The organism is Nonomuraea sp. CA-143628 (genome assembly GCF_050942315.1).
In the GTDB taxonomy this organism is placed as follows: Bacteria; Actinomycetota; Actinomycetes; order Streptosporangiales; family Streptosporangiaceae; genus Nonomuraea.
In genome coordinates, this window is sequence record NZ_CP192072.1 from 12,403,397 (window position 1) to 12,513,935 (window position 110,539).

At 68.8% G+C, this 110,539-nt stretch carries 115 protein-coding genes, 1 tRNA gene and 1 pseudogene (2 of these 117 cut by a window edge); 63 read left to right on the plus strand and 54 right to left on the minus strand.

Translation table 11 applies throughout. From position 1 onward, the window contains the following. Nucleotides 1-700, minus strand: partial view of a helix-turn-helix domain-containing protein gene (locus ACQP2T_RS56130; RefSeq protein WP_433512902.1) — the 5' portion only. Its footprint begins 41 nt before the window's first position; 700 of the gene's 741 nt are visible here — the first part of the coding sequence; its start codon is at nt 698-700; the stop codon falls past the left edge of the window. Between the two features lie 152 nt (nt 701-852). On the opposite strand from ACQP2T_RS56130, the gene ACQP2T_RS56135 reads away from it, so the two are divergent. Further along, nucleotides 853-1,068 (plus strand): hypothetical protein, encoded by a 216-nt coding sequence (locus tag ACQP2T_RS56135; protein ID WP_433512903.1) that lies wholly within the window; start codon nt 853-855, stop codon nt 1,066-1,068. After that, nucleotides 1,065-1,256, plus strand: a complete 192-nt coding sequence (locus tag ACQP2T_RS56140; protein WP_433512904.1) for a hypothetical protein — start codon at nt 1,065-1,067, stop codon at nt 1,254-1,256. The genes ACQP2T_RS56135 and ACQP2T_RS56140 overlap by 4 nt, the downstream gene beginning before the upstream one ends. Here the strand turns inward: ACQP2T_RS56140 and ACQP2T_RS56145 are convergent. Continuing rightward, nucleotides 1,216-1,599, minus strand: a complete 384-nt coding sequence (locus ACQP2T_RS56145; RefSeq protein ID WP_433512905.1) for a GntR family transcriptional regulator — start codon at nt 1,597-1,599, stop codon at nt 1,216-1,218. The genes ACQP2T_RS56140 and ACQP2T_RS56145 overlap by 41 nt on opposite strands. Before the next feature lie 85 nt (nt 1,600-1,684). Between ACQP2T_RS56145 and ACQP2T_RS56150 the strand changes: the two genes are divergently transcribed. The 8 genes from ACQP2T_RS56150 (at nt 1,685) to ACQP2T_RS56185 (ending at nt 7,544) form a co-directional block, all read left to right on the plus strand. After that, nucleotides 1,685-2,014 (plus strand): hypothetical protein, encoded by a 330-nt coding sequence (locus ACQP2T_RS56150; protein WP_433512906.1) that lies wholly within the window; start codon nt 1,685-1,687, stop codon nt 2,012-2,014. Further along, nucleotides 2,007-3,326, plus strand: a complete 1,320-nt coding sequence (locus ACQP2T_RS56155; protein ID WP_433512907.1) for an FtsK/SpoIIIE domain-containing protein — start codon at nt 2,007-2,009, stop codon at nt 3,324-3,326. The genes ACQP2T_RS56150 and ACQP2T_RS56155 overlap by 8 nt, the downstream gene beginning before the upstream one ends. A 23-nt stretch (nt 3,327-3,349) precedes the next feature. Further along, nucleotides 3,350-4,012 carry a DUF2637 domain-containing protein gene (locus ACQP2T_RS56160; RefSeq protein ID WP_433512908.1) on the plus strand — a complete coding sequence of 221 codons (663 nt, stop codon included), beginning with the start codon at nt 3,350-3,352 and terminating at the stop codon, nt 4,010-4,012. 21 nt (nt 4,013-4,033) lie between these two features. Then, on the plus strand, nt 4,034-4,372 hold the full coding sequence (locus ACQP2T_RS56165; RefSeq protein ID WP_433512909.1) for a hypothetical protein: 339 nt from the start codon (nt 4,034-4,036) through the stop codon (nt 4,370-4,372). A gap of 15 nt (nt 4,373-4,387) precedes the next feature. Beyond that, on the plus strand, nt 4,388-4,549 hold the full coding sequence (locus ACQP2T_RS56170; RefSeq protein ID WP_433512910.1) for a DUF3970 family protein: 162 nt from the start codon (nt 4,388-4,390) through the stop codon (nt 4,547-4,549). Nucleotides 4,550-4,795: 246 nt separating this feature from the next. Next, the gene (locus ACQP2T_RS56175; RefSeq protein WP_433519964.1) at nt 4,796-6,148 is read left to right on the plus strand and encodes a replication initiator; all 1,353 of its coding nucleotides are present in this window, start codon (nt 4,796-4,798) and stop codon (nt 6,146-6,148) included. Next, nucleotides 6,145-6,330, plus strand: a complete 186-nt coding sequence (locus ACQP2T_RS56180) for a helix-turn-helix domain-containing protein (RefSeq protein ID WP_433512911.1) — start codon at nt 6,145-6,147, stop codon at nt 6,328-6,330. Before ACQP2T_RS56175 ends, ACQP2T_RS56180 begins: the two co-directional genes overlap by 4 nt. Continuing rightward, entirely contained in the window at nt 6,327-7,544 is a 1,218-nt protein-coding gene (locus ACQP2T_RS56185) for a tyrosine-type recombinase/integrase (protein WP_433512912.1), read from the plus strand. The genes ACQP2T_RS56180 and ACQP2T_RS56185 overlap by 4 nt, the downstream gene beginning before the upstream one ends. A 117-nt stretch (nt 7,545-7,661) precedes the next feature. On the opposite strand, the gene ACQP2T_RS56190 is transcribed toward ACQP2T_RS56185, so the two are convergent. Both ACQP2T_RS56190 and rlmB read right to left on the minus strand, forming a co-directional pair. Continuing rightward, nucleotides 7,662-7,734: transfer RNA gene (locus ACQP2T_RS56190), tRNA-Thr, on the minus strand. 21 nt (nt 7,735-7,755) lie between these two features. Further along, nucleotides 7,756-8,715 carry a 23S rRNA (guanosine(2251)-2'-O)-methyltransferase RlmB gene (gene rlmB / locus ACQP2T_RS56195; RefSeq protein WP_433512913.1) on the minus strand — a complete coding sequence of 320 codons (960 nt, stop codon included), beginning with the start codon at nt 8,713-8,715 and terminating at the stop codon, nt 7,756-7,758. A gap of 206 nt (nt 8,716-8,921) precedes the next feature. On the opposite strand from rlmB, the gene ACQP2T_RS56200 reads away from it, so the two are divergent. Further along, nucleotides 8,922-9,920, plus strand: a complete 999-nt coding sequence (locus tag ACQP2T_RS56200; protein WP_433512914.1) for an alpha/beta fold hydrolase — start codon at nt 8,922-8,924, stop codon at nt 9,918-9,920. A 13-nt stretch (nt 9,921-9,933) separates the two neighbouring features. Here ACQP2T_RS56200 and ACQP2T_RS56205 read toward each other — a convergent pair whose 3' ends face one another. Further along, nucleotides 9,934-10,605 (minus strand): winged helix-turn-helix transcriptional regulator, encoded by a 672-nt coding sequence (locus ACQP2T_RS56205; protein ID WP_433512915.1) that lies wholly within the window; start codon nt 10,603-10,605, stop codon nt 9,934-9,936. Between the two features lie 721 nt (nt 10,606-11,326). On the opposite strand from ACQP2T_RS56205, the gene ACQP2T_RS56210 reads away from it, so the two are divergent. The 3 genes from ACQP2T_RS56210 (at nt 11,327) to ACQP2T_RS56220 (ending at nt 13,537) form a co-directional block, all read left to right on the plus strand. After that, on the plus strand, nt 11,327-11,860 hold the full coding sequence (locus tag ACQP2T_RS56210; RefSeq protein WP_433512916.1) for a hypothetical protein: 534 nt from the start codon (nt 11,327-11,329) through the stop codon (nt 11,858-11,860). Nucleotides 11,861-11,956: 96 nt separating this feature from the next. Then, nucleotides 11,957-12,475 carry a hypothetical protein gene (locus ACQP2T_RS56215; protein ID WP_433512917.1) on the plus strand — a complete coding sequence of 173 codons (519 nt, stop codon included), beginning with the start codon at nt 11,957-11,959 and terminating at the stop codon, nt 12,473-12,475. 138 nt (nt 12,476-12,613) lie between these two features. Continuing rightward, the gene (locus tag ACQP2T_RS56220; protein ID WP_433512918.1) at nt 12,614-13,537 is read left to right on the plus strand and encodes an NBR1-Ig-like domain-containing protein; all 924 of its coding nucleotides are present in this window, start codon (nt 12,614-12,616) and stop codon (nt 13,535-13,537) included. A gap of 182 nt (nt 13,538-13,719) precedes the next feature. On the opposite strand, the gene ACQP2T_RS56225 is transcribed toward ACQP2T_RS56220, so the two are convergent. Then, complete coding sequence (locus tag ACQP2T_RS56225; RefSeq protein WP_433512919.1) at nt 13,720-14,472, minus strand: esterase/lipase family protein; 753 nt, start codon at nt 14,470-14,472, stop codon at nt 13,720-13,722. Further along, nucleotides 14,469-15,509 (minus strand): LLM class flavin-dependent oxidoreductase, encoded by a 1,041-nt coding sequence (locus tag ACQP2T_RS56230; protein ID WP_433512920.1) that lies wholly within the window; start codon nt 15,507-15,509, stop codon nt 14,469-14,471. The genes ACQP2T_RS56225 and ACQP2T_RS56230 overlap by 4 nt, the downstream gene beginning before the upstream one ends. A gap of 102 nt (nt 15,510-15,611) precedes the next feature. On the opposite strand from ACQP2T_RS56230, the gene ACQP2T_RS56235 reads away from it, so the two are divergent. The 5 genes from ACQP2T_RS56235 (at nt 15,612) to ACQP2T_RS56255 (ending at nt 28,504) form a co-directional block, all read left to right on the plus strand. Next, nucleotides 15,612-16,046 (plus strand): organic hydroperoxide resistance protein, encoded by a 435-nt coding sequence (locus tag ACQP2T_RS56235; RefSeq protein WP_433512921.1) that lies wholly within the window; start codon nt 15,612-15,614, stop codon nt 16,044-16,046. 216 nt (nt 16,047-16,262) lie between these two features. Then, a complete protein-coding gene (locus ACQP2T_RS56240) occupies nt 16,263-17,018 on the plus strand; it encodes a hypothetical protein (protein ID WP_433512922.1) in 756 nt (251 codons plus the stop codon). A gap of 43 nt (nt 17,019-17,061) precedes the next feature. Then, on the plus strand, nt 17,062-17,352 hold the full coding sequence (locus tag ACQP2T_RS56245; protein ID WP_433512923.1) for a tyrosine-type recombinase/integrase: 291 nt from the start codon (nt 17,062-17,064) through the stop codon (nt 17,350-17,352). A 20-nt stretch (nt 17,353-17,372) separates the two neighbouring features. Continuing rightward, entirely contained in the window at nt 17,373-18,323 is a 951-nt protein-coding gene (locus ACQP2T_RS56250) for a hypothetical protein (protein ID WP_433512924.1), read from the plus strand. Between the two features lie 941 nt (nt 18,324-19,264). Beyond that, the gene (locus ACQP2T_RS56255; protein WP_433512925.1) at nt 19,265-28,504 is read left to right on the plus strand and encodes a LamG-like jellyroll fold domain-containing protein; all 9,240 of its coding nucleotides are present in this window, start codon (nt 19,265-19,267) and stop codon (nt 28,502-28,504) included. A 5-nt stretch (nt 28,505-28,509) separates the two neighbouring features. On the opposite strand, the gene ACQP2T_RS56260 is transcribed toward ACQP2T_RS56255, so the two are convergent. From ACQP2T_RS56260 to ACQP2T_RS56280, 5 genes are all read right to left on the minus strand, one after another. After that, nucleotides 28,510-29,160 carry a response regulator gene (locus tag ACQP2T_RS56260; protein ID WP_433512926.1) on the minus strand — a complete coding sequence of 217 codons (651 nt, stop codon included), beginning with the start codon at nt 29,158-29,160 and terminating at the stop codon, nt 28,510-28,512. Continuing rightward, the gene (locus ACQP2T_RS56265) at nt 29,160-29,759 is read right to left on the minus strand and encodes a sensor histidine kinase (RefSeq protein ID WP_433519965.1); all 600 of its coding nucleotides are present in this window, start codon (nt 29,757-29,759) and stop codon (nt 29,160-29,162) included. The genes ACQP2T_RS56260 and ACQP2T_RS56265 overlap by 1 nt, the downstream gene beginning before the upstream one ends. Beyond that, nucleotides 29,665-30,216, minus strand: coding sequence for a DUF7134 domain-containing protein (locus ACQP2T_RS56270; RefSeq protein WP_433512927.1), 552 nt, complete (start codon nt 30,214-30,216; stop codon nt 29,665-29,667). Before ACQP2T_RS56270 ends, ACQP2T_RS56265 begins: the two co-directional genes overlap by 95 nt. Nucleotides 30,217-30,273: 57 nt before the next feature. Next, nucleotides 30,274-30,396, minus strand: coding sequence for a hypothetical protein (locus ACQP2T_RS56275; protein WP_433512928.1), 123 nt, complete (start codon nt 30,394-30,396; stop codon nt 30,274-30,276). 100 nt (nt 30,397-30,496) lie between these two features. After that, nucleotides 30,497-33,070: a hypothetical protein gene (locus ACQP2T_RS56280; RefSeq protein WP_433512929.1), complete on the minus strand. Its 2,574-nt coding sequence runs from the start codon at nt 33,068-33,070 to the stop codon at nt 30,497-30,499. A gap of 274 nt (nt 33,071-33,344) precedes the next feature. Here ACQP2T_RS56280 and ACQP2T_RS56285 point away from each other — a divergent pair. The 3 genes and pseudogenes from ACQP2T_RS56285 to ACQP2T_RS56295 form a co-directional block, all read left to right on the plus strand. Further along, nucleotides 33,345-33,585: pseudogene (locus ACQP2T_RS56285) on the plus strand (transposase); the annotation flags it as partial. A 124-nt stretch (nt 33,586-33,709) separates the two neighbouring features. Then, on the plus strand, nt 33,710-34,006 hold the full coding sequence (locus tag ACQP2T_RS56290; RefSeq protein WP_433512930.1) for a hypothetical protein: 297 nt from the start codon (nt 33,710-33,712) through the stop codon (nt 34,004-34,006). 326 nt (nt 34,007-34,332) lie between these two features. Continuing rightward, nucleotides 34,333-35,214, plus strand: coding sequence for a tetratricopeptide repeat protein (locus tag ACQP2T_RS56295; RefSeq protein ID WP_433512931.1), 882 nt, complete (start codon nt 34,333-34,335; stop codon nt 35,212-35,214). 336 nt (nt 35,215-35,550) lie between these two features. On the opposite strand, the gene cysS is transcribed toward ACQP2T_RS56295, so the two are convergent. Next, nucleotides 35,551-36,942: a cysteine--tRNA ligase gene (gene cysS, locus ACQP2T_RS56300; RefSeq protein ID WP_433512932.1), complete on the minus strand. Its 1,392-nt coding sequence runs from the start codon at nt 36,940-36,942 to the stop codon at nt 35,551-35,553. Between the two features lie 43 nt (nt 36,943-36,985). Next, a complete protein-coding gene (locus ACQP2T_RS56305; protein WP_358552005.1) occupies nt 36,986-37,372 on the minus strand; it encodes a PPOX class F420-dependent oxidoreductase in 387 nt (128 codons plus the stop codon). Between the two features lie 52 nt (nt 37,373-37,424). Between ACQP2T_RS56305 and ACQP2T_RS56310 the strand changes: the two genes are divergently transcribed. Beyond that, on the plus strand, nt 37,425-38,888 hold the full coding sequence (locus ACQP2T_RS56310) for a DUF2637 domain-containing protein (protein ID WP_433512933.1): 1,464 nt from the start codon (nt 37,425-37,427) through the stop codon (nt 38,886-38,888). 107 nt (nt 38,889-38,995) lie between these two features. On the opposite strand, the gene ACQP2T_RS56315 is transcribed toward ACQP2T_RS56310, so the two are convergent. The 4 genes from ACQP2T_RS56315 to ACQP2T_RS56330 form a co-directional block, all read right to left on the minus strand. Beyond that, the gene (locus ACQP2T_RS56315) at nt 38,996-39,271 is read right to left on the minus strand and encodes a GlsB/YeaQ/YmgE family stress response membrane protein (RefSeq protein WP_433512934.1); all 276 of its coding nucleotides are present in this window, start codon (nt 39,269-39,271) and stop codon (nt 38,996-38,998) included. A gap of 94 nt (nt 39,272-39,365) precedes the next feature. Next, entirely contained in the window at nt 39,366-39,653 is a 288-nt protein-coding gene (locus ACQP2T_RS56320; protein WP_357958053.1) for a GlsB/YeaQ/YmgE family stress response membrane protein, read from the minus strand. A gap of 229 nt (nt 39,654-39,882) precedes the next feature. Next, the gene (gene ispF, locus ACQP2T_RS56325; RefSeq protein WP_357958055.1) at nt 39,883-40,338 is read right to left on the minus strand and encodes a 2-C-methyl-D-erythritol 2,4-cyclodiphosphate synthase; all 456 of its coding nucleotides are present in this window, start codon (nt 40,336-40,338) and stop codon (nt 39,883-39,885) included. Between the two features lie 17 nt (nt 40,339-40,355). After that, nucleotides 40,356-40,838, minus strand: a complete 483-nt coding sequence (locus ACQP2T_RS56330; protein ID WP_043624891.1) for a CarD family transcriptional regulator — start codon at nt 40,836-40,838, stop codon at nt 40,356-40,358. A gap of 241 nt (nt 40,839-41,079) precedes the next feature. Here ACQP2T_RS56330 and ACQP2T_RS56335 point away from each other — a divergent pair, with 241 nt between their 5' ends. Beyond that, the gene (locus ACQP2T_RS56335) at nt 41,080-41,667 is read left to right on the plus strand and encodes a copper chaperone PCu(A)C (RefSeq protein WP_433512935.1); all 588 of its coding nucleotides are present in this window, start codon (nt 41,080-41,082) and stop codon (nt 41,665-41,667) included. Between the two features lie 83 nt (nt 41,668-41,750). On the opposite strand, the gene ACQP2T_RS56340 is transcribed toward ACQP2T_RS56335, so the two are convergent. Further along, complete coding sequence (locus ACQP2T_RS56340; RefSeq protein WP_225294233.1) at nt 41,751-42,443, minus strand: response regulator transcription factor; 693 nt, start codon at nt 42,441-42,443, stop codon at nt 41,751-41,753. Further along, a complete protein-coding gene (locus ACQP2T_RS56345; protein ID WP_433512936.1) occupies nt 42,440-43,618 on the minus strand; it encodes a sensor histidine kinase in 1,179 nt (392 codons plus the stop codon). Before ACQP2T_RS56345 ends, ACQP2T_RS56340 begins: the two co-directional genes overlap by 4 nt. A gap of 123 nt (nt 43,619-43,741) precedes the next feature. On the opposite strand from ACQP2T_RS56345, the gene phoU reads away from it, so the two are divergent. Then, nucleotides 43,742-44,392 (plus strand): phosphate signaling complex protein PhoU, encoded by a 651-nt coding sequence (phoU, locus tag ACQP2T_RS56350; protein ID WP_433512937.1) that lies wholly within the window; start codon nt 43,742-43,744, stop codon nt 44,390-44,392. Nucleotides 44,393-44,469: 77 nt separating this feature from the next. Here the strand turns inward: phoU and ACQP2T_RS56355 are convergent, their stop codons facing one another. From ACQP2T_RS56355 to mshA, 3 genes are read right to left on the minus strand one after another with little or no spacing between them, the layout of a single operon-like run. Then, nucleotides 44,470-45,213: a phosphoglyceromutase gene (locus ACQP2T_RS56355; protein WP_433512938.1), complete on the minus strand. Its 744-nt coding sequence runs from the start codon at nt 45,211-45,213 to the stop codon at nt 44,470-44,472. Nucleotides 45,214-45,262: 49 nt separating this feature from the next. After that, nucleotides 45,263-45,751, minus strand: a complete 489-nt coding sequence (locus ACQP2T_RS56360) for a YbjN domain-containing protein (protein WP_433512939.1) — start codon at nt 45,749-45,751, stop codon at nt 45,263-45,265. 26 nt (nt 45,752-45,777) lie between these two features. Further along, a complete protein-coding gene (gene mshA / locus ACQP2T_RS56365; protein WP_433519966.1) occupies nt 45,778-47,016 on the minus strand; it encodes a D-inositol-3-phosphate glycosyltransferase in 1,239 nt (412 codons plus the stop codon). 133 nt (nt 47,017-47,149) lie between these two features. Between mshA and ACQP2T_RS56370 the strand changes: the two genes are divergently transcribed. Together ACQP2T_RS56370 and ACQP2T_RS56375 are read left to right on the plus strand one after the other, a co-directional pair. Beyond that, nucleotides 47,150-47,893, plus strand: coding sequence for an SDR family NAD(P)-dependent oxidoreductase (locus ACQP2T_RS56370; RefSeq protein ID WP_433512940.1), 744 nt, complete (start codon nt 47,150-47,152; stop codon nt 47,891-47,893). Beyond that, the gene (locus ACQP2T_RS56375; protein WP_433512941.1) at nt 47,886-48,677 is read left to right on the plus strand and encodes a class I SAM-dependent methyltransferase; all 792 of its coding nucleotides are present in this window, start codon (nt 47,886-47,888) and stop codon (nt 48,675-48,677) included. Before ACQP2T_RS56370 ends, ACQP2T_RS56375 begins: the two co-directional genes overlap by 8 nt. A 26-nt stretch (nt 48,678-48,703) precedes the next feature. On the opposite strand, the gene ACQP2T_RS56380 is transcribed toward ACQP2T_RS56375, so the two are convergent. After that, nucleotides 48,704-49,207, minus strand: coding sequence for an O-acetyl-ADP-ribose deacetylase (locus ACQP2T_RS56380; RefSeq protein WP_433512942.1), 504 nt, complete (start codon nt 49,205-49,207; stop codon nt 48,704-48,706). Nucleotides 49,208-49,261: 54 nt separating this feature from the next. Here ACQP2T_RS56380 and ACQP2T_RS56385 point away from each other — a divergent pair, with 54 nt between their 5' ends. The 5 genes from ACQP2T_RS56385 (at nt 49,262) to ACQP2T_RS56405 (ending at nt 51,996) form a co-directional block, all read left to right on the plus strand. Next, nucleotides 49,262-49,624 (plus strand): BlaI/MecI/CopY family transcriptional regulator, encoded by a 363-nt coding sequence (locus ACQP2T_RS56385; RefSeq protein WP_225294249.1) that lies wholly within the window; start codon nt 49,262-49,264, stop codon nt 49,622-49,624. After that, a complete protein-coding gene (locus ACQP2T_RS56390) occupies nt 49,621-50,526 on the plus strand; it encodes a M56 family metallopeptidase (protein WP_357958074.1) in 906 nt (301 codons plus the stop codon). Before ACQP2T_RS56385 ends, ACQP2T_RS56390 begins: the two co-directional genes overlap by 4 nt. A 59-nt stretch (nt 50,527-50,585) precedes the next feature. Further along, nucleotides 50,586-51,077, plus strand: coding sequence for a helix-turn-helix domain-containing protein (locus ACQP2T_RS56395; RefSeq protein WP_358205386.1), 492 nt, complete (start codon nt 50,586-50,588; stop codon nt 51,075-51,077). A gap of 3 nt (nt 51,078-51,080) precedes the next feature. Next, a complete protein-coding gene (locus tag ACQP2T_RS56400; RefSeq protein WP_433512943.1) occupies nt 51,081-51,509 on the plus strand; it encodes a hypothetical protein in 429 nt (142 codons plus the stop codon). A gap of 118 nt (nt 51,510-51,627) precedes the next feature. Then, on the plus strand, nt 51,628-51,996 hold the full coding sequence (locus ACQP2T_RS56405; RefSeq protein ID WP_433512944.1) for a DUF2516 family protein: 369 nt from the start codon (nt 51,628-51,630) through the stop codon (nt 51,994-51,996). Here the strand turns inward: ACQP2T_RS56405 and ACQP2T_RS56410 are convergent. Further along, the gene (locus ACQP2T_RS56410) at nt 51,981-52,550 is read right to left on the minus strand and encodes an SGNH/GDSL hydrolase family protein (RefSeq protein ID WP_433512945.1); all 570 of its coding nucleotides are present in this window, start codon (nt 52,548-52,550) and stop codon (nt 51,981-51,983) included. The genes ACQP2T_RS56405 and ACQP2T_RS56410 overlap by 16 nt on opposite strands. A gap of 195 nt (nt 52,551-52,745) precedes the next feature. Between ACQP2T_RS56410 and ACQP2T_RS56415 the strand changes: the two genes are divergently transcribed. Continuing rightward, a complete protein-coding gene (locus ACQP2T_RS56415) occupies nt 52,746-53,480 on the plus strand; it encodes an alanyl-tRNA editing protein (protein ID WP_433512946.1) in 735 nt (244 codons plus the stop codon). Here ACQP2T_RS56415 and ACQP2T_RS56420 read toward each other — a convergent pair whose 3' ends face one another. Further along, on the minus strand, nt 53,481-54,455 hold the full coding sequence (locus tag ACQP2T_RS56420; protein ID WP_433512947.1) for a TetR/AcrR family transcriptional regulator C-terminal domain-containing protein: 975 nt from the start codon (nt 54,453-54,455) through the stop codon (nt 53,481-53,483). It abuts the gene before it with no gap. A gap of 113 nt (nt 54,456-54,568) precedes the next feature. Between ACQP2T_RS56420 and ACQP2T_RS56425 the strand changes: the two genes are divergently transcribed. Together ACQP2T_RS56425 and ACQP2T_RS56430 are read left to right on the plus strand one after the other, a co-directional pair. Further along, nucleotides 54,569-55,663 carry an FAD-dependent monooxygenase gene (locus tag ACQP2T_RS56425; protein WP_433512948.1) on the plus strand — a complete coding sequence of 365 codons (1,095 nt, stop codon included), beginning with the start codon at nt 54,569-54,571 and terminating at the stop codon, nt 55,661-55,663. A gap of 46 nt (nt 55,664-55,709) precedes the next feature. Next, nucleotides 55,710-57,317 (plus strand): DUF2207 domain-containing protein, encoded by a 1,608-nt coding sequence (locus tag ACQP2T_RS56430; RefSeq protein ID WP_433512949.1) that lies wholly within the window; start codon nt 55,710-55,712, stop codon nt 57,315-57,317. Between the two features lie 4 nt (nt 57,318-57,321). On the opposite strand, the gene ACQP2T_RS56435 is transcribed toward ACQP2T_RS56430, so the two are convergent. Beyond that, on the minus strand, nt 57,322-58,230 hold the full coding sequence (locus ACQP2T_RS56435; protein WP_433512950.1) for an asparaginase: 909 nt from the start codon (nt 58,228-58,230) through the stop codon (nt 57,322-57,324). Nucleotides 58,231-58,290: 60 nt separating this feature from the next. On the opposite strand from ACQP2T_RS56435, the gene dtd reads away from it, so the two are divergent. Beyond that, complete coding sequence (dtd, locus tag ACQP2T_RS56440) at nt 58,291-58,716, plus strand: D-aminoacyl-tRNA deacylase (RefSeq protein ID WP_433512951.1); 426 nt, start codon at nt 58,291-58,293, stop codon at nt 58,714-58,716. A 28-nt stretch (nt 58,717-58,744) separates the two neighbouring features. On the opposite strand, the gene ACQP2T_RS56445 is transcribed toward dtd, so the two are convergent. From ACQP2T_RS56445 to ACQP2T_RS56460, 4 genes are all read right to left on the minus strand, one after another. Next, nucleotides 58,745-59,683 (minus strand): YgfZ/GcvT domain-containing protein, encoded by a 939-nt coding sequence (locus ACQP2T_RS56445; RefSeq protein WP_433512952.1) that lies wholly within the window; start codon nt 59,681-59,683, stop codon nt 58,745-58,747. 44 nt (nt 59,684-59,727) lie between these two features. Continuing rightward, complete coding sequence (locus ACQP2T_RS56450) at nt 59,728-60,141, minus strand: Fur family transcriptional regulator (RefSeq protein WP_433512953.1); 414 nt, start codon at nt 60,139-60,141, stop codon at nt 59,728-59,730. A 637-nt stretch (nt 60,142-60,778) separates the two neighbouring features. Beyond that, entirely contained in the window at nt 60,779-61,075 is a 297-nt protein-coding gene (locus ACQP2T_RS56455) for a DUF2470 domain-containing protein (protein WP_433512954.1), read from the minus strand. 5 nt (nt 61,076-61,080) lie between these two features. Continuing rightward, nucleotides 61,081-61,581 (minus strand): FABP family protein, encoded by a 501-nt coding sequence (locus tag ACQP2T_RS56460; protein WP_357958097.1) that lies wholly within the window; start codon nt 61,579-61,581, stop codon nt 61,081-61,083. Between the two features lie 66 nt (nt 61,582-61,647). Here ACQP2T_RS56460 and ACQP2T_RS56465 point away from each other — a divergent pair, with 66 nt between their 5' ends. The 3 genes from ACQP2T_RS56465 (at nt 61,648) to ACQP2T_RS56475 (ending at nt 63,853) form a co-directional block, all read left to right on the plus strand. Beyond that, nucleotides 61,648-62,010: a DsrE family protein gene (locus tag ACQP2T_RS56465; protein ID WP_433512955.1), complete on the plus strand. Its 363-nt coding sequence runs from the start codon at nt 61,648-61,650 to the stop codon at nt 62,008-62,010. A gap of 107 nt (nt 62,011-62,117) precedes the next feature. Further along, a complete protein-coding gene (locus tag ACQP2T_RS56470; RefSeq protein ID WP_433519967.1) occupies nt 62,118-62,522 on the plus strand; it encodes a YciI family protein in 405 nt (134 codons plus the stop codon). A 47-nt stretch (nt 62,523-62,569) separates the two neighbouring features. Next, nucleotides 62,570-63,853, plus strand: coding sequence for an RNA polymerase sigma factor (locus tag ACQP2T_RS56475; RefSeq protein WP_433512956.1), 1,284 nt, complete (start codon nt 62,570-62,572; stop codon nt 63,851-63,853). 142 nt (nt 63,854-63,995) lie between these two features. Here the strand turns inward: ACQP2T_RS56475 and ACQP2T_RS56480 are convergent, their stop codons facing one another. Beyond that, nucleotides 63,996-64,709, minus strand: a complete 714-nt coding sequence (locus ACQP2T_RS56480; protein WP_225294286.1) for a type 1 glutamine amidotransferase — start codon at nt 64,707-64,709, stop codon at nt 63,996-63,998. Further along, nucleotides 64,699-65,928 (minus strand): MurT ligase domain-containing protein, encoded by a 1,230-nt coding sequence (locus ACQP2T_RS56485; RefSeq protein WP_357958104.1) that lies wholly within the window; start codon nt 65,926-65,928, stop codon nt 64,699-64,701. Before ACQP2T_RS56485 ends, ACQP2T_RS56480 begins: the two co-directional genes overlap by 11 nt. 169 nt (nt 65,929-66,097) lie before the next feature. Between ACQP2T_RS56485 and ACQP2T_RS56490 the strand changes: the two genes are divergently transcribed. From ACQP2T_RS56490 to ACQP2T_RS56500, 3 genes are all read left to right on the plus strand, one after another. Next, a complete protein-coding gene (locus ACQP2T_RS56490) occupies nt 66,098-66,520 on the plus strand; it encodes a YjdF family protein (protein WP_433512957.1) in 423 nt (140 codons plus the stop codon). Nucleotides 66,521-66,636: 116 nt separating this feature from the next. Next, the gene (locus ACQP2T_RS56495) at nt 66,637-67,173 is read left to right on the plus strand and encodes a SigE family RNA polymerase sigma factor (RefSeq protein WP_433512958.1); all 537 of its coding nucleotides are present in this window, start codon (nt 66,637-66,639) and stop codon (nt 67,171-67,173) included. A gap of 23 nt (nt 67,174-67,196) precedes the next feature. Then, nucleotides 67,197-68,063 (plus strand): hypothetical protein, encoded by an 867-nt coding sequence (locus ACQP2T_RS56500; RefSeq protein WP_433512959.1) that lies wholly within the window; start codon nt 67,197-67,199, stop codon nt 68,061-68,063. 31 nt (nt 68,064-68,094) lie between these two features. Here ACQP2T_RS56500 and ACQP2T_RS56505 read toward each other — a convergent pair whose 3' ends face one another. Then, complete coding sequence (locus tag ACQP2T_RS56505; protein WP_433512960.1) at nt 68,095-68,367, minus strand: hypothetical protein; 273 nt, start codon at nt 68,365-68,367, stop codon at nt 68,095-68,097. Between the two features lie 409 nt (nt 68,368-68,776). Between ACQP2T_RS56505 and ACQP2T_RS56510 the strand changes: the two genes are divergently transcribed. After that, on the plus strand, nt 68,777-70,966 hold the full coding sequence (locus ACQP2T_RS56510; RefSeq protein ID WP_433512961.1) for a hypothetical protein: 2,190 nt from the start codon (nt 68,777-68,779) through the stop codon (nt 70,964-70,966). 18 nt (nt 70,967-70,984) lie between these two features. Here ACQP2T_RS56510 and ACQP2T_RS56515 read toward each other — a convergent pair whose 3' ends face one another. Next, a complete protein-coding gene (locus ACQP2T_RS56515; protein ID WP_433512962.1) occupies nt 70,985-72,430 on the minus strand; it encodes an alpha/beta hydrolase in 1,446 nt (481 codons plus the stop codon). Between the two features lie 114 nt (nt 72,431-72,544). Beyond that, nucleotides 72,545-73,114, minus strand: a complete 570-nt coding sequence (locus tag ACQP2T_RS56520) for a TetR/AcrR family transcriptional regulator (protein WP_433512963.1) — start codon at nt 73,112-73,114, stop codon at nt 72,545-72,547. Between the two features lie 126 nt (nt 73,115-73,240). Here ACQP2T_RS56520 and ACQP2T_RS56525 point away from each other — a divergent pair, with 126 nt between their 5' ends. Further along, on the plus strand, nt 73,241-73,948 hold the full coding sequence (locus ACQP2T_RS56525; protein WP_433512964.1) for an alpha/beta fold hydrolase: 708 nt from the start codon (nt 73,241-73,243) through the stop codon (nt 73,946-73,948). 134 nt (nt 73,949-74,082) lie between these two features. Here the strand turns inward: ACQP2T_RS56525 and ACQP2T_RS56530 are convergent, their stop codons facing one another. From ACQP2T_RS56530 to ACQP2T_RS56540, 3 genes are read right to left on the minus strand one after another with little or no spacing between them, the layout of a single operon-like run. Beyond that, nucleotides 74,083-75,213, minus strand: coding sequence for a serine hydrolase domain-containing protein (locus tag ACQP2T_RS56530; protein ID WP_433512965.1), 1,131 nt, complete (start codon nt 75,211-75,213; stop codon nt 74,083-74,085). A gap of 48 nt (nt 75,214-75,261) precedes the next feature. Beyond that, the gene (locus ACQP2T_RS56535) at nt 75,262-76,083 is read right to left on the minus strand and encodes an ABC transporter permease (protein ID WP_433512966.1); all 822 of its coding nucleotides are present in this window, start codon (nt 76,081-76,083) and stop codon (nt 75,262-75,264) included. Nucleotides 76,084-76,138: 55 nt separating this feature from the next. Next, nucleotides 76,139-77,083 carry an ATP-binding cassette domain-containing protein gene (locus ACQP2T_RS56540; RefSeq protein WP_433519968.1) on the minus strand — a complete coding sequence of 315 codons (945 nt, stop codon included), beginning with the start codon at nt 77,081-77,083 and terminating at the stop codon, nt 76,139-76,141. A gap of 229 nt (nt 77,084-77,312) precedes the next feature. Between ACQP2T_RS56540 and ACQP2T_RS56545 the strand changes: the two genes are divergently transcribed. From ACQP2T_RS56545 to ACQP2T_RS56585, 9 genes are all read left to right on the plus strand, one after another. Continuing rightward, complete coding sequence (locus tag ACQP2T_RS56545; protein WP_433512967.1) at nt 77,313-77,705, plus strand: GntR family transcriptional regulator; 393 nt, start codon at nt 77,313-77,315, stop codon at nt 77,703-77,705. Next, nucleotides 77,702-78,592 (plus strand): ABC transporter ATP-binding protein, encoded by an 891-nt coding sequence (locus ACQP2T_RS56550; RefSeq protein WP_433512968.1) that lies wholly within the window; start codon nt 77,702-77,704, stop codon nt 78,590-78,592. Before ACQP2T_RS56545 ends, ACQP2T_RS56550 begins: the two co-directional genes overlap by 4 nt. Further along, a complete protein-coding gene (locus ACQP2T_RS56555; protein WP_433512969.1) occupies nt 78,589-79,641 on the plus strand; it encodes an ABC transporter permease in 1,053 nt (350 codons plus the stop codon). The genes ACQP2T_RS56550 and ACQP2T_RS56555 overlap by 4 nt, the downstream gene beginning before the upstream one ends. Next, on the plus strand, nt 79,638-81,056 hold the full coding sequence (locus tag ACQP2T_RS56560; RefSeq protein ID WP_433512970.1) for a S41 family peptidase: 1,419 nt from the start codon (nt 79,638-79,640) through the stop codon (nt 81,054-81,056). Before ACQP2T_RS56555 ends, ACQP2T_RS56560 begins: the two co-directional genes overlap by 4 nt. A 12-nt stretch (nt 81,057-81,068) precedes the next feature. Further along, on the plus strand, nt 81,069-82,223 hold the full coding sequence (locus tag ACQP2T_RS56565; RefSeq protein WP_433512971.1) for an alpha/beta hydrolase family protein: 1,155 nt from the start codon (nt 81,069-81,071) through the stop codon (nt 82,221-82,223). Nucleotides 82,224-82,662: 439 nt separating this feature from the next. Continuing rightward, the gene (locus ACQP2T_RS56570) at nt 82,663-83,412 is read left to right on the plus strand and encodes a glucose 1-dehydrogenase (RefSeq protein WP_433512972.1); all 750 of its coding nucleotides are present in this window, start codon (nt 82,663-82,665) and stop codon (nt 83,410-83,412) included. A gap of 115 nt (nt 83,413-83,527) precedes the next feature. Continuing rightward, nucleotides 83,528-83,962 (plus strand): Rrf2 family transcriptional regulator, encoded by a 435-nt coding sequence (locus ACQP2T_RS56575; RefSeq protein ID WP_433512973.1) that lies wholly within the window; start codon nt 83,528-83,530, stop codon nt 83,960-83,962. Nucleotides 83,963-84,046: 84 nt separating this feature from the next. Next, on the plus strand, nt 84,047-84,472 hold the full coding sequence (locus tag ACQP2T_RS56580) for a nuclear transport factor 2 family protein (RefSeq protein ID WP_433512974.1): 426 nt from the start codon (nt 84,047-84,049) through the stop codon (nt 84,470-84,472). 365 nt (nt 84,473-84,837) lie between these two features. After that, nucleotides 84,838-85,527: a hypothetical protein gene (locus ACQP2T_RS56585; RefSeq protein WP_433512975.1), complete on the plus strand. Its 690-nt coding sequence runs from the start codon at nt 84,838-84,840 to the stop codon at nt 85,525-85,527. A gap of 94 nt (nt 85,528-85,621) precedes the next feature. Here the strand turns inward: ACQP2T_RS56585 and ACQP2T_RS56590 are convergent, their stop codons facing one another. Then, nucleotides 85,622-86,296, minus strand: a complete 675-nt coding sequence (locus tag ACQP2T_RS56590) for a hypothetical protein (protein ID WP_433512976.1) — start codon at nt 86,294-86,296, stop codon at nt 85,622-85,624. A 391-nt stretch (nt 86,297-86,687) separates the two neighbouring features. Here ACQP2T_RS56590 and ACQP2T_RS56595 point away from each other — a divergent pair, with 391 nt between their 5' ends. Continuing rightward, a complete protein-coding gene (locus tag ACQP2T_RS56595) occupies nt 86,688-87,683 on the plus strand; it encodes an aldo/keto reductase (RefSeq protein WP_433512977.1) in 996 nt (331 codons plus the stop codon). Between the two features lie 32 nt (nt 87,684-87,715). Beyond that, complete coding sequence (locus tag ACQP2T_RS56600; RefSeq protein WP_433512978.1) at nt 87,716-88,567, plus strand: helix-turn-helix transcriptional regulator; 852 nt, start codon at nt 87,716-87,718, stop codon at nt 88,565-88,567. A 277-nt stretch (nt 88,568-88,844) separates the two neighbouring features. Here the strand turns inward: ACQP2T_RS56600 and ACQP2T_RS56605 are convergent, their stop codons facing one another. From ACQP2T_RS56605 to ACQP2T_RS56625, 5 genes are all read right to left on the minus strand, one after another. Beyond that, nucleotides 88,845-90,122, minus strand: coding sequence for a Fic family protein (locus tag ACQP2T_RS56605; RefSeq protein WP_433512979.1), 1,278 nt, complete (start codon nt 90,120-90,122; stop codon nt 88,845-88,847). Nucleotides 90,123-90,432: 310 nt separating this feature from the next. Then, nucleotides 90,433-91,056 carry an AAA family ATPase gene (locus tag ACQP2T_RS56610; protein WP_433512980.1) on the minus strand — a complete coding sequence of 208 codons (624 nt, stop codon included), beginning with the start codon at nt 91,054-91,056 and terminating at the stop codon, nt 90,433-90,435. A gap of 107 nt (nt 91,057-91,163) precedes the next feature. Next, nucleotides 91,164-92,015 (minus strand): aminoglycoside phosphotransferase, encoded by an 852-nt coding sequence (locus ACQP2T_RS56615; RefSeq protein WP_433512981.1) that lies wholly within the window; start codon nt 92,013-92,015, stop codon nt 91,164-91,166. Between the two features lie 12 nt (nt 92,016-92,027). Beyond that, nucleotides 92,028-92,981 carry a radical SAM protein gene (locus ACQP2T_RS56620; protein ID WP_433512982.1) on the minus strand — a complete coding sequence of 318 codons (954 nt, stop codon included), beginning with the start codon at nt 92,979-92,981 and terminating at the stop codon, nt 92,028-92,030. Between the two features lie 445 nt (nt 92,982-93,426). Next, nucleotides 93,427-93,891 (minus strand): ATP-binding protein, encoded by a 465-nt coding sequence (locus ACQP2T_RS56625; protein ID WP_433512983.1) that lies wholly within the window; start codon nt 93,889-93,891, stop codon nt 93,427-93,429. Between the two features lie 480 nt (nt 93,892-94,371). Between ACQP2T_RS56625 and ACQP2T_RS56630 the strand changes: the two genes are divergently transcribed. The 3 genes from ACQP2T_RS56630 (at nt 94,372) to ACQP2T_RS56640 (ending at nt 95,809) form a co-directional block, all read left to right on the plus strand. Further along, on the plus strand, nt 94,372-95,223 hold the full coding sequence (locus ACQP2T_RS56630; protein ID WP_433512984.1) for a helix-turn-helix domain-containing protein: 852 nt from the start codon (nt 94,372-94,374) through the stop codon (nt 95,221-95,223). Nucleotides 95,224-95,236: 13 nt separating this feature from the next. Then, nucleotides 95,237-95,449, plus strand: a complete 213-nt coding sequence (locus tag ACQP2T_RS56635) for a DUF397 domain-containing protein (protein ID WP_433512985.1) — start codon at nt 95,237-95,239, stop codon at nt 95,447-95,449. A gap of 81 nt (nt 95,450-95,530) precedes the next feature. Then, a complete protein-coding gene (locus ACQP2T_RS56640; RefSeq protein WP_433512986.1) occupies nt 95,531-95,809 on the plus strand; it encodes a hypothetical protein in 279 nt (92 codons plus the stop codon). 164 nt (nt 95,810-95,973) lie between these two features. Here the strand turns inward: ACQP2T_RS56640 and ACQP2T_RS56645 are convergent, their stop codons facing one another. The 3 genes from ACQP2T_RS56645 to ACQP2T_RS56655 form a co-directional block, all read right to left on the minus strand. Next, the gene (locus ACQP2T_RS56645) at nt 95,974-96,330 is read right to left on the minus strand and encodes a hypothetical protein (RefSeq protein WP_433512987.1); all 357 of its coding nucleotides are present in this window, start codon (nt 96,328-96,330) and stop codon (nt 95,974-95,976) included. A gap of 258 nt (nt 96,331-96,588) precedes the next feature. After that, nucleotides 96,589-96,804: a hypothetical protein gene (locus tag ACQP2T_RS56650; protein WP_433512988.1), complete on the minus strand. Its 216-nt coding sequence runs from the start codon at nt 96,802-96,804 to the stop codon at nt 96,589-96,591. A 145-nt stretch (nt 96,805-96,949) separates the two neighbouring features. Further along, the gene (locus ACQP2T_RS56655) at nt 96,950-97,516 is read right to left on the minus strand and encodes a hypothetical protein (RefSeq protein ID WP_433512989.1); all 567 of its coding nucleotides are present in this window, start codon (nt 97,514-97,516) and stop codon (nt 96,950-96,952) included. 677 nt (nt 97,517-98,193) lie between these two features. On the opposite strand from ACQP2T_RS56655, the gene ACQP2T_RS56660 reads away from it, so the two are divergent. Continuing rightward, nucleotides 98,194-98,394, plus strand: a complete 201-nt coding sequence (locus ACQP2T_RS56660; RefSeq protein WP_433512990.1) for a hypothetical protein — start codon at nt 98,194-98,196, stop codon at nt 98,392-98,394. A 724-nt stretch (nt 98,395-99,118) separates the two neighbouring features. On the opposite strand, the gene ACQP2T_RS56665 is transcribed toward ACQP2T_RS56660, so the two are convergent. Then, the gene (locus ACQP2T_RS56665; RefSeq protein WP_433512991.1) at nt 99,119-102,082 is read right to left on the minus strand and encodes an ATP-binding protein; all 2,964 of its coding nucleotides are present in this window, start codon (nt 102,080-102,082) and stop codon (nt 99,119-99,121) included. A gap of 70 nt (nt 102,083-102,152) precedes the next feature. Beyond that, nucleotides 102,153-104,090 carry a hypothetical protein gene (locus ACQP2T_RS56670; RefSeq protein WP_433512992.1) on the minus strand — a complete coding sequence of 646 codons (1,938 nt, stop codon included), beginning with the start codon at nt 104,088-104,090 and terminating at the stop codon, nt 102,153-102,155. Nucleotides 104,091-104,253: 163 nt separating this feature from the next. Here ACQP2T_RS56670 and ACQP2T_RS56675 point away from each other — a divergent pair, with 163 nt between their 5' ends. From ACQP2T_RS56675 to ACQP2T_RS56685, 3 genes are all read left to right on the plus strand, one after another. Next, on the plus strand, nt 104,254-104,946 hold the full coding sequence (locus ACQP2T_RS56675) for a hypothetical protein (protein ID WP_433512993.1): 693 nt from the start codon (nt 104,254-104,256) through the stop codon (nt 104,944-104,946). Then, nucleotides 104,943-105,572: a hypothetical protein gene (locus ACQP2T_RS56680; RefSeq protein ID WP_433512994.1), complete on the plus strand. Its 630-nt coding sequence runs from the start codon at nt 104,943-104,945 to the stop codon at nt 105,570-105,572. Before ACQP2T_RS56675 ends, ACQP2T_RS56680 begins: the two co-directional genes overlap by 4 nt. A 188-nt stretch (nt 105,573-105,760) precedes the next feature. Next, the gene (locus tag ACQP2T_RS56685) at nt 105,761-106,471 is read left to right on the plus strand and encodes a hypothetical protein (RefSeq protein WP_433512995.1); all 711 of its coding nucleotides are present in this window, start codon (nt 105,761-105,763) and stop codon (nt 106,469-106,471) included. 43 nt (nt 106,472-106,514) lie between these two features. Here the strand turns inward: ACQP2T_RS56685 and ACQP2T_RS56690 are convergent, their stop codons facing one another. Beyond that, nucleotides 106,515-107,774, minus strand: a complete 1,260-nt coding sequence (locus ACQP2T_RS56690; RefSeq protein WP_433512996.1) for a hypothetical protein — start codon at nt 107,772-107,774, stop codon at nt 106,515-106,517. Nucleotides 107,775-107,997: 223 nt separating this feature from the next. On the opposite strand from ACQP2T_RS56690, the gene ACQP2T_RS56695 reads away from it, so the two are divergent. Then, entirely contained in the window at nt 107,998-108,552 is a 555-nt protein-coding gene (locus tag ACQP2T_RS56695) for a helix-turn-helix domain-containing protein (RefSeq protein WP_433512997.1), read from the plus strand. A gap of 101 nt (nt 108,553-108,653) precedes the next feature. Here ACQP2T_RS56695 and ACQP2T_RS56700 read toward each other — a convergent pair whose 3' ends face one another. The 3 genes from ACQP2T_RS56700 to ACQP2T_RS56710 form a co-directional block, all read right to left on the minus strand. Beyond that, nucleotides 108,654-109,406: a methylated-DNA--[protein]-cysteine S-methyltransferase gene (locus ACQP2T_RS56700; RefSeq protein ID WP_433512998.1), complete on the minus strand. Its 753-nt coding sequence runs from the start codon at nt 109,404-109,406 to the stop codon at nt 108,654-108,656. Beyond that, the gene (locus ACQP2T_RS56705) at nt 109,403-109,963 is read right to left on the minus strand and encodes an RNA polymerase sigma factor (RefSeq protein ID WP_433512999.1); all 561 of its coding nucleotides are present in this window, start codon (nt 109,961-109,963) and stop codon (nt 109,403-109,405) included. The genes ACQP2T_RS56700 and ACQP2T_RS56705 overlap by 4 nt, the downstream gene beginning before the upstream one ends. A gap of 293 nt (nt 109,964-110,256) precedes the next feature. After that, nucleotides 110,257-110,539: the 3' portion of a DUF1416 domain-containing protein gene (locus ACQP2T_RS56710; protein ID WP_433513000.1), read on the minus strand. It continues 44 nt past the right edge of the window; the window shows 283 of its 327 coding nt (coding positions 45-327); its start codon lies beyond the right edge, outside the window; the stop codon is at nt 110,257-110,259.

Sequence of the window (110,539 nt, forward strand, 5' to 3'; positions counted from 1 at the left end):
AGCTCTCGGCGTAGGTGGCGACCATGTCGCCGCCGGCTACCCGTCGTAGATGCAGGACGGGGGCGTTGCCGGCGCGGGTGCCGTACACGTGCATGTTGATCAGGTATTCGTCGTCGGCGCGGTAGATCGAGTTGTACAGGATCGTGTCGTGCAGCCTGATCTCGACGTTCTCCATGCCCTTGATGGGCTGGTAGAAGACCAGAGCGCTGCGGATCTGCGCGGCCATGCTGTCGCCAACGCCCTCGTCACTGCCCCGCTGGGCGACCTCGGCGCTGTCAGGGTCGCCGAGCAGGATCCGGACTCTCACCCCGGCTCGGGCCTTGTCGGCGAACAGCCGCACCATGCCCCCGTCGTCGGCGAGGAACAGGCCGCTGTAGACCAGGACGCCGATCTCCTGCGACGCCGCCGCGAACAGTCGTCCCCAGATGTCCCGGGGGACGGCCCACCGGTGTGGATAGATCGCGATGACCTCAATTTGGGAGGCTGCGGCGACCTGATCGCGGGTGAGCGCGTCGGGCCACAGGTACGCCTCGTCCACACCCAGGTACGAAGCCGTGGCAAAGCGGTGTTTTCGGTACGGCTCGCGCCCCTTGGTGATCCACCGCTCGATGGTCTTGGGGTCGACTTCGATCGCCTCGGCCAGATCGGCGATGGACACGCCTTTGTGGAGAAGGGCTGCGCGTAGCCGTTCGTTCGCCATCTCACCTGCTCCAAGGGGACGTCCGGGGACCGCCTCATCGTAGGCCGGACGTCTTGAACATGTCCCGTCGTGTAGTGATCTCGTCCTGACTCTCCGCAGCATTCTCGGTTGCACAAGCCACAACGGTCCCCAACCGAAGGAGGAGATGCCCAATGACGAACATGATCAGCTTCCTGGACGAGACCCCCTCGTGCGAGTGCGGTAACGCCCTGGCCGAGGGTCAGGTGCAGTGCTCCAAGTGCCTGGCGCGTGAGCGCTGGAGCAGGAAGCAGCGGGCCAGGACCCGGCGCAACCAGCGGCGGGCCGAGACCCGCCGTCCCCCGCACGGCACCCGCAGCATCGCGGCGGCGGGGGTGAGCTGGACGTGAGCTGGCTCCCGCTGATCCTCGCCGGACTGCTCGGCGTGACGCTGTTCGTCGGCTACATCACGGTCCTGGTCGGCATCCGCCGCGAGGACAAGGCTATGAACCTGCGCCGTCAGGCCAACGGGGTGTCGGCGTCGCTGGCCCGCAAGGTCACCGGCTGCCACGTGCGGAACGGCGTGTCGTGGACGTAGCCAACTGCTCCTCAACTCGTGCGAGCCGTCCCGAGAGGTCCTGCACAGCAGTGCGTAGCTCGGCGACCTCGTCGGCCAAGTCGCCGGCGGCCGGTGCGTCGGCTTCGTCTCGGACGTATACGCCCTTGCCCTGCTGGCCGATGACCAGGCCCTCGTTGCGCAGGATGCCGACCGCCATCTTCACCACCGATAGGGACGCGTCGTACTGCTCGGCGAGCTGGGCCGTGGAGGGCAGCGGGGTTCCGGGCGCGAGGGATCCGCCGCGGATCTGAGCGCGGAGATCGTCGGCGATCTGGAGGTAACCGGCCCGCCCGGTGTGCTTGACCATCACGTTCCATCTCACCACACCAAGTCAGCCACGCCAACATTGACAACTGAGCCAACTAGGTTAACTATGTTGGCTACGACGAATAAGGAGGTCACAGCCCATGCGTTCCGTCCCGATCCCGGTCGACACCACCAAGCTCGCCATCACCTGCGTCAAGGCCCCGCGCCCGCGGGTGCTCAACAAGGACACCGGTGAGATCAAGACCGACAAGAACGGCAACACCGTCTACGAAGTCACCGTGTCGGTCGAAGACGAGTTCGGCCGGATCGAACTCGTCAAGATCGGCATCACCGGAGAGCCACCCATCAAAGCCGGAGACCCCGTCAACGCGGTCGGCCTGCTCGGCTACGTGTGGGAGATCTCCGGCCGGTGGGGCATCGCCTACCGCGCCCAGGCCCTGCTCCCAACGCGGGAGAGCGCCGATGTCTGACGCGCTGGTCCTGCTCGCAGTCCTGGCCGCCACGGCGGCCGGGCTGTGGGCCTGGCGCCGCTGGCACTACCCGTCCTTCTGGCTCGCGCTCGGCTTCCCGCTCACCGCCGTCGCGGTCCGCGCCTCCTGGCGGCGCATCGCGCTCGGCTGCGCCCTGACCAAGAAACGGCACCGCTGGTGGTTCACCACCGTCCCCGGCCTGGTCGCCTCCACCGGCATCGTCAAGGTACGGCGGCGCTTCCAACGGGTCGCCGTCGACACCAAACCCTTCATCTGGCTGCCGCTACCCACCCGGCACGGCTGGCGCGTCACCCTGCACACCCTGGAAGGCCAGACCCCCGGCGACTACGCCGACGCCGCCGAACGCCTCGCCCACTCCTGGGGCGTGCACGCCGTCCGGGTCTCCTCGCCCCGGCCCGGCCGGGTCGTGCTGATGGCAACCATGCGTGACCCACTGGTCAAGGTCGACGAGCTCCCACCGTCGCCGGACCTGCTCAAGGTGACCGTGGGCCGTCTGGAGACCGGCCGACCCTGGGTGATCGACTTCCGGACAGTGCCGCACTGGCTGAACGCGGGCGCCACCCAGTCCGGCAAGTCCAACCTCGCCAACGCGCTCATCGTCGGCCTGGCCCCGCAGCCTGTGGCGCTGGTCGGCTTCGACCTCAAGGGCGGCGTGGAGTTCACCCCCTACGCGCCGCGCCTGTCGGCACTGGCCACCAACCGCGCCGAGTCGGTCACGCTGCTGTGCGACCTCGTCGGCCTGATGATCGACCGGATGGGCCTGTGCCGTCAGGCCGCCGCCCGCAACATCTGGCAACTCCCACCCGCCCTGCGCCCAGTGCCGGTCGTGGTCCTGGTCGACGAACTGGCCGAGCTCTACCTGATGGCCGACAAGTCCGAGAAAGACGAGATCGCCAAAACCTCGACCGCCCTGCTGCGCGTCGCCCAACTCGGCCGGGCGTTCGGCATCTACCTGTTCTGCTGCGGCCAACGCATCGGCTCCGACCTCGGCCCCGGCGTCACCGCCCTGCGCGCCCAATGCTCCGGACGCATCTGCCACCGCGTCAACGATCCGGAGACCGCCACCATGACGCTCGGCGACCTCGACCCCGCCGCCCTCGCCTCGGCCCGCGCTATCGCCGCCGAAACACCCGGCGTCGCCATCGTCACCGGCCAAGACGGCCAGTGGTACCGCGCCCGCTCCTTCTACGTCACCGAGCACACCGCCGAACACGCCGCCCGCACCCACGCCCACCTCGCCCCGTCCTGGGACGAGATCACCACCCACCTACCCGAACCCGCCAACGCCTGACCACAGCAAAGGAGGGTGCGACGATGCGACGCTTGGCCTGCTGGCTGCTCGACACCGGACCGGTCCTCGTCCTGGCCGCCATCGCGGGTGCCGGATCGTTCACCCACATCCGCGACACCGCCACCGAACACGGCCAGACCGGCTGGATGTCCTGGGCCGTAGCCATCTGCATCGACCTGACCTGCGTCATGGCCGCCCGCGAACGCCAACGCGACAACAAGCACGGCAAGCACCGGCGCGGCCCCATCTCCTGGCCCGTCCTCGTCCTGACCGGCGGCATCGTCCTGTCCCTGGCCGCCAACCTGCAGCAAGCCGCCCCGACCGCCTGGGGCTGGATCACCGCCGCCACCCCCGCCGCAGCATTCCTCATCGCCATCTCAATGCTCGAACGCCGCGCCGCTCATCCTCGCCCCGAACCGTCCACGGCTTCGACAGCATCGTCCGCGCCCGTCCTCGCTTCATCTCCGGTCCCCGAACTCGTCCCGAACGACGACCCGGCCGAGGACGACAGTCAGGACGACCAGGACGGCGACCTCGCCCCCGCGCTCGTCGACTACGCCCGCCGCGTCGCCGACGAACACCACGCCAAACACGGAAGACCGATCACCCGCGACGCCCTGCGCGCCCACCTGGGCGTGTCCAACCAGCTCGCCTCCGATCTGCTGCGCACCCTACGAACCGCCTGACCAGAAGGGAGACCTCATCCCATGACCAACAACCACAGGGCCCTCATCAACGGCCTGCTCGACCTGGCCGCCTTCCTGGAAGACCACCCCGACCTACCCGTGTCCCCGAGCCTCACCCTGCACCACTTCTCACGCCAGGACAGCGACGCCGACCAATGTGCCGAGATCGACCAGATCGCCGCCCGCATCGGCTCCCCCATCGACTACGAAGACTCCCCCTACGGCCACTACGCCACCTCCGTCTTCTTCGGCCCCGTCGAATACCGAGCCGTGGCCATCTCTGCCGCCGCCCGCGCCCGCCACGCCGCCGAATCCAGCTACCACGGCTGCATTCAGCCCGACCCGGCACCCGCCGCCTGACCAGGAGAGACGATCATGCGCATTCGCCTCGAAGGAACCCGCACCGAAGTCATCGACGCTCTGCTCCACCTGCGCCTGCACTTCACCGTCATCGCCGCCTCACGGCTCTACCCCAACCGCGCCAATCCCTGCTACTGGCGCATCTACCTCACCACCACGCCGCGCGAAAGGGGGTGACCGGCCTTGATCGAAATGGTCCGTTACCGCTGCTGCACCTGCAACGGGAGCGGCCTCGACAACGACCGCGACCGCTGCCGCGACTGCGACGGCATCGACAACCACGGCGCCTAGCGCAACGCCCCCGGCCTGGCCGTACATCCGCCAAGACACACGCCAGGTCGGGGGCCATCCCAACACCCGAACGAGTGAAAGGAGGTCTCCATCTTGCCCACAACCCACGCCACCGCGCACGCAAAAGCGGGCATGATCGCCCGGCTCAACCGCCCCGACTACGACCGCTGGGCCAACCAGATCCGCCAAACAGGCGGCTGCCGACAGCCCATCCACTTGCGCGGCAAGGTCGAGCACTACGACCAGGTCACCGGACAGCTTCTACACCGCTACACCACCCGCACCGAACCTGATGGCATCCTGCGCGTCCCGTGCAAGACCCGCCGCGCCTCCCGCTGCCCCGCCTGCGCCGAGACCTACCGCACCGACACCTACCACCTCATCCGCGCCGGACTAATCGGCGGCAAAGGCGTCCCCGACACGGTGACCAGCCACCCCACGCTGTTCGTCACCCTGACCGCCCCGTCCTTCGGCGCCGTCCACACCCGGCACGAGCACGGCGGCAAGGCTCTGCCCTGCCACGCACGCCGCAACGCCCCCACCTGTCCACACGGCCACGTCATGTCCTGCACGGAGCGGCACAGTAAGGTCGACCCCCGCCTCGGCGAACCGCTGTGCCCCGACTGCTACGACTACACCGGCTCCGTCCTGTTCAACGCCCTGGCCCCGCTGCTATGGAAACGCTTCGCCGACTCCCTACGCCGCCACCTCGCCAAACACGGCGGCCTGGCCCTCAAAGACCTCCGCCACCACCTCACCGTTTCCTTCGCCAAAGTCGCCGAATACCAGCGACGCGGCGTCGTCCACTTCCACGCCGTCATCCGCCTCGACGGTCCCGGCGGCCCCACCGCAGAGCCTCCGACCTGGGCCACCGCCGACACCCTGGCCGACGCCGTCCAGCACGCCACCCGCGTCGTCAGCGCCCTGGTCCCTGCGATCGACGACCAGCCCGCCCGCCTCTTCAAGTGGGGCACCCAGCTCGACGTCCGCCCCATCACCCTCGACGGTGACCTCACTGAACAAGCGGTCGCCGGCTACATCGCCAAGTATGCAACCAAGGCGGCCGAGTGCGTCGGCACCCTGGACCGCCGCATCAACCCCCTCGACAACCTCGACGCCTACAACCTCCGGGACCACCCACGGCGTCTTATCGCCGAGTGCATGCGCCTCGGAACCATCGAGGACCTGGCCGACCTCCGCCTCACCCAATGGGCACACATGCTCGGCTTCCGCGGACACTTCTCCACCCGCTCCCGCCGCTACTCCACCACCCTCGGCGCCCTCCGCGCCGCGCGCGAAGATCACGCCCGCGAGCACGAGATCACCACCGGACGTCTGCCTCTCTTCGACGAGGACACCATCCTCGTGATCTCCGAATGGGAGTACGCGGGCAAGGGCCACTCCGCCGGTGACCAACTCCTCGCCGCCGCTCTCACAGGAACTCCGCTGCCTGTGCCGGAATCCCCCGTAGCGAGCCGCCCATGACCAGGCTCCTCCTCACCGTGCCCGAAGCCGCAGAAGCCCTGGCCATCTCACGCAGCAAGCTCTACCAGCTCATAGCCTCCGGCACGGTCGCCTCGCTCCGCATTGACGGCTCTCGCCGCATCCCTGTCTCAGCCCTCACCGACTACATCACCCACCTCGCCACCAAGGAGGCCGCCGCATGACCAGGACCCTCGTAGCGACTCCCGACGAGCGCCCCCGTAAGAAGAAGCCGCCCAAGCTCCGCGACGGTGTAATGAAGCGCGGAACCACGTGGTCCTACGTGATCCGCGTGAAGGACCCCGAGACCGGTGAGAGTCGGCCCCGCTGGGTGAGCGGCTTCGCCACAGAGGACGACGCCAAGGCAGCCCGCGACGAGGCCCGCGTGAAGGCCCGTCGCGGCGAGTACATCGACCGGAACACGATCACGGTCGCTGACTACCTCGCCGAGTGGATTGAGGGCCACGCGGTCGAGATCAAGCCGCACACCCTCAAGGGCTACCGAGACATGATCCGCCTCTACATCAACCCGCGCATCGGCACCGTCCGGCTTCAGGCGCTGCGCGCGTCGGCGATCACCAAGCTCTACCGTGAGCTGCTGACAAGCGGCGGCAGGAAGAGCGGCCCCCTGGCCCCCAACACCGTCAAGCACGTGCATATAGTGCTCCGGAAGGCGCTCACTGACGCCGTGCTCGTGGACGAACTACTCCCCCACAACCCCGCTGAACGGGCCAAGCTCCCGCGAGTCCAGGCCACCGAACCCGGCATGGTCTGGACCCCCGTACAACTCCGGGCATTCCTCGACACCGCGCGGGATCACCGGCTGTTCGCCTTCTTCCACCTGGCCGCCTACACCGGCGCTCGCCGTGGCGAGCTGCTCAACCTCCGCTGGACCGATGTCGACCTCGACAAGCCACAGATCCACATCACCGGCTCGGCCGCCGTCATCGACCGCCAGCGCGTTGAGGGCACCACGAAGAGCGGCCGTTCCCGCGTGGTGTCCCTCGATGCCGGAACCGTCAAGATCCTCAAGGCCCACCGCGCCCGCCAAGACGAGGACCGTCTCAAGCTCGGCGAATCATGGAAGGGCGGCAACGCCTACGTGTTCACGACCGGCTGGGGAGACCCGATCTTCCCCGACACGCCCAGTTCCCTGATGCCCAAGCTCGTCGAGGCCCACAACCAGCAGAACCCAAGGGGTCAGCTCCCACACGCCCGTCTCCACGACCTCCGACATATCCACGCCACCACGCTGCTCCTGGCGGGCGTACCCGTCCACGTCGTCGCCGCCCGGCTCGGCCATGCCGATCCCGCCATCACCCTCCGCGTGTACGCCCACGTCATCCACGAGCAGGCGGCCACGGCCGCCGACGTCTTCGCCAAAGCCGTCAACGGCTGATTGGGAGCCACCCGGGAGCCACCGTGTTAGCAAGGGTGTTAGCAAGATCTCGACATTGTCCTGACAAACAGAAAGCCCCTGACGGCATAACGCCTGTTCAGGGGCTTCCTCTTGTAGAGCCGACGAGGGGAATCGAACCCCTGACCTTCTGTTTACAAGACAGATGCTCTGCCGATTGAGCTACGTCGGCGCGGCCTATCAGTGTAGACGGTCAGCGACCCCGATGACGAGCCACCTCGTACAACGCCACCCCAGCCGCCACCCCAGCGTTCAACGACTCCGCGGCGGCCCTCATAGGAATCCGCGCCACAACGTCACACTGCTCCCGCACCAGCCGCGACAGTCCCTTGCCCTCGGAGCCCACCACGACTACCAGCGGCTCGTTCAGCAGGTCGACGTCGCCGATGTCCGCGGTGCCCTCGCCATCGAGTCCGATCACGAACAGGCCGGCGTCTCGGTATTCCCGCAGCGCCGCCGTGAGGTTGGACGCCCGCGCCACGCGGAGGTTGGCCAGCGTGCCCGCGGAGGTCTTCCAGGCCCCGCCCGTCACTCCGGCCGAACGCCGCGACGGGATCAGCAGCCCGTGCGCCCCGAAAGCGGTCGCCGAACGCGCGATGGCGCCCAGGTTGCGGGGGTCGGTGACGCCGTCGAGGGCCACGACCAACGGAACCTCTGCCGCGTCCTGCGCCAATTCGACCAGCTCAGAAGGGTGCGCATAGTCATAGGCCGGGATCTGCAGCGCGATCCCCTGGTGAACGGCGCCTTCGGTGAGCCGGTCCAGCTTCTCGCGTGTCGATTCGAGCAGCGCGATGCCCCGCTCCGTCGCGACCTTGATCGAGTCGCGTACGCGGTCGTCGCTCTCGATGCGCTGCGCGACATACAGCGCGGTGGCCGGCACTCCGGCGACCAAGGCTTCGAGCACCGGGTTTCGGCCGCCGATGTATTCGGGTGAGTCCTCGGAGCGTCGCTGCCGGGCCGGAGCGGGCCGCCGTCCGCCTTGCTCTTCGCGGGCGATCCGCTCGGAACGGGCCTTGTCCTTGTACCAGTGACGCATCTCGGCAGGCGGGGTGGAGCCCCTGCCCTCGAGCCCGCGGCGTCCCTGCCCACCGGTGCCCTTGGACGGGCCCTTCTTCTTCGCGGGCCTGCCCGATGCCCTACCGCCAGCTGCCATGGCATTAAGCGTACTCGGGCCATCACCCACCTCACGCCTCGTTCAAGATCACACTCTGCTACGAGCATGCCCTCCGGTCGATAGGCGCAGTTGGTTCATTTGCGAGGCCGATAGGGGGGTGGCAATCCCGGCGCACTCCCTCCTGACCGACCCAGTTACTCTATGTACATATACATGTTCATATTGTTTCCCAGAAGGTGAAATATATGGATAGGCGAACGTTCTCCAAACTGCTCCTCGCGGGAACGGCCGCGGCTTCACTGCCCAACCTCCCGGCCGCATCGGCCTCGGCGGTCGTACCCGATGACCGGAAGACGCCGGTGAAGCAGATCAAGGCGGGCGTCCTGAACATCGGGTACGCGGAGGCCGGTCCCGCCGCCGGTCCAGCGGTCGTCCTGCTGCACGGATTCCCGTACGACATCCAGAGCTTTGTCGAGGTGACACCCCTGCTGGCAAAGGAGGGCTATCGAGTGATAGTCCCTTACCTCCGGGGCCATGGCACGACCCGCTTCCTCTCGGACCGGACATTCCGGAACGCCCAGCAGTCGGTGATCGCCCTCGACATCATTGCTCTGATGGACGCCCTCAAGATCGAGAAACCGATCCTGGCCGGGTTCGACTGGGGATCGCGTACGGCCGACATCATCGCCGCCCTCTGGCCCGAGCGCTGCAAGGCCCTGGTCTCCGTGAGCGGCTACCTGATCACCAACCGCGAGGCGCAAAAGGAGCCCCTGCCGCCGCGGGCCGAACTGGCCTGGTGGTATCAGTACTACTTCGCCACCGAGAGGGGCCGACTCGGCCTCGAGCGGTACCGGCACGATTTTGCCAGGCTCATCTGGGAGAACGTCTCCCCGGCCTGGAAGTTCGACGACGCCACGTTCGAGCGTACGGCGGCGTCCTTCACGAACCCGGACTGGGTGCCGATCGTGATCCACAACTACCGCTGGCGGCTGAGCCTGGCCGCGGGCGACCCGAGGTACGACGGCATCGAGAAGCGGCTGGCCGCGGCTCCCGCCATCTCCCTGCCCACGATCACCCTCGACGGCGAACGCGACCCCTTCACCCCCGCAGGCGACGGCTCCTCTTACCGCAAACACTTCACCGGCAAGTACGTACACCGGACCCTGCGGGGAGTCGGCCACAACGTGCCGCAGGAGGCCCCGCAGCCGTTCGCCGAAGCCGTCGTCGAAGTGGACCGGCTCTAACAAGAGCTATGAGCTACGACGTGCGAGCCTCCGGCTGAGGGAATCGGAACAACCCGTGCAACCTCCCCAAAGCCTCAAGATCCCCAAAAGCCCTCGCAGCTCCACTCTTGATCGCATCGCCAAGCGTCCCCTGCCCCGCCCCCATGTCCACCAGAACATCGTCATCCATCTCAATAACGACATCCGGCCGCTGAGCGGGCCCATGCATCGTTTCGATCGTCCCGTCATCGACCCGAGCATGAAAGACCTCATCGGAAACCCGGAACTCGTACACCGCCCGCAACCCCACCGCCGCCTCCGGCTCGAAGCCGACCCGCAACGCCAGCACCGCCCACCCGGCCTGGAACGACTCCCCTTCCTTGCGCTCCCCCATCGCCCACTTCATGCCCCACCGCGCCAGAGCCAGCACCGCGGGCCCCAGCTCCTCACCGGCCTCGGTCAGGGCATAAGCAGGGGTACGCGCCGGCGCAGGCAGCACGATCTTGCGTACCAGCCCCTCACGCTCGAGATGCTTCATCCGAGCCGCCAGCAGCCCGGTGCCCAGCCCGCGAAGGCTGTGCTGCAGATCCCCGAACCGCTTCGGCCCGGTCAGCAACTCGCGCACGAGTAGCAGCGTCCACCGCTCGCCCACGATGTCCAAGGTCCGGGCAGTGGCACAGAACTGGTTGTACGATCGCTGGTCCACTTCAACATTCTAAGCTTCGGGCTTCCTGTTTCTGAACTTCCCAGTCAGAGGGGTCTCGGCCAGGTCGCCGGCCATCTCCAGGTGCGTCTCGCGGGTGATGCGCAACCGCGACAGCACGTCCGCAGCCGCGCTCAGCTGTTCCGGCAGCTCGACGATCTGCTCGCGGAGCCGGACGGTTTCGGCCCGAGCGGACGGAGCCGGACGGCTTCTTCGGCCCGAGCGGCCGGAGCCGGACTGCTGCTTGGGGCTGAGCAGTGGCGGTCGGGAGAGGACGGAGACGACCCCAGCCCCATGCCGACCTGCTCCATACGGACTAGCGAAACACGTGACCATGGCCATATCCGGCCGACTTCTCCCGAGCACTACGTTGACCCTGAATTGCCTAATGCCGCAATTGCTGCGAGGCTCAAAGTAGGGCCCGGCGTGCGCGCCGATCGTGTAAGACCGGGAAGAATTACACCGGTGCGTTGAACCTCTTACACAGGTTCCTGACCTGCGAATTTGATTGTCCTGATAGCTCTGGACAATGTTCGGACGACTTTACACGGCAGATCGCTTGCCGGAGCCGGGCAGTGGCGGTCAGAGTGGTGCCGTTCCCAGTTCCGGGGTTCGTTATCGGCGCCATTGACAGGCGTGCGGATATTCCGCTGAATCGCTATACGCGGTTGATCGGAGACTCCCGAGTCGGAAAGTGCAGAGGATTTCTTTGAAAGGAGATCCGATGATCGGACGAAAAGGGATTACAGGAGCGGCTCTCGTCGTCGGGCTGACGGCCGGGCTCGTGGCAGGATCGTCAGCGTCGGCGCAGGCGGCGCAGGCGGGGCAGAGGGCCACCGCTGCCTCGGACAGCTCGGCCGTCCTGGCCGCGCCGGGCTGGTCGCCCAAGTCGTACCTGGGGATCAGCTACCACGACCGGTGCAAGGGCTGGCAGCGGATAAAGACCCCGTACAGGAGCGGCGCTTACATCACGACCAGCAGGCAGGTCCACTGCGAGAAGGGCGAGTGGGGCCGCCGGGCCGTGGTCAAGACGAGCCTCCAGCAGTATCGCGGGCTCGGTTTCTGGCGGACGAAGGCCACCTCGGAGGTGAAGAAGGGAAGAGCGGCGTTCACCGTGACGACGACACCTTCGTGGAAGTGCTCCGGCGGTAGCCAGCTCTACCGGAACCAGACGAAGGTGCATCTCTACTCCCTCCTGCGTGGCAGCGAAGTGGCCACCCTGTACAAGCGGTCGCAGGAGCGTCGGATCCGGTGTTGATCCCGGGCTGGGACGGGGACATAGCTCGGCCGGACTTCGGCCCTTGGCGCTCGCGAGAGCGTCAAGGGCGTCTTCTTCCGAAGGAGTGAGCGGCGGATGGGATCGCCTGAGAGAAGGCATGTCCCGGCGTGGCGCGTGATCGTCGGCGGGGTCGTGTCGGCCGCCCTGGGTTTCGTGCTGTGGGCGACGGTCTCGGTGGCGGAGGAGAAACCGTACGAGGACATCAAAAGGCAGTACATCGCCGCCGTAGACGCGGTGTGTGAGGAAGCGTCCCGGCAGTCGGATCTCCGCGAGGAGCCACCCGCGAACCTGCGCGAGGAGGTGGACGAACTGCGCCGCGCGTCGGAGTCGATGACCAGCACCATCGCCGCGATAGAAGCGATCGCGCCGCCCGGTGGTGACGTCCCGCGGGTGCGGGAGAGGTTCTTCGCGCCCGCCAGGGCGCTTACCGCGAGCCTGCGTGAACTCAGCGGAAGCGCGGAGACGGCGATGCGCGCGGGCAGGGAGGGCGAGGCGAAGAAGGCGGTGGAACAGTCCTTGGAGCCGGACGAGAACGAGAAGGCGCTGCGATCCTTCGCGGCGGAGTACGGCTTCCGGGCATGCGCGGGTGAATGACCACAGCGCCCCCGAGTAGACCGCAGAATTCCGGACTTATTCGGACAATTCAGGTAATCTCATTTGCTCTCAGGTGTCACAGGCCATGCCGGAATCGTCGGCACGGCCGGATGACGGCGCCGGACAGGGCAGGTGAAGATGCCGGAATTACCAGGGACATCAGGCTCGCAGGGGGACGAGCCTGGCCCGCTGCCGACGGGCATGGGATCGCGACCTGGGCGAAAGCCGGTCCGGCTGGACCCGGCCGCGAGCCCGGTGGCGGCCCTCGCGTATCGACTGTCGGAGCTCAAGGCGGAGGCGGGCGACCCGTCCTACGCGGAGATGTCGACCCGCTTGGGCGCGGCGGCCTCGAAGTCCTCGCTGGCCGCCGCCGCCCGGGGGCAGGTGCTCCCGACCTGGGAGACGACGTGGGAGTTCGTCCGGGTCCTCGCCGTCGAGCGGCTGAAGCAGGAGGCGGCGGAGGCCAGGCGCGAGTGGCGAGCCCACTGGGAGCAGGCCGCGAGCGCCGCACGTAGCGAGACCACCGAGGACCGTACGGGTCACGACCAGACCTACCCTGGGCAGGCGGAGCACCTCGAACGCCGAGGCCGGCCTCTCCTTGTCAGAAGGCTGGTCATGATCGCAGCGGTCGCGACCGCCGGTGCCGCCCTCTTCATCTGGCTGGCCCCACTCTCCGGAAAGAACAAGCCCACCACGTCGGCCACCCCGGCTCAGACTGCCTCCTCCTACGACGATTCCGCCTTCGAGCAGGACGTCACCCATCCGGACGGCACGGTGGTGAAGACGGGGACGGAATTCACGAAGATCTGGCGGATCAGGAACACCGGCACCATCCCGTGGCGGGGACGCTTTCTCACCCGGCTGAACGACACCCCGTGCCGCGCCCCCAAACGGGTCGAGATCCGCGTGGTCCAGCCGGGCGAACCCGTCGACATCGCGGTACGCGTCCGCGCATCGGACTCCCCCGGCAGATGCAAGATCTACTGGAAGATGACCGACGAGACCGGGACTCAGCTGCTGTCCGCCAAGAAGCCGATCTTCCTGGACGTGGTCGTCGGCTGATCGGCTCTCGAAGCACGTCTTGGCCGGGTCGAGGGGCCGGCCTGCCACATCCGCCTCGACCCACGTCACCGTGCGGGTTGGGGGTGGCTCAAAGGCCCACGGCCTTGCCCGGTAACTCCAGGTGATGACGGTGCTCAAGAGCGGGCGACGCGGTCGAGTACGTCGTCGATCAGAGCTCCCGCTCACCCTACGAAATCACCGGCACCAGCCCTCAGAAGTACGGAAGTGACAGCACCCGGATCGGTGAGCAGCACATCATGTGGCCCGTCCAGCGCGACGGTTCGATAGCCGACCGCCTCGGCGAACCTGTCGAAGCCAAAGGTCTGCGGCCGGCAGTAGACCCCTGTCCCAGGGATCCGATCGACTGCCCCGGTCAGGCGCGTGCCTTCGGTGAGGGTACGCAGCGGCTGCGGACGCAACCGCTCCTGAAGCCACGCGGCGTCGGCCGGATCGGTGATGCCGAAGAGCGCCGGCGCGGGAGCGGGCACCTGCCAGCCGTTGGCCGAAGCCTGAACGAACTTCACGAACCCTTCGGGAGCAAGGCTGATCAGGCTGTCCCCGTTCGTCCCGGCCCAGCCCTCCACCATGATCACGTGGTCAACGCGTTCGGGACGGAGGTCGGCTGCCTGCCGTACCACCAAGCCCCCGTAACTGTGCCCAACCAGCACAACACCGCCGCCAGAGCGGACATCGATCTCGCGCCGGCTCTCGGCCTCGACCTCGCCCCCGGCGCCCTTGGTGTCGGCGCCGGTCTCGGCTTCGACAGCATCGATTGCGGCGACGACCTGTCCCACGTGATCACGCAGCCCCACATCACGGCCGTACACGAGGTCAGGAACGACAGTGCGCGCTCCCGCGCGTTCGAGCAAGGGAACGACGCGATCCCACGCCCAGGGACCATGCCAAGCACCGGAAACCAGAACAAAGGTGGTCATGGGCGGATCTCCGTGCGAAGTCGCGGCAGCACCCGGTCGGCGAACTCCCCCAATGCCGCACGATGGTCATCGACGGCGAACCGGATCACCACGTGCCGCACCCCGGCCGAGGCGTACGCGTTCAACCAATCGACCGCATCGGCGGCGGATCCGGCGAACGCGGCCTGGATGGACTCGATGAACTCGAGCGGCGCGTTGTAGTAACGCTCAAGGCTGGTCCGCAGACGGCCTCGCGCCCGCTCAGGGTCGTCATCGAGACAGACCGTCGCGAACAGCGCAGGCGTGATCACGCGCGCTCCCTCACCCGCAACAGGCCCCACCAGCGAGTCCGCCTCACCCACGGCAGACTCCACCACAGATGCCGCCTCACCAGGCCCACGACCGCCCAGACGTGCCGCCTCCTGGACCACGCCCCATTCATGGGCGTACGTCTCACTTGTCGGCGGATACGGCAACCACCCATCGGCCAGTCGTCCCACGCGCCGCAGCGCTGCCGCACCGCTGCCCGCCAGCCAGATCGGCGGCCCCCCAGCCTGCGCGGGCTTGGGTTCCAGCACCACATCTTGGAAGTCGAAATGCGTGCCCTGGTACGACACCGCACCGCCGGCCCACAGTCGCCGCATCACGTCGATCGACTCTTCCGTACGGCTGACCCGGCGCTTGAACGCGATGCCGAGCGCGTCGAACTGTGCCTCGGTGTTCGGATGCGGGAATCCGGCGCCCATCCCGGCGATGAGGCGCCCGTCGGCGATCCGGTCCAGCGTGGCGAGTTGGTGGGCCAGCAGGATCGGATGACGCAAGGCGGGCAGGAGTACGGCCGTGCCGAGCGTCACTCGTTCCGTCATGGCGGCCACCGCGGACAGGAGCATCAGCGGATCCGCGCGGTGACGGGTCACCGGGCTGTCGCCCGCCCAGACGGAGTCGAAGCCGAGTTCCTCGGCCAGCCGCGCCTGCTCGACCAGCGCGGACGGCTCGCGATCCCCCAGAACGACCCAGTCACGTGTCGGCAGCAGATAGCCGACCCGAGGTCTCGTCATAGTTCCTCCAGCGAAGCGATCACGATCGGATCTTAAAGCATTGACTTCCTGTTTTTGAAGTCTAAGATTCACTATCGAGAAGACGACGACAAGGACTCTGACATGACGAAACCGCTCTATACCGCGCAGGCACAGGTGACCGGTGGCCGAGTACACGGGCACGGGCGCTCCAGCGACGGAATGCTGGATGTGAACCTGCGCCAGCCGAAAGAACTAGGTGGCGATGGTGATGGGACAAACCCGGAGCAACTGTTCGCGGTCGGTTATGCCGCCTGCTTCTCCGCCGTCCTGACGATGCTCGGACAGCGGCAGGGGTTGGAGGCTGGAGACGCGGCGGTGGACTCCAAGGTCATGCTGATCCCGAACGCCAACGGCACGTTCAAGCTCGGGGTCGAATTGGACGTCACGCTGCCCTCGATCGAGGACCCGGCGCAGGCCGCCGGTCTGGTGCGCACCGCGCACCAGGTGTGCCCGTACTCCAACGCCACACGCGGCAACATCGACGTCGCTCTGTCAGTGAATGGCACCATGCTGTGAAGTGGATACGCGCCACCAGTACAACGTGGCTTCTGTGGGGGTGGATTGAGCGTCGTGCACTGTCGCATGGGGGTGATGTTCATGTGGGTGCGCGACAGCTTCTGTAGGGGTTGGCGCATTGGTGTGGGCTGTCGGCTTACGCTGGCCGCTTCCTGATGGAGGTGGTCCGTGCGAGCGTTCCCGGTGTGTTTACCGTCTGGCGTTCGGTACTGGACGGTGGTCGACGACGGCTTGGAGGTGCATGGGCCGGCGGATCGGTTTTTGCAGCACGTCCGGTTCGGTATGGGGCGGGCGGAGAGCACGACCCAGGCGTATGCGACAGGGGTGGCGCTGTATCTGGTGTGGTGCGGCCAGACCGGGCGCGACTGGCAGGTGGCGATGGAAGGTCTCGGCGGCTTCATGGTGCGGCTGAGGTACGCACCCGGCCCGGCCTCGGACGGCCCAGCGGCCCCAACGGTGACCTCGTTGGTGGTGCGGCAACCGCGACGCATCAAGGCGGTACTGGTGGCGGTGCGGGAGTTCGTCAAGCACGCCGTGGCTGTCGGGGACGCCCCAAGCGCTGGGTTGGCCGCCTTGTATCAGCTCGGCGACGACCGATGGTTTCCAGTCGAGGCGCGGCGCGATGACGGGCGCCTGCGCGTGCTGGAGCGTCCGCGGCATCGGTTGTCGGTCCCGGAACGGCAGATCGACCGGGCCGGCGACGATGAGGCGCTGGCACTGTTGAAGGCATGCGGTTCGGCTCGCGACCGGCTGATCCTGCTGTTGATGGGCCGAGCCGGGCTGCGGCGGGGCGAGGCCGCGGCGTTGCGACGCAGCGATGTGCACCTGGCGCTGGAATCGACCGGGCTGGGATGCCGAGTGCGTGGTGAACACGTGCACGTGCAACCACGCGAGGATGCACCGCGCGGCGCGCGAGCCAAGTCGCGGCATCCCCGGACGGTCCCTGCCGACGCCCTGCTGGTGGCCGCATGAGTGGGAACGGCAGCGGTGCCCTGAGGCCCGCGACTGTGACTTCGTGCTGGCCAACCTGTTCCGGAAACCGCTCGGGGCACCGATGCCCCCGGAGGCGTTGAACGAGCTGCTGACGGCGTTGACGAGGCGTTGCGGGCTGGACCGCAAGGTGACCCCGCACATGCTGAGGCATGCCTTCGCCGGGAACATCCTGGACGCCGGCGGCTCGGTGGATGAGCTGCAGAGCCTGCTCGGCCACGCCACCCTCGCCTCCACCCGCCCTTACCTGCATCCGGCCGCTGCGCGGCTGCGAGCTGCGGTGGAGCGCGTCTCTCGGCCGAGGGATGACCGATGAGGGCCGGAGCCACGACAGCGATGCTGCTGGAGCAATACCAGCTGGAGCCGGAACGGGTCGCCGATCAACTGCCCGGAATCCTTGACCAGGAGTTCATGGTTGCGATCGGCTGGGACGCCGACCAGCTGTTGCTCCAGCCGCCGAGCGATCACCCCCTACTGGGCTGGGCGCAGTGCATCGTGCCCGAATGCCTGGTCGACGCAGCGACTTATGGAGGACTCTGCACGGGTTGCAAGAAGCGCCTCGCGCACAGCGATATGACCCGGGAGGCGTTCATCGCCGACCCGCCGCCGAAAACGGGCGGCGGCACCTACAAGTGGCTGATTGACGAGTGGGTCTGCCAGGTGAACGGCTGCCCGAGGCCGATCTCTTCACGCCAGACCGATCTGTGCGGGTCTCACGCGGGCGGATGCCGGGCCGTCTTCGGCCACGTCACTGCGGAGACGATCGCCCGCTACCTGCAACTTCCCACTACGGTCGCGCTGGCACCCCTGGGCGGCTGCAAGGTAGCGACCTGTCTGCGACTGACCCATTTCAACGGAGGGCTGTGCCGGATTCACGCTGTCCGCTGGCGCGAGGATGTGAAGGCCGAACCGCGTCGGGACTTCGAGCACTGGTGCCGCGTCGAGCCGGGCGTGGCTCTCAGCGGAGTGGCCAACCTGCGGGGCTTGGAGGCGAGCGTGGTCACCGAACTGCTGGCCGGAATCCAGCTGCGCGCTCAGCAGGAGTTGCGCACCCGTTACACCTATCTGAACACGATCGCCAATGATCTACGCTGCCAGCAGGTGAGCACGATCTTCGAGCTGGACCCGCCGCCACGCCAGAGAGCGGTGGCCAATGTCCGGCTGCTGGCCGATCGCGAGCGGGTCCTGGCCGCCACCGAGCTGACCGATTGGGCGCGTGCCGAAGCCACCCCGAGCGAGGAGGAAATCACTGCCTCGACGCAGCTCGCGCGACCAATCGAGAATTGATGACACAGCTCAACAGCACTCCCGTTGGCGAGCAGCGCAGAAGTTCGCCTACGGGGAGCAGGATCAACGGTGAGGGTTAGCGACCACGGGGACCGTGGCATGGGAGCGTTTCGCGCACCTACCTGTTTGCACTGACTCTTGAAACGACGTTCGCTCTCGACCTGGTTGGGCCGCGTGCGGTGTCACGAGTGCTCGCCTATGAAACAGCAGTGCGGTCAGCCCGCAGGCATGTCGGCGTCGGCCGGCGGGCAGCTGAAGTCGGCGATCGGCCGGGCGATCGAGGCTGCGAGACTGGGCCTCATGGACGACAATCCAAGGCCTTCACTCAGTCACCGGCCTGACCCGGATCCCTGAGCAACTCAGCCGCCATCCCTGGCTTAACGCAGGGGAAGGCGAGGACGACCCACTGATGATCGACGCACACGAGCGCATCCTGAAACGCTACAGCGACCAGATCCCCCGCCGAACAGGCGATCATGACCCTCGCAGCCGCGGCCTTGCCCTACATCGTCACCGGCAACTTCAACGTCGTCGAAGGCGAACAGCTCGTTTTGGCCTTCGCCCAGACCGATGACCTCCACCAGGCGTTGGGAACCCGCGCTCCCCCCGGCCTCATCTGCCGCCCCAGAAGTCACTCTAGGTAACCACTTCCCATAGGCTACTCAAGAGCCCATTTCCTCTGACACACCTCGATGACGTCCGCCTCGTGGGGTGGCCGGCGCCGATGGGTCGTGCCTCCGCGACCGGTCCGCGTCCAGAAGAGACCGGGCCGATTGCGGCGGAGCCGCGCTGGGGTCAACTCCCGGCCTACGGGCGCATGTGCCACCTACGGCGAAAGGCCGACGCGGATTCACACCCTGGATTGACGAAGGCCACCGCCCCGGCTGCATAGCATGCCACTTCAGATGAGCTGATCGTGCCTGTCGAAAAGGGTGCGTGTGATGAGTCGCTGGCTTCGGCAGTCGATGGTGTGCATGGTCCGGCTGAATCGGCACGTCCTCACCCGCGGGGGCGCGCTGGCGTTGACCCTCGTGCTGATGAGCACGGCCGACTACGGCGCCGCCGCGGTGGTGGCGGAGTGGCAGGCGTGGCGGCATCGCGAGGTCCACGGGCTGGAGCAGGTCTGGGGCGCGGCCGGGGACGCCGGCGGCCAGGCTGTGGGAACCACGCACAACAACCATCAGCCGGCCACGTTACGGGCACGCTATCCGCTGACGGCGATCGAGACCGGGGCGCCGCAGCAGCAGAACACGGCCGAGGTGGGCGACGCGCCGGTCGCCGGGCCGGAGGAGGGCGCGGGCTTCGACCCGGCGACGAGCCGGGAGATCCCGGAGCGGCGCGACGCTTATGTCCGGACGTTCGCCAACGCCGACGGCACCGAGTCCACCGAGGTGTCGGCCCGCCCGGTCAACTACCGCCGCGCGGACGGCACCTGGGCGCCGATCGACAGCAGGATCGTGGAAGCCGGCCTGCGGGACGGCGACGGGCTCCCGGATCGGGGATGGCGGAACGCGGCTGACGCCGTGGACGTCCGGTTCGCGCCGCGCAGTAACGCCCGCCCGCTGGTGAGCGTCGGACTGGACGACGCTCACCAGGTCGGCTACGGCGTTCAGGACGGCGCGGCGGCGCCTGGACGTACCACCGGAGAACGCGCGATCACCTATGAGAAGGTGTGGCCGGACACCGACTTGAAGGTCGAGTCGATCCCGGGCGGCGCGAAGGAGACGATCGTGCTGCGGTCGGCCGAGGCGCCCCGCACGTTCGTGTTCCCCCTGGACCTGCGGGGCCTGACGGCCAGGATCACCGCCGGTCAGGTGGAGTTCGTGGACGAGGCCGGCCAGGTGCGGGCAAGCGTCCCCGCGGGGTTCATGACGGACTCGGCGGCCACCCCCGCAGCCTCGACCGCGGTCTCCTACAGCCTGGTGTCGGCGGGCGGGAGCCCGGCGTTGCGGGTGAGCGTGGACCCCGCCTGGCTGGCGGACCCCGATCGCGTTTTCCCCGTGCTGGTGGACCCGTCGGTGGAGACCGGCAAGGCTGGCAACAGCGTGTCGGTCGGCGACGGCGGCACCACGGGTGGCGGGCAGACGCTGACGATCGGTTCGAGGTCGGCGGCGTACGTGACGTTCCCGGCTCTGGTGAACGAGCTCAGGTACCACCGGATCTTCGGAACCTACCTGTGGATGGTGAACTACGAGGCGGCGACGTGCCAGGCGCGTCCGGTGACCGTGCATCCGGTGACCGCGGCCTGGTCGAGCAGGACCACCTACCCGGGCCCGGGCGTGGGCAAGGCGCTGGTACGCAAGTCCTTCAACCACGGATACATCGCGTTCGGATCGAGCACCTCGCGCTGCCCGCCGAAGAAGGGCGAGCTGTTCGACCTCGGCAAGGGTGGCCGCGACCTGGTGCAGAAGTGGGTTGACGATCCGTCGCGGAACTTCGGGTTGTCGATCCGCGACGCCTCGTCCGACGGCAAGGGGCTCAAGAAGTTCACCGGCCACGACACCGCCAACCCGCCGCGCCTGTACGTGACGCACAGCCCGTACAACGCCTCGTACGCGATCACCAGCCCCGTGCCGAATCCGCCCGTCACTCAGGCGCAACCGGGCAAGATCAAGATGACTGTGACCAACACCGGCGCCGCCGCCTGGGCACAGGGGGACTACTACCTCGCCTACCGGACCTACGACAGCAAGGGCAAGCTGGTCACCCAGCAGCGCTCGGCGAACCTGACGGCCACCGTGCCGCGCGGCGGGAAGGTGCGGCTGGACGCCGAGATCAAGCCGCTCAAGCCGGGCACGTACAAGCTGGACTTCACGATGGTGCGGGCCGGCGGCAAGGTCTTCACCGACGAGTACGTGCCGCCGGCCCGCCTCATCATCAAGATCATCGACATCGCCCCGGTGTTGCAGGAGCTGTACCCGTTCAACGGCTACCAGGCGCCGACGCTGACGCCCCAGCTCTGGGCCAGGGCCGTGGACCTGGACGCGCCGCCGTCCTCGTCGCTGAGCTACAAGTTCGAGGTCTGCGAGAAGGCCGCGGACGGCTCCGCGGTGAGCTGCTTCGACTCCGGCTACATGCCCAAGCACGCCTGGACGGTGCCCACGGGCAGACTATCGTGGACCAAGACGTACCTGTGGCGGGTGTTCGTCAAGGACACCGGCAACGAGGTGCCCTCGCCGCGGGTGATGCTGCAGACCGCGGTGCCGCAGCCGGAGATCACCTCCAAGCTGGCGGAGGCCCGGGAGCGCGGGTTCGACCCGATGGCGGGCAACTACTCCACCGCCGCCGTAGACGCCTCCGTCGCCACCGTCGGCCCGAGCCTGAGCGTGGAGCGCGTCTACAACAGTCTGGACCCGCGGCGGGACTCACCGTTCGGCGCCGGCTGGTCCACCCCCTTCGACATGAAGCTCACCGAGGACGGTGACGGTTCGGGCAACGTGGTGATCGGCTACCCCGACGGGCAGCAGGTCCGCTACGGCCGCAACCCGGACGGCAGCTACGGCTCGCCCCCGGGACGGCAGGCCACGTTCACCCTGGGCAACGGGCAGGGCAAGCTGGTCGACAAGGCGGGGTCCGCCTTCGAATTCATCAACGGCCGGCTGACCAGGATGTCCGACGCGGCCGGTCACGCGATCACACTGACGTACGACGGCACGACTGGCAGACTGGCCAAGGCCACGGGACCCGGCGGCCGGGCGCTCACCTTCACCTGGTCGGGCGCGCACGTGGCCTCCGTCTCCACCGCCGCGGTGGACGGCAGGACGCTGACGTGGGCCTACACCTACGACGGCGACAAGCTCACCAAGGTGTGCAGGCCCGGCGACCGCTGCACCGGCTACGAGTACGCGCCCGGCTCGCACTACCGGACCACGGTCATGGACAGCCGGCCCGAGTCGTACTGGCGGCTGGGGGAGGACGAGGGCGACTCATCAGCCAGCCAGGTCGCGGTCAACCTCGGCAAGGACGCCGGCACGTACGTGAACGTCACGCTGGGCGAGCCCGGTGTGACGGCGGGGACGGGTGACACGGCGGCGGTGTTCGACGGCACCGCCTCGCAGGTCGTGCTGCCGAACGGCACGCTGAAGAAGAGCCGCGACCTCGCGGTGGAGGTCTGGTTCAGGAACCAGGCGACCGGGCCGGGCGGGCCGCTGCTCGGCTACCAGGACAAGGCCCTGGACGGTACGCCGGGCGTGGGCGTCCCGGTGTTGTACACGGGCACCGACGGCAGGCTGCGCGGCCAGTTCTGGAGCGGCGGGACGATCGCGCCGATGGCGTCGCCGGTCGCGGTGAACGACGGCAAGTGGCACCACGCGGTGCTGTCGGCGATGGGTTCGACCCAGACGTTGTACCTGGACGGCAAGGCGGTCGCGACGCTCGCGAACCAGACGCCCGACCACCTCGGGCTGACGTTCAACCAGCTCGGCGCCGCGTACGCGACCACGCCCGGCTCCTGGCCCGGCTGGGGCACCGCGCCGCGCCGCTTCTACGCGGGCACCCTCGACGAGGTCGCCCTCTACCAGCACCCGCTCGGCCCCGACCAGGTCACCGCGCACTACAAGGCCGGCCTCGCCGCCGCCGACCAGCTCGCCGCGGTGACGCTCCCGAGCGGGAAGGTCGCCGCCGAGATCGAGTACGACACAGCGGCCGACCGCGTGAGCACCTACACCGACTCCCAAGGCGGCACCTGGAAGCTGGGCACGCCGGTCGTCTACGGCGGCGACGACGACCTGCGCCGCGCGGTGGAGCTGCGCGACCCGGCCGACCGCCACCACCTGTACGAGCAGGACGCGATCACCGGCCAGGTCGTCCGCGTGGGCATCCCGCTGGGCCTGGCCACCCGTGAGGAGGACCGTCCTGACTGGCCGGCGTCGCCGTCCCCGTCGCCCTCGCCCACCGTGACGTGCGCCAGCCCCGACCCGGGTGACCCGCAGTTCTGCACGACGCTGCCCGGCTCGCCGGGGCAGGAGCCCGACTTCATCGGGCGCGACGCCGACGGCATGGGCATCCGCACCTTCGACTACGACGACCGCGGCTTCCCGACCAAGATCGTGGACGAGAAGGGCGACGCCGTGCAGCTGGTCTACGACAGCCGGGGCAACCTGACCAGGCGCATCTCCTGCCGCGCCAAGGACTCCTGCCAGACCGCCTACTACACCTACCCGGCGCTCACCGACCCGGCCGACCCCCGCAACGACCAGCCCGTCGAGTATCGCGACGGCCGTTCGTCCGGCCCGGCCGACGACCGGTACAAGACAACCTACGCCTACACCGCGCCGGGCAACCTGCTGACGCAGACCAACCCCAGCGGCGGCGGGCAGCTCAAGTACACCTACACCAACGGCGCCGAGGCGGCGGTCGGCGGCGGCGCCACGCCCGCCCATCTGGTCGCCACGATGACCGACCCGCGCGGCGCGGTCACGAGGTACGCCTACACGGCCGCCGGCGACCTGGCGCAGGTCACCGAGCAGTCCGGGCTGGTCACGAAGTACGCCTACGACGCGATCGGCCGCCTCAAGAGCACCACCGAGGTCTCCGACAGCTTCCCGGCGGGCGTGACGACCGGCTACGGCTATGACGACTGGTCCAGCCTGACCAGCGTCACCGACCCGGCCACCACCGACGCCGTCACCGGCGCCCAGCAGCAACGGCGCACGGACCTCGGCTACGACGCCGACGGCAACCTCGTCAGGACCCAGGTCATCGACAAGATCGGCGGTGGGGAGCCGCGCACCACCACGTACGGCTACGACGACCACAACCGCCTGGACGAGGTCGTGGACGCCTACGGCAACGAGACCGCCTACGGCTACGACCGCTTCGGCAACGTCGTGGAGATGACCGACGCCGGCGACAACGAGTACGCGTTCGCCTACACCGCACGCAACATGCTCGCCTCGGTCACGCTGCGCGACTTCGACGGCGACCCCGACGGCGCGCCGGGCGCGGGCGACGACCTCGTGCTGCGGTCGTACGCCTACGACTACGCGGGCCGCCTCGTCCGCGACACCGACGCGATGGGCCGCCGCACCGTCTATGACTACTACACCGACGACCTGCTCAAGTCCGCCACCCTCAAGGACTTCCGCGACGCCGACGGCACCAAGCGCGACCTCGTGCTGTCGGCCACCGAGTACGACGGCGCGGGCCGGCCCACGAAGCAGACCACCGGCAACGGCCTGCGCGTCACCGAGAACACCTACGACGCCGTAGGCCGGCTCGCCACCGCCACCCTCGACCCCGGCAAGCTGAACCGGCGCACCGCCTACACCTACGACCTCGGCGGGAACGTCACCCGCGTCGCCCGCACCGGCAACCCGTCCAACGTCCCGTGGCCCACGTCCACGGCCGCCGAGACGATGGACTACGCCTACGACTTGGCGGGTCGGCTCGTCCGCGAGACCGTGTCGGACGGCACGAAGTCGCTGGTCACCGGGTACGGCTACGACCAGCGCGACCTGCTCACCTCGGCTGTCGATCCGCGCGGCAACGTGACCGGCGCCGACAAGACCGCCTACACCACCACGTACGCCAGCGACGAGCTGGGCCGCCCGACCAGGACCGTCCTGCCGCCCGTGCAGACCGAGGAGGGCGGCGCGCCGCCGGTCACCGTCCGGCCCGAGACCGTCACCGGGTACAACGCCTTCGACGAGGAGACGGCGAGCAAGGACGAGCGCGGCGCCGTCACCAGGACCGAGTACGACCTGCTCGGCCGGCCAGTCAAGCGGATCGCGCCGGCGTACGCGCCGCCGGGCGGCGGCACGGCGCTGACCCCTGCCACGGTGCTGCACTACGACGCGCTGGGCCGGGTGGACAAGATCGTGGACCCGAGGCAGAACGAGACGCTCTACACCTACGACCGGCTGGGCCGCGTCCAGGTCGCCGACACGCCCGGCGCTACCGGCGGCGAGCGGGCCGAGTGGCAGTACGACTACACGCGCACCGGCCGGACGCTGGCGGTCGTCGATCCGAACGGCGCCCGTACCGAGGCCACCTACGACGACCTGGACCGCCAGGTCACCAGCACCCTCGTCGAACGCGTCCCCGTCCCGGCGGCCCACACCACGCGCTACACCTACGACGACGCCGGCTCGCAGCTGACGGCCGTCACCCCGAGCGGCGCCACGACGCGCGGCGCGTTCGACGGCACCGGCGCCCTGACCAAGGTCACGGACCCGGCGGGCGTCGCCGTCCAGTACGGCTACGACGGGCAGGGCCGCCAGGTCCGCTCCAGCGACGGCCTGAACCGCACCACCAAGCTCACCTACGACGCGCTCGGCCGGCTCACCACCGCGGCCGACCTCAAGCCCGACGGCACCGAGCTGCGCAGCCGCGGCTTCGCCTACGACCCGGCGGGCAACCTCACCGAGGTCGCCGACCCGCTCCAGCACCGCACGGCGTTCGCGTACGACGCGCTCGACCAGCTCGTCAAGCAGGTCGAGCCGGTGAGCAGCAGCGCGTCGATCACCACGGCCTTCGCCCACGACGCGGCGGGCAACCTCACCCGCTTCACCGACGGCCGCGGCAACAGCACGATCTACACCTACAACACCCTCGGCCTGCCCGAATCCACCATCGAACCCGCCACCACCGCCCATCCGGCGGCCGCCGACCGCACCTTCACCACCGGCTACGACGCGGCGGGCAACCCGGTCAGCGTCACCGAGCCGGGCGGCGTCGTCCGCAGGCGCACCTTCGACGCGAACCAGCGGCTGCTCACCGAGACCGGCACCGGCGCCGCCAGGGCCACCCCCGACAGGACGTTCGGCTACGACGCGGCCGGGCGCCTGACCCGCTCGGGCTCCGACGTCTACGGCTACGACGACCGCGGCGAGCTGGTCTCGTCCGACGGCCCGTCGGGCGAGGCCGCCTGGAGCTACGACGGCGACGGCCGGCCCACCACCCGCACCGACGCCGCCGGCACCGCCACCTTCACCTACGCCAAGGGCCGGCTGACCGGCGTCCGCGACGCGCTCACCGGTGTCTCGCAGACCCTGCGTTACGACCTTTCCGGCCAGGTGAGCGAGGTGGACTACGGCGACGGCCGGGTCCGCGCGCTCGGGTACGACGACCTCGCGCGCACCACGTCCGACACCCTGAAGAACGGCGGCGGCCAGGTCGTCGCCTCCACCACCTACGGCTACGACGACAACGACAGGACCACCTCCAAGACCACCACCGGCCTGGCGGGCGCGGGCACCAGCACCTACGGCTACGACCAGGCGGGCCGCCTCACCTCCTGGTCGGACGGCACGGCGAGCACCGCCTACGAGTGGGACGCCGCCGGCAACCGGACCAGGAGCGGCGCCGGCACCGCCACCTTCGACCAGCGCAACCGCCGCCTCACCGACGGGGGCGACAGCTACACCTACACCGCCAGGGGCACGCTCGCCACGAAGACCGACGCCGGCACCGTCACCGCGTACGACTTCGACGCCTTTAACCGCCTCACCGGCGCGGGCACCACCACCTACACCTACGACTCGCTCGACCGGCTCGCCACGCGCGGCACCAGCGCCTTCACCTACGCGGGGCCCGGTGGCGAGCCGGTCGGCGACGGCACCACGACCTTCGGGCGCGGCCCCGGCGGCGAGCTGCTCTCGACCGGGCGAGGCGCCGCCGAGCGGATCTCCCTGCTCGACAAGCACGGGGACGTCGTCGGCGGCTTCGACCCGGACGGCACCCTGTCGTCGCTGGCGGACTCCACCGCCTACGACCCCTTCGGCACGCCCACCGCCGGCACCACGACCGCCCTCGGCTTCCAGGGCGACTGGGCCGACCCCGACACCGGCTACGTCAACATGGGCGCCCGCTGGTACGACCCGGGAACGGCCGCGTTCACCGCCCGCGACGACTGGAACCTCAGCCCCGTCCCGGACTCGGCGGACGCCAACCGCTACACCTACGCGGGCGCCGGCCCCCTCGACCGCGTGGACCCCACCGGCCACGCCCCCTGCAGCCCCGGCGGCGGTGGCGGCTCTCAGCTCGCCAGCTACGGCGGCGACTGCTGGTACGGCTGGTGCTTCGACAACGAGACCGGCATGTACTACCCGTGCGGCGGCTCCAAGCCGCCGTGCGTGGTCACGGTGTCGCTGCCGTCCGACTCGCTCATGGCCGCGGGCCGCTGCCGCGACAACGACGGCGACAGCGGCGGCAACCCCGGCGGCAGCCCGGGCGGCGGCAGCCCGGGCGGCGGCGCCAGTCCTCCCGGCCGTGGCGGCGGCGGGATCTCGCCGGAGGAGCAGCGGCGCCGCGAGAGGGAGCGCAAGCGCAAGAGGACGGAGGAGGGCAAGAAGCGGCAGGAACGCCGTGCCCAACGTAACCCGGTCGCGCCCCCGCCGTCGGCCCGCAGGCCGCACTACCCGGACCCGCGCGACAAGTTCCCTGGCGCCCGCCAGCCTGCGCCGATCACTCAGCAGAACAGGAACGTCGTCAAGGACACCACGCAGTCGCTGAAGGACATGCGCGCCAAGGCGGTCCAGCAGGCCGGCCCCATCGTGGGGCAGACCGGACTGCCCGGCATGTCCGCGCCGGAGATCTCCCCGGTCGGCGGCGGCCAGGGACCGGGCGGCTCAGGAGGCGGCACGACACCTCAGGCCGGCGGGGAACAGGGTGACGGCGGCGAGCCCGGTCTCGGCACACCGGCGCCGAAAACGCCGGAGCTGGCCGGCCCCGAGCCCCACTGCAAGCCGTTCCAGCCGAGCATCCTGTGCAAGCTCGACAAGGCGTGGCAGAAGGTCCAGGACGCGTCCGGCGCCATCGTGAACGGCATGCAGAAGAGCGCGGACTACTTCCTCGGACATGTCGGCATTTCGGTCTCGGTCTGCTTCGTCGTCTGCGGCAACCTGACCTTCCAGGACCTGCAGCTCTGGGGCGGCGTCGGCGCCCACGGATTGAACTGGAAGGAGGTCGGCCCGGGCATGATGCGGCCGAAGTTCGGGGCCGGATTGAACCTGCAATACACCTCGCGCCGCCCCGACGAGCAGGGCGGGGCCTACGGGCAGGTCTGCGGGTACGTGCGGTTCGGCGGATGCGTGATGGGCGATCCCGGCAGCCCGGTCACCGGGCGTAAAGGCTGGTGGGGCGTCGGCGGCGGAACAGGGTTCGGCTACTTCGGCGGCGGCATGACCTCCAACAAGCTCTTCGACGCCCGCGACCCCAAATGGCCCTGGCAGTACTGGTGAGCCGGTCAGCGGGCGGCCGGCTTGACCAGGCCGCAGTCGTAGGACAGCACGACCGCCTGCACCCTGCTCGACAGCCCCAGCTTGGCCATCAGCCGGTTGAGATGCGTCTTGATGGTGCCCTCGCTCACCGACAGCCGCACCGCGATCTCCTTGTTCGACAGCGCCTGCCCCACCAGGCGCAGCACCTCGGTCTCCCGGGCGGTCAGCCCGTCGAGCGAGGGCGCCGGGGCGGGCGGGACGATGAACGCCTCGATCAGGCGCTTGGTGATGCCCGGCGCCAGCAGCACGTCACCGGCGGCGACGGTGCGGATGGCCGTGATGATGCGCTCGGGAGGGGTGTCCTTGAGCAGGAAGCCGGAGGCGCCCAGGCGCAGGGCGTTGTAGACGTACTCGTCGAGGTCGAAGGTGGTCAGGATGAGGACCCTGGGCGGCACGCCCTTGGCGGCGGCCAGGATGCGCTCCATGGCGGTGATGCCGTCCACACGCGGCATGCTGATGTCCATGAGGATCACCTCGGGCGCGCGCTCGGCGGCCAGGCGTACGGCCTCCTCGCCGTCCACGGCCTCGCCCACGACGTCGAGCCCGGCCGCGCGCAGCAGCGCCGCCAGGCCGGCGCGGATGAGCACATGGTCGTCCACCACGAGGACCTTGATCATCACCCTGCCTCAGGCTCACCCTGCCTCTGCGGGAGAGGGACAGGGAAGGTCACCAGAACCTCGAACCCGCCCCCGGGGCGGCCTCCCGCGGTGATCGTTCCCTGGTAGAGCCTGACACGTTCAGTCATGCCGATCAACCCGTGACCGCCATGGCCGGAACCGGCGGCAGGACCGGTGGAGGGGCCGGTGCCGTCGTCGGTGACGCGCAGGGTCAGCGTGCCGGGGGCGTAGGCCAGGTGGACCTCGGCGCGGGAGGCCGCGGCGTGCTTGAGCACGTTGGTCAGCGACTCCTGGACGATCCGGTAGGCGCACTGGTCGAGCCCGGGAGGCAGCTCCACGGGCCGGCCCTCGACGCTCAGCCCGACGTCCAGCCCGGCCGGTCGTACGCGCTTGACCAGGCTCTCCAGCTCGCTCAGCCGCGGCATCGTCAGGTAGCGGCCCTCGTCCTCCTCGTGGGCCTCGATGCGCAGGATCGACAGCAGGCGCCGCATCTCGGTGAGCGCCTCATGGCTGGTGTCGGCGATGACGCCGAGCGTGGTGTTCGCGGTGGCGGGGTCGGACAGCGCGACGTAGCGGCCGAACCCGGCCTGTACGGAGATGACGGGACATGTGGTGGGCGACGACGTCGTGCAGCTCCCTGGCGATGCGTACCCGCTCGCGGGTCACCGCCCGCAGCGCGGCCGCGTCGCGCTCCTCGGCGAGTTGCCCGGCCAGCGCGGTGAGCTGCTTCTGGCGGGTGCCGAGCAGGCGCACGATCGTTCCCGTGGAGAACGTCCAGCCGGCCACGATGAGCGACTGGCCCAGCGCCGACCACAGCGCGACGCCGGGCTGCATGGCCGAGCCGTGCGTCCACTCGGCCACCACCGGCAGCGCGCCCGCCAGGCCGGCCCGCCAGGAGGCGTGCGCGGCGACCGAGTACAGCGCCAGCAGCGGGCCGATGCTGTTGAGGCCCGGATGGTGGCCGGCGACGTGGAAGAGCACCGCCGCGCCGGACGAGACCAGCAGGACGGTGAGCGGCGCCCGCCTGCGCCACGCGAGAGGGCCGTCGACCAACACGGTCAGCGCGAACGATAGGGCGTCGGCCGGCCGGCCCTTGCCCGGCTCCAGCGCCTCTCACACCCAGGTGCCGGCGGTCAGGGCGAACGCCATGGCACCGTCCACCAGCCGCGCGTCCAGCGAGGAGAGGGAGGACAGTGAGAACCACCGCCGGGCGAACATCGGGAGCCTGACGCGCAACCTTCACTCCTGAACCGTCTCGACGTGGCGCGGTCGCCGCGGCCGTAGCACCGCTTCCACGGTGCACGGCCACGGCGACCGGCGCAACAGGTGCCCGCCGCTACTTGGGCGGGTCGGGCAGCTCCTCGCGGCTGAACGTCACCCCGCCGCCGTCCTGCCGCTCCAGGGCGGCCGTCTGGGTGGTCACCTGGTAGACGCGGGTCTGGTTGTCGGCGTTGCGGTACAAGAACGCCCACGACGAGCCGTTGGCGTTGCTGAAGGTGAAGACGGTCGGATCGGTGGCGCTCTCGTCACCGGCGAACGTGACCTGTTGCCAGGGCCGCCACGTGCCCGACGCCTGCACGGTCTCGCCGGTGCTGTGGATCATGCCGTCCGCGCTGCGGGCGACGATCTCCGTCTTGCCGCTCATCGGGCTGAGCAGGGCCGCGGGCTGGCCGGCCGCCGTCAGGCCGGGCACCTGCTCCCAGACGTCGGGGAAGGCGCCGGTGTCGTCCTGCCGCTTGGTGAGCACCGTGCCTTCCGTGCCCCGGACGAACAGGCGGATCCTGCTCCCGGGGTAGACGACGGCGGCGGGCGTCCCCGTGAGGCCGGGGTCGCTGATGCTCGTGCAACCGGAGACGGCGCCGTTCGCGTACAGCATGGTCCGCAGCACACCGGCGTTGTCGAGGACGAACAGCCTGATCCCGCCGCTCACCGTCGCCGCCACGGGCGTGGCGCCCGAGAGCCCGGCCACGCCGAGGCTGATCCAGGAGGTGTACGGGCCGGCCGCCGCCGTCTGCGGCAGGGCCCACAGCGCGCCCCCGGCGTCCACCGCGAAGGCGACGGGCTTGCCGTCCTCCAGCCTGCCGATCGCCGCGTGCGAGGCCATCGCGATGTCGCCGGGCAGCCACGCCTCCCACGCGGGGACGTTCTTCGTGGCCTGGGTGGCGGTCCACACCGCGCCGGCGGCGTTGTGCGCGGCGATCTGCAGCCGCCCGTCGGCCTGCTCGCCGAGCGCGGGCCGGCCGGCGTAGGCCTCCGTGCTGGAGAACGGCGTCCACTGCACGGAGCCGAAGTTGTCCGGGTCGGGCTGGTGGCCGTGCAGCAGGCGTCCGTAGTTGTCGGTGTAGGCGTACTCCAGCGGGCCGAGCGTCGCCCCCTGCACCGGCGTCGCCTGGAGCGCGGCCGTCGGCGTGAACGGCTCGACCGGCACCGGCGCGGCGGCCTGGCGCACGACGTTCGACAGCACCACGGCGGTGCCGGAGGCGGGCTGGCCGCCCGGCCCCTCGCCCGGCACCCCAACGACGGCCTCGGCCTTGCCGTTCTTGTCGAGGTCGCCGATCGCGGCCGAGGAGCCGAAGTTGTCGCCGCCCTCGTTGGCGTCACCGGCGTCGATCTGGGTGAGGCGCCGGCCGGTGGTCAGGCTGACCGTGGAGTTCGCGGGGCGCGCGTGCCCCCGGAACAGGAACGCGGCGCCCGCCCCCGCTGGGCCGTACGCCTTGCCCGGGGCGCCGATGATCAGGTCCGAGTACCCGTTGACGTCGGCGTCGCCCGTCGTCAGCGCGGCGCCGAACCGGTCGCCCGAGGCCGCCTGCTCGCCGGCGCCGCTCTCCTGCAGCCAGAACGCCGTGCCCAGCTTGGTCGCGGCGCCGGGCAGGATCACGACCGAGCCGCTCTTGACGTCGGTGCCCTGCACCTCGCCCGGGATGCCGACGGCCACGTCGGCGTAGCCGTCCTTGTCGAAGTTGCCGATGGCGAGCGTGGCGCCGAAGTTGTCGCCTGCCTCGTTGCCGCCGCCGTTGCCCTCCTGCGTCATCCCGAACCCGGCGGCCTTGCCCGCCGCCGCGCCCGGGATGACGTAGATGCCCCCGCTGCCGGCCGGGTCGGCGCCCGGCGCCTCGGCCGGGGCGCCCACCACGAGGTCGGCGTGCGCGCTGCCGGTCACATTGCCGGCCGCCAGCGCGGCGCCGAACCGGTCGCCTGCCTCCGTGGCGCCGCCCGCGTCCTCCTGCTTGGCGTCCCAGCCCTTGACGATGCCGCCGGCCGAGCCCTTGTACACGTAGATCGAGCCGCCCTTGACGGTCTCCTGGTACGGCATCTCGCCCGGCACGCCGATGGCCAGGTCGGTGTAGCCGTCGCCGTTCAGGTCCGCGGCGGCCAGCGCCGTGCCGAAGTTGTCGCCCGCCTCGTCGCCACCGCCGCCCGTGGTCTGCGTGTAGGACTTGCCGCCGGACAGGCCGCCCGAGCCGCCGGGGAAGACGGCGATCGCCCCGGCCCCCGCCGCCGTTCCGATCGCCTCGCCGGGCGCGCCGACGGCCAGGTCGGCGTAGCCGTCCTTGTTGAAGTCGCCCGCCACCAGCGCGGCGCCGAACCGGTCGCCCGTCTCGATCCCCCCGCCCACGTTGGCCTCGGTGAGCCGCGTACCCGGCGTGACCAGGCCGCCGGCCGACCCCTTGTACACCGTCACGCTGCCGCCCGCCGCACCGCTCACGGTGTCGCCGGGCGCGCCGACGGCCACATCGGCGTAACCGTCCTTGTTGAAGTCGCCGCTCACCGACGTCGCGCCGAACCTGGCCCCCGCGGTGGCGGCGGACGGTGCCAGCACGCGGTGCGCGTACAGGTCGGCGGTGGTGCAGGCCGTCGCGGCGTACGCGGTGGCGGGCGCCACGCCGGTCACCGATCCGGAGACGATCATTGTGAGAGCGCATAACCGAGCAAGCTGATGACCACGGGCCATGGATTCGACCTCCGCCTGGACAGGACAGATTTCCGGCAAACGTATCCAGCGGGCACCCTCCGAAGCGTCAGCCGTGGGGCTGAATGTCGCTTCAACCGATCCGCGTAGCCGTCCTGTCCCGTGTCAACCAGAGGGATAGTCGACGGCCTTCCACGCCGAGCTCAAGAAGATCTTCGCCGCGTCCGGCGAGCAGGCGGCCTTCGACCCCCTGGCCGACTTCACCACCACCTGGGGCCAGAAGCATCCCCAGGCGGCCCGCGTGTTCGAGACCGCCTGGGACCGGACCGCTTCACACCGCTCCTCGCCTTCTCTCCAGCGGTCCGCAAACTGCTCTACACCACCAACGGCATCGAGTGAACTACCAGCTACGCAAGGTCAGCAAAGCCCGCGGGCACTTCGCCGGCGACGACGCCGTGGTCAAGCTGCTGTGGCTGGCCATCATCAACATCGAAGACAAACGCGCCCTTGAACGAGCGGCTACCGCGAGATGGAACAGGCCCTCGGCCTGGGCGACTACGAAGGCCGCGGCTACGCCGGATTCCACCACCATGTCACCCTCATCTCCGCACGCCGCCGGCTCCCGGCTCGCTGGCCGGGTTGTGGTCGGCCGCGGCACTCCTGCACGTACCGGCCGCCGATACCGTCCCCACGCTGCGCGCCTGGCACGCGGCCCTGCGCCCTGGGGGCGTGCTCGGACTGAGCACCTCGACCGGCGAGGGCGAGGTCTGGGAGCCGGTCCCGCACGACAAAAGGCTCCAGCGCTGGTTCGTACACCGCGAGCCGCGCACGCTGCTCGCGATCCTCGCCGAGATCGGCTTCGAGGTACGCGAGCACGCCGAGAGCACCACCCATCGCACGTGGCTCAGCGTGCTCGCGATCCGCCGCGAGGTTTGACCACCCGCGTGCCACTGCCCACGCTCATCATCATCACCACGCGAATCGGCGATGGCGGCAGCGTGCGCACTGTGCTGCTCGATGACCGCGGCTACGTCACCCTGTTCAAGCTCCACCTTGCCCGCGCCAAGCTACACCGCCGGACTGTTGTCCCCTCCGGTCGCTGTCCCCTGGCGGGCCGCTGTCCCCCACCGCCGAGCTGCTCTCCCTTCCGGGCCGCTGTCCCTCACCGCCGCGCCGCTCCCCCCTCCGCGCCGCTCCCCCCTCCGGGCCGCTGTTCCCGCCGCCCACCACACCGGCGCGCACCCAGCGCATACCGCTCTCAAGTGCTCGGATCCGGGTGGTGCACGGCACAGCAGCACGTCAATGCTCCCCACGCCAAAGCCCGGGCGCTGTTACTTCTCAGCGACATCGCCCTCAAACGAAAACGATCGCTGTCGCAGCAGACCGGCGGGCCTGACAGGGTCTCGCTTGACGCACGGCTCGATCTTGTGACGGCTATCGATGTACCGTGTCGTCGACGCCGGGACGGGGTGAGCGGGATGCATGCGGAAGAACGTATCGAGCGGGCCAGGGTGGCATACGAACGCGCTGTCTACGCGGGCGAGACCGCTGGGCTAACAGGAGCGGAGCAGGACCTGGACAAGGTCGAGGCCGATCTTGCCTTGGCTCGGGGCCGGATCCTGCACGCGCGGTTTCTCGAAGACCGGCAGGAGGCCACACATGAGTTGGCCTTGTTCGAGCGTGCGACACAGCTGTATCGAACGCTCGGTGATCTACCCGGCCTGGCCGAGTCGCTGTTCTGGGTGGGCTGTTTTCACCAGGTTGTACGGGGTGATACCCGTACGGCCATCCCGCTGTTCGAGCAGTCGTACGAATTGGCGACGCAGGCCGGAGATCGGTTCACCCAGTCCGAGGTGCTCCGGCATCTTGGGATCGCGGAGCATTCTGCCGGTCGGTTGGAGGCCGCGCGGGAGCGGTTGGAGGAATCGATACGGCTGCGCCGCGAGATAGGGCTGTTGGCTGGAGTCGCGTCCAATCAGGTCGGGCTGATCTACATCGCTGTCGCGGAAAACCGCAGTAGCGACGCACTGGCGCTGGCGGACGAGGCGTACGCCACCGCGGCGGACTGCGGTGCCGAACGCATCATGCGCCAGGTCGAGGAAGCGCGCACGCAGATCACGATGCCGGCCGCCGATCAGGGCTAGACCCACGACCAGAGTGGGTCCTCAGCCGCTCAACCTTCGATGACACAAGCTCACGGATCACCACGGGCGGGGTTCACCGCAGCCTGCGGGCGACCGCAGCCCGTGAGCGGTGACCGCAGCCCGTGAGTAGTCACCCGCAGCCTGTGGGTGGTCACCACAGCCTATGGGTGGTGATCGCCGACCGGTTACCGGAACCAGTGGGTCGGCCGCACAGCTGGGACCTAGTGGGACAGCTGCCAGCTAGCCCCGTGCGGTGCGTCCTCCACCGTGATCCCCGCCGCCGTCAACTGGTCCCTGTCTGAACGGGACCGATTGTCAGTGAGTTCGGGAGCGGGCCTAGTGGGACAGCTCCCAGCGAGCCCCGTGCGGCGTGTCCTCCACCGTGATCCCCGCCGCCGTCAGCTGGTCCCTGATCGCGTCAGCCGCCTCATAGTCCCTGCGCGCCCGAGCAGCCTTGCGCTGCTCCAGCGCCACGGCCACCAGTGCGTCGACCACCGGCTTGAGGTCGGACTTCGCCGAGCGCCACTGCGCCGAGCGCGGGTCGAGGCCCAGCACGTCGAGCATGTTCTGGGTCTCGGCCAGCAGGCGTGCCACCGCTTCCTTGTCGCCCCTCGCCAGCGCCACGTTGCCCTCGCGGACCACCTCGTGCACGACGGCGAGGGCCTGCGGGGTGCCCAGGTCGTCGTCGAGCGCGTCGCTGAACGCCTGCGGCAGCGGAGCGTCGGCGTCGACGTCGTGGATCACTTCGGCGGCCCTGGTCACGAAGCCTTCGATGCGCTGGTAGGCGGCCGCGGCCTCCCGCAGCGCCTCCTCCGAGTAGTCGATCGACGAGCGGTAGTGCGGTGCCGCGAGGTAGTAGCGCAGCTCCACCGGGCGTACTTTCTGCACCATCTCCGGGATCAGCAGCGAGTTGCCGAGCGACTTGCTCATCTTCTCGGCGCCGATCCTGACCAGGCCGTTGTGCATCCAGTAGTGGGAGAAGTCGTCGCCGGCCGCCTGGGACTGGGCGAGCTCGTTCTCATGGTGCGGGAAGATCAGGTCGAGGCCGCCGCCGTGGATGTCGAACGCCGACCCGAGGTATTTGGTGGCCATGGCTGAGCACTCCAGGTGCCAGCCGGGGCGGCCGGGGCCCCAGGGGGTCGGCCAGGTCGGCTCGCCGGGCTTCTCGCCCTTCCAGAGGGCGAAGTCGCGCGGGTCGCGCTTGCACGACTCGTCGTCGGTGTCGGCCGCCGCACGCATGTTGGCCAGCTTCTGGTTGGACAGCGTGCCGTAGCGGTCCTCGTAGGAGACGACGTCGAAGTAGACGTCGCCGCCCGACGCGTAGGCGTGGCCGCGGTCGATGAGCCGCTGCATCAGGACGATCATCTCGGGCACGTGACCGGTCGCGCGGGGCTCGACGGTCGGGGGCAGGCAGCCGAGAGTTTCGTACGCCCAGGTGAAGGCGCGCTGGTTGCGCTCGGCGACCGTGAACCACGGGACGCCCTCTTCGGCGGCCACCCGGATGATCTTGTCGTCGATGTCCGTGACGTTGCGGCAGAACGTCACGTCATATCCGGAACGCATGAGCCAGCGGCGCAAAACATCGAAGTTGACGCCCGAGCGGATGTGCCCGACGTGCGGGGGAGCCTGCACGGTCGCCCCACACAGGTAGATCGACGCCCGGCCGGCTTCGACCGGAACGAATTCGCGGATGGCGCGTGCGCTGGTGTCGTAGATGTGCAGGCTCACGAAAGAAAGGCTAACGCCTGAGCCGACATCGCAGGTCCTTTAATCACGCACGCATGATGACCTTCTCTGGACTTATGCGGACAATCAGCCGCTCGACTCCTGGCTTGTCCTCCCAGGGCTTACCGGTGTACTTCAGCGAGAGCTCCTGGATGAGGTCGCCCGCGGGGTCCTCCTCCATGCTCACGCGACCACGGACCTCGGCGTAGCGGTAGGGGTTCGCCGGGTCGATGACGAGCAGGCTGGCCCGGGGGTCGCGCTCGAAGTTGCGCGGCTTGCGCCGCCCCTTGGCGGTGGAGAAGAGGACGTCGTCGCCGTCCGTACGCACCCACACGACCGTCGACTGAGGTCCGCCGTCGGGATTGATGCTGGTCACCGTCGCGTAATTGGGCCCGTCGAACAGCTCGCGCACGTCCCCTGAGAGCTCGGTCATGTATCTCCCTTGATCGGTCCTGCCCCCCATTCTTCTGTAGGCTCGAACCGCCATGGACGTGACTCCCCCTTCTACGCTCCGACGCCTGGGCATCGCCCTCGCCGGTCTCGCGGTGGCCGGCCTGACGGCAGTCGCCTGCGTGCTCTCCTTCGACGACCTGCGGGCACTGGCCGTCCGCGGCGAATCCCGACCCGACCTCGCCTTCCTCTATCCGGCCGGCTTCGACGCGCTCCTGGTCGTCGCGCTGATCGGCGTCCTCCTGCTGCGCTCGGCCCGCCTGCTGGTACGCGCCCAGGCGGCGGTCGTGCTGGTCCTGCTCATCGTGGCCGCCGCCGCGTCGAACGCCGCGACGGCGCTCCAGGTCCAGCTCGACATACAGCCTCTCGCGGTGGGGGTGGCGGTCGCGCCATGGATCATGCTGGCGATCGCCCTCTGGCTGTGGTTACTGCTCATCAAGCACGTCCAGGCCCGCAGGACGTCCACAGACGACGATGACGACGGTACGGCGGAGCAGGACATCGTGCCCTTCCACCGCAACCGCCCCGCCGAAGACCCGCCGCCGCTGACCAAGCCGCTGCACCACCCCGTGCTGGAGACCACCCCGGTCATCGGTCCCACGCCCGCCCCGGAAACCCCGCCCATCTCCGCCCGCGTGACTCGCTGGCCCGCCGCCCCCGCGCAGGACGGGGACGCCGAACCGGCGAATCTGCCGCTACGCAGCCCGGAGCCGGCAGCCGAGTGGCCCAACCAGCCGGAAAGGACCCAAGAGCCGACACCCAGGCTCGAGTGGGCCCACCGGTCAGAGCGCGACCCGGAGCCCAGGGTAGACACCCCTGACGGCGAGGGCCGGCGGAAGCCCGAGGCGGTGCCAGAGCCGGAGCCGGACACCCGTACCGACCCCGACGGACGGACGGAGCCAGGCGGACGCACCGACCCCGCGCCAACCCCTGAGCCCGAGCCATCCCCAGAGCCGGAGCCGGAGCCAACCTCTGACTCCGGGCCATCCACAGAGCCGGACCTGGAGCCCGTGCCGGCCTTTGAGCCGAGCGCCGAGCCACAGCCGACCCCGGAGGCGAGCAACGAGGAGAAGCGTCCGGTGCGTTGGGGCGATCGGGTCAAGCCGACCGACGTTCTCGTCCATCCCCGTACCCCCGCCGTCACCGACCGGGACACCGACACCCAACCGGTCCGGGTCTTCAGCGACATCCCAGCAGCACCGCCCCGCGCCAGACCTGCCCAAGCCGCCCAGGCTCCCGAAGCCCCCGAACAGGCCGAGGCCAGGGCCGGAGTCGCCGAACAGGCCGAAGCCAGGGCCGGAAGCGCCGAACAGGCCGAAGCGGGGCACAACCCCGACCCCGACCACGGCCCGGAAGTCGCCGACCCCGCCGAGTCCGCCACCGCCCGCACCCGCACACTGCAGGACCGCGCCCTTGAGGACACCGCCCCTCACCCGGTCGTAGAAGACGACGCCCCCTCGCGCCGCCTCCGCAGCACCCCCCTCCCACCCGAGGACTGAACGGGCCCAGCAGAAGACCCGCCCGGTGCAAGTACCGGGCGGGTCTTCGCGTACCGTTCCGCGCCGAAGGGGGTTCGGCACAGTCGCGGAACTGCCTAAGCCATCGTCTAAACGCTCTTGCCACTGCCCCGCCGCAGCCCGGCCACGAGCCCGACACCCACAACGGCCAGAACGACCTGCATGACGAGTTCGATCCAGTCGATGCCATTGGTGGTGGCGACGCCGAGCACCTGGGCGATGAGCGTGCCCACAAGGGCGGCGACGATACCGACGACGATGGTGAGGATCCACCCGATGGCCTGCCTGCCGGGAAGCAGCAGGCGACCGAGGGCGCCGATCACGGCGCCGATCACGATGGCGCCAAGGATGGACTGGATTGTCATGACCAAACCTCCCAGTGAGAGTGAGCCGTTCACTCTCGAGGGAGATCAGTACCCGGCTACGCGCGAATATGCGTAGCTGCGGGGAAACGCCAGGTCAGATCGGCGTTCCTCCGGTTCGGCCGGTTTTTCCGGCGCTCACCCTGGCGACGATGAGGACTCCGATGACGGCCAGGGCGAGCTGGATGATGTGCTCCAGCCAGTCGATGCCCCGGGTGTCGGCCCAGCCGAACGCCTGAGCGATGAGCGTGCCGAGCAGGGCCGCCACGATGCCGACGATCAGCGTCAGGCCGATGGACATGTTCTGCTTACCGGGCACTATCAACCGGGCCAGTGCTCCGACAATGGCGCCGATGACGACTGCGGAAACAATCGCGCCGATCATGTGTAGCTCCCCCCGAAGACGTTCCACATGTCTTCAGAAGGACTTACCCGACATATCGGGAAAGTACCCTCGGGAAGGCGGCGATCCGTACCGCGCCAGTAACGGACCGCCGCCCCCGTTCGCTCGGCGGGCCGGAGGCAGCGCCCGCCGGGATACCCTCAACGGATCCCGTAAGAAGACGTCGCACTGCCGGTAAAGGTTGACGAATCGCCCTAAACGACGAACAGAACTAAGAGACGACGAGTGCCGTCGCGATGGCCGCGACCCCTTCGCCCCGCCCGGTCAGCCCCAGCCCGTCCGTAGTGGTCGCGCTGAGGCTCACAGGCGCCCCCAGAGCGGCGCTGAGCGCCTTCTCGGCCTCTGTACGGCGCGGCGCGAGCTTGGGCCGGTTACCGATGATCTGGACCGCGACGTTACCGATCTCGAAGCCCGCAGAACGTACCTGGCGTGCGGTCTCCTCCAGCAGCGTGACACCCGAGGCGCCCGCCCAGCGCGGGTCGGCGGTGCCGAACAGGCCACCGAGATCGCCGAGCCCGGCGGCGGACAGCAGCGCGTCGCAGGCCGCGTGCGCGGCGGCATCGCCGTCGGAGTGGCCCGCGAGCCCGACCTCGCCCGGCCAGTGCAGGCCGGCGAGATGCAGGTCTCGCCCTGAAACGAACGGGTGGACGTCGACCCCGACGCCCACCCGTGGAAGCTTCGTGTTCAGGAGTTGAGAACCTCGTCGAGCAAGGCCTCCGCCTTGTCCTCATTGGTCTTCTCGGCGAGGGCCAGCTCACTCACCAAGATCTGACGGGCCTTGGCGAGCATGCGCTTCTCACCGGCGGACAGGCCGCGCTCGCGGTCCCTCCGCCACAGGTCCCGGACCACCTCGGCGACCTTGTTGACATCGCCGGACGCGAGCTTCTCCAGATTGGCCTTATAGCGCCGGGACCAGTTGGTCGGTTCCTCGGTGTGCGGCATCCGAAGAACATCGAAAACCCGCTCTAGGCCTTCCTGGCCGACAACATCGCGCACGCCGACGAGTTCTGCGTTTTCTGCTGGCACCTGGACGGTAAGGTCGCCCTTGTCGACCTTGAGCACCAGGTAGGTCTTTTCCTCACCCTTGATGGATCGCTTCGTGATTGCTTCGATCCGAGCAGCCCCATGGTGGGGGTAGACGACAGTGTCGCCGACCTGGAAAGTCATGTGACAAGTACCCCTTCCGCTGTACTCCAGAGTACCACGCATCCACAGGCTCCCGGAACAGTGAAATCATCATAACTGCAGGTCAAAGCGGCATATTGGGGGTTGACAAGGCGTCAAGTCTATGAATCGCATATGCGCGCATAGCTAATGACCTGCAGGGGTGCGGATATGACCATGGATTCGGATGGATATGGTGGGCGCTGCCCAACATGCATGCGCAAGACCCTAGGAGTACCCGCTCGTGACCCGCCGTCGCTGGATTGTCGCCGCTGTAGCGTTCCTGGCCGCCCCCGTGCTCGCCGGCTGTTCGGCTGGATTCGACGCAGACACCAACAAGCCGTACGCCCCCAATGAGGCCGGAGTCCTCTTCGATCAGGCCAAGAACTACGGCACGCGTGGCATCCAGATCCCTCAGGCGTTCATCCTCGGCCCCGACTCCGGCGCACAGCTCGTCTATGGCGGCTCGGCCCCGGTCTACCTGAACATCCTCAACACCAACGGCGCTCCCGACACGCTCACGGCGGTCAACGCCGGCACCATGGCCACCGCGAAAGTGACCACGCCGATCCAGCTGCCGAGCAACCAGCTCGTCAACACCGGCAAGCCGAGCCCGCAGATCATGCTGGAAGGCATCTCCAAGGGCCTCAGGGGCGGCGAGAGCATCCGCCTGGACCTCCAGTTCACCAACGCCGGGGTCGTGTCCATGAACGTCCCTGTGGTCACGCGCAGCCGCGAGTTCAAGGACTACCCGCCGGCGCCCAACGCGACCGCCGCGCCGACGCCCACGCCCTCTGCCACCGCCGCGGCCGAGGCCGAAGCGGCCCACTGACCCCAGGAGAAAGCCCCGGTCCGGCACAAGAGCAAGCAAGAGCAAGCTCGTACGTGCCGGATCCGGGGCTCAGCCTGAGAGTGTCAGCTCTCCAGCGCGTCGAACTTGTAGCCCAGCCCGCGCACGGTCAGAATGCAGCGCGGGTTGGACGGGTCTGATTCGATCTTGGCGCGCAGCCGCTTGACGTGAACGTCGAGCGTCTTGGTGTCTCCCACGTAGTCGGCGCCCCACACCCGGTCGATGAGCTGCCCCCGGGTGAGCACCCGCCCGGCGTTGCGCAGCAGCACCTCCAGGAGCTCGAACTCCTTCAGCGGCAGCTGCACCTGGTCGCCGCGTACGGCCACCACGTGCCTGTCCACGTCCATGCGCACGGGACCCACGGCCAGCACCGCGGACTCCAGCTCCTCCACCGCGTCGCCCTGGCGGCGCAGCACGGCGCGGATGCGGGCGACGAGCTCGCGCGAGGAGAACGGCTTGGTCACGTAGTCGTCGGCGCCCAGCTCCAGGCCCACGACCTTGTCGATCTCGCTGTCCTTGGCGGTCAGCATGATGACCGGCACCTTGGAGCGCTGCCGCAGCGAGCGGCAGACCTCGGTGCCCGGCAGTCCGGGCAGCATCAGGTCGAGCAGCACCAGGTCGGCGCCGCTCCGGTCGAACGTGTCGAGCGCCTCCGGCCCGGTCGCCGCGACGGAGACCTCGAAGCCTTCTTTGCGGAGCATGTACGACAAGGCGTCGGAGAACGACTCTTCATCCTCGACCACGAGAACTCGGGTCATTTTGCGGCCTCCAGGGTGTTCGGGGGTGGTACGACCACCGCGGTGCCGCCGAATGCGGGCAGCCGCAGCGTGAATGTGGAGCCGGAGCCTTCCTTGCTCCAGACGGAGACCTCGCCGGCGTGCGCCGCGGCGACGTGCTTGACGATCGCGAGGCCGAGCCCGGTGCCGCCGGTCGCCCGGGACCTGGCCGCGTCGACGCGGAAGAAGCGTTCGAAGATGCGCTCCAGCGACTCTTCCGGAATGCCGATGCCCTGGTCGCTGACGCTGATCTCGACGGAGTCGCCGGCCGGTCTGACGCTGACGACGACCCGGGTGTGTTCGGGGCTGTAGGCGATGGCGTTGTCGATGAGGTTGCGCAGGGCGGTGACGAGCAGTTCGTCGTCTCCCCAGATGCGCAGGCCCTCCGTGCCGCCGGTGACGAGTGTGATGTCCTTGGCGATGGCCCTGGTGTTGCAGTGGTCGATGGCGTCATGGACGGATTCGTCGATCGAGACCTGTCCGGGAGTGGGGATGGGCTCGGCGCCCTGGATCCGGCTCAGCGTGATCAGGTCCTGCACGAGGTAGGTGAGCCGGGCGGCCTCGTGCTGCATGCGCCCGGCGAACCTGGTGACGGCCTCGGGATCGTCCGCGGCGTCCTGGATGGTCTCGGCGAGCAGGCTCAAGGCGCCGACGGGGGTCTTGAGCTCGTGGCTGACGTTCGCCACGAAGTCGCGGCGGACGGCCTCCACCCTGCGGCGCTCGGTCTGGTCCTCGGCGAGCACCAGGACCTGGCCGTGCGAGCCGAGCGGGGCCACCCGGACCGCGAAGTTCGTGATCTCCTGGCCGAACTTGTGCCCGGCGACGTCGATCTCGCTCTCGCGGATCTCGCCGTCCCGGCGTACCTGCCTGGCCAGTGCCAGGAGTTCGGCGGCCATCAGCCGGTCGCCCTTGACCAGCCCGAACGCGCGGGCGGCCGAGCTGGCCCGCAGCACGCGGTCGTGCGCGTCGAGCACGACGGCGGACGAGGGAAGCACGGCCAGCACCGAGGCGACGCCCTGCGGCAGGGCGCCGGTCTCCTGGTCGCCGGCCGTCGCGGCCCTGTGCGAGGACTCGATCTGGTTGCGGTAGAACAGGACCGCCAGCGCTCCCACGACGAACCCCGCCAGGGCCGTCAAGCTCATGGCCATCTCACTCATGCTTTCGATGGTAGGTGGCCTTCTTCAAGTGACAGCCCTTCCACCTGCGGATGAACGGGGCTTTCCAGGAAAGTTCATCTCGCGGTAGGAGTTCGTTCATCAAGAGCGACGTACGGTGACGGCATGCGCGACGCGTACCATGAAGAACTCGATTCCCTGACTGACAAGCTGGTCGAGATGACCAGACTGGTCCGCTCGGCCATCTCCAGAGCCACCACGGCCCTGCTCGACTCCGACCTCCAGCTCGCGGAGAGTGTGATCTCCAGGGACGCGGAGGTGAACGCGACGTTCGAGCAGCTCGAGGCGTCCATCTTCGAGCTGATGGCCAGGCAGCAGCCGGTGGCCGTCGACCTGCGGATGGTCATCACGGCCCTGCGGATGGGCACGGACCTGGAGCGCATGGGCGACCTGGCGGTGCACGTGGCCAAGATCGCGCGGCTGCGCCACCCCGAGACGGCCATCCCGGCGGAGGTACGGCCCACGATCGTGCAGATGGGTCAGATCGCCGAGACCCTGGTCACGAAGGCGGGCGGCTGCATCGCCTCGCACGACGTGGAGTCGGCGCTGGAGCTGGAGGCCGACGACGACGCCATGGACAAGCTGCACCGGCGGCTGTTCAGGAACATCCTGGCCAAGGACTGGCCCCACGGCGTGGAGCCGGCGATCGACATCACGCTGATCGGCCGTTACTACGAGCGTTACGCCGACCACGCGGTCAATGTGGCCGGTGACGTCGTCTACCTGGTGACGGGCTCCCGCCCGACACCGAGCTGACCTGAGCCGATGACGGCGGGGCGCGCGATGCGCCCCGCCGTCGGCGTTTGCGGCCCCAGCCGGGGACAAGTCGGTGTTCAGCGGCCCTGGTTGGCGACCGCCTCGATCGCCGCCTTCGCGGCCTCCGGGTCGAGGTATTCGCCGCCGCGCCGGAGCGGCTTGAACTCGGCGTCCAGCTCGTAGCGCAGCGGGATGCCCGTGGGGATGTTGAGCCCGGCGATCTCCTCGTCGGGGATGCCGTCGAGGTGCTTGACCAGCGCCCGCAGCGAGTTGCCGTGCGCCGCCACCAGCACGGTGCGCCCGGCCGCGAGGTCCGGGACGATCTCGTCGTACCAGTAGGGCAGCATGCGGTCGACGACGTCCTTGAGGCACTCGGTGCGCGGCATGAGCTCGGGCGGCAGCAGGGCGTAGCGCGGGTCGCCCGCCTGGGAGTATTCGTCGCCGTCGGCGATCGGGGGCGGCGGGACGTCGAAGGAGCGCCGCCAGAGCATGAACTGCTCGTCGCCGAACTCCTCGCGGGTCTGTGCCTTGTTCTTGCCCTGGAGGGCTCCGTAGTGGCGCTCGTTGAGCCGCCAGGAGCGCTTGACGGGCAGCCAGAGCAGGTCGGCCTCGCCGAGGGCGAGCTGGGCCGTCTGGATGGCCCTCGTGAGCAGGCTGGTGTGGACCACATCGGGACGGACCCCGGCCTCCACCAGGAGCCTGCCGCCCCGGCGGGCCTCGTCCTCGCCCTTGGCCGAGAGGCTCACGTCCACCCACCCGGTGAACAGGCCTTTCGCGTTCCAGTCACTCTCGCCGTGCCGTAGCAGCACCAAAGTCGCCATGCGGGCAATCCTATGGCGGGCCTCAGCCGCCGGTCCGCGCCGGACCCGGTCAGCCGTCGGTCCGCGCCGGATCCGCGAAGCGGGCGAACGCCTGGAGGTTGGCCAGCGACTCGCCCCGTTTGGCGCGCCAGGCCCACTCGCGCCGGATCGACGAGGCGAAGCCGAGCTCCAGTGCCCGGTCGAACCAGTCGTCGGAATAGGTCAGCACGCAGCCGAGCAGCCGGTCGATCTCCTCTTCCGTGATCGCCGTGAGCGGCGTCCGGCCGACGAGGTAGACGTCGCCGACGCTGTCGACGGAGAAGTGGACGCCGTACATGCCGCCGTTCTTGGCGAGCAGCCATTTGTAGAACTCGGTGTGGTTCTCGTCGGGCTGGCGGCAGAAGAACGCCTCGACGTGCAGCGCCTGATCGCCGATGATCAACCAGGTCATCGTGGCGAGTTTGTGCTGCCCGGGCAGCTTCACCAGGAACGCCCCCGGCCGCGGCTCGTCAAAAGAGACGTCCGCGGCCTTGAGCGCGGTTTCTACGACTTCGCGCATGTCGTACAGCCTACGGAACGAGCGCCCTATGAGATGACGGCGACCGGCAGCCGGTGCAGGCCGGCGACAGCGTCCGCGTAGACCTGCATCAGGCGCGACGACGTGGCCTGCCAGCCGAACGCCGCCGCGTGCTCACGGGCGCCGGCCGACAGGCCGTCGCGCCAGGCGGGTGCGGTGACGAAGCGGCGCAGCGCGCGTGCCCACTCGTGCGCGTCGTGGCCGTCCACGAGCACGCCCGACACACCATCCTGTACGGCCGTGCGCAGCCCGCCCACGGCCGCCGCGGCGACGGGGGTGCCGCACGCCTGTGACTCCAGGGCGACCAGGCCGAACGACTCGCTGTGGGACGGCACGACGGTCACGTCGGCCGCGCGGTACCAGTCGGCCAGCTCGTGCTGCGGCGCGGGCGGCACGAGCCGGACGACGTCGGAGATGCCCAGCTCGGCGGCGAGCTCGGCGAGGAGGGACGGCCTTGCCAGGCCGTTGCCCGACGGTCCGCCCACGCACGCGACCACCAGGCGGTCGCGCAGTGAGGGGTCGTCGATGAGCATCCGCGAGGCGGCGCGCAGTAGCACGTCGGGCGCCTTCAGCGGCTGGATCCGGCCCACGAACAGCAGGACGTGCGCGTTCTGCGGCAGCCCGAGACGGCGCCGGGAGGCCCCTTGTGAAGCGGGTTGGAAGACTGTGAGGTTGACGCCCGGGTTCACCACCGCGACGCGTTCCTCCTGCGCCCCGTACAGCTCCATGAGCTCGTTCGCCTCGTCGGCGGTGTTGGCCACGAGCCGGTCGGCGATCTCCACGACCTGCTCCTCGCCCACCACGCGGGCCTGCGGCTCGGGCTGGTCGTTCTGGGCCAGCAGCAGGTTCTTGACCTTGGCCATGGTGTGCATGGTGTGCACCAGGGGCACGCCCCAGCGCTCCTTGGCCAGCCAGCCGACCTGGCCGGACAGCCAGTAGTGCGAGTGGATGACGTCATAGCGGCCGGGGTCGTACATCGCCTCGGTCCGCAGCACGCCGGACAGGAACGCGCAGAGCTGGCCGGGCAGGTCGGCCCTGGTCAGCTCCTCGTACGGTCCGGCGGTCAGGTGGCGGACCATGACACCGGGCGCGAGTTCGGCCACCGGTGGCAGGTCACGTCCAGTGGCCCGGGTGAAGATCTCCACCTCGACGCCGGACTCGGCCAGTCGCTTCGCCGATTCGACGATGTACACGTTCATCCCGCCGGCGTCGCCCGTGCCGGGCTGTTCCAGGGGAGACGTGTGCATGCTGATGGTCGCGACCCGGTTGACCCGTCGTCGCCTCACCCGACACCACCTCCAAACGCAGTACAACTATGCAGAACATCCCGACATTCCCGACAAGCGGGGTGTCATGGGCAGTGCTGGCAAGATGTGTGCCATGAAGAAGACAGCCGTGGTGACGGGCGCGAGCAGCGGGATCGGTGAGGCGACGGCGCGGCGGCTGGCCGCCGAGGGCTACGACGTGGTGGCGGGCGCGCGACGTCAGGACCGGCTGGACAAGCTGGCCGCCGAGGTGCCCGGGATCCGCCCCGTGTCCCTGGACGTGACCTCTCAGGAGTCGGTGGACGCGCTGGCGGCCTCGCTCGACCGCTGCGACGTACTGGTCAACAACGCCGGTGGCGCGCTCGGCATGGAGCCGGTGGCCGAGGGACGGATCGACGACTGGCAGCGGATGTACGACACCAACGTCCTCGGATCCCTGCGGATGACGCAGGCCCTGGTGCCCATGCTCGTCGAGTCGGGCGACGGGGTGCTGGTGATGCTCACCTCGACCGCGGCGCTGGTGGCGTACGAGGGCGGGGGCGGCTACGTGGCCGCCAAGCAGGCGCAGCGGTCGATGGCCGAGACGCTCAGGCTGGAGCTGGTCGGGCAGCCCGTACGCGTCGTGGAGATCGCGCCGGGCATGGTCCAGAGCGAGGGCTTCGCGGTGACCCGCTTCCGCGGCGACGAGACGGCGGCCGCCCGCGTCTACCAGGGCGTGCCGGACCCGCTGAGCTCCGACGACGTGGCCGACGCGATCGTGTGGTGCGTCACCAGGCCCGCGCACGTCAACATCGACCGCCTGGTCATGCGCCCGCGCGCCCAGGCCGCCCAGCACCGGGTGCACCGCGTCGGTGGCTAGGCCGGTCGGTTCGATCACCAGGGGCACGACCGGGCACAACCGGCTGCGGCGCGCCGACCGGTGGATCGCCGCCGCCCACGGCCGTCTGCTGCGCGGCGCCGCCCGGCCGCTGGCCGTGGACCTCGGCTATGGCGCCTCCCACACCACCACGCTGGAGCTGTTCACCCGCCTGCGGCGGATCAGCCCGAACATCGAGGTGGTGGGCATCGAGATCGACCCCGCGCGGGTCGCCCTGGCCAAGCCGTACGAGCGCGCCGGGCTGAGCTTCGCCCTGGGCGGCTTCGAACTGCCGGTCTCACGTCCCCCGCTGCTGATCCGGGCCTTCAACGTCCTCAGGCAGTACGGCGAGGCGGACGCCTGGCGCTACTGGGAGGCGCTGCGCGGCCGGCTGGCCCCCGGCGGCGTCCTGGTGGAGGGCACCTGCTCGGAGAGCGGCCACCGGGCGATCTGGGCCGGTCTGGATCGGGACGGCCCGCGCACGCTCACCCTCTCGGCCAGGTTCGACGCCTTCGACCGCCCTTCGGACCTGGCCGACCGCCTGCCGAAGACCCTCATCCACCGCAACGTCCCCGGTGAGCGCATCCATGCGTTCCTGAGCGACTTCGACCGTGCCTGGGCGAGAACCGCCCCGTACGGCGCCCACGGCCGCCGGCAACGCTGGCTGGCCGCCGTGGACCTGCTGGCGAACTCCTGGCCCGTCCACCGGCATCCGCCGCTCGGCGGCACGGCCAGATGGCGCCTCGGCGAACTGACCCTCCCCTGGGAGTCCGTGGCGCCGCGCTGAAAGGCCCTCCCAAAGAGGCGCGCGCTCTAAAGAGCCGCGGAGAAGGCCGCGTAAGCGACCGCGTCGAACAGGACGAACCGCACTTCGTCCACAGCTGTGGAAATCTCCCGCACAGTGCGCAGCGCGATGCGGGCGCCGTCGTCCAGCGGCCACCCATAGATGCCGGTCGAGATCGCGGGAAAGGCCACCGACCGGGCCCCCAGCGAGTCGGCCACCCGGAGCGACTCGCGATAACACGAGGCCAGGACTTTGGAGCGGTCATCCGTCCGCGAATAGACCGGCCCGACGGTGTGGATCACCCACTGGGCGTCGAGCCGTCCGGCGGTCGTGGCCACGGCCTGCCCCGCCAGCAGCCCCTTGCCGTAGTGGGACGCCCGCAACGCCCGGCATTCGGCGAGAATCTCCGGCCCACCCCGCCGGTGGATCGCGCCGTCGACCCCGCCCCCGCCCATCAGCGACGAGTTCGCGGCGTTGACGATCGCGTCAACCGTCTGCGCGGTGATGTCCCCCTGTACGAGCGTGACGTCCATCTCACCAGCATCCCGGATGTCTGCTCGACGCTTTGTAGTACTACGCTGAAGAGTGTGAAGGGTCTTGGCGAGCTCGAACGCAGCATCATGGACATCATCTGGGCGGGGAGCAGCCCGCTGACGGCCCGTGAGGTCGGCAGGCTCATAGCCGACCGCGATCTGGCCCCGACCACCGTCATGACCGTCCTCGACCGTCTGACCCGCAAGGGGTTCCTCCAGCGGACCCGCGACGGCCGCGCCTGGCGCTACGAGCAGGCGGCGAGCCGCGACGCGTACATCGCTGAGCTTATGCTGGAAGCTCTGGACCTGACGGGCGACCGCTCGGCCGCCCTCACCCGCTTCGCCCAGGCCGTGTCCGGCTCTGAGGCGGAGATCCTGCGCAGGGCTCTCACGGAGCTGGAGCTGGAGGAAGAGTGACCACGGCAGCGACGCTGGCAGCGCTCGCCCTCGCGTGCGGGCTCGGCTCCTGGCGTCTCACGACTGCCCGCTGGACGTCTCGCGCCCCTCGGATCGCCATCATCCTCTGGCAGTCCCTGGGCGTGGCCTGGGGCCTGGCCACGACCGGCGCCATGCTGGCGTACGCCGTGCAGCCCTCGGGGCTGGGCATCCTGCCGGGCATGGCGGCCTTCCTGAGCGGCGAGCGCCCGCGCGGGACCTGGGATCCGCTGCACATGACGGCGATGATCGCCGGGCTGACCTCACTGACCGTCCTCATCGTGGTGCTGATCACCGCCGGCGTGCAGGCGCTGCAGGCGCGCAGGCGCCACCGCGTGCTGCTCGCGCTGATCGCCCGCGACGACCCGGGCGTGCCCGGCGTGCGGGTGCTCGACCATCCGAGCGCGGCGGCCTACTGCGTGCCGGGGCTGCGCTCGCAGGTGGTGGTCAGCGAGGGCGCGCTCAAGCTGCTGTCGCACGACGAGCTCACGGCCGTGCTCGCGCACGAGGCGGCGCACGTACGCGAGCGGCACGACCTGGTGCTGCTGCCGTTCGCCGCCCTGCGCCGGGCCCTGCCCTGGTCCAAGGTGGTCTGCGAGGCGCAGGCGCAGGTCGAGCTGCTCATCGAGATGGCCGCCGACGACCGCGCGCGCCGCTACTGCTCGCCGCGCAGGCTGGCCACCGCCCTACTCAGGTTCGGTACGGCCGGTGCCATGCCGACCCCGCAGGGCATGCTCGGCGTACGCGCCCAGAACGTCATGGCCCGGGTGGATCGCCTGATCAAGCCGGGTCCCGCGCTGCCCACCACGATGCGTTTCAGCATCCTCGCCCTGTCCGTCACGTTGGTCACCGCCACCCCGTTCCTCTGGACCATCCAGTTTTAACGCTTGCTGGCGTTAGCTTTGCGTTTGCAATTGCAAGCACTCTGGGGCACACTAGAGGCATGGCACTACCGAAGGTCGGCTCGATCGGCGAATACATCCGCGAGCAGCGGCAGCAGGCGAAGATCTCGCTGCGCCAGCTCGCGGCGGCAGCGGGGGTGTCCAACCCCTACCTCAGCCAGATCGAGCGCGGTCTGCGTAAGCCGAGCGCGGAGATTCTCAACCAGATCGCCAAGGGTCTGCACATTTCATCGCAAGCGCTCTATGTGCAGGCGGGCCTGATCGAGGATCGCGAGCCGCCGAGTGATGTCATCACCGCGATTCGCGCCGACGCGAACCTGAGCGGGCGGCAACGCCAGGTGCTCATCGATATCTACGAGTCGTTTCGCAAAGAGAAGCGTGCCGAAGACGAGCAGACCTCCCAGAACGCTCATCTCCGGCACGACTCCGAATCGGACGACGAGCCGCTGCCCGAGGAATATCTCGCCGCGCTTGAGCCTTTCGCGGCGTCCACCGGCAATGGCACCGCCAACCAGGAAACCAAGGAAGGTTAACCCATGACGCTGGCCACTGAGGTCAAGAAGCTCACCGACTCCAAGCCTTTCTACGCCGTGGCAGGTGCGGGCGACTACGCGGTGGAGAAGCTGCGGGAGCTGCCCGAGCGGCTGCTGAAGCTGGAGTCCCGCCGCGCCGAGATCGCCAAGGACCTGCCCGGGAAGGCCCGCACCTACGCCGACAAGGCCGAGGGCTTCGCCAGGGAGTTCCCCGAGAAGGCACGCACGTACGCCGACCAGCTGACCGTGCTGGCCACCGAGGTCTACGAGGACTTCGCCACCCGCGGGCGCAAGGTCGTCAGCAAGACGACCGGCGAGGCCGCGCTGGAGCTGGAGGAGGTGTCGGAGGCCGCCGAGCCGGCCGTCGCCGCCCCCGTCAAGAAGCCCCGCACCACCAAGACCACCACCAAGGCCACCACGCCCAAGGCCTGACACCACGCCGGAAGCCCGTCTCCGCCCGGAGACGGGCTTTCCGCTTCGGGGGTGCCCGTTTGTCGGGAGCGCCTACTAGGCTGGGGCCGTTTCATCGCGAGCGTTGGGCGGGACTCACATGGAAATTGTCAACGGCGGCTTGAATCTTCTCTTCCTGCTGCTCGCGGTCGGCATCTTCGGCATGTCGGGCTACGCGCTGGTGCACGCGGCGCGGGTGCCGGCCAACGCGTTCGTGTCGGCCGGCAAGCTGCAGAAAAACCTCTGGCTGATCATCCTGATCCTGGCCACGCTGTTCTCCGCCGCGGGCGCGTGGTCCTACTACCAGGCCTTCATGTTCCTTGGGGGCAGAGAGTTCCTCGGGATCGGGCTGGGGTTCTTCTCGATCATCGCCGTCATCGCGGCGACGGTCTACGTCGTCGACGTCAAGCCCGCCGTCAAGGGCATGGGCGGGCGCGGCGGCAACAACGGCCCCTACGGACCTTGGTGATCCTTCCCGGGTAGGCGGCCGATGGCCTCCGCCAGCCATTGGCCCAGGTGGAAGTGGCCCTCGGCGGTCGGATGGATGCCGTCGGGGAGCAGCTGGCCGGGCGGGGTGCCGGTGATCCGCTGCTCGGCGAGCGGGTCCAGGAAGGGGACTGCTTCCTGCTGGGCCAGGCCCGACAGTGCGTCACGCAGCCGATAGGCCTTGCGTGGGGTGTCGTGCAGCCAGATAGGGCCGATCATGAGGATCCGGGTTCGCGGCCAGTGGGTCCGCGCCTCGGAGATGAGGCTCGCCGCCGCTCGCCGTACGCTCGTCGGCGACCAAGGGCTGTCGTTGTGGCCGCCTGAGATGATCAGCATGTCGGGGGCGGGGCGCCAGGCCAGCTCGGCCTCGAACGACTCCTGGAACGTACGCCCGACGCGGCCCTGGTTGAGATAGCCGGTGCCGCCCGCGCCCGCGATGACCGGTTGCCAGCCGAGCAGGCGGGCCGACTCGGCGGCGTAGGTCCGCCAGGGCGGCACCGGGCCGGAGCCGACGGTGAAGCTGTCGCCGACGAACATCACGACAGGCGCGGCCGGCTCGCTCCGCGGCAGGGGCGACTCAGAATGAAGCTGCGCCGGACTCGGCCAAGGCTCACCAGCCCCATCACCACATCCCGCTATTGCACAACAAATCCCCAATATCGCGACAGCCGGTGCGATCAGGGCTCGATCCAGCAGGCCGCGCATAACCACCTCGGGGATTAAGCTGCCGACATGACTCATGACCTCCACGGGCGGACAGAACGGCTCGAATTGTCGGATCAGGACCTGCGCGACTTCGAGGCCGTCGTCCTTGACTCCACACCCGACGGAATCGTGCTGAGCAAGTCGGCATTCTATCCGGGCGGAGGCGGCCAGCCGGCGGATCACGGAGTTCTGCTCTGGCAGGGGGTGGAAACTCGGATCGTCGGAGTACGCAAAGGCGATGATCTGCAGCTAATTCCGGCAGAGGGCGATCCGGTCCCGCCGGTCGGCACGGTCGTTCAGGGGGCGGTGGCCGACGCGCGGCGTTCCGCCCTGATGCGTACCCACTCAGGGCTGCACGTCCTGTGCGGCGTCGTCTTCCGCGACTACGGCTCGCTGGTGACGGGCGGCAACATGGACGAGCTGAGCGCGCGGATGGACTTCAACCTGCCGGAGCTGCCGCCGGGCTTCAAGGAGGCGGTCGAGGACGCGTGCAACGCCGAGATCGTCGCCGACCGGCGCATTGACGTACGGGTGCTGCCGCGCAAGGAGGCGTTCGACATCCCGGACATCATCCGGACGGCGACCAACCTGGTGCCGGCGCATGTGGAGGACGTCAGGATCGTCGACATCGTCGGGCTGGACACCCAGGCCGACGGCGGCACGCATGTCGCCTCGACGAAGCAGATCGGGCGCATCAAGGTCGCCAAGATCGAGAGCAAGGGCCGCGGCTTCCGCCGCCTCCGCATCGCGATCTCGGACTGATCACGACCCGGCTCGGCCCGCGCCTTCGATGATCCCGGCCAGCCCGTCGAGCAGCGATCGCAGACCGAACTCGAAGAGCCGGTCGAGGTCGAAGTCGAAGTCGCCTCCCATCCGTCGGATGACGTCGACGAACGTGGGATAGGCGCCCGAGGTGACGATGGCCGTCAGCCGCGCGTCCTGGGCTCGCATCCATTCGTCGTCGGTGAGGCCGGTCTCGGCCTGCGCCTGGGACTCCAGCTCGAAGTTGGCGGCGATCCCCTCGACGTAGCTGTACAGCAGGATGTGCACGTGCATCATGCTCTCCGGGTCGAGGCCGTGGCCGTCGACCGCCGCCAGCGCCCATTCGGCGTGCTTGAGCAGGCTTGGTGACGGCAGCGGCCGGCTCAGCGAGGTGATCCGGGTGAGCCACGGGTGCCGCCGGTAGGCCGCCCACTGCACGCGGGCCGCCACTTCCAGCCGGGCCCGCCAGCCCGGCGGCGGCTCGGCGGGGAGCGGGAATTCGCCCAACACCTGGTCGATCATCAGCTCGACCAGGTCGTCCTTGCTGCCCACGTGGCGGTAGAGCGACATCGTGGCCACGCCGAGCCGGCCCGCGACGCCGCGCATGGACAGCGCGGGCAGCCCCTCGGCGTCGGCGATCTCGACGGCGGTCCGCACGACACGCTCCCGCGTCAGATCACTCGCGGGGTCTCGCGTCAGCTCCCGGCCAGGGCCGTCGGAGTCGCCGTGCGGGCGCCGTGGTGACCGGGCCGACGATCCGGCGACGACCGTGCCGACGCGCGACTCGGCCACGACCACGCCTTCCTGCGCGAGCCGGGCCAGCGCCTTGGCGGCCGTCGCCAGGGCCACGTCCCAGTCCCTCGCCAACTGCCTGGTGGAGGGCACCCGCTCCCCGGCCCCCAACTCACCGTCCGCTATGCGGCGCTTGATGTCGTCGACGATCCGCACGTACGGCGGCACCGCTTCCACAGCCACTCGGCCTCCTCCACCCCTGTACTAGTACAGAGATTAGCAGAACCCCTGTTGCAAACCCTGTCTGTACGCCGTACATTCACCTCGTACAGCGTCAACAAAGGGAGCAGCCTCCAATGAATGTCCTCATCTCCGGCGCCAGCATCGGCGGACCCGTCCTGGCCTACTGGCTGCGCGAGCACGGCTTCGACGTGACCGTCGTCGAACGCGCCCCCGCCCCCCGCCGAGGCGGCCAGGCGATCGACATCCGGGGAGCCGCCCTGGAGGTGGCCGCGCGCATGGGCATCCTGGAGCAGGCCCGTGCCATGAAGACCGACATGCGCGGCATGTCGATGGTCGACGGCGACGGCAACGAACTGATGCGCACCACCGAGGAGACGATCAGCGGCGGCCGGCTGGACAGCCCCGACATCGAGATCATGCGCGACGACCTGACCGCCCTCGTCATCGCCGCCTCGGGCAACGGCGTCGAATACCTCTATGGCGACTCGATCGCGGCGCTCAACCAGGACGGCCAGGGGGTCCAGGTGACGTTCGAGAGCGGCGGGCCGCGGCGCTTCGACTACGTGGTCGGCGCCGACGGCCTGCACTCGAACGTACGCGGGCTGGTGTTCGGCGCGGAGTCGCAATTCATTCACCACCTGGGCATGTATGTGGCGATCTACAGCGCCGATAACTTCCTCGACCTGGACCGCTGGCAGGTGTGGCACCGCGAGGGCGACGCCGGGTTCGGCCTCTACACGGCCCCCGGCAACGCCTCGATCCGGGTCAACATCGGCTTTGGCGGCGAGGACGTCGCCTACGACTACCGCGACGTCGAGCAGCAGAAGCGGCTCATCCAGGAGCGCTGCTCGGGGCTGGGCTGGGAGACTCCCCGGCTGCTGAAGGCGATGTGGGCGGCCGACGACTTCTACTTCGACGCGATGGCGCAGATCCGGATGGAGCGCTGGTCCGAGGGCCGGGTGACGCTGGTCGGCGACGCCGGCTACTGCGCCTCGCCGCTGTCGGGCCAGGGCACCAGCCTGGCGATGGTGGGCGCGTACGTACTGGCCCAGGAGCTGTCCAGGGACCCGCAGGGCGCGTTCGACCGCTATGAGGCGCGGATGCGGCCGTTCGCCGAGCTCAACCAGGCCCTCGCCCTGGAGAACCCCGGCCAGGGCGCGGCTCCGGAGAGCGTCCAGCGGGCCGCCAACGGCATCGCGCTCGATTGATCCCGCCTGCCCGTACAAGGTGTACGAACCGCTACGATGTGCCGCCATGACGGGTATCAGGCGCACGCTGGCCATACTGGGGGCCGTCGCTCTGTCGCTGACCGCCGCCCCCGCCATGGCGACGGCCGGAATCACCGACGAGGTGACCATGAGCCTCGCCAAGAACGGCACACTGCACGTGGTCGAGAAGATCAGCGGCGGCTCGGGGGAGCTCAAGCGGACGTTCCTCACCAGGACCCGCTTCGACGACGACAACGACCGGCTGTACCAGATCTCGAACGTCAAGGGCGGCACGCTCGCCGGCGACGTGCTGACCATGAAGGGGCCCGGGACCGTCGAGTACGACGTCAAGGGGGCCGTGACGCCCGCGGGTGCCATCGAGGAGCTGCGCTGGTTCGCGGTGAACGGCTGGAGCCAGCCGGTCACCAAGGCGACGGTCAAGGTGAGCGGCCCCGGCCAGGTGCAGAACCTGTCGTGCTTCGCCGGTGAGCTGACCTCGGCCATCGGCTGTACGTCCGCCTCCATGGACCACGGCGCCACCGAGGCCGCCTTCGAGCAGCAGAACGTGGGCCCTGGCCAGGCACTGACCGTGGTCGTCGGCTACGCCAAGGGCTCCACCAGCGGCACGCCTATCCTGGAGCGGCGCTTCTCGCTGGCGAGCGCGTTCACGCTGAACGGCGTCACCGGCGGCGCGCTCGCCGCCCTGCTGGTCCTCCTGCTCGGCGGCGTCGGCCTGCTCTACTGGACGCGCGGACGCGACTCCAGGGCCGCAGGCCACGAGCGCAACTCGGTCGCCCCCGTGCAGAACGGGCACTTCTCCCCGCCCGACGGAGTCCGGCCCGGCCAAATCGGCACACTCGTGGACGAACAGGCCGACGTGGTCGACGTGACCGCGACGATCGTGGACCTCGCGGTCCGCGGTTACCTGCGCATCGACGAGCAGCCGCGGCAGACCTACGACGCGCCCGACTGGACGCTGGTCAGGCTGCCGAACGCGCCGGTCAACACGCTGCTGCCGTACGAGCGGGCGCTGTACGACGCCATCTTCGACGGGCGCGACATGGTGCTGCTGTCTCAGATGTCCGGTTCGTTCGCCAGTCACCTGGGCAAGGTCCGCGACGCCCTCTACGCCGACGTGGTGACGCAGGGCTGGTTCGCCCGCCGTCCCGACACCGAGCGGACCCGCTGGACAGTCGTCGGCGTGCTGCTCATCGGCGTGGGCCTGCTGGCCACGGTGGCGCTCGCCTGGTTCACCACGTACGGCCTGCTGGGCCTGGCGCTGATCATCGCCGGCGGCGCCCTGGCGGTCGGCGGCCAGTACATGCCCGCCAAGACCGCCAAGGGCTCGGCCGCGCTGGCGCACACGATGGGTTTCCGCGAGTACCTGTTCTCCGGCGACCTCGGCGAGGTGCCCGAACAGCACCGGGTGGAGCTGTTCTCCCGCTATCTCCCGTACGCGGTGATCTTCGATGGCGTGGAGCACTGGTCCCGGGTCGTCGCCTCGGTCACCGGCAACGGGCCCCAGTCCGACAACCTGTACTGGTATCACGGCCCGGCCGAGTGGGATCTGTCCAAGTTCGCCGGGTCGATGCGTACGTTCACCACGACGACCTCAGGCGCCATCTCGGCCAGCCGCCAGTTCCGCACTCTCTAGAGGCTCAGCGGAGGCGCAGTTCGCCCACGGCGCGTCCGCCGCCCATCAGCGGCGGGCGGGCCATCGTGTCCAGCTCCGGGGCGTCCAGGCCGAGCGAGCGCAGCGCCGTCACCGTGGCGGGCGTGCGGGCCCGCTGCGCGCCGTCCTCGACCTTGACGGTGCCCGCCCGCCCGTCCTCGAACACGAACGCGTTGAACCCCTCCGCGCCCACCTTGACCATCAGCCCCGGCAGGGCCCGCATCAGCTCGGCCTCCGGCCTGATCGTGCCGGACGTCCACTCCGGATACGCGCGCATGGTGTCGAAGATCCGCCGCTCGTACGAGCCCGCCTCCCCCAGAGCCAGCGCGCGGAAGGCCCGTGTCACGCCCACCATCGAGACGAAGAACAGCGGCGCGCCGCACCCGTCCACCCCCGAGGCCGCGACCCGCTCGCCCGTCAGCTCCTCCACCGTGCGGCGGATCATCCGTTGCAGCGGATGCGTCGGCTCCAGGTAGGTGGCGAGCGGCCAGTCGTTCAGCACACAGGTGGCAAGCATGGCGGCGTGCTTGCCCGAGCAGTTCATGTAGACGCGGCCCAGGTCGGTCGCCGCCCGGTCGGAGGGGTAGTCCTCGGGGCAGAGCAGCGCCGACTCCGTCAGCCCGGCCTCCGCCAGGATCTTCCGCACGCCGTCCACGTGGTACGGCTCACCGGAGTGGGAGGCGCAGGCCAGCGCGAGGAGTTCGCCGTCGAGCGCGAGCCCGGCGCGGAGCATGCCGACCGCCTGGAACGGCTTCATGGCCGAGCGCGGCGAGGCCGGCACGTGCACCGCGCCGTGCACCGCGACCGGATCGCCCGCGGCGTCCACGGTGAGCATGCGCACGTGATGGGTCGACTCCACGAACCCGGACCGGACAACCTCGACAACCAGCGACATTCGCCTCCCCTTTCGGCATGAGTCTACGAAGCCTTTTGACCTGGGCCAGAATGAGGTCTTATGCGAGCAGTCGTACAGCGAGTCAGCACCGCGTCCGTGGTGGTCGACGGGGTGACCGTCGGAGCGATCGACGAGCCGGGCCTGCTCGTGCTGGTCGGCGTCACGCACTCGGACACCCGCGCCGAGGCGCGCAAGCTCGCCGCCAAGCTCTGGGGGCTGCGCGTCCTGCATGGCGAGAAGTCCTGCTCCGACGTGTCGGCGCCGCTCCTGGTGATCAGCCAGTTCACCCTCTACGGCGACGCCCGCAAGGGCAGGCGGCCCACCTGGCAGGCCGCCGCTCCAGGACCGGTCGCCGAGCCGCTGGTGGACGCCGTGGTGGACGAACTCCGGGCGCTGGGAGCCCACGTGGAGACGGGCCGGTTCGGCGCGGACATGAAGGTGTCCCTGGTCAACGACGGGCCGATCACGCTCGTGGTGGACGTGTGAATATAGTCCCCGCGCGGAGGCGTCCGGTTCAGCGGAGGCGGCGGCGCATCGCCGGGTCGATGGTGACGTTGCGGCCCGCGTCCGGGGGCACGATGACCTCTTGGGCGGCGGCGACGCCGCCCGCGAGCAGGGGCGCGTCGACCGGCACCGTCCGCTTGACCATGGCCAGCGCGATCGGGCCCAGCTCGTGGTGGCGGGCGGCGGAGCCGACGACGCCCACCTCCTGGCTCTCGAAGATCACCGGCGCCCCGTGCGCCGGCAGCGTGTCGACGCTGCCGTCAAGGTGCAGGAACACCAGCCGTCGCGGCGGATGCCCCAGATTGTGGACGCGGGCGACCGTCTCCTGCCCCCGGTAGCAGCCCTTGGTGAGGTGTACGGCGGTGCCGATCCAGCCCACTTCGTGCGGGATCGTCTTGTGGTCGGTGTCGAAACCGAGCCGGGGCCGGTGCCCCTCGATGCGGAGCGCCTCGTACGCCCAGAGCCCGGCCAGCGGCTTGCCCAGATGGTCGGGCAGCTCGGCGCGCGGCACCAGGAAGTCCTCGGTCGCGGACGAGAGCACCGCCAGGTCGTCGGCGCGCGAGACCTCGACGCGGAGCATGAACCGCATCCGGTCGAGGTAGGCGACCAGGCTGTCGGCGGTGCCCGGCTCGACGTGCGCCAGCACGGCCTCGCCGTCGTCGACCAGCGTCAGGTGGTGCAGGACCCGGCCCTGGAGATCGAGGTCGAGCGTCTGCGTCCACTCGCCGGGCGCCAGCGTGTCGAGCTTCTGCGAGGTCAGGTCGTTGAGCCATTTCAGCCGGTCGGCTCCGGAGACGCGGACCACCTCGCGGTTGCTGCGGTCGACCACCGCCTCGCCCTTGACGAGCGCCCGTTGTTCGGCGAACAGGTCACCGTAGTGGGCGGCCACGTCGGAGTCGGGGCCGTCGGCGGGAACGGCACCGGGGAGATCGAGCAGAGGGCTGCGCATGCCTTCCAGGTTATCGGCAGTCGCGGCGGTGCCCGAAGACGGTGCTATCGGCACTTGCTGCAGCGGCCGAAGACGGTCAGGTGGCGTACGTCGGCCACGAAGCCCAGCTCGCTGTCCAGCCCCTTGACCAGCCCGTCCGCGAGCTCAGGACGCACTTCGCCGACCTCGCCGCAGCCCCGGCAGACCAGGTGCAGATGGTCGGCGTCCGCCGCCAGGTGGTAGGTGGGAGCGCCGTGGCTCAGATGGGTGTGGGTGACCATGCCGAGCTCTTCGAGCAGCTCCAGCGTGCGGTAGACGGTCGAGATGTTGACGCCACGGGCAGTCTCGCGCACCTTGACGGAGATCTCTTCCGGCGTGGCGTGCTCAAGCGACTTGACCGCCTCCAGCACGAGCTGTCGCTGAGGGGTCACCCGGTAGCCCTTGGCGCGGAGTTCCTCGTGCCACTGCGTCTCCGTCATGTCCCGAGTCTACCGAGATGCGGGTCAGTGCTCCCGTCTTCAGGCGGGGATGTGTAGGCCCGCCCGGGAGTGCCCTCTGGGGCGAACGTGCAGCGACCGGAACTGTTTGCGACGGCCCAGTCACTTACGGTAAGGTTTCGTTGATCGAGCTGGCAAGCGATAACCAAGCTGGCGGTGAGATCGCTTCCTGGATTCATCGGTACGACGAGGCCGCCGGACGGGCGGTGACAGGACGTGGAGACTTGCCGGTGGGCGGGTCAGTGAAGCGTCAAGCATCCCGTTCCACAGCTCGTGCTGCTTGCGCGGCATGGACTGCTGCGTAAGCAGCACGGGAATCCTCGCCTCGGCGAGGAGCACGTCAAGACCGAGTATTAATCACTTGCCCCCTCCGCGACCGAGCGCATAGCTTCTGGAGTACGCCGAAAGGAGGTGGTCCAAACAATGGTGATTCATAGTTGGACTAGCGAGGTGGTTGTCCGCTAACGACGCGGACTGTTGTCTCGCGTCTGCTTGGCGAATACGAGGCAACCACCGGGGCCCCTGGCAGTCGGAGGGCGGGGATGGTTTTCCTGTCCATGGTCCATCCGACCCGTTCGACCACGAGCGGAACGCCGCCTGGGGCCCTTTTTCATGCCCTCTAGTGCGCGCCGCGAGGCGGGATGCCCAGCTTGTCGCAGGCTTCGCGATAGAGGCGGACGACCGCCATACGCACCTGGGGGCGCTCGGTCAGCGTCTCTCCCCACGGCACCCTGACCAGCTCGCCGCCGTCGATCGTGAACTCGATCGCCTCGGCGTCGACCCCGCTGGTGGCCGCCGTCGTCGCGGCGGGCCGGTCGCCCAGCCCGCGCACGATGATCAGCGCGTCGCCCGAGTGGTCGTCGTTCATGTGCCGCTTGATCGCCTCGACCGCCTCGGCGGTGAACGGGGTGCTCATATGGATCAAGCTACCTTCTTGAGCTCCGCCGACATGTGCGACGTGAGCGGGTGCCCGACCGCCGCCATGTCATAGGCCCACATGAGGTTGCCCTTGACCAGCCCGTACAGGCGGGTGGCCGCGGTGTATTCCTTGGCCGAGGCGGTGCGCGCCACCACGTCGGTGCGCAGCTCGATCTTGTGGAAGACGACCTCGCCGATGTAGATCTCCACGATGCCGGTCGGATGGGCCAGCAGCACCTCGAGCTGCCGGTCGGGCTGCGGCCGCCAGTAGCCGGACTCGGTGGCGAGCGGCCTGACCCGGTTGCCGTCCTCGTCGAGCAGCCAGGTGCGGCTCACGTATGACAGGAACGGCTTGCCGTTGTGGCTGAACTCGATCTCCTGACCGAAGTTGAAGCTCTCGATCGTCGGATATCCCCCGACACCGGCGCCCTCCCAGCGGCCGATCAGGAACGCGATGTGCTCCAGATCGGGATGCACGGGCACCTGGACCTCAGCATCTTCCATGGCACCAAACTGTACTGGCCGCCCGCGGTGAAGGCGCCCTGCGGGAAGGGGGCTAGGGTGACGAACATGGCACGATCACTGGTGATCAAGGTGACCGCCGGCGCCGAGGCCCCGGAGCGCTGCAACCAGGCGTTCACGGTCGCGGCCGCCGCGCTGGCGAGCGGTGTTCCGGTCTCTCTCTGGCTGACCGGCGAGTCCTCCTGGTTCGCGGTGCCGGGCAGGGCCAAGGAGTTCAACCTGGCCCACGCCGCTCCGCTCACGGACCTGCTGGACGCCGTTCTGGCGAGCGGCCGGGTGACGGTGTGCACGCAGTGCGCGGCTCGGCGAGACCTCACGGTCGACGATCTCATCGAGGGCGTCCGCATCGCCGGCGCCTCCACCTTCGTCGAGGAGGCCGTGGCGGAGGGCGCGCAGGCTCTCGTGTACTGACCGCGAAAAACCTCCGGCTCGCGTGTCCGGGGTGGCGCGGTGGTTCCGACGTCTCTGGTGTACGGCACCGGGAGCGGTGCCGGCCGAGAGGAGAGATCGTGAAGTACATGATCATGATGAGCGGCACCCAGCGCGACTACGACAATCTGTCCGGAAAGCCCGGTAACCCGGTCTGGTCCGGGGAGGACGTCGCGGCGCTGCACGCCTTCATGGAGGCGTGGAACAACGCCCTGGTCGAGTCCGGGGAGTTCGTGGACGCCCAGGGACTGAGCGCGCCCGTGCTCGCCAGGAGGGTCGAGCTGAAGGACGGGGTTCCGGTCGTGACCGACGGGCCCTACTCCGAGACGCAGGAGGTCCTGGCCGGTTACACGATCGTCGAGTGCGAGAGCTTCGACCGGGCCACCGAGATCGCCGCGCAACTGGCCGACACTCCCCACCCCGCGAACGCGACCCTGATCCACGACTGGCACGTGGACGTACGGCCGATCGTCGGAGGCTACGAGGAGCTGTGACGGCGGCGAGGTCCTGTTGTGACCGGCGGCAAGGCTGAGGAGCCGCTGTGACCGGGGGCCAGATCGAGGACCTGCTGCGCGGGCTGGCGCCGCAGGTTCTCGGCGCGCTGGTACGTCGCTACGGGCACTTCGCCACGGCCGAGGACGCGACGCAGGAGGCGCTGCTCGCGGCCGCCCTCCAGTGGCCCGGGGAGGGCCTGCCGGACAACCCACGCGGCTGGCTGATCACCGTCGCCGCACGCCGGCTGACCGACCTGCTGCGCGGCGAGCAGGCCCGCCGGCACCGCGAGGACACCGTCTCGCGCTGGACACTGCCCGACCAGTGGCTGGCCCCCGCCGCGGACCGGCCGGCGGCGGAGTCCGACGACACGCTCATCCTGCTGTTCATGTGCTGTCACCCCTCACTGTCGCCCGCGTCGCAGATCGCGCTCACCCTGCGGGCCGTCGGCGGCCTGACGACCGCGGAGATCGCCAGGGCGTTCCTGGTCCCGGAAGCGACCATGACCCGGCGCATCACCAGGGCCAAACACCGCATCAAGGAGAGCGGCCTCCCCTTCGGCATGCCCTCCGGCCAGGACCGCGCGGAACGGCTCGCGGCCGTCCTGCACGTCCTCTACCTGATCTTCAACGAGGGCTACGCCAGCACCTCGGGCCCGGCCCTCCACCGCGCCGAGCTGACCACCGAGGCGATCCGCCTGACCCGCCTGGTCAACCGCCTGCTGCCGGACGACTCCGAGGTGGCGGGCCTGCTGGCCCTCATGCTTCTCACCGACGCCCGCAGACCGGCGCGTACGGGCCCGGACGGCTCCCTCATCCCCATGGCCGAACAAGACCGAACCCTCTGGAACCCGGCCTACATCACCGAAGGCATAGCCCTCGTCGCCGGAGCCCTCCCCCGCGGCCCGACCGGCCCCTACCAGCTCCAGGCGGCCATTGCCGCCCTGCACGACGAGGCGCCGACCGCGGCGGCGACCGACTGGCCCCAGATCAAGGCCCTGTACGGGGTGCTGATGCGGCTCTCCGACAACCCGGTGGTGAGGCTCAACCACACGGTCGCGGCCGCCATGGTCGACGGCCCGGAAGCAGGGCTGGCCCTGCTCGAAAAGCTGGCACACGACGTCCGAATAGCCGAAGACCACCGGCTGCACGCGGTGCGGGCCCACCTGCTGGAGATGTCCGGCGACCACCAGGCGGCCCGTGCGTCCTACGAGGCGGCGGCACAGCGAACGAGCAGCCTCCAGCAGCAGCGCTACCTGCACGCCAAGGCTGGCGCACTGACCACGCGGACGGCAAGGAGCTTGACCACGCGGGCGGCTAAGAAGACGTCGTAACGGCGCCCGGCCCTGTGCGGGCTCAGCGGCCGTATCCCTGGAGGCGCCCAGCCATGGTCGGCGACTGGGGCCCACCGTGCTGTGCCGTAAAGACGACTGCTTGTAAGTCGACCACCAGCTTGTAAGTCGACCACCAGCGAAATTAGCTGCCGAGTACGGCGGCCAGACGCTCTCGCCGGAGCTGCTCGTAGCGGGTGTCGTCGAGCGGGGCCAGGTCGCCCGCGCGCCAGGAGAGCAGCAGGTCGGCGAGCGCCGGGTTGCGCGCCAGCGCCGGCCCGTGCAGGTAGGTCCCGACGATGTGCCCCGCGTAACACCCCTCGAAGCCGTCGCCGTTGCCCACTCCCACGGTCGTCCGGGACAGCGCCTTGACGCCCGGACCCAGGCGGGTGACTCCCATGTGGTTCTCGAAGCCGGTCAGCGTCGGCAGCCCCAGCTCGGCGTCCACCTCGGCGACCAGCTCGCCGACCGCCCGGGCGGGGCCGCGCGAGCTGGCGATGTCGAGCACGCCGATGCCGTCGACCGGCTGGCCCTCCTCGCCGCCGAACGTACTGCCCATGATCTGATAACCGGCGCAGACCGCGAGCATCGCCGCGCCCCGCGCGATGGCGCGGTGCAGGCCACCGTCCTTGCGCAGCCGCTCCGCCGCGAGGATCTGCGGGCGGTCCTCGCCGCCGCCGATGAGGTAGATGTCGCCACTCTCCGGCACCGGGTCGGCCGAGCGCACGTAGATGGTCTCGGTCTCGATCCCCCTGCGCTGGGCGCGCTGCTCCAGGACGAGCACGTTGCCCTGGTCACCGTACGTGCTCAGCAGGTCAGGATAGATCCAGACGATGCGAAGGGCGCTGTCAGACGGCACGACCGAACTCCGATCGGATCTGCTGGAAGGCGGTGTAGTTGGCGATCACGTCGACCCGGCCCGGCGGCTGCATGGCCAGCGCCTCGGTGAAGCTGCCGCAGAGCGAGAACGGCACGTCGGCCACGTCGAGCCGGAGCGCCAGGTCCAGCCGCCGCTCACCGGTGACGAACACCGGGCGGCCGCGCAGGATCCGGTAGTCGACGTCCCACAGCCAGGAGGTGTCACGCCCGTCGGGTCCCTGCGCGTTGACCGAGAGGATGATCGGCTGCTGGGGGTCGGAGACGTCGAACGCCTCCAGCCAGCCCGCCGGGTTCTTGGCCAGCAGCAGCCGCGCGTGGCGGCCGTCGCGCTCGACGGTGGTGTAGCGGCCCGCGACCGAGGTGACCTCGCGCAGCCGGGGCAGCGCCCGCTCGACCGAAAGGCCGAACGCCTCGGCCACCGCCAGCGCCATCGCGGCGTTGGACCGGTTGGCCAGGCCGGGCAGCTGGATGTCGAGCAGCCACCGCTGCCCGCGCGGATCGACCACCGCGTCGTCGTCGAGCACCCACTGCGGCTCCGGCCGGTGGAACGTGCACTCGCGGCACGCCCAGTCGGCGTCCTTGCGATCGAGCGGCCCGCCGCACTCCGGGCAGCACCAGGAGTCTTCCTTCCAACGCTGGCCGCCGGCGACCCAGGTCACCTTGGCCGCGGTCGAGGCGCCCCAGGTGACGAGCGGGTCGTCGCAGTTGGCGATGACGTGCGTCGGCTTGCCGGACAGCGCCCTGCGCCACTTCTGCGCGAGCAGCCAGATCTCGGCCGCGCGGTCCATCTGGTCGCGGCTGAGGTTCATCAGGCAGACGACGCCGGCGCCGGTGGTGTCGAGCACCTCGGGCAGGTATTTCTCGTCGACCTCCAGCACGCCGTAGGGGGCGTCCTTGTGCGTGGAGAGCGCCGAGACGTGACCGGCGGGCATGTTGGCGCCGAACGCGTTGGTGGCCACCTCCCCCAGCTCCAGCAGCGCCGAGGTGATCAGCCGGGTCGTGGTGGTCTTACCGTTGGTCGCGCTGACCAGGGCCAGCCTGCGGTCACGGGCGAGCTGCCGGAGCAGGTCGGGCTCGAGCATCAGGCCGACCCGACCGCCGATCACCGAGCCGTCGCCGCGCCCCGTCATCCTCGACAGCGTGGCGGCACTGCGGCCCAGGGCGCTCGCGAGCTGAGCCCGCAGTGGAAGCTGGGTCATGGCACAGAATCCTAGTCGGCGTTGGGCGTTACTCTGGTGGGGCACACGAAAACGCGGCCCGGTTCGGTAGCCCGGGCGACGCTTCTCGTATCCGCCCTTCCAGGGATGTCCGGTGTGCCGGAAGCGGCCTCGTCAGGCCGTCGTTCGGCATACCCGCTGGAGGGCAACCATGGTGACGCTGTCGGTCTATCTCGACGGCTCGTTCTGGGTCGGCGTGCTGGAGATCGTCGAGGACGGCGAGCTGCGGGCCACCCGCTGCACATTCGGCGCCGAGCCGACCGATCCCGAACTGTACGAGCATCTGATGCGGCACGGCCTGGCGCTGCTGGCCCAGGCGTCGGCCGCGCCACCCGTTCCCGCCGGTTCCCGGGGCGGCGGGCGGGTCAATCCCAAGCGGGCCGCCAAGCTGGCCGCGCGGGCGGCGGCTCGGGTCTCTTCGAGGAGTACGGCCGCACAGGAGGCCATGCGGCTGGAGCTGGAGAGCCGCAAGCAGGAGGCCACCGGCGACCGCAAGGACCGCCGCGAGGCGCTGGCCCGGCACAAACGCGAGGTCGCCCACCGCAAACGCGCCGAACGCCGCCGCGGGCATTGAGCCTCGTCATCACCTCTCGGGAGATTTCCACGTACTTCTGGTCAACCTTGGACGGAGCTCAGGGAGTGTCAGGGGCGGCCTTCACCGACGGCCTTTCACCGACGAGAGGAGACCGGATGGACGCGGATCTCGTGAACCCGGATTTCGTGGACTTCGTCCGGCGCCGAGGAGATCACCATCTGAGGACAGCGGTCCTCCTCACCGGGGATTGGCACACGGCCGAGGATCTGGTGCAGTCCTGTCTCGGCAAGTTGTACCGGGCGTGGCATCGGCTGGACACCAGCTCTGAGCCCGATGCCTACCTGCGCCGCATCCTGGTCAACACCTACCGATCGTGGTGGCGGGCCCGGTGGCGCCGTGAGATCCCGCGCGCCGACCTGCCCGATCTGCCCGGTCCCAGTGACTTGGGGGAGGCTCGGGCGGTCGCTGAAGACGTACGGAACGCGCTGGCGAAGCTGCCGGTCAGGCAGCGCACCGCCTTGGTGCTGCGCTTCTTCGCAGACTTACCCGAAACGGAAGTCGCCGATCTGATGGGCTGCTCGACAGGGACGGTCAAAACCCACACACATCGCGGTCTGCAGGCGATGCGGCGGCTGATCTCACCGGACATGGTGGTCAACCGGGCCGAGGCCGAAGGGAGTGGGATCCGGTGAGAAACCGACACGAGGAGCCGTCCATGAACGAGAAAGACCTCCGCGCACTGCTCGTCAAAGCCACCGAGGATCGACCGGCGGGCATCGACCTGATGCCGACGGCGCCGAAGATGGCCGGGATGCCGAAGCGCCGCCCGTTCCGGGTTCTGGTGCCGATCGCCGGGGTGGGCATCGCCACAGCGGTGAGTGCGATCGTGCTGGGCCTGCCCACGAACCAGCCTTCGGCTCAGGCCCAGGTGGCCGCCGCCGTCGAGAACACCAGCCAGGAGAGCTACCGAATCCACAGCACCAGCGGCCTCAAGACGTTCGATGGCGCCTTCGACCCGGTCCAGCGCGTGGGCGTCATCACGAGGGCCGGAGACGAGGCCGAAACCCGGTTCGTCGGCGATCTGATGTACGTCCGGGAGCATCGCGGGGCGAAGTGGATGGTCTCTCCGCGTGTCGAGCCGGAGTTGAGGCGCGCGCCGGCGGTCGTCGCCCTGGTCAAGCTCGCCCCGCTGGACCCCCAGGAGGCGCTGCAGCGACTCCGTTCGGCCACTGACGTCCGCGAGAACGGCTCCGTCTCCGGCCAGGGCTGGACCGGGCAGCGGTTCACGTACTCGCTGAAGGACACGGGCGGGTTCGACCCCAAGGGTGACGCGGTCAAGCCGCAGGAGGTCACAGGAGCCGTGAACGTGGACGATCAGGGACGGGTCCGGCGTCTGGAAGTCGTCTTCAGCGACACCGGCCAGCGGAACGTCACGGACTTCGGCGATTTCGGCACCCCGGTCACGGTCACGGCCCCACCCGCCGACCGAGTGGAGCAACTGCCGACCGACCAGAGCGACAAGGGCGTCAAGGACGGCAAGGGCGTCAAGCCGAGCGAGGAGCCGAGCGTCAAGAACTCCTGACGGCCATCGCACTCATGAGCGCACGTGCGGCCTATGAGCGCACGTGCGCTCTGAACCGCTCGTGGGCGGCCTGCTTGGAGATGCCCATCGCCACTCCCACCTCCGCCCAGGAGGCGCCCGCCTCCCGAGCCCCGGCGACGGCCTGATCGAGCAGGGCACGCTGCCAGCTCTCCACTTGGGACAGCAGGGTGAGAGCGGCAAGAGGACGCTCGGCCGCGAGCCTCACGATCTGCTCGCTCAGCATGTGCGACTTGATCAGCAACTCACGGGGTGGCGCCGCGGCGAACAGTGGTGGGGCATGCATACTCCACCACCGGCCCTCCGCCTCCTTCGCCCCCGCCTGCGTGGCCGCGAACCGACGCCCGTCAGTCCACCCACAGGAACATACGGCCTGGTAGCCGATGAAGTCTTTGGTGAAAGCGCTGGCGGACTGGGCCAACTCCCCGTTGGGAAGCACCGGCGCGGCATAGCCCTCGTGATCGGGAATCTCAGGAAATTTCATCGTCATAATCGTCAAGATACCCTGACACGACCCGGCAATCACAAGAACAACGTCAAATCCTGACAACACAACCCGCGCCAACCACCGCCAGCGGACAGAGATCGTGCGATCACGACTCACCTACGTCCGCTTGGCCCGCCGCCACCGGCCCGACCAGGGCGTTCTCGCCCCCGCACGGACATCGGTGGGCGATGATGTTCAGGTGCGGAGAGTGACCAGGACGCGACGCTCGGTGTGGCGATGGGTGAGCTGCGCGGCCTTTCTGATCGCCGTGGCCGCCGTGCTCGTGTTCTTCTATCTCGGTCCGCCCGATCGGCTGCAGAAGGCCGACAGCCTCGCCAGCGTCGGCAGCCTGTTGTTCAGTGGAGTCTCGCTGCTGGTGTCCGTGGCCGCTCTGAGGTGGGGGGTCGCCGCACCTCGGCACGACGGCGCCGCGGACGAGACCCGGTCGCTGGATCCGTGGGTGGCCAGGCTCGCGGCGAGGGTACGCGACCAGTGGACCGAGGAGGCGGCGGTGCGGACGCTGGGCCGGCCGGATCCGCTGCAGTTGCGCTGGTCGTCCTCGGGCCGTCCCGGTGCCTCCCCGATCGCGGTGCTGGGCAAGGGGACGATACCGGGGCGGCCCACGCGTCTGCGGCTGCACGGCGATCTGAGCGACGTGGTGACGAAGTTCCGGATGCTCCCGCGCAAGCAACTGATGGTCCTGGGAGAGCACGCGGCCGGCAAGACCGTGCTGGCGCTGCTGTTCACCCTCGGCATGCTCCGAACCCGCGAGGCGGCCGAGCCGGTGCCCGTCCTGCTGACCGCGTCCTCATGGGACCCGGCCCGGGAACGGCTCGACGTCTGGTTCGCCAGGCGGCTGCGTGAGGAATATCCGTTTCTGGCGGACCGGGACGTCCACGGCACCGACGTGGCATGGCGGCTGGTCCACTACGCACGGGTGATGCTGGTCCTCGATGGTTTGGACGAGATGCCGGGCAGACTGCACGCGACAGCGATCAAAGCGATCAATCGAGCCGCCAACGACGAGCGCCCGCTGGTGATCACCTGTCGCGGCGCCGAGTACGCCGCCGCGGTCGCGGCGGAGGGCCAGCCGCTCGCCCACGCGGCGGTCGTGGAGATCGAACCGGTCAAGCCCGAGGACGCCGTCGGCCACCTGCGCGACGCCCTTCCCACCGGCGACGATCGCTGGGGACCGATGTTCGATCATCTCCTCGCCTGCCCTGACGGTCCGCTGGCCCGATCGCTGTCGTCTCCGCTGATGGTCTCCCTCACACGCTCCGCGTACGCGCCTGCTGGCACCGACCCGTCCGACCTGCTCGACCTCGGCAGGTTCCCGGACCGCTCCGCGATCGAACACCACCTGCTCGACGCGTTCCTTCCCACGGTCTATCCGGCGCGTTCGCTGCCGCCGCCGGACCGTCCCGGATCCCCCGCGACACCCATCCGCGCGTACGAGCACGACCAGGCTCGGGCCTGGCTCGCGCACCTCGCCCGGCATCTGAGAGCACTCGGCACCCGTGATCTCGGCTGGTGGGAGCTGCACCGGACCCTCCCCCGGGGCGGTTTCGAGCTCATGGCCGGCCTTGCCGCCGGACTGACGGCGGGGCCGGTGATCGGGCTGGTGGCGGGGCTCGTGTTCGGGCGATCGTTCCTGACCGTCGCCGGGTGCGGGACCGGGCTCGGCGTCGGAGTCGGGGCGGCGCTGGTGTCCGGGTTCGGGAGAAGGCCGTCGCCTTCCCGGGTCCGGCTCCCGATCAAGGGCCGCCGCCGCCAGGTCCTCCAGGGAGTCCTCGTGGGGGTGGCCGTCGGGGTGTTCTCCGGCCTGGTGTTCGGGGTGGTCTTCTGGTTCATGACGGGCGGCTCGGGCATCGGGCTCATGGCCGGCGTGGTGGCCGGAGTCACCGGAGGGATCGGCGTCGGGCTGGGCGCTGGCCTGACCGCGCCGGTCGGGCCCGAGGAGAACATCAGCCCCCGCTCGCTCCTCGACCTGGACCGCGCCACCGCGCTGACCCAGGCGTTCGGCGGCGGGCTCGGCGCGGGGCTGATGGTCGGCGTCGCGGCGGCCCTGCTCGCCCATCCCGCGGCCAGGCTGGGCGCCGCGCTGGTGGCCGGCGCAGGGGTGGGCATCGGGGTGACCCTGATCGCGGTGAGCAGCACCGCGTGGGGGCGGTGGATGCTGATCCGCGCCTGGCTGGTGTTCAGGAGGAAACTGCCCTGGCGGGTGATGGATTTCCTGGACCATGCCCACCGTCACGGCGTGCTCCGGCAGGTGGGCGGCAGTTATCAGTTCCGCCACGCCCGTCTGCAAGATCACCTGATCGACTTCCCGGCGATCGGCGGAGACCGGGATTTCGCGGCCGGTCTCCGCTCGACCGGCATCGATCCATGCCCTGGTTGATCAGCTCCGCGTGCCGGTTCAGCGGCAGATCGTGCCGGGCGCGGGGAGCGTCCCGGAGACCAGGTAGCGGTCGATGCTCGCGGTCGCGCACGCGTTGCGCAGATATGCGGTGTGCCCGTCGCCGTCGGAGGTCAGCACCCGCGACCCCTTGATGCCCTTGGCCAGGCTCTCGGCCCAGGCGAGCGGCGTCGCGGGATCATGCGTGTTCCCGACCAGCAGCACGGGCGGCGCCTTGGTGATGTGCACCGGCCGCTGCGGGTTGGACGGCTGGGCGGGCCATCCCACGCATCCGGTCGTCATGTCCCAGAACTCCGACGTACCGCGCATGTGCGGGGCCCTGCGCGCGATGTCGCGGGCCCGCGCTCTGAGCTCCGGGAAGCCGCTGATCTCCGGCTTGATGTCCTGGCAGAGGATCGCCCGATAGGCCGAGGTCGTCGCGGGGTTGTCCAGAGCCTCGGCCCGGATCTGCCCGAAGGTGACCGCGTCGCCCCGCTCCGCCTCGACGATGCCCCTGGCCAGGCCGCCGTAGAAGTCGGGGGCGATCGTGAGCATCGCGTACGCGCTGTAACGCAGCTCCTCCGCCGTCAGAGGACGCCCACCGGCCACCGGGATCGGCGTCTTCTCCGCCCCGCGCACCAGCGCGTCCCACACCTGCGCCACGGGCCGGTTGTGCAGCGCGCATTCCGTCGTCCGCTCGCACCACCCGGCGAACCTCCCGAACGCGTCCTCCACCGCCGACGCGGCATCCCGCACCATCTCGCGCGAGCTCATCCCATGATCGACGACCCCGTCCAGAGCCATCGCCCGCAGCCGGTCGGGGAACCGCCGCGCGTACTCGGTCCCCAGCATGCTCCCGTAGGAGCGGCCCAGGTAACTGACCCGCTCCTCGCCCAGCGCGGCGCGTACCGCGTCGAAGTCTCGTGCCACACTCCCGGTGTCCACGTACTGGATCATCGGCCCGCAGCTCTCGCCCACGGCCCGGTTGTGCGCGACGAGCCGGTCGTACTCCTCGCGCGTCGCCGGGAACTGCGTGACCGCCGGATCATGCACCGCCTTCCCACACAGGAGTTGCCCGCTGCCCCCGACCCCGCGCGGGTCGATCCCGACCACGTCGAACCGTTCGCGCAACTCCGGCGAGAAGAACTGCGGCGCCCAGTCCCGCACCAGATCGGCCGCGCCCGTCCCGGGACCGCCCGGGTTGTAGAACAGCACCCCGATCCGTTCGCCGGTGGCCTTCCGCCGCGTCACGTTCAGCGAGATCGCCGGCCCGTCCGGCTTCGCCCAGTCCATCGGCACGGCGACCGTGCCGCACTCGGCCCCGGGCTCGGTTCCGCAGGCCTGCCAGGCGATCGTGCCCGTGCTGCCCACGCCGGCTGCTCCGATTGTGCTGGCGGCAGCGGCAGGAACCGCTGGAGCTACTGCCGCGATCAGCAGCAGGCTCGTGATGAGGGGTGTCCATTTCATGATCCAGATCATTCTCGGATCACCAGACGCCGCCATCGGCCTTTCGGGCCCGCCGCATCGGCCGAACGGCCTTTGTTACCGCGGCTTCCGGACCGGCACCCTGACGTCGTGTTGTCAGAGGTCCTGCATGGGGAAGACCTCGTCGACGGCGCGGCGCAGCGTTTCGCGGACGATGGCCGCGTCGTCGAGTTCCGCGCCTTGGAAGGCGCCGTCGTGCAGCATGACGAGAACGCGGGCGGCGTGGTCAGGGTCGGGGTGGCCCAGGTCGGCCGACAGGTCGCGCAGCGTCCTGAACAGCCACGTGCGCTGGTCGTCGATGACCGCGCGCACCGGGTGATCGGGATCGGGATACTCGGCGGCGGCGTTGAGGAACTGGCAGCCGCGGAAGTCGTCCTCGCCGAGCGGGGCACTGAGGACGGCCATGACCGCGCGGACCGCTTCGCGCGGTGACTTGTCACCTCGTGCCCGCTCGACCGCGTCCTTGATCCCCTCGGCAGTGGCCTTGAGGTAGGCGACGACCAGATCGTCCTTGCCGGGGAAGTGGCGGTAGAAAGTGGCGCGTGTGACCGAGGCCTCGGTGATGAGGCGCTCGACGCCCACGGCACGGATGCCCTCGGCGTAGAACAGGCGGGACGCGGTGCGCAGGAGCCGGTCCTTGGGGTGGAGGTCCTGAGCGATCGTCATCTCCCCATCTTAAAAGAAAGACCAGTCGTTCTGAGAAGCTGCCCGCGTCGATTGCCCCATCCAGAGAGAACGACTAGTCTTTCCGCCAGAAAGACCAGTCGTTCTTCCTACTAGGAGATGAGATCCATGAGCACCACTCCCACGATCGTCCTGGTCCACGGCGCCTTCGGCGGCTCCGACATGTGGCGCGGCGTGATCGCCAAGCTCCAGACGCACGGCTACACCGCGGTCGCCGTGGCCAACCCGCTGCGCGACCTGGAGTCCGACGCGCGGTACGTCGCCGAGACCGTCCGGGCCGTCGACGGCCCCGTCGTCCTGGTGGGCCACTCCTACGGCGGCGCGGTGATCACCCGCGCCGCCCGGGATACCTCGAACGTCGAAGCCCTCGTCTACAGCGCGGCGTTCCAGCCCGACGAGGGCGAAAGCTCCTTCGGCCTGGCCGGCCGGTTCCCCGGCGCGAAGCTGGGGCCGGACACCACCACCGTGGTCGAGCACGAGGGCGAGCCTGAACTGCGGGTCCAGCCCGAGCACTTCCGGGACGTCATCGCAGGTGACTTGCCCGAAGCGACCACGAATGCCCTGGCGGTCACCCAGCGCCCGGTGCTTCAGAAGGCACTGACCGCCGAGCTGTCCGGCCGGCCCGCGTGGCGCACCCTGCCGTCGTGGACGTTGATCGCGACACAGGACAACGCCATCCCGGCCCAGGCACAGGAATTCATGGCCGAGCGCGCCGGGTCACACGTGGTACGTGTGCGGGCGTCCCACTCGCCGTCGATCTCACAGCCGGACGCGGTGGCCGACCTGATCATGGAGGCCGCCAAAGCCAAGCGCTGACCTCAACCGCACTTCCTTGGTGCTTGACAGCAACGACGAAGGTTCTCCGCACTTCCGGGGCTACCACCTCGCGGGCGGCCGACAAACGGGCGAGCCCCGCCAGGCCCCGAGGCCGGGGCGGTCCGGCCGTCCGGTCAGCCGAGGGTGACGCCGTACATCGCTTTGATGATCTTGATGGGGATGTCCAGGTTCTTCGGCTCGATGTTGGTGTGGACGGCGACGCTCTGCCGGCCGTCGTCGGTGCTCAGCGCGAGAGTGAAGGATCCGGGCAGGGTGCCGCTCACGCCTCGCAGCGTCAGGCCGTTGGTCCCCGCGCTGTCGAACTCGATCACGCCGAGGCCGTAGCGAGCGTGCGGCAGCCAGACGACGCTGCCGGAGGAGACCATGGTCCACATCTCATGGTGCTGGGCCGGTGGTAGCAGGCTGCCGGTCGCGATCGCCTTGAGGAAGCGGCTCAGATCGCCGGTGGTGGAGACGATGCCGCCGGCCGCCCATCCCCATGAGGTGTTGAGCGCGGTGCAGTCGATGGGCGGCAGGCCGGAGTCCTCCCCCAGGGAGGCATAGTCCTCCGGGGTGAGCGATGCCGGGTCGGCACCTTCCTTGAGGATATTGGCGACGTATGCCTGGGGGTGCGGGTCCGGGTAGCTGGTGTCGGTGATGGGCCGTACGTAAGTGCTGGTCAGGCCAAGCGGCCGGATGACTGTGCGTTCGACCTCGGCGGCGTAGCTGTTGCCGGTGACCTTCTCGATGATCGCGCCGGCCAGGTAGTAGCCGCCGTTGGCGTAGACGAAGCCTTCGCCCGGCTCGCCGACCGGCGGCTGGGAAACCGCGAGGTTCAGCAGGTCGGAGGTGTTCCAGACGCGAGCCGGCTGGGTGACGAGGCTGTGCTGTAGTTCTGGTGCGAGGCCGGTGAGGAACAGGCCGCTGGTGTGGTTGAGCAGCTGTCGGATGGTGATCTTGTTGCCGTCGTAGCCGCCCGCGTCCATGACACCGGTCAGCCATTTGTGCACCGGATCCTCGAGGCTCAACCTGCCTTCGGCCGCCAAAGCCAGCATTGTGGCGGCGGTGAAGGCCTTGCCGGAGCTGCCGATGTGCAGGTATTCCCCGGGCTGACGGCGGCGTCCGGTGGCGAGGTCGGCCACGCCCGCGGTGCCGAACCACGCTCCGCCGGCGTCATGGACTTCGGCGACGATGCCGGGAATGCCGTCCTCGGCCACAGCCGAGTCCAGGATCTGCTGCACCTTTTCGTAGGTGTTGTCGGTCATTTTGCTGCCTTTCCGGAGGAGAACGATTCAGCAGAGAACGAGCGGGGTTCAGCGTCCTCTGCGCATGTAGGCGCGCAGCGACAGCGGGACGAACACCGCCAGCAGGACGGCCGACCAGAGCAGGACGGTGGTCGCCGGATGCGCGAGCGGCCAGGCCACGTCCCCGGAGGGGGCTCCCGGGTTGCCGAACAGCTCACGGGAGGCGGCGGTGAGCGCGCTGACCGGGTTCCAGTCGGCCAGGAAACGCAGCCACCCGGGCATGCCGTCAGTCGGGACGAACGAGTTGGAGAGCATGGTGAACGGCAGGAACAGTGGCACCACCACCTGGGCGACCATCTGCTCGTTCTTCACCACCAGGCCCACATAGACGCCCACCCAGCCCAGCGCGTACCGCAGCAGGAGCATCAGCCCGAACGCCTCGGCCGTCGGGATCAGGCCGTGGTGCGGTTGCCAGCCCACCAGCAGGCCGGTGCTCACCATGATGGCCAGGAGTGGCAGGCCGATCAGGGAGTCGGCGCCGGTCTGCCCGAACGGCACCGCCAGCCGGGCCATCGGCATGGAGCGGAACCGGTCCATCACGCCGCGGGCGGCGTCGGCGGCCGTGCGTGCCATGACTCCTTGCAGGGCGGTGAAGGTGATCATCGAGAACAGGCCGGGCATGAGGTATTCGCGGTAGTCACCGCCGCCCGGCACCTGGATCGCGCTGCCGAGCACGTACCCGAACAACACCACCACTATGGCCGGGAAGAGCAGCGCACCGACGATCTCGCCGGGCTCCTGGCGCACCCGGCCCAGCTCGCGGCCGACCAGGGTGAGCCCGTCGATGAACGTCCAGCGCAGGCGGCCCATCCGCGAGGTGAGGGCGGTCATCGGGCGGCCTTCTTCGGGTTGGTGCGAGCGGTCATCAGATGGCTGGTCCGGGCGGTCATCGGACGGTCTCCTTGCGGTCGGTGAGGCGCAGGAACACCTCATCGAGGGTGGGGCGGCGCAGGCTCACGTCGAGCGCGGCGACCCCGGCGCGGTCGAGCTCGCGCACAATGTCGGCGAGCCGGAACCCGCCGCCGGGCAGGGCGACGCTGAGCCGGTCGGCGTCCGTCACCGTGGGTTCGGCCCCGGCCAGGGCGTTCAGCGCGGTCGCCGCCGGGCGCAGTGCGGCAGGGTTTTCGACGACGACGTCGAGGCGGTCCCCGATGGTGGCCTTCAGCTCGTCGGGAGTGCCCGTGGCGATCACCTGGCCGTGGTCGATGACGGCGATGTCGTCGGCCAGCCGGTCGGCCTCGTCCAGGTACTGCGTGGTGAGCAGCACCGTGGTGCCGTCCGCCACCAGCTCGCGGACGCTGTCCCAGATCTCGCCGCGGCTGCGCGGATCCAGGCCGGTGGTCGGCTCGTCCAGGAAGAGCACCTCGGGGCGCAGGATGAGGCTGGTGATCAGGTCGAGGCGGCGCCGCATGCCGCCGGAGTAGCCGGCGACCTGGCGATCGGCGGCGTCCATCAGACCGAAGCGTTCGAGCAGCTCATCGGCCCGCCGGTGCGCCTGGCGCCGGGAGAGGTGGGACAGGCGCCCGAACATGCGCAGGTTGCCGCGCCCGGTGAGCTTCTCGTCCACGGCGGCGTACTGGCCCGCGAGCCCGATCTTCTCGCGCACCTTGCCGGCCTCGCGGACGACGTCGTGACCGGCGATGCGGGCGTACCCGGCATCGGGATCGGACAAGGTCGCCAGGATGCGCACCGCGGTCGTCTTGCCCGCGCCGTTCGGCCCCAGTACGCCACAGACCATGCCTTTCGGGACGCTCAGGTCGAGGCCGCGCAGTGCGTGGGTGTCGCCGAAGGACTTGTGCAGCCCCTCGGCGACCACGATCGGATCCATGATCCTCCCTCCATTGAGTACTTCGTACGCAGTTACGACGCTCAGAGTAAATTACTGAGTACCGCGTACGCAACTAGAGGGTTGAGCGATGCCCCGGATGCGGCCCGAGCGCCCGGCCCGCAGGCCAAAACCCGCCTACAGCCGCACGCAGATCACCGAGACGGCGATCCTTATGATCCTTTAACATGGAGAAGCCTAAAGTACTAGCAAGCTAGATAAATGGAGAAAGACAGTGATCGAGTTCCATCTGGACGGCAGGTCGGGTGTTTCGCCGTACCTGCAGCTGGTCCAGCAGGTACGGCATGCCCTACGACTCGGACTGCTGCGCGAGGGCGACCAACTACCGACCGTCAAGGAGGTGGTGGCGCACCTGGCGATCAACGCCAACACCGTCCTGAAGGCCTACCGGGAGCTCGAGCACGAGGGCCTGGTCGCCGCCCGGCCGGGGGTGGGGACGTTCGTGACGGCGACGCTCACCGGCACCTCGCTGGCCGCGCACGGCCCGCTGCGGATGGAACTGCGGCGCTGGCTGGCCAAAGCCCGCCGGGCCGGCCTCGACGAGGAAAGCATCGAGGCCCTCTTCATGACCACCTTTCGGACCACCGCTCAGGAGGACATAGCGTGAACGCTGTCCTGCAGGCCCAAGGACTAGGCAAGAAATACGGCAAGCGCTGGGCGCTGCGCGAGTGCACCATCGACATCCCGGCGGGCCACGTCGTCGGACTGGTGGGGCCCAACGGGGCCGGTAAGACCACGCTGCTGAAGCTGGCCTGCGGCCAGCTGGAGCCGACCGCGGGCGGCATCACCGTGCTCGGCGGCAGGCCCGCCGCCACGCCCGCGCAGCTGGCCAGGATCGGCTTCGTCGCCCAGGACACCCCCGTCTACGCGGGACTGACCGTCGCCGATCACCTGCGGTTAGGCACACGGCTCAACCCTCGCTGGGACGCCACCATGGCGCGGGAGCGTATCGCGCGACTCGGTCTCGATCCCGGCCATCGGGCGGGCAGGCTGTCCGGCGGGCAGCGCGCTCAGCTCGCCCTCACCCTGGGTCTGGCCAAGCGACCTGAGCTGCTGATCCTGGACGAGCCGGTCGCCTCGCTCGACCCGCTGGCCCGCCGTGAGTTCCTGCAGAGCCTGATGGAGGCCACGGTCGAGCACGAGTTCAGCGTGCTGCTCTCCTCCCACCTGGTCTCCGACCTGGAACGGGTCTGCGACTACCTGATCGTGCTCGTCGACTCCCGCGTCCAGGTCGCCGGGGACGTCGACGAGCTGCTGGCCACCCATCACCGGCTCGTCGGCCCGCGCCGCGATCCCGACCGGCTCCCCGCCGACCAGCAAGTCGTCTCCGCGCGCCACACCGACCGGCAGAGCACGTTCATCATCCGTACCGACGTCCCGATCCACGACCCCGCCTGGACGGTCAGCCAGCTCAGCCTGGAGGACCTCGTCCTGGCCTACATGGAGAAGCGCACCGCCGAGAACCGGCGCGTCGCCCTGGAGGTGCAGCGATGATCTGGCTGACCTGGCGCCAGCTGCGCGGCTCGGCCGCGATGATGGCCGCCCTGCTCGTCATCCTCGCCGTCGTCCTGGCCCTGACCGGCCCGGACCTGGCCTCCGGCTACTCCACCGGTATCGCCGGTTGCGTTCAGGACGACACCTGCGTCCGCTTCTACGACCGGTTCTTCGGCGAGTACGACACGCCCTTCATGGCCGTCAGCCTCGTCGTGCTGCTCCTGCCCGCTGTCGTCGGGCTCTTCTGGGGAGCACCGTTGATCACTCGCGAGCTGGAGACCGGCACGCACCTGCTGGTGTGGAACCAGACTGTCACTCGCGGCCGTTGGCTGGCGGTCAAGCTCGGGCTCACCGGCCTGGTCGCCATGGCCGCCGCCTGCCTGTGCGGCCTCGCGGTGACCTGGTGGTCCGATCCCCTGGACAAGTCGGCCCCGGGCGACCTGGCCTTGATGGCCCCTCTGGTGTTCGGCGCGCGCGGCATCGCCCCGATGGGGTATGCGGCGTTCGCCTTCGTCCTGGGCGTGACCGTGGGCATGCTGGTGCGCCGCACACTGCCCGCCATGGCCCTCACGCTGGCCGCCTTCGTCGCGATCCAGCTCGCCATGCCGCTGCTGGTCCGGCCCCACCTGATGCCCCCGGTCACGGGAACCTTCGAGCTCAGCGAGACGAACCTTGACGGCATCGGCATAAACCGTGACCAAGGCGGACGTGTGGAGCTTCGCCTGAATGCGGCTGTTCCCGGCCACGCGGGCGCCTGGGTCCTGTCCAGCGATCTCGTCGATCCGTCCGGACGTACGGTTGCCGGCCCCGAGCCCGGAGTCGGGATCGTCCAGATCTCGACGACGTCGGGACCCTGCGCACCGTCGCCATCGGCAGGGATGGGCGCGTGCCCGAGAGAGATCAACCGTCTCGGCTACCGGCAGAAGGCGACCTACCAGCCCCTGGAGCGCTTCTGGCCCTTCCAGTGGATCGAGACCGGGATCTACGCCCTGCTCACCCTCGGCCTCACCTGGCTCTCCTTCTGGTGGATCCGCAGGCGCCTGTCATGACCGCCATCAAGATGGCGACCGCCGGGCTCGCCCTCCTGCTGGCGGCGGCCTGCACCGCACCGACGCCACCGCGCAGCCAGGCGAGCACGGCAGCCAGTACGGTCTGCCCGTCGCCCCAGGGACCCCCCGGGGCGGAGACGCCCACCACGATCGACGTCATCGAGCAGGCGTACTTCTGCATCCTCGGCAACTACTACAGCGGCGCCACGCTGGACGCCCGCTCGCTGCTGCTCGCCGGATTCGTCGCGCTGACGCAGGAGCTCAACCGCAACGGCCGCGACCTGCCCGAGGCCACCATGCCCGCGCTGACCGGCGACCGCAAAGCCGACTGGACCGCCTTCGAGACCGCCTACCGCAAGGTCACCGACCAGGCCCCCGACCTCCGCGACAAGCTGGCGATCGTCACCCTAGAGGCCATCGTGGCCGCCCTCGGCGACAACCACGCCCGCTGGACACACGGCGTCAAGCGGCCGCCCGACTACTACGACGGTGACGGCTACGGCCTGGGTTTGCAAGCGAACGTCGAAGGCTCGCAGATGGAGGGCAACCCCCGCGTCGCCCTTCCCCCGCTGTTCGTCACCACCGTGCAGGGCGGCGCGGCGCGGGCCGCCGGACTGCGCCCTGGCGACATCATCGAATCGATCAACGGATCGGCGCCCTTCATCGACGGCGATCCCAGCCCCGCGATCGCCGCCCTCTACCCGCAATACCCCGAAGCGCGCCCGGTCCGGCTGCGGCTCCTGCGCCAGAGCACCGGCCGCCGTTGGAGCATGACGCTCAAGCCCGGCCTCTACCAACGGGACCTGGCCGCCCTGCAAGTGGTGCAGTCCAAACTGCTGGACGACAGCATCGCCTACGTACGGCTGCGCGGGTTCGCCCCCGACTCCGCGGACCGGGTCCTCAAAGCGATCTCCAGGCTGCGCACCGGCCGCACCCTCACCGGCGTCGTACTGGACGTGCGCGGCAACGGCGGCGGCAGCCCCACCGAGGCGACCCGGCTGGTGAGCGCGTTCGGCCACGGCAAGGTCACCGCCTACCAGTGCACCGTGGACGGCAAGTGCGAGACCTCGCGGACCGACGACACCGTCGAGCTGGTCAACCTGCCGCTGATGGTGCTCACCGACCAGGGCTGCGCCTCAGCGTGCGAGCACTTCAGCTCCGCCGTCAAAGATCATCGCCTCGGCCGGCTGGTCGGCACCAGAACCGCCGGGATCATCTCCGGCCCGGCGCAGTCACATCTGCTCGGCAACAACACCCTGCTGGGCTTCCCCACCAGGCACCACCTGGGGCCCGATCGCGAGGTGATCGACCGGATCGGCGTGGCCCCCGACCACCAGGTGCCCCTGACCCCGAAGGACGCGGCCACCGGGCGCGACCCCGCCCTGGCCAAGGCCCTGACCTTGCTGCACACCTGAACGGACCTCGCGATGAGACACCCTTTGGCAGTCGCCGCAGCACTGACCGTCCTGGCCACGTCCGCCTGCACGGCACCCGCGCCACCCCGCTCCGCCGCCCCCTCGGCCACACCGACCGGCCCCGCCACCCTGCCCGCCCCCACCGGCACCCACCCGGTCGGCACCACCGCCCTGTATCTGAAGGACACCTCCCGCCCCGATCCGTGGAACTTCGACGTCGATGCCAGGGAGCTCAAGGTCACCCTGTGGTATCCGACCAAGCAGCGGGACGGGGAGCGTGCGCCGTACATGACACCGAAGGAATCGGAGTTGGCCATAAGGCGCTATGGGGTCGCGGGCGTCCCGGACGACACGCTGAGCAAGACCCGTACGAACGCCATCAAAGACGCGAAACCCGCAGGGGAAAAGCTTCCGCTGGTGGTGCTGTCCCCCGGCTTCACCAATCCGATGAGCACGCTCACGTCGCTGGCCGAGGACCTGGCCGGCCGAGGGTACGTCGTGGCCGGCATCGACCACACCTACGAAAGCTACGCCACCACCTTCCCCGACGGGCGGGTCGCCGAATGCCTCGCCTGTGACAGCGACACCGACCCGGGCTTCGGCACGGGAGTGGTCCAGGGCCGGGCGGCCGACGTCTCCTTCGTGCTCGACCAGCTGCCCGCGAAATGGGCCGGCTCCAGCGTGATCGACCGCTCCAGAATCGCCATGGTCGGCCAGTCGATCGGCGGGGCCAGCGCCATGGCCGCCATGCTCAAGGACCCCCGCGTACGGGCCGGAATCGACATGGACGGCACCACCTACGCCCGGATCCCCAAGAGCGGGTTCTCCCGGCCGTTCATGTTCCTGGGCTCGGCGCAGCACGTCCCCGGTGGGCGCGACACTTCGTGGGATCGCGACTGGAAGCTGCTGACCGGGTGGAAGCGCTGGCTCGTCGTGACCGGCGCGGAACACTCGAGCTTCACCGACGCCCCGCTGATGGCGGGCGTCCTCGGCATCAAGCCTGCCTACGGCGTTCCGCCCGCGGCGCGCGCCGCCGAGCTCACCCGCACATACGTGGCGGCCTTCCTCGACCAGCACCTGAAGTCCAAGCGGCAGCCCCTCCTGGACAAGCCGTCATCGCGCTACCCCGAGGTCAAATTCTGCCCCGCGGCCTGCGCTCAATCCTGAGACCTGGCACATCCGCCGAAGCAGCCCGCGCCCGATCGGACGAACGCGGGGCTTACCTCTTCTCGCGCCGCTCCGAGCGGTTCCTGGCCGAAGTCGACCAAGAATCGCCGGACAGTCCACGAGCCTGCCCCCCTCGTCTGCCCCACGTGCCGCAACCGTGACGCCGGGTCGACACCGATCGCGACCGTGCTGATCCGGCCCTCCGGCTGGGGCTGAGAGCGCAATCGTGCCCAGCCGGACCCCGCCGACCTGTGAGGACGTCACGAAGTGCTTTGGCGATGAAAAGAATGCGTGGCGGCCCCTCCAGGTGGGCGTAGAAGTGCTGGAGCATTTGACGCCTCTGTTGTAACAAGTACTGTTACAACAGGGGTCACCGTGCCACGGTGGCGGCCGAGCAGCAAAAACCAGTCTTCTTCACATCGACAGCAGGAGTGCAGTCATGGGTCAGCTTGAGGGCAAGACAGCCGTCGTCACCGGCGCCACCACCGGAATCGGTCTGGCCGCCGCCCGGCGCTTCGCCGTGGAGGGAGCCCACGTATTCATCACCGGCCGCCGCCAGGACGTCCTGGACGCCGCGGTCGCCGAGATCGGCCCCAACGCCACGGGCGTGCGTGCCGACGTGTCCGATCTGGCAGACCTCGATCGGCTCTACGCAGCGGTCGCCGAGCGCGGCCGCCCGGTGGACGTGCTGTTCGCCAATGCCGGTGGCGGGGAGTTCGCTCGTCTGGAGCAGGTTACCGAGCAGCACTTCGACACCACCTTCGGTATCAACGTGCGCGGCCTGCTGTTCACCGTACAAAAGGCCCTGCCGCTGCTGGCCGACGGAGCCTCGGTGATCCTGACCGGCTCCACCGAGGGCACCAAGGGCGCCGAGGCGTTCGGCGTCTACGCGGCATCCAAGGCCGCCGTCCGCTCCTTGGCGCGCACCTGGGCGAACGAGCTCAGTGACCGCGGCATCAGGGTCAACGCCCTCGTACCCGGCCCGATCGAGACCCCCGGCATCACCGGTCTGGCCGCCGACGAAGAGGAGGCCCAGCAGCTCAAGGCCCACCTCGCCAGCACCGTGCCGCTGGGCCGGATGGGCCGCCCCGAGGAGTGCGCCGCGGCCGCACTGTTCCTGGCCTCCGACCAGAGCACCTTCACCACCGGTAGCGAACTGCACGTCGACGGCGGCCTCAACCAGGTCTGACATCAGAGGGCGGCGATGCGTTTCCTCCGCATCGACTTGCCTGGCCGCCATCCGATCATGAAGAGCAGTTTTCATCCAGCGAGTTTCAATATTACGACTCTGAGGAGGTGACGTTGTGGGCGCCAACAGCAGACTCACCATCGCGGCCCATGCACTGACCTGGATGGAAGTGCACCGACGCCAGGGGAACGAGCTCTCCACGTCGGAGCAGATCGCGGGAAGTGTCAACACCAATCCCGTGGTCATTCGCCGTCTGCTGGGAGAGTTGCAGAAGGCGGGCATCGTGGAATCTCGACGTGGCGCGGGAGCCGGTTGGACGCTGGCCCGTGAGCTGGAGTCGATCACACTGCTCGACGTCTATCGGGCGGTGGAGCCTGGCGTTCTGTTCGCGATGCACCGGTCGACGCCGAATCAGGAGTGTCCGGTGGGCGTGGGCATCCAACCGGCCATGCAGGAAATCTACGACCACATCGAGGCGACCCTGCGAGCCGAACTCGCCCGCACCACGCTCGCCGAGGTATTGCAGGGAGTGCTGTCCGGCGCCGACTGAGGCTGATCCAGCCATGGGAGAGCAAGCGCCGAAGACCCTTTTTTGCGACTTGACGTAACAAACTTAGTTACTACGGAGGTAACGATGCTGGAGCCCACCAACCAGGCCGGCACGCGGGAGACAGTGGAGCGCTTCTTTGCGCTCTTGGGCACCGGGGACTTCGACGGCATCGCTGACGCGTTCGCCGACGAGATCGACTGGTACGTGCCGGGCAGCGCGGAGGTCCCGTGGACGGGGCCCCGGTCACGACGCGAGCAGATCCCTGAGTACTTCAGGCTCATGGGCTCCGCGTTCGTCCCGAGCAGGGCCGAGATGTCGATCGACAAGATCCTCGTCGACGGCTCCGACGCCGTCGTCCTGGCCCGTTTGGGGCAGACGGTCGCGACGAACGGCCGCCAGTTCCACATGCCCGTCGCCTTCCACTTCACCGTGACGGACGGCCTGATCGGACGCATGCACTTGTACGAGGACACGTTCCTCGTCGGGAAGTCGCTGGGCATTCTCGACTGACAGTGACGGTGTACTGAGCTGGCTGTAGCTCGTTTCAGCGACCGGAGCAATCACGCAGTGAGGCATATCCGTCCTGGTAGTAGCGCTGGTGGACACGATCGTGCCGTCGGCGCGGTGGTGCGGTGGCGCGGTGGCGCGGAAAAGAAGATCTTCTCCGTCTCGGCCCGGGAGGGCGGTCCGGCATGACGGCCGCGCTTCGCCGCACCTTAGTCGCTCAGGAAGTCCTACCGGCTTACCCAGACCCGGGCCCGTGCCGAACAACCTAGCCGATCACCATCACACCCCTACCAGGCCAGGCCAACGTCACGCTCATTTGTACGGCCAACATGTATCGCACGATACATTTGCGGCGTACCATTCGATACATGGATGATGTTGAACCGGCTCTCGCCTTCGGTGATCCACACCAAGCCAAGATCCTTCTTCATGCCTATGTCGAAGCTCAGCGCGACCTCGACGACCGTCGCGACCCCTTGGTGCGGGGCGCTTTGGCCTCCGGGGTCGACCCCTCCGAAGTACACGAGATCACCGGAATGTCCCGCTCCACCATCGACCGCATCCTGGCGCCCATGGCGCGCCGCGCCTATCGGCAAGGCGACCGTGACGCCGTTCTGGTCGCGGACCCATCCCCGCCGGCCAACGAATACGCCTGCATCCTGCGCGCTCGTGCCAAGCAGCTCTGGGACACATCGCCGCAGCAGCCCGCATCTCCCAACCCGGGCTCACTGATCGACGATGAATTCGCCGGGCGTGCCATGATCTACCGCGGCACCGCCAAGATGCTAAAAGGCGCCCCTCCACCCAACCTGACCGAGGACGCCTGGCTGCAATCAATGGCCGCCCGTTTCCGCCGAGCAGCGACCTCAAACCACACCATGGCATCCCCATCCGCTCGCGGCCAGGCCGAGGGACGGACTTACCGGGAGACATACCTCCAGATGGTCCGTGAAATCACGGCAATTCGTCGCTACGGTCAAGCCGCGCTCGATCCCGCCACCGGCGTGTTCAGCGCGGAGGAGATCGCCACCGTCCGTGACCTAAGCCACCCAGAGTGACGCTGCGTGCTGCCTGCCACTGAGGAAAGCGGGCGCGGCCCGCGCCACTGCGGCGGCCGGTGGTCATTCTGCCCGACTGGCTGTACGGCACTGACTAGGCATCCTTGAGGCTGCCCGAGAGGCTGCGGCACATCCTGTCGGAGCTGGCCAGCCAGACGACCCTGAACTGATAGCCCTGGGTCTCCCGGAGCACGCTGTCGGCGCAGAACTTGGGTGTCGGCGGGCCCTCCGCCCGCACGCCGAAGTCCGGAATGAAGGGCACCTGCTTGGCCAGCAGGCAGATCGCATCCTCCGCCAATGCCTGCACGTCGCCTCGCACCACGGCCACGACGCCCAGCGACCAGTCGTACTCGGGATCTTGGTAGACCGAGACCGCCAGGTGGTCGTTCTCGTACGCGCAGTCCACAGCATCTGCCACCAGGACGACCTGCTCGGCGAAGGTCCTCAGCCCCGTGCGGAAATTGCGCAATTGCACCTTGCTGGCCATCTCCTGTTTCGGGATGGCATCGAGCACGAGACCGAGGAAGCCGTTCAAGCCGAGGCAGGGGTTCGTGGCGATCCGCTCAACGCCCTCCGGCGAGGGCAGCAGCGAGCGGGTGATCGGCCCGGCCTTGGGGCAGAAACCCTTCTTGGCCGGTGGCGGGTTCTTGGGTTGCGCCTGGGCCGGCTGATCGGCGCTGGCCTGATCACCTGGGAACTCGCACCCGGTGAGGAAGCTGAAGGAGAGGATCGCGATCAACAGCCCGCTGACAACAGAGAGACGATTCATGGAATCAAGCGTGTGATTCCGATCGCCGGATCGTCATGAGTAGCCCCTACTCGAACACGTAGCGGTCGCTATTGCGGTGACCACGAATGTTCGCCGAGGGACCGGCGGAGACGTGGTCTGACAGGTCCTGTTTCAGCCCCGCCGATGCTCCTAGCCTCGAAATGCAGCGACCGTGGGTGTACGCCGGGCAGCCCGTCTACACGCCACCCGGCGAGGAACACTGGCACGGGCGCGACAACCGACGACTTCATGGAGTATCTCGCCATGCTCGAAAGCGGCTGCGAGCCATCGACCGCGATCCGATGGCTCGAATACGTCACCGATGAGTACACCCACCGCCCATAACCGATGACGGCGGCGCGCTCACACAACCACGCAGAAGGAAGACACTATGAAGACGCGAACCCTCGGTACCGGCGGTCTCGAGGTCTCGGCGGTCGGGCTCGGCTGCATGAGCATGACCGGCGGCTACGGCGGCCGTCCCGACCGCGACCAGATGATCTCGCTGCTGCGCAGTGCCGTCGATCGGGGCGTCACCTTCTTCGACACTGCCGAGGTCTATGGGCCGCATGTGAACGAGGAGGTCGTCGGCGAGGCACTCGCCCCGTACCGCGGGCAGGTCGTCATCGCGACCAAATTCGCCCAGGACATCGATGCCGACAGGCGGCAAGCGCGGGGCCGGATGCTGACGCCCGACCAGTTGCCCCAGGCGGTGGACGGGTCGCTGCGCAGGCTCGGCGTCGACACGATCGACCTGTACTACCAGCACCGCATCAACCCCGGCGTCGCCATAGAGGAGTACGCCGGAGCGGTCAGGGAGCTCATCGACGCCGGCAAGGTCAGGCACTACGGCTTGTCCGAGGCCGCTGCCGGCACCATCCGGCGCGCGCACGCCGTCCAGCCGGTGACCGCGGTTCAGAGCGAGTACTCGCTGTGGTGGCGGCGCCCGGAAGAGGAGGTCCTCGACGTGTGCGACGGGCTCGGCATCGGCTTCGTTCCCTACAGCCCGCTCGGCAAAGGCTTCCTGACAGGCGCCATTGACCCGTCCACCCGCTTCGAGGAAGGCAACGATCTGCGCGCCCAGATACCCCGCTTCAGCTCGGAGGCACTGAAGCGGAACGTCGCGATGGCCGAACTGGTCAGGACAGTTGCCGCAGACAAGGGCGTCACACCGGCTCAACTGGCGCTGGCCTGGCTGCTCGCCCGCAAGCCCTGGCTCGTGCCGATCCCAGGCACGACCAAGCTGCACCGCCTGGAGGAGAACATCGCGGCCGCGGACGTCACCCTCACTGGCGACGAGCTGGAAGAACTGACCCGAACGTCGGCCGCGATCGAGATCGAGGGCGGCCGTTATCCCGACTTCCTCGAAGCACAAACCAACCTGTGACCGCCCACCACGAACCGCCCTAGGGTAGAAACATGGAACCGCGCTCGGAAATCACCGGTTTCCTCACCTCGCGCCGGGCCAACCTGACCCCCGAGCAAGCCGGCGTGCCGCTCTACAGTGGCAAACGCCGCGTGCCTGGGCTCCGGCGAGAAGAAGTCGCACAACTCGCCGGCGTGAGCACCGACTACTACGCCCGGCTCGAACGCGGCAAGATGGCCGGCGCCTCCCGCGAAGTGATCGAAGCCATCGCGCGTGCACTGCAACTCGACGAGGACGAACGAGACCACCTGCTCAACCTCGTCAAGCTCACCCAGCGACGACCCGCTCGCCCCCAGGCGTCCCGCCGTACGGCGATTCGAGCCGGCATCCAGCGTGTTCTGGACGCGATCGACACACCGGCCTTCGTGCAGAACGCCCGACTCGACCGGCTCGCGGCCAACCGCGTCGGACGAGCCCTCTACTCCCTGCCCGAAGACGGCTCCCGTGACCAGTACAACTACGCCCTCTATCTCTTCCTCGACCCGAGAGCAGCAGACTTCCACCGCGACTTCGAAACCGCCAAACACAACGTCGTCGCGCTGCTCCACGCAGCCACCGCCCGCGACCCACACGACAAAGAACTCATCAACATCGTCGGAACCCTCTCCACCCAAAGCGAAGAGTTCCGCGGACTGTGGGCAGCTCACGACGTCTTTCGCTACCGCTCCGGCGCCAAACTCCTGACCCACTCCATCGTCGGTGACCTCGAATTCGGCTACGAATCCTTCGAACTATCCACCGACCCGGGCCTCGTCATGCTCGTCTACACCGTAGAACCAGGATCACCAACAGCCGAAGCAATGAGCATCCTCGGCAGCTGGACAGCACCAACGACGGCGACGTAGGCATCCAACTGCGCATTGGCGGCAGCTTGCCGCTGCGGGTCGGCCAGTTCGGGGTACAACCGGCGCGCTTCCGCTTCAACCTCTCCTCAACACGGTGGGCACTCGTGATCACGAGCAAGAGGCTGCGTCTGCGGTCGGCTGACCGGAATGCCCTGCCACGACAGGGTGATGTACTCGGGCATAAGCGTTACCAGCTCTCGCCCATACGAACACTTAGTTGTTAACCGTTCGCATGGACAGCGCGACGGCCTCCCAAGGGCCGGGAGGCGTGACCGAGCTAACCCTCACCCCTGAGTCCGGTAGGGGCTGGACGCGCGGGCGGCGCCTGCCGCGTGTCACCCAGAGGGTTGGCGAGTGCTCGCTCGAATCCGGTGAGGGCGTTGATGAGGTCGGGCGCCTCGAATGCCCGGTTGCGTCTGCCGATGGTGGTCTGTCGGAGTATGCCGACTGCTGCCATCTGATTGACAGCGTCATTGGCTCGCTGACTGGATCTTCCGATCAGGTCGGCGGCAGTGGCCACCGTGAGCACAGGAGCGGAGGGAAGCACTCGCAGCAAGAGATCGACGGAAGATCCCGATCGGACGCTCCCCAGTTTCCGTCGCCAATCCGTTTCCAGAGCGTCGAGGTCCGCACCGAAGCGATCCGTATCGACGATGGCACGGGCGGTGTCCACGGTGAATCGATCTATGCACACGCCCATGGACTCCTGGGCCTCCGGGGAGTCGGCGGCTCCTTCATACCGATATGACGTGAGCGCGGAGATATAAGCGTCAGCGTGTGAGGCCAGGATGAGGCTGATCGGAGGTACGAAACGGGGCGCCAGCCCTCTACGCCGAAGGATCAAGTGGATGAGCGCCCGTCCAGTACGGCCGTTTCCATCAACAAACGGATGGATCGTCTCAAACTGCGCGTGCGCGATAGCCGCTTGGACAAGAGCGGGGTGTTCGTCCCCCGATATGTACGCGCACAGGTCTTCGAGGAGCGAGTGCACTCGGTCCGGCGGTGGCGGGACGAAGTCGGCAGTGCAGGGCGACATTCCGGTTCCGCCGACCCAGTTCTGCTCGGTTCTGATCAGCCCACCGAAGCGTGCGTCCCGGGTCCCGTTGAGAAGTCGCCGGTGCAGTTCCAGCACGTCGTCGAGGTGTATGGCTGGCGCGTCCGCGAGTCCGAGGGCTGATTCCATTGCCCGGACATTTCCGAGGACGGCGTGTGCCGTGTCGTCGCGCATCTCTATGCCCGTACGTTCCGCCACATCGGCCTTGGCCAGACGTCGCACGTTGATCTGCAGGCCTTCGATGAAGGAACTCGCTACGGCCTCGGCCCGCAGGAGAAGCCTGGCCAGGGCTTCAAGGCTGACCAGAGGACGTTCGGAGGTGTTCAACTCCATGAGTCGGCGTTCGACGTCGTTCACGTCCGCTGCGCGCTGTCCCTTGAGGATCAATGGACGGCCCAGCAGAGGATCGGGAACATAGGCTCTGTAGCCGCAGCTCTGACGTTCCGCTCGCGTGGCGCCGTTAGGGGTGCCCTGCCACGACAGGTTGATGTACTCGGCCACAAGCGTTACTACCTCTCGCTCATACGAACACTTAGATGTTAACCGTTCGTATGGGAGCCGCCAGAGAACACTTACGAAGTGCGATAGAGGCTGCTGCGCGCCCGATCGGTAAACGATCTTGCTGCTACATGTGCTCGGCGAGCCGCGGAGATACTTCGGCCGTGGAGACGAGCGTGAGGGCGGACGAGATACGTCAGCGTCGGTCGCACTCACTACGTTCGCCCTACGGGTGACCTACGGTCATGCCGCCAGCCCTGACGCTCCCGACCTCATGAAGGCGAGCAGGGCCGCAGGTCGTCCGCTCAACGTCTCAGTCCTGATCCAAGGCGTACCTCAGATAGAAATCGGGTTTGGCGAGGAATCGTCGCCAGTGGTCCACCAACTGGAGCTTTTCCCAGTCGGTCGTGCGGATGCCGTGCTCACCGAGTTCGATGACCTGCGCCCCCGGAAGGCTGGTGAGAATCGGTGAGTGGGTGGCGCAGATGATCTGCCCGCCTTCGCCGGCAACACGGTTCATCAGGCCGACCAGACGCACGCATGACTGGAACGACAAGGCGGCTTCGGGTTCGTCCATGAGGTAGAGCCCCGGCCCCGACACCATCCGCTCAAGAACGGTGAAAAAGCCTTCCCCATGGGATTGCTCCGTCAGGTCGTCCTCCCAGAACCCATATCGGCCAGACACGTTCTGCCCCAGGTTGAAGAGCGTTTCGGCGCGGAAGAAGAACGCCCGCCGCTTGAGGCGAGGACCGTGAAGCAGCCGCAGCCCTGTTGAGGTGAGGTCGGCGTCAAGGACCTCCCCCAAAGGGGTAGCGGGTCCGGTGCTGGAGTACTTAGTACCGGCTTTGCCGCCCTCCGAGTTGAGGCCGCAAACATCGGCGACCGCTTCCATGATGGTGGACTTTCCGGAGCCGTTCTCCCCGACGATGAAAGCCACAGGGGCGGCAAGCTCGAGACCTCGTTCCGCCAGGTGGCGAACAGGCGGCAGCGTCGCGGCCCAACCTGGTGGAAGGCTGCGAGCAGTCAGCTGAGTGAGCAACACGGCTAGTGCCTTCCTGCGGGCTGGATCAGCCGGGCAGCGTACGCGCGTACCGGACTGACAAGGGTTGGGTAGTCACCACTCCGGGCGGCACGATCGAGAATATGCGCCGCAGCAGACAGCTGCGCCAGACGGCCGGTCGGGGCGTCGAGGACGTCGGCGAACACATCGTGGACCCGCGCGGCTATGGCGGGGACCACGAAGCTGTGCAGATAGAGAACGGCGGCACCATATCCAGCGGGGGCGCTTCCCCAGTGCTCCCAATCCAGCAGCCACAGGCGAGGTCGGGTGAGGTTGGCCCAATGCAAGTCGGTGTGCTCAGTGCGCAGAATCGGGGTCTCGGGCAAATCGAGCGGTCGGCCGTAGAAGGCTTCAACGCGTCGGGCCAGCGCCCACGGGTCATGATCGCCTCGCGGGGTGGGATGCATGGCAAGCGCATCGACAGCAGCACGCAGGTCCGTCCACCAGGACGCAGGCAGAACTGGAGACACGATCAGTTCTGGAGAGGGGGAGCAAGGCGGATCAGGCACGTAGGTCATCAATTCGACGTAGATGCACACCGGCCCCTCGTCCCACTCGGTACGGGCAATCAACGTGGGTTTGGGGACATCACTGATCGATGCGGCGTCTCGATTGCCTGTCCAGGCTGGGCCGTGCGCCCAATCCTGGTGTTCGGCGGTCGCCCGAAGCCAAAACCGATCGTCTTCCGACAGGGAGGCCGACCCGATCGTTCGATCATGCCAGCCGAACACCGGCTCCCCGGTCAGAGTAACGCCGAGGCGGTTCGAGCCCTCGGCGAGAACGCGGCGCAGAAAGGCACGCTGCCCGGACTCAGGATCGCGGTGTCGGCTGGTCATGTCGGTCCGTACCTACTTCTTGTCCGGGCGGCACTTGTTGGGGTCGCAGTTCATTACAGGCTTGCAGTTCTTATCGCGTGGCGGGCACGGCCCGCAGTTGTAGTTCGGCAAGCAGTTGTCCGCTGGGCGGCAGTTATTCTGTGGCTGGCACGAGGGGCTACAGTCTGGGCTGCACGGGTCTGGCCGGCATGGCCGGGCACGCGTCCCGAACTCCTCTCGCAGTTCGCTCGCGATCTGGGCGAACTTCTCGCCGGTGACGATACCCGGCAGGGATGTCTGTCGGACGTTACCGACAGGCAGCCAGCGGGAGAACACGCACGGCCACACCTCGCCCGTGGGTGAGATGGCGACCCGCCGGTCTCCGCAGTTGCCGCAGAGCTGATCGACGCCCGGTCCGTTCTCCCGTACGCCGCGCCCGACTTCCCGAAGGTTGTCGTAACCGATCTCGGCAACGCCCAGCCGTTCCAGTGAGGCGATGGCCTGGCCGGTGCGTTGCCCGTCGAGAACCCCGATCACTCCGACACGAAGCGGGATGCCCAGCTCCTGCGCGCGGACGATGTTCTTGGTCGTGGCTCTGAGCGAGGGTCGCTTGGTGATCGCCTCGTGTTCGTCGGACCGGTCCGAGTAGTAGGAGGTAGCCAGATGGACCCCCGGCAGTCGGAAGGTCTCCCACAGCTCCGGTGTGACATGGACGAGATTCGTATAGATCTCGACCTCCATGCCAGCGCTGAGCGCGTGCTGTACGAGCTGGGGCAACGCCGGATGCAGGGTTGGCTCACCCCCGATGAACTGCCCCATCCTCGCGCCCGCCTCGCGGGTCTGGGTGATGACGCGCCGCCAGTCGGCCACGCTCAAACTGCCGTGAGTTCCGTCGGGCCCGGACGAGGCATAGCAGTGATCACAGGCGAGCTGACACTTTCCCGTGATCTCCCACCACGCGAAATCGAGCACATCGAGTTTCGGCACAGTACCTCCTACGGTTTCCAGCAGACCGGACAGGACCGATGGGATTGAAGTCACGACTTCCAGCGATTACCAACTCCCCATAAGCCTCCCGACTCGCCCTTTTGCGCGCTTTGTTGCATATAATTTTCGCTTCATCGGACATGACAGAGAAGCAGAGCGCTCCACATACTGTCCGCTACATGGATGGACCAACGGTCGCTCTCGTGGGCGACCGTCCGCCCGCCCCGACGATCGGTCCTGCGAATGAACCGCAGCCCGCCGAGCGCGATCAATTCATAAACGACCTCATCGCAGTCGCAGGTCCAACGCAGGACCCGGCCATCCGGCTCGCCGCCGCGTGGCGGGTTCCATGACAGCCGCTCGTAATGCGACGTGACAGCCGACACGTGAGGCGCCATGCAGCGAGGAGGGAACACCTCTTGACCAAACACCCAACTCACCGCCATCACCTGGGACCTCTGAGTACGACTTCGCTCATCGCGCGCTCTTCGACACAGACGGGAACGACCGGACTCGTAGGCACCTCCGCCCAGACCGTGAGATGCCGACCGCCCGACCGGCGCACACCCCATGAGGCCGCGACATGCTCAACCAGCCTCAGACCCCGCCCACGAGAAGCCAGGCCATCAGACAGACGTGGACGCGGAACCGTGTCCGCCCCGTCATCGGTCACCTCGATCCGAGCCAGGTCGGCACCGAGGCCGACAACATCCACCGCGACGAGACCACCGCTGTGACCCGAGGCAGTGTGCTGAATGGCGTTCGCGGTCAACTCGCTGACGATCAACCGCGCGCATTCCACGTCCTGGTGACCCGCACCCGAAAGGATCGCTGCGACGATGCGACGAGTCACCGGCACCACCCACGTCTCACCGGGGAAAACCATCTCGCTCAGAAACCGCTCCGTCACTGCGTCTCCTCCCAGACCCGTGCAACCGCGTCCTCGTCGTACGCAGCCACCCACCGACCCCGACCATGACCCCAGGTGAAGACCCAGTCCTCACCTCTCAACGCAGCCCGCACCCGCAAAGCCCCCCGCGCCCGAGGAATGGAGATGAACGGCTCGTCCCTTCGAGGCCACTGCACAGCCAGCGCCACCCCGAGCTGGGACAGATCCCACATCAGTCGCATTAAGTGAATGAACCGTTCCTCATCGTGATCGAAGTACCGCATGCTGATGCCTCCCTTCGAGCGACCGCGTCGACTGACTTGATCTCGCCCTGTTCGATGCCTTGCCCGTATAGATCGCGCGAGTTCATGAACTCGGCTGCTCTGCCCGCTGAGGAGGGAACATGTGGCAGGCTGCTTATTTCCATGATGCACATGAACCAGGGGAAGCTGCAACCGTTGCACGTGCATCTCGCTATCGGAGTTCGGTAGCCTTGCTCGCATGCCCCAAAGGCACCAGACGCCGACGGTCCGCCTGAGACAGCTCGCGAGGGCGCTCCGCCAGCTCCGCGAGAGTTCCAACCTGTCGCGCGAGGGGGTCGCGGAGATCACGTCCATGAACCGAGCGACCCTCTACAGGATTGAGACGGCCCAGGTTCGACCGCAGGTTCGCACACTGAAAACGTTGATGGACGTGTACCAGGTGACCGAGCCTCGGCGGACGGAACTGCTCACCATCCTCAAGGCGGCGAATGAGCAGGGCTGGTTGCAGACTGCTGTGGATCTGCCCGAGCAGTACGCCACATACATCGGGTTCGAGGAAGAGGCCCAACGGATACTCAACTACGAGTCCCTGTTCATGCCTGGCCTACTTCAGACCGAGGAATACGCAAGGGCGGCTACGGCTGGAACCGGCCCAACGCTTCCGAAGGACGAAGTCGAGAACCGGGTTGTCACCCGTATGAGCCGCCAAGAGCGTCGAGACCCACCGTTGGTCGTCTGGGCCATCATCGATGAAGCCACGCTACATCGGCAGGTGGGGGGCCCTCGCATCATGCGTGAGCAGCTACAACGCCTGATTGACGTCAGCTTGGAACCCCACGTCACGTTGCAGGTGGTTCCGTTTGGAGTTGGCGCGCATCCGGGCATGCGCGGCTCATTCGTGATCCTCCAGTTTCCGGAGGAACATAATCACGATGTCGTCTATATCGAGACGAGTACAAGCGATCTCTTCCTGGAGAGCCAGGAGGATGTAGCACGATATAGCCTGGAATTTGAGCATCTTCGCGCAGTATCGATCAGCCCTGACGCAACACGCGATCTTATTGCCGACGTGCTCTCGAACATGAAATGAGAGGAGGTGCGGCGTGGAAAAGAAGGATGTTGACCTTTCGCAAGCTCAGTGGCGCACTAGCAGCCTGAGCGGAACGAACGGCCAATGTGTTGCCGTTGCCTTCGTTGATGGTTGTGTGGCGGTTCGTCACTCCAAGAACACGGACGGCCCTAGCATCATCTTCACGGTTGACGAGTGGCGAGCCTTCACCGGAGGCGTGCGACTGGGCGAGTTCGATCAGCCTTAAGTCACCTAACAGCGCTGCCCGGTCCCCATAGCGATTCCTCCGAGGGGGCCGGGCATCTGTCTGTCTATGGGATGAAGGTCGATGTGCTTCGTCCACTTTGCCCTCGGGCCAGGGCTTTACCAACGCGCTCGACGGGGCAGACGCGACCCTGACACCACCCAGCAGACGGCCACCCAACTCCAACAGATCTTCGCCGAACTCCTGGCCCATGCTCAGGAGGCAGGCGTGGCGCGGACCGATGTGGACAGCCAAGACGCACGAGTCATCGTCCTGGCCGCAGTCACCGCAGAACGCCGCCGCGCCAACCACACCAGACCCGGCCACCTCGCCGACCTCGTGCTGGACAGCCTGCGCCCCTGACGCGCTCACAATCGACGCCCACTCCCGCTCCCCCTGCAGCCGCGGCCGGCCTACTTGCCCAATGCGACCCCCAGCTATAGCCAGCGGATGATCAAGGTGGGTGTGCCTGAAAGCGTGGAGACAGGCCGACAGAATGCCGAGCCCGAGATGGACCAAGCGGTCGGTCAAGGATGGTAAAGCTGGGCCAGCGCAGTGATCTCCGCGCCGACGGCGGGGGTGGCGCGGGCGACCCTGAAGTTACGGAAGTAGGGGTCAAGCCCGCCGCGCTCCAGGCTCAGCCGGGGCTTGGCACGCAGCAGTGCCGCGAATTCGACGGCACTGTAGTGCACGGGTACGGGGCCGTCGCTCATGTCGATCAGGACGACCGTGGCTTGCGAGGCCAGGCGGTAGGTTCTGGCGGCGCCGGAGGCGGGCAGGTAATAGCCGTCGTTGTCAACCTTGAGGCCGCAGACCAGGATGGACGGCCTGGCACTCAGCACTGCCCGCCCGCCCTTGAGGGAGACGCGGCTGATGCTCAGCACCTCGGGCCGGGAGACCCGGTGTTCACCTGGGCGCTTGCAGACCTTGGGACGGGGTGGAAGTTCGACGGCGGTTGGCCGAGGGAAAGCCGACAACGCGGAGGCCGACGATAAGGAAGCCGTAGCGGGGGCGGGCTGTGTGGTTATGGGCTGCTGCGGCGGCGCGGCCTGTGCGGAACCGCCGACGGCCGCCAGCGCGGCCGCCGACATTGCGATCATACGCAGTGCACGCATAGCGTCCCCAAATCCCGATGGTGCTGATCATGGGTGTTCGACGATCAGCACCATCGGGAAGTTCACGCCGGGATCAGCGTGAGGAGATTCAGCGCGAGACTCGCGCAGCTCGTCCAGATGGTGATCGGCGACGTAGGCATCCAACTGCGCATCGACGGCAGCTTGCCGCTGCGGGTCGGCCAGTTCGGGGTACAACCGGTGCGCTTCCGCCTTGACCTCACTCCAATTGCGTCCGGGGCTCATGACTTGCCCTCCCACTTCGCCTCAAAGGTTGCCCCTGTCTGCCGGGTGGCCCATCGGGGTGCTGTCTCGCCCCCCATGCGCTGGAGGTGGTGGAGCTGTCGGGCCGCCAGGGGCGAGCCGGAGGCGGCCCGACAGTCGCCGAGGTCTAGCCGGCGATCCTGGCGTATTGGTAGCGGGTCTGGCCGTTTTCGTCTCCGGAGTGCTGGCGGCCGACCATGACTTCGTAGTCGCCTGCCTTGGAATGGCTGCTGCTTTCCCTCTGTCCGGGGGTCCAGCGGTAGGAGGTCAGTTCGACGGTCCGCCCCCACGCGCTCATGCTCGCGATGGCGTAGCGCGTGGGCCCGTTCTCATCGCCGGAATGCTGCCGGCCCACCAGGACCTCATTCTGCGGCGCCACGAAGGACGAGTTGCTCTCTCGCTGGGCGTCGCTCCAGGACGGCGCGCCAATCTTGACGAGTTGCCCATCAATGAGGATCAGGCCGCAGTAGTAGGTGGTCTCGCCGTTCTCGTCCCCGAAGTGGGCGCGGCCGAGCAGGACCTGATCGGCCGGGCAGGCGACGGGGATGCCGGCCGATTCCCTCACCGTCTGGGTGTAGCCGTCGATGATGATGATCTCCGCCGCGTGGGCGGCGGTCGCTTGTGAGACTCCGGCGATGGCCAGGGTGAGTACGGTGCCGGTGAGGGCGGCGAGGGTTGTGCGGATCTGTCGCATGGGGGTCTCCGGTGCCGACTGGCCACGTCTATGGTCAGTCACATATAGTAATTTGATAATTACAATAAGTGACATCATCTCAGCCGTCGAGCTCTCGCAGGCAGCACACGTCGCCCGTTAGCGCCCATGGTCTGACCGTGGCGGAGCGTGGGAGCGCGAGGGCTTGCCCTCGTATAGGAGGGGCCGAAGGCCCCGGGGAGCACGCCGAAGGCCCATCGGCGCGAAGCGCCCGATCGGCGAGCCCTTGCAGTGCGCGACAAGCGCCAAAGGAAGAACGCCGAGCTTCCCATGCGCGAAGCGCTGACTGCGAGCCCTTGCGTCCCTGGTCTGGATGACGGGCTTGTCGGCATCGCGGGTGCACGACTCGTACCCGCACGCCACGCGCGTGCAAGGTTTTAAGAGAACCCAGAGACCTCACTCGTCCACCTCTCTGGCCTCGGCAACGCAGCGTGGCAACGTCGCGCCACGTAGAGCGATCAACCAGCAGCGCTACCTCAGCCAACGAGCAGACGCCTTTTTTGGTCCTGAGGTCGTCCCGTCTCTTCTCAATACGATCTCCCTCCAGCAGCTATTCTCACGGTATGAGTGCTCAGCCCCTCCGCCCGCACGTTCCTGGCGAGCCCAGGGTGCCGCGTACCGTCGATGGGATCGCCGCAGCTCTCCAAGGCGGTCGACGGATGGAGTTCTATCGCGAACTTGGCACGGCACCGCTGGACCAAGCCGAGGCGGTCCTGCGCCGTTGGTGGTGCGAGGCGATGCTCGACACCGATCCCGAGGCCGATGAGATTCGCAAGGCCGCGCTGGAGGGCACCTTGCCTGTCGCCAGCCTCGCAGACATCCTTGCTCGCCGAGAGCAGCAGGGCCTGCCCCTTGAGTGAGCCCGAAAGGGAGGGGTGGCCCTGCTATTTCTCCGATGGAGTTGCGGAGCTCCTGGCCGACCCTCAGATCAGCCCAACGTTGTTCTCGGCAGTCGTCGCATTGTCCGTTGAAATCAACGAGACGAGAGGCGACGTCTCCGGACAGACCGCCTCTGCCCAGTGGCCACAACAGCGCAGAGTTCCACTCGGCAAGAACGGGATCTTGGGCGTGGCCGAGTACGTCGTCGTTGCAGACGCAGCTGAGCCGCACTGCGTCATCACCCGTATCCAGCTGTATTAGCGGGCGCCGTCGGCCGCAGATCAGTCCTCGACCTACCTCATCGAACTGGTACATAAAATGCGCTGGCACCCGAGTCTAATTGGGGCCGACTACGAATGATCATTGGGCGAGTGCGTGACGACCTCTGCCTGATCTTCAAGACGATCATCGCCGAATCGGACTGTCCTATATGTGATGGTTAATTTCCTAGGTTCCTCGCCCATGATCTAGCCGTGGCGAAGCGTGGGAGCGCGAGGGCTTGCCCTCGCATAGGAGGGGCCGAAGGCCCCAGGGAGCACGCCGAAGGCCCATCGGCGCGAAGCGCCCGATCGGCGAGCCCTTGCAGTGCGCGACAAGCGCCAAAGGAAGAACATCGAGCTTCCAAATGCGCGAAGCGCCGACTGCGAGCCCTTTGTGACGAGCGCCAGACGAGCACCAAAAGAAGATGCGAGCCCTTTGTAAAGCTCAGCCCGGCTCGGCGAAGGAGAGCTCCGGGGCGCCGTCCCGGTCGAACGGCAGCACGAACCGGCGCGGCCAAGACAAAACGCCCTCCAACCACCCCGCCCCCATCGTCTGCCCCACATGCCGCAACCGCGACGACGGGTCGACGCCGATCGCGACTGTGCTGATGTCGCGCTGGACGCCCTCGCTCTCGTCGTCCCCCAGAATGACCCGCCAAGCCAGCGCCCGGTTGTGGTCGACCTCCATCGACAGCGGGTGGTGGCGCAGGGCCTTGGCGCGGTGGCCGAGCAGTTCCGATTGCAGGAGTTCGGCCGAGCTGCCGTTGGGCGCGTTGCGGAACAGGGCGTACTCCATCGGCGGTGCCGGGCTGCGCAGGTTCGGGGCCGGCTGGCCGTACGGGAAGAGTCTGTCGACCTCGTGCAGCCAGCGCACCTGCGGGATGACCCATGAGGCGCCGGGGCGTTCGCCGCCGCTGTCCACGGCGGCGAGCAGGCGGGTGGCCGTCTCGGCGGCCTTCTCGGTGAGCAGGGCCGGGTCGAACCAGCTGCGCAGCGACCAGGCCCGGCGCTGCACCGAGCGTTCGATCAGGGTGGCCAGCAGGCACTCCCGGCGTCTGGCGGGCAGTTCGGACCAGGCTGCAGTCAAGGCGCGAGGTACGCCGGGCAGGGGCCGGTTGCTCACGAAGGCCAGGACGACCGTGTCGCACCAGATGCGCAGCCAGGCCCAGTCGGGCGCGTCGGCGAGGACGTCGGCCTCGCGGAGTTCGACCAGGGTGCACGCCTGGCCGGTGCGGCACTGGGCGCCGCAGGCCGCCGATCTTCGGCCACGGATCGGCGGGGGCGGACCGGCCAGGAGCTTCTCGCGCGACTCCCCCAGCGGCACTCGGACGCGCAGCGGGCGGTCCATCCCGTCGGCGAACACCGCCGCGGAGCCCGGTTGCAGGGAGACGACGTGGCGGGATTGTTCCTCGCTGAGGTTCATGGCCGCGCCGACGAGTTGCCGGTCGTCCTCGGCGGGGAGCCGGTGGACGACCTTCAGCGCGGTGTTCTTGACCACGTCGGTGACGAGCTTGGTGGGGATCTGCTCGGCCACCACGATGCCCTCGCCGTACGCCCGGATCTCGGCGAGCATGCCGGCCAGCAGTTCGACCGCGTGGGTGGAGGCGCGGCCGGTGCCGCGGTCGCGCAGCAGCCGGTGGGCCTCCTCGATGACGATGACGTGGCGCAGGCCGGTGGACTTCTCCTGCCGGGCCCGCATCCGCAGGTGCTCGACGATGCGGATGATCAGCGTGCCCATCAGGAACGCCTTGTCCTCGTCGTTGGCCACGTCCTCGATCGCCAGCACCACGTTGCGTTCCAGCAGGCCGCCGATGTCGGCCGGGTGGCCGCCCTCGAAGAAGCGGCCGGCCGAGCCGACGCGGAGCGAGCGTAGGCGCAGCGAGATGAAGCCCTCCACGTCGGCCTGGACCTCGCGACCGTAGCCGATCTCCTGGATGACGTCCATGGCGTGCTGCTGGAGCAGTTCGAGGGTCGGCACGCTGGGCGGCACCTTGGAGCCCGGTACGGCGCCGCCGGTGACCACGTCCCAGCCGGTGGCCTCATAGACGCGCTGCAGGGCCAGCGACATGATCTGCGGGAACGGCTCCTCGGCGTCGAAGGCCGCCATGAACAGCGCCCTGACCATGTCGATGTGGGCCTGGACGGGGTAGCCGGGCTCGGGTTCCAGCGGGTTGATGCTGAACGGCACACCGGCAGGGGCCGACGGGTTGATCACAGTGACCGTGCTGGGCTCGATGCGGCCGGCCATGGCGGCGTACTCGGACTTGGCCGGCTCGATCGCCAGCCACGGGATGCCGGCCCCGCTGAGCTGCTCCAGCAGGTGCCTGACGGTCTGCGACTTGCCCGAGCCGGTGGCCCCGGTGACGAAGGCGTGCCGGTTGAGCGTGCTCAGCGGCACCCGGAAGGAGCCGACGCACCGGTCCTGCCCGTCGAGGATCTCCCCCAGGTCCAGCTCGCCCTCCTCGGCCTCGGAGGTCACGTCGAAGAACCCGGAGTCGAGCACCCGTACGCCCGGCACCTCGCGCCTGGGCAGCCCGGCCAGCGCCGCGAGGGCCCCGGCGGTCGCGGCGAAGGGCGCGGCGGCGCCGTCGGCCGGGTCCTGCATGGTCAGGGCGAGCGCCTCCGACAGGCCGTAGACGGCGCCCTGGGCGCTGCGCAGCCGGTAGGGGTGGTGGCTCATCTCGACGGAGCCGACCAGGACCGGTGCGATCTGCCGGAGTTCTTCGGCCGTGGCGCCGCCGGCCAGCACGCGTACGTTCCAGAGCCCCGCCTCGCGGAAGGCGTCGAGCTCCTGCATGCGGCGTTCGGCCCGCTCGGCGTCGAACCTGCTGCGCTCGGAGGCGTCGCCGTACTGCCTGAGCACGTTGAGCTGCGTACGCAGGTGCGCGACCTCGGCGTCGAGCAGGTCGGTCGGCTCGGCCACCACCAGCCACGCGAACGGCCTCGACATGAGCGTGACCAGCGTCGCCTCGAACAGCGTCGGCCGCTTCAGCTCGTCGGGTTCGAGCCCGCCGAACTCGCGCCGGCCGCCCAGCGGCGGCGCCTGCCGTCCCGGGCACGGCGTCCACACCAGGTCGGCGAGGTCGGCCAGGTATTCCTCGTCGAGCTGCACCCCGCGCGCCCCGCCGGGGAACAGCAGCGGTTGCGGCCCGGCCGGCGCCCCCGGCGCGTCGGTGGCGCGGCGCGGCTGGCGCGGCGGCGACAGCGGCCCGGCGTTGGTGATGAGTTCGAGCGGCGCCCCGGAGCCACGGGAGAGCCACCCGATGACGAACGGCCGGTCACGTTGGGCGGCGGACAGCACGGCGGGCAGCACGGTGACGAAGTCCCACTCCGCCGACGAGCTTCGCGAGGGTGCCGCGATCGACTGGATTCGGTACCAGGGCCCGCTCAGCGAGACACTCGGCTGCATTTCATTCCCCCACAGACGGTTGCTAGTAAAATCCGCCTACCGTCAGCGCGCCACGTTGACATTTGCCATGTCATTGCCTGTCCTTGCGCCAGTCCAGGCGTGGCGGCGGCGGGCCGAGGTTCGGTGGCGGCTCTCCGTCGCCGTCTCCGCCCTTGCCGTCGATCGCGAGTACGGCCTCGCGGACGTCGTCCAGCTCGCCGAGCGTGGTCTTGGGAAATGTGAGGATGGCCGGGTTCGCGTCGGCCAGCCGGACCCGGCGGCCCTGCGCGGTCGCGTCGGTGACGATCACGGACGTCGTGGGCAGTTGCTGGAGCTGGTGCGGCTCGACGAGGAACTCGCGCGAGCGCTGCAGCACCCGCTCCTTCTCGGCGATCTTGTCGGCCGTCCTGCCCCACTCCGTGGACTCCACGAGGTCCTCCGCGAGGTCCGTACGGTTGTCGTCACGCTCCTCCGTGGCGTCCTCGACCTGGGAGATCGTGGAGGTGTAGCCGCCGTCGAGGCGGGGGATCGAGTCGCTGATCGTCTCGGTGAGCTGGGCCAGCTCCAGCCGGTGCTCGGTGCCGACGTGCTCACTGGCGACCCGGGCGTCCTCGGCGTTGCCGAGCCGCATGAACGCCACCGCGGCGTGGCCCCTGCCGAGCCGCTCCCGCACGGTCGGGGTCAGACTCCGGTACGTCAGCACCAGGCCGGTCCTGGACGTCTCACAGGCGTCCATGAGCCGGTCCAGCACGTCGCCACGGAGCTTGTCGGCCCCCGCCACGATGATCGTGTGATACCAGGGCCGGTCGGCGGCGGGCGACTGGCGCAGGATGTGCGTGAGCGCGGTGGCCACGTAGGTGCCGAGCACCCGGTTGCCGAACACCCCGGCCTGCCGGTCCATGCTCACCACCCGCAGCCTGGCCGGCGGCAGCCGTACGGCCTCCGTGCCGAGTGTCTCCAGCTTGCGCAGCTGGGACTCCAGCGCCCAGGCCCGCTCGATCACCACGCGGTCGCTGACGCCCCGCCCGAACAGCGTGCCGATCCGTTCGAGCTGCGTCGCCGTGATCAGCCCGAACCTCAGGTCGTCGCGCGGGTCGCCGACCTGGGCGAGGGCCCGCAGCGCGGCGGTGACCTGGTTGATCGTGGCGTTCTCGCCGAGCACCTCCAGCACCCGCTCCAGGATCGCGTTGTCGAAGCTGAGGTCGCGCGTGGTGCGGTGCTCCTCGCTCACGCTGACCACGTGGGCGAGCACGTCGGCGAACGCCTCGGGCTTCAGCGTCGCGCCCAGGTCCAGCCGGGGCAGGTCCGTCGGCAGCACCCAGACCAGCGGGTCGTCGCCGCCCCGGCGGGCCAGCTCGATCAGGTCCTTGGCGATCGCCCCCTCGGACAGGTCGAGCACGGTGAGGTGACCGCCGCTGTAGAGGCGGGTGGCGCCGAGCAGGGTGATCAGCGCCGACCAGCCGGGCAGCGTGCCGCCCGCCACATCGATGCGGTCGATCTCGTCGGGGACGGCGACGGCGTACCAGGTGAGCTGGCGGTCGTGGCGTTCCTTGACCTCCTGCCACTCGCGGTAGCGCTGGGCGTGCTCCTCCTGCGCGCGGAACAGCTCTTTGTCACGTTCCCGTCGCTGCCGGTCGTCGCGGGCCTGCTGCTCGCTCACCCGGTAGCGGACCGCCCGGTCACCCTGTACGAGCGCGTAGCTGCAGATGATCGCCACGCCGCCGGCCGCGACCAGACCCAGCAGCGCGAACGACCACTGCAGGTAACCGGCGACGGCCAGCCCGAGTATCAGCACGGTGAGGATGACCATGAACACCCTGAACACCCGCACGGGCCGGTTGAGCAGGTCCTGCTGGAAGCGTTCGCGGCGCAGCAACTCGTGGTCGGCCTCCGCGGAGGCGGCCTCCCCTTCGCCAGGCGAGGGGCGCTTGGGCGGCGGTCCCGGATCGGGGTGCAGCAAGATGTACTGCCAGCCCAGGTAGATGCGGTCCGCCTGGAGCTGCGCATGCTCGGGATGCACGTCCGCCACGTGACCCTCCGGCCGCGATATGTCGTTAGTGGGGGCTGACCCTCCGCTCCGTGACAGCGTATGAGCTAGACCCCCTGCTGCGGCAGGGTTCTCGGCAATTAGACCAGCCAGATGGGAGGCTAGCGGCAGATGGGGCAAGCGTGACCTATTACCATCCTTACCCATGACGGAACCCTCCGGCGGCAGCAACAAGCCCAAACGCCCGGTAGTGGTGCCGGCAGTGGCCCTGGTGGCAGTCACCGCCCTCGGCATCACCGCCCTGCTCGGCGGTTTCGCCGAGGTTCCCGATCCGGCCCCGCCCCAATACGGGGAGGGGGCGGTGCTCGACCAGGGGCAGTTCAGTACGCAGTTCGTGACGGCGAAGGTGGCCACGCAGAAGGCCAAGGCCGACTGGGATACCGACAAACGCTTCGTGGAGCTGACCTTCAAGGTGACGAACCAGGGCAAGGCCACGGCCATGGTCGGCCTTCCGCCCAGCAAGCCGGAGGGCTCGATCTCGGCGACGAGCTTCGCCGGGTCGCTGGTCAAGGTGACCCCGCAGGTTCAGGCGAAGGGTGTGCCGACGGTCTACAGCCTGTCGAAGAACGCGCAGAGCGGCCAGCTTCAGCCGGGCGTCCCGACCACGGTCATCCTCCGCTACGACCTGGACGGCGCGGCGAAGCCTCCGGAGAGGGTGACCCTGGACGTAGCGGGCTTCGAATACGAGCCGGGCTTCAACGACCCGACCTTCCACTGGACCCTGATCTCCGAAGAGACCGACTCGGAAGAGTCCGGCTCAGGAGTGCCCGGCAACGGACGGCGTCCCGTCGTCCAGGCCCAGGTGACGCTCCCGGTGCACGGCGCGGAGGCGACATGACCGCCACCGCGCCTCGCCGCCCGCCCGGCCGCCGCTCCCGCGCTCGCCGGCAGGGCGGCTCGCGCGTGCTCGGCGCCCTCGTCGGCCTGGTGCTGCTGGGCGGCGCCGTCGGCCTCCAGACGCGCAACCTGACTCCGAACGAGATGGACGCCCCCATCACCACCGTCGGCGCGAAGGGCCAGGAGGTGAACACGGGCAGGTTCGCGGTCCGGGTCAACTCGGTCACCGTGGCGCGGGCCGTACAGGGCGCGAGCGGGAAGGTGGAGACCGAGCAGCTCTTCCTGATCGTCCAGGCGTCCGCGACCTCCGCCACCAAACCCCTGCACCTGGGCACCCCCACGCTGCTGACCCCGGACGGCGTCAGCTACGACGCCACGGACAAGATCGAGGCATCCGAGACGCTGGCCAACCCCTGGGTACAGCCGGGCTTCTGGGTCAACGGCAACTTCGTCTTCGAGATCCCCGATTCGGCGCTCGAAGGCGCGCGGGTCGTGTTCAAGCTGCCCGGATCGGCACTGGTCGAGCCGTTCGAGCCGGAGGCCGAGGTCGATCTGGGCATCGACGGCCCGGCAGCGGCCCGGTTCAAGTCAGCACCCAGCGACGTCTACATCCTGAAGAAGAGCTGATGAGCACAGACGACCGCGGCTGGTTCTCTCCCCCGGCCGGCCAGAACGCGGACCAGCCCCAGGCGCCGCCTCCGTCTCAGCCGCAACCTCGATCTCCGAGGCCGCGGCCGCGGCGGCGCCGTTCGGCCGCCACTCGGGTGGTCCCTCCCGATCAGCAGGTGTGGCCGCCCAAGCGGACGGAACCCTCGGTGGACACCTCCACCCAGCCGATCCCGGCCATCCCCAGTGCGGGGCCGCTTCCCCGGCCGTCCGTCCCACCCCTCCCTGTCGTCCCGCCTCCTCCTGAGGAACCGGCGGCTCCGGTCGCCGCCGAGGTGCCGGTCGCCGTGGCCCCGCCGCCGCCGCGCCGACGCCGGCCCGTGCTGACGGCGCTCGGAGCCGTGGCCGCGCTGGTCGTGGCGGTCGGGGCGACGACGTACGACCGCTATCACGTCTATCTGGTCAGATCAGGGCAGAGTCCGGCCAAGCAGGAGCAGGTCGTACCGGCGGGGCAGTCCGTCACGGTCAAGCACGTCAGCTGGAAGGCCACGATGGAGGCCGTGCCGCAGATCCCCGGCAGCAAGCCCCAGCCGGGGTCGGCCTACATAAAGATCGAAATCGCCCGGTCGGCCGTCGACGCGGATGGCGCGGTCAAGACGGCCAAGCCCAAGGACCTGTTCGTGACGGATCGACAGGGCCGTACGTGGGTGGCCCTGGTCGGCAACGACACGACACCGGCCGAGAAGATGGAGGTCGGCGAGTCGTACCAGATGACGGCCTACGCCCGGGTGCCGCCCGCGCAGGCGGCCGAGGTCGAGCTGCTGCTCACGCCGAGCAACTATCGCTCGGACATCCCCACGGCCCAGCTCATGACCGCGAAGACGGAACCGGAGCTGGACGTGCTGCGCTTCAAGCGCTGACGCTCCGACCGGCCGGGTGCGGCACGTCAGGGCGTGCGGCGCGTCAGACGTTGACGCCCATCCGGCCGCCTCGTACGGCGGGCGGTTCCGGCGTTTCGGGCGCCGGCGCCATCCGGCGGCCCCGCGTGGCCGCGATGTCGAACGCGGCGGCCAGCAGGGCCATGGTGAGGACCGTGACGAGCAGGTTCTTGACGAAGTCGACGGGGGTGCCGACGAGCATCCAGAGCCACTCCACCTTCGACCCGATCAGCGTCCGCACGCCGCGCATCGCGTACTCCGCGCCGACGTGCAGCGACACGTAGCACAGACACATCATCCCGAACAGCGCCACGCCGCCCGTCAGCGTCTGCCTGAAGGAGTTGGCCAGGGGGACCCAGCGCTCCTGGAAACCGCCGGTGATCCGCTCGACCGACTTCTGCGTGATCGAATGGGTCGAGTAGAGCTTGTCGATGCCCTTCTCGAAGCGCGTGTCGCGGACCATCGTGCGGGCGTCGTCGGCGTACGTACCGAAGACCAACACGGCTACCGTCAGCCAGGTGAGCGGGATGAAGACACCCTCCACGATGTACGGCCAGATCTCACCGACCGCTCCCCAGAACGCCTGCCAGCCGGGGATGCTCTGCTCGGCCTGGGTCACGAGCTCACCCGAGGCGGAGATGGCGAGGCGGTGCGAGACCCAGTCGGAGCGCGCGTTGGCCAGCACGAAGGTGGCGTTCAGGCCGAAGAACACGAAGGCGAACTCGGACAGGGCGGTGCCCAGCCCCGAGACCTTCCCGTCGCCCCGCTCCACCATTCTGCTGAACAGCGCGCGCAGCAGGAACGCCACCGCCATCAGGCCGAGCGAGATCCGCCAGTCGAGGTCGATGAGCCCCCGCCCGACCGTGCTGCTCCTGCCGAGGAAGCTGTCGCTGAAGAAGTCGTCGATGTTGTGCAGGAAGTCCGTCTGTACGAATTCCCGGGCGTCCTCGACGTGGAACCCCCAGGTCAGGTAGATGACCGCGAAGGCGGGGGCGACGCGGTTCATGGAGACCCAGTAGCGCTCGTCCTCCTCGCCCCCCGCCCGCCGGGCGTTGATCTCCCAGAGCGCGCCGCGTACCGACCACAGCATGCCCGCGGTGATCGTCATCGACGCCATGACGATGAGCGTCAGCACCGCGATGGTCGCGACCAGGCGGAGCTGCCGGGCGTCTCCATGAGAGATCTCCGTACCGAGGTACAGCAACCCGAAGCGCACCGCCTGACCGGCCGAGAACCAGGCGATCAGCGGTAGCGCGCACTTTCCGGCGATGCGTAGAGCGTGCAAGGGCAGAGAGAACGGCGACGGCATCGGTCCCGGAACGGACACAGGCCGGGACGGGGCCATCACTCCTGACATCGCGGACACCCACGGGATCCTACCGACATGTCGAGACATGCGACTACCAGGCGTGATGATCGCCAATCATTCATGGCAAACCGCCGGGAGATAGCCACAACAGACCGGAGCGCCCGGAGCAATCCGGCGAGTTGTGGGGGAACATGGCGGCATGGAGGGACGGCCCGCGCTGGACACAGATCCGGTCATCGTCGGGCAACGAGTGCGGCTGCTGCGTCAGGCGGCGGGCGTCTCGCTGTCCGAGCTGGCCCGGCGCGCCGACATCGACCGGGAAACGCTGTCCGAGATCGAGGACGGCCTGCTCAAGCCGACGGCGGAGATGCTCTGGGCCATCACCGCGCAGCTCGGCGTGCCAATCGGCGCGATACTCGACACGCCGCCATCGCCGCAGGTCGTGCGCGGCACGGCGATCGAGGCCGCGCTGCTGGAGGTGTTCGAGGACGGGCGGGTGACCTATGAGCTCTATCGGCTGCGCATTCCGCCCGGCATCACCCAGACCTCCGCCGCGCATCTCGAAGGGGTGACCGAGCACCTCACGGTCTACGCCGGCACACTGATCGCGGGGCCGATGGACGCGCCGCTGACGGCGGGCCCCGGCCACCACATCTCGTGGCGCTCGGACGTCCCGCACGGCTACCGCGCGGTGCCCCCGGACGAGGTCAGAGCCTCACTGCTGATGCGCTACCCGACGGACGCCCAGACCTGACCCGGACACCCGTACCTGACGGGCGTTCAGGACGCGCGCTCAGGACGGGTGCCTCAGGGGGCCAGGGCGGGCGCTCAGGACGTGCATTCAGAACGGGCGCCTCAGGCGGCCAGGGCGGGCCGGCAGGTGCGGCAGGGCCGGTAACCGGCCTCCTGGGCCTGGGCGATGCTGCGGAAGCCGTGCCGGTGCGCGGCGGTGATGCGCCGGGCGTTGTGGCAGGTCGGGAAGCACACCACGCCGGTGGTGTCGCTGGCCAGGTAGAACACCCGCGCCCGCGCCAGCCGCCGCACCGCGTCCAGATCCACGCCCTCGGCCACCAGCAGCCGCTCCTTGGCTGCCGCCCCGAACACGTAGTCGCCCGCCACCCCGTCGGACCTGGTCACCCGGTGGCACGGGACGAGCAGTGGCACCGGGTTCGCGCCCAGCGCCGCGCCCACCGCGCGTACCGCCTTGGGCCTGCCGATCTGAGCCGCGATCCAGGCGTAGGGCCGTACCTCGCCCCTGGGGATCGTCCGGGCGGCCAGCAGGACGTCGCGCTGGAAGTCGCTCAGCCCCCGCAGGTCGAGCGCGACCCCCGAGGAGCGGCCGGTGCGCAGCGCGGGCAGCAGCCCGGCGGGCGGCCGGTCGGCGGGCAGCAGCGGACGTCCGGCCCGCGCCCTGAAGGCGGCGGCGAACCCGTCGCCCTGATGGACGTAGGCGATGCCCTGGCCGGTGAACGCGACGGACACCTCCCCGAGCGGGCTCGGCGCCGTCACCCAGCGCGCGGCGATCCGCTCGAGCAGCCCGTCGGGCGCGTCCGTGGCGAGCGCCGCGAGCCCGGCGAGCAGCGGGTCCCGGGTCAGGTCCTGGGTCATCGGACACCTCCAAGTGTGCGCAGTCGCCGCAGACCCCGTGACACATGCGATTTGACCGTGCCCTGCGGAATCCTGAGGACTGTGGCGATCTCACTGACCGGTAGATCGACGACATGCCTGAGCACCACGGCCACCCGCTGATCCTCCGGCAGCATGCCGAGCATTTCGGCGAGTTCGTCACCGGTCTCGTGCCGCACCGCCGCGTCCTCCACGCTCTCGCGTGGATCAACGGTATCGACCGGCTCCTCGCGCAGATCGGGTGGAGGCTTCCGGGACTTGGTACGGGCGCAGTTGCGCCAGATGTTCAGCAGGATCGTCAGGAGCCAGGCCCGCGGTTGCAGGGCGGCGATCCGTTCTCGGTCATAGCCGGCGACGGCACGGTAGGCACGCAAGAACGTCTCAGCGGTGAGGTCCTCGGCATCGGCCCACCGCCCGCTCAGCCGCAGGGCGGTCGAGAAGACCGCGCCGCGATACGCGCCGAACAGCTCGGCGAACCCTCCGTCGAGGTCGTCGAGCAGCGCCTTTCGCACCGGGTCGAGGCAGTCGATGTCACTCACACCAGGTACAACACCGCCGGGCCGGAATCCGTTGCACCCTTTGACCGGCCATGGTCTCACCGTCTCGTCACGGCGCCCGGCCCCGTGCGGGTCAGAGGCCGTACTCCTGGAGGCCACCGGCCCCGTGCGGCGGGTGGCGGCCTGCCGGGCTTGCCGTAACAGAAGGCCCGTCGTCTTCTCCCGCACCCCCGGAGGGGGGATCCCTCCAAAAGGACACCAGCCACCACGGACCCGGAAAGCAGAAAGCCCACGTCCAAGATCGGACGCAGGCCTTCTGCTAAATATTGCGCGGGTCAGACGGCGACAGCCAGCTGAGCCACTTCGCCCAGCTTCGCCTGGACCTTGACGTCACGCGTGACGCCGCCGCCGGCGATGATGCGCACCGTCCAGTCGCCAGGCGCGGCGAAGAAGCGGAACACGCCCTCGTCGGACACGACGACCTCGCCGGTGAACTCGCCGGAGTGGTCGAGCAGCCGCGCGTAGGCGGTGCCGGCGCCCGTCACGACGCCCTGGATCACGGACTGGGTGGACAGGTCGACCCCCGCGGGCAGCGCGATGGTCTGCTCCGGAGCTCCG

Coding starts and splice junctions, on each gene's coding strand:
- ACQP2T_RS56135 (WP_433512903.1), top strand. CDS start 853: ATGACGAACATGATCAGCTTCCTGGACGAGACCCCCTCGTGCGAGTGC.
- ACQP2T_RS56150 (WP_433512906.1), top strand. CDS start 1,685: ATGCGTTCCGTCCCGATCCCGGTCGACACCACCAAGCTCGCCATCACC.
- ACQP2T_RS56155 (WP_433512907.1), top strand. CDS start 2,007: ATGTCTGACGCGCTGGTCCTGCTCGCAGTCCTGGCCGCCACGGCGGCC.
- ACQP2T_RS56160 (WP_433512908.1), top strand. CDS start 3,350: ATGCGACGCTTGGCCTGCTGGCTGCTCGACACCGGACCGGTCCTCGTC.
- ACQP2T_RS56165 (WP_433512909.1), top strand. CDS start 4,034: ATGACCAACAACCACAGGGCCCTCATCAACGGCCTGCTCGACCTGGCC.
- ACQP2T_RS56170 (WP_433512910.1), top strand. CDS start 4,388: ATGCGCATTCGCCTCGAAGGAACCCGCACCGAAGTCATCGACGCTCTG.
- ACQP2T_RS56175 (WP_433519964.1), top strand. CDS start 4,796: ATGATCGCCCGGCTCAACCGCCCCGACTACGACCGCTGGGCCAACCAG.
- ACQP2T_RS56180 (WP_433512911.1), top strand. CDS start 6,145: ATGACCAGGCTCCTCCTCACCGTGCCCGAAGCCGCAGAAGCCCTGGCC.
- ACQP2T_RS56185 (WP_433512912.1), top strand. CDS start 6,327: ATGACCAGGACCCTCGTAGCGACTCCCGACGAGCGCCCCCGTAAGAAG.
- rlmB (WP_433512913.1), bottom strand. CDS start 8,715: ATGGCAGCTGGCGGTAGGGCATCGGGCAGGCCCGCGAAGAAGAAGGGC.
- ACQP2T_RS56200 (WP_433512914.1), top strand. CDS start 8,922: ATGGATAGGCGAACGTTCTCCAAACTGCTCCTCGCGGGAACGGCCGCG.
- ACQP2T_RS56210 (WP_433512916.1), top strand. CDS start 11,327: ATGATCGGACGAAAAGGGATTACAGGAGCGGCTCTCGTCGTCGGGCTG.
- ACQP2T_RS56215 (WP_433512917.1), top strand. CDS start 11,957: ATGGGATCGCCTGAGAGAAGGCATGTCCCGGCGTGGCGCGTGATCGTC.
- ACQP2T_RS56220 (WP_433512918.1), top strand. CDS start 12,614: ATGCCGGAATTACCAGGGACATCAGGCTCGCAGGGGGACGAGCCTGGC.
- ACQP2T_RS56225 (WP_433512919.1), bottom strand. CDS start 14,472: ATGACCACCTTTGTTCTGGTTTCCGGTGCTTGGCATGGTCCCTGGGCG.
- ACQP2T_RS56230 (WP_433512920.1), bottom strand. CDS start 15,509: ATGACGAGACCTCGGGTCGGCTATCTGCTGCCGACACGTGACTGGGTC.
- ACQP2T_RS56235 (WP_433512921.1), top strand. CDS start 15,612: ATGACGAAACCGCTCTATACCGCGCAGGCACAGGTGACCGGTGGCCGA.
- ACQP2T_RS56250 (WP_433512924.1), top strand. CDS start 17,373: ATGCTGCTGGAGCAATACCAGCTGGAGCCGGAACGGGTCGCCGATCAA.
- ACQP2T_RS56255 (WP_433512925.1), top strand. CDS start 19,265: ATGAGTCGCTGGCTTCGGCAGTCGATGGTGTGCATGGTCCGGCTGAAT.
- ACQP2T_RS56260 (WP_433512926.1), bottom strand. CDS start 29,160: ATGATCAAGGTCCTCGTGGTGGACGACCATGTGCTCATCCGCGCCGGC.
- ACQP2T_RS56280 (WP_433512929.1), bottom strand. CDS start 33,070: ATGATCGTCTCCGGATCGGTGACCGGCGTGGCGCCCGCCACCGCGTAC.
- ACQP2T_RS56305 (WP_358552005.1), bottom strand. CDS start 37,372: ATGACCGAGCTCTCAGGGGACGTGCGCGAGCTGTTCGACGGGCCCAAT.
- ACQP2T_RS56310 (WP_433512933.1), top strand. CDS start 37,425: ATGGACGTGACTCCCCCTTCTACGCTCCGACGCCTGGGCATCGCCCTC.
- ACQP2T_RS56315 (WP_433512934.1), bottom strand. CDS start 39,271: ATGACAATCCAGTCCATCCTTGGCGCCATCGTGATCGGCGCCGTGATC.
- ACQP2T_RS56320 (WP_357958053.1), bottom strand. CDS start 39,653: ATGATCGGCGCGATTGTTTCCGCAGTCGTCATCGGCGCCATTGTCGGA.
- ACQP2T_RS56330 (WP_043624891.1), bottom strand. CDS start 40,838: ATGACTTTCCAGGTCGGCGACACTGTCGTCTACCCCCACCATGGGGCT.
- ACQP2T_RS56340 (WP_225294233.1), bottom strand. CDS start 42,443: ATGACCCGAGTTCTCGTGGTCGAGGATGAAGAGTCGTTCTCCGACGCC.
- ACQP2T_RS56345 (WP_433512936.1), bottom strand. CDS start 43,618: ATGAGTGAGATGGCCATGAGCTTGACGGCCCTGGCGGGGTTCGTCGTG.
- phoU (WP_433512937.1), top strand. CDS start 43,742: ATGCGCGACGCGTACCATGAAGAACTCGATTCCCTGACTGACAAGCTG.
- ACQP2T_RS56355 (WP_433512938.1), bottom strand. CDS start 45,213: ATGGCGACTTTGGTGCTGCTACGGCACGGCGAGAGTGACTGGAACGCG.
- ACQP2T_RS56360 (WP_433512939.1), bottom strand. CDS start 45,751: ATGCGCGAAGTCGTAGAAACCGCGCTCAAGGCCGCGGACGTCTCTTTT.
- mshA (WP_433519966.1), bottom strand. CDS start 47,016: ATGCACACGTCTCCCCTGGAACAGCCCGGCACGGGCGACGCCGGCGGG.
- ACQP2T_RS56370 (WP_433512940.1), top strand. CDS start 47,150: ATGAAGAAGACAGCCGTGGTGACGGGCGCGAGCAGCGGGATCGGTGAG.
- ACQP2T_RS56380 (WP_433512942.1), bottom strand. CDS start 49,207: ATGGACGTCACGCTCGTACAGGGGGACATCACCGCGCAGACGGTTGAC.
- ACQP2T_RS56395 (WP_358205386.1), top strand. CDS start 50,586: ATGGCACTACCGAAGGTCGGCTCGATCGGCGAATACATCCGCGAGCAG.
- ACQP2T_RS56400 (WP_433512943.1), top strand. CDS start 51,081: ATGACGCTGGCCACTGAGGTCAAGAAGCTCACCGACTCCAAGCCTTTC.
- ACQP2T_RS56405 (WP_433512944.1), top strand. CDS start 51,628: ATGGAAATTGTCAACGGCGGCTTGAATCTTCTCTTCCTGCTGCTCGCG.
- ACQP2T_RS56410 (WP_433512945.1), bottom strand. CDS start 52,550: ATGTTCGTCGGCGACAGCTTCACCGTCGGCTCCGGCCCGGTGCCGCCC.
- ACQP2T_RS56415 (WP_433512946.1), top strand. CDS start 52,746: ATGACTCATGACCTCCACGGGCGGACAGAACGGCTCGAATTGTCGGAT.
- ACQP2T_RS56425 (WP_433512948.1), top strand. CDS start 54,569: ATGAATGTCCTCATCTCCGGCGCCAGCATCGGCGGACCCGTCCTGGCC.
- ACQP2T_RS56430 (WP_433512949.1), top strand. CDS start 55,710: ATGACGGGTATCAGGCGCACGCTGGCCATACTGGGGGCCGTCGCTCTG.
- ACQP2T_RS56435 (WP_433512950.1), bottom strand. CDS start 58,230: ATGTCGCTGGTTGTCGAGGTTGTCCGGTCCGGGTTCGTGGAGTCGACC.
- dtd (WP_433512951.1), top strand. CDS start 58,291: ATGCGAGCAGTCGTACAGCGAGTCAGCACCGCGTCCGTGGTGGTCGAC.
- ACQP2T_RS56445 (WP_433512952.1), bottom strand. CDS start 59,683: ATGCGCAGCCCTCTGCTCGATCTCCCCGGTGCCGTTCCCGCCGACGGC.
- ACQP2T_RS56450 (WP_433512953.1), bottom strand. CDS start 60,141: ATGACGGAGACGCAGTGGCACGAGGAACTCCGCGCCAAGGGCTACCGG.
- ACQP2T_RS56455 (WP_433512954.1), bottom strand. CDS start 61,075: ATGAGCACCCCGTTCACCGCCGAGGCGGTCGAGGCGATCAAGCGGCAC.
- ACQP2T_RS56460 (WP_357958097.1), bottom strand. CDS start 61,581: ATGGAAGATGCTGAGGTCCAGGTGCCCGTGCATCCCGATCTGGAGCAC.
- ACQP2T_RS56465 (WP_433512955.1), top strand. CDS start 61,648: ATGGCACGATCACTGGTGATCAAGGTGACCGCCGGCGCCGAGGCCCCG.
- ACQP2T_RS56470 (WP_433519967.1), top strand. CDS start 62,118: ATGATCATGATGAGCGGCACCCAGCGCGACTACGACAATCTGTCCGGA.
- ACQP2T_RS56485 (WP_357958104.1), bottom strand. CDS start 65,928: ATGACCCAGCTTCCACTGCGGGCTCAGCTCGCGAGCGCCCTGGGCCGC.
- ACQP2T_RS56490 (WP_433512957.1), top strand. CDS start 66,098: ATGGTGACGCTGTCGGTCTATCTCGACGGCTCGTTCTGGGTCGGCGTG.
- ACQP2T_RS56495 (WP_433512958.1), top strand. CDS start 66,637: ATGGACGCGGATCTCGTGAACCCGGATTTCGTGGACTTCGTCCGGCGC.
- ACQP2T_RS56500 (WP_433512959.1), top strand. CDS start 67,197: ATGAACGAGAAAGACCTCCGCGCACTGCTCGTCAAAGCCACCGAGGAT.
- ACQP2T_RS56505 (WP_433512960.1), bottom strand. CDS start 68,367: ATGCATGCCCCACCACTGTTCGCCGCGGCGCCACCCCGTGAGTTGCTG.
- ACQP2T_RS56515 (WP_433512962.1), bottom strand. CDS start 72,430: ATGAAATGGACACCCCTCATCACGAGCCTGCTGCTGATCGCGGCAGTA.
- ACQP2T_RS56520 (WP_433512963.1), bottom strand. CDS start 73,114: ATGACGATCGCTCAGGACCTCCACCCCAAGGACCGGCTCCTGCGCACC.
- ACQP2T_RS56525 (WP_433512964.1), top strand. CDS start 73,241: ATGAGCACCACTCCCACGATCGTCCTGGTCCACGGCGCCTTCGGCGGC.
- ACQP2T_RS56530 (WP_433512965.1), bottom strand. CDS start 75,213: ATGACCGACAACACCTACGAAAAGGTGCAGCAGATCCTGGACTCGGCT.
- ACQP2T_RS56535 (WP_433512966.1), bottom strand. CDS start 76,083: ATGACCGCCCTCACCTCGCGGATGGGCCGCCTGCGCTGGACGTTCATC.
- ACQP2T_RS56555 (WP_433512969.1), top strand. CDS start 78,589: ATGATCTGGCTGACCTGGCGCCAGCTGCGCGGCTCGGCCGCGATGATG.
- ACQP2T_RS56560 (WP_433512970.1), top strand. CDS start 79,638: ATGACCGCCATCAAGATGGCGACCGCCGGGCTCGCCCTCCTGCTGGCG.
- ACQP2T_RS56565 (WP_433512971.1), top strand. CDS start 81,069: ATGAGACACCCTTTGGCAGTCGCCGCAGCACTGACCGTCCTGGCCACG.
- ACQP2T_RS56570 (WP_433512972.1), top strand. CDS start 82,663: ATGGGTCAGCTTGAGGGCAAGACAGCCGTCGTCACCGGCGCCACCACC.
- ACQP2T_RS56580 (WP_433512974.1), top strand. CDS start 84,047: ATGCTGGAGCCCACCAACCAGGCCGGCACGCGGGAGACAGTGGAGCGC.
- ACQP2T_RS56585 (WP_433512975.1), top strand. CDS start 84,838: ATGGATGATGTTGAACCGGCTCTCGCCTTCGGTGATCCACACCAAGCC.
- ACQP2T_RS56590 (WP_433512976.1), bottom strand. CDS start 86,296: ATGAATCGTCTCTCTGTTGTCAGCGGGCTGTTGATCGCGATCCTCTCC.
- ACQP2T_RS56595 (WP_433512977.1), top strand. CDS start 86,688: ATGAAGACGCGAACCCTCGGTACCGGCGGTCTCGAGGTCTCGGCGGTC.
- ACQP2T_RS56600 (WP_433512978.1), top strand. CDS start 87,716: ATGGAACCGCGCTCGGAAATCACCGGTTTCCTCACCTCGCGCCGGGCC.
- ACQP2T_RS56615 (WP_433512981.1), bottom strand. CDS start 92,015: ATGACCAGCCGACACCGCGATCCTGAGTCCGGGCAGCGTGCCTTTCTG.
- ACQP2T_RS56630 (WP_433512984.1), top strand. CDS start 94,372: ATGCCCCAAAGGCACCAGACGCCGACGGTCCGCCTGAGACAGCTCGCG.
- ACQP2T_RS56640 (WP_433512986.1), top strand. CDS start 95,531: ATGTGCTTCGTCCACTTTGCCCTCGGGCCAGGGCTTTACCAACGCGCT.
- ACQP2T_RS56650 (WP_433512988.1), bottom strand. CDS start 96,804: ATGAGCCCCGGACGCAATTGGAGTGAGGTCAAGGCGGAAGCGCACCGG.
- ACQP2T_RS56655 (WP_433512989.1), bottom strand. CDS start 97,516: ATGCGACAGATCCGCACAACCCTCGCCGCCCTCACCGGCACCGTACTC.
- ACQP2T_RS56660 (WP_433512990.1), top strand. CDS start 98,194: ATGGAGTTCTATCGCGAACTTGGCACGGCACCGCTGGACCAAGCCGAG.
- ACQP2T_RS56665 (WP_433512991.1), bottom strand. CDS start 102,082: ATGCAGCCGAGTGTCTCGCTGAGCGGGCCCTGGTACCGAATCCAGTCG.
- ACQP2T_RS56675 (WP_433512993.1), top strand. CDS start 104,254: ATGACGGAACCCTCCGGCGGCAGCAACAAGCCCAAACGCCCGGTAGTG.
- ACQP2T_RS56680 (WP_433512994.1), top strand. CDS start 104,943: ATGACCGCCACCGCGCCTCGCCGCCCGCCCGGCCGCCGCTCCCGCGCT.
- ACQP2T_RS56695 (WP_433512997.1), top strand. CDS start 107,998: ATGGAGGGACGGCCCGCGCTGGACACAGATCCGGTCATCGTCGGGCAA.
- ACQP2T_RS56700 (WP_433512998.1), bottom strand. CDS start 109,406: ATGACCCAGGACCTGACCCGGGACCCGCTGCTCGCCGGGCTCGCGGCG.